This is a genomic window from Chelatococcus composti (genome assembly GCF_014201415.1).
Taxonomy (GTDB): domain Bacteria; phylum Pseudomonadota; class Alphaproteobacteria; order Rhizobiales; family Beijerinckiaceae; genus Chelatococcus_A; species Chelatococcus_A composti.
Genome location: NZ_JACHEH010000002.1, coordinates 1 through 111,468, shown reverse-complemented (window position 1 = coordinate 111,468; position 111,468 = coordinate 1). Strand labels below are relative to the sequence as shown.

Here is a 111,468-nt window from a genome sequence, read left to right as displayed (position 1 = left end):
TACCAACCAGGACACTCTACGCGACTGCAAACGTGAACCTGCGCGAGAAGCCCAGCACGGCGGCTCGGGTGCTGCTGGTGATACCGAAGCGGGCGGCAGTCGCCGTTGCAACGAAGAATGGGGATTGGTGGTCTGCTACCTTCTCCGGTGAGAGAGGATGGATTCACGGCGCCTATCTTTCAGAGACACTGCCAAGGCTCGTGGAGCAGCCCGCGCGCCCGCAGTCTCCTTCGCATTCAGCGCCGCGCGCATTCATCGAGAACTCGCAGCGAGGCGCAGGCCAGCCGATCCGGCAGCCATACGCCGGCATCTGCGATTGTCCATACGATCTTGCCAGGGACGGAAGGCGCTGCGGTGGTCGCTCGGCGTACAGCCGACCGGGAGGGCGTTCTCCACAGTGCTACGACTGATTTCAGCATTGGAGGGAGAGGCCACGTTCTCGCCGAATTGGCGACGGCGAGGGCAAGGTTTCCGGCGGCACACAGGGCTGGGCAGCACCTCGTCTGTATCTACACCGCCATGATTGGGCGCCGTAGCGCCTTCCTCGTCCCAGGGGGATTGTGCATGTAACTCACTTACAAGCGATCAGCTCAGTGACAAGCGGGCCGGCCGGCGTGTGACTTGGAAGGCTGATCGCGAACGTTGCAATATGTAGGAGCAGGGTTGATTGTCATTCGAATACGTCCCCACCGCCCGTCTGCGCAGCGTCCGCTCCTCTTGTATCCCCGCCCTGACCAGACCCCTCTTTGGGCGCATATCCAATTGCAGCATTCGGAACGTCGGCCGGCCAATAACCGCCTGAGTCCAGTCTCACTATCTGATCGCGCATTCGCCACAGCATGGTCGAAAGCACCATCAGCGGATCCTTACCCCGAATGACCAATCCGCGCGCGGTGAGAAGGTCATACAACTCGTCGCGCATGATCGGCTCCCCCCGTTCAAGAATGATTTCACGGGCGGCCGCTGCCACATCCTCCTTACGAGAGTTGCCCGACGCTCTCCTACTCACCGATTCCGTAGTTGCCGTTTCGTTCGAGTCTGATTCGCTGAGATTCTCTACAGCCCTCAGCGGATCGTCCTCAGCGAATGCGTGCCATGCCTTGATAAACTTGTCGATCTGGTTGATCTGCTCGTCGCATTCGGCCAGCTCGGCCAACAGGCGCCGCTTTGTCTCAATTAGTTGATTTCTTTTGGATTTTGCGTTCTCGAGCGCTCGGTCAGTCATGGCAGCGTCCATTGTTGCGATGGTTCGAACCATACGCCCCGATGTTAGCGCATTCAACCCCTCTTGTATGAATCGGCTGAATGGAGTAAGAACGGAATCGCGCAGCCCGGTAAAGAAAACGGCCCGGGCTCGACCCCCGGGCCGTTGGACTTGCCGGCGCCTCTCGGGCCACGTGAGTGCCACCCCGAGAGCGAAGGCAATTGGAATTCGGAATCTTTTATCCGTTTACACCAATTTGTCGGAGAGCGCAACCGGCACGCTCCAGATAGAGAGGTGCCGCCATGGCGAAGCGCTCACGCGTTTGCCATCGGGTGCGGGCCTACTTCCGCGTCCGTTTCGGGCGCGTGGAGTATGTTCGTGCGCACAGTCGCTGCTGCGGCTAGCCATCGGGCAAACAACCGGTAGCGCAATGGCTATCCGGTTTCTGTCCTGCTTGATGGCGTAGCCGTCCGGCGGGTCCTGGCCGTCGGGGCAAACGCCCCGGCGGCTCCTTTTCTACTCACCCAGTTGCCTCTCAACCTCTCCCGGGGGGTGGGATGGCGCCTCCTTCCGGCACCTCTCGGAACGTCCCAGCGCACCCCCTCGCCGGCCAGCAGCCGCTCACCCTTTGCGCGCAACGCAGCCAGCCGTCGACGCAGAACTGGCGCAGGGCGGTGCTTTCCGGCCGGGCAGATGACTGAACAGCGCTTCGGGTTGGAGTTCGATGCGACCGCCGCAGCTCGAGCAGCGCAACGACCGACGCCATAGCCGTTCGGGCGGCGACGTGATCTCGCCGGAATGGCCGCAGGCGCAGGACAGGGAGAACGTGCGCGCCGGGCCCTCTTCCCATGGTGAGTAATCACCGGGTGTGAGTTCTGCACGCTGCTGGTTCTTCCAATCGGCAAAAGCTCGATCGGCGATAGAGCGTCGTTTCTGCTTGTCGCGAGGGAATGTCGTTGGGAACCGCTTGCCTGGGCCATGGAGGCGCTCCCAATAGGCGTCCAGCTCTGCAAGGCGCTCTTCATGCGCCTCGCGTGACAACTGCCCACGATCATTCGGGTCAAGGCGGCGACCCTTTCCAGCCCTGGCCTCAACAGCTGCTATCGCGGCTTCGACGGATATCTCAAACCACTCGCCATGCGTTCGGCAATGATCAAGGTCGCGGTGAATCATCTGTTCAATATCGCGCGCCTTCCTGACGGCAACGACGAATTCGAGATGAAGATCGACCGGAGAAGACGACCTCAAATTGCAAAGGCGATCTTGCGGACGGTGGGAATAGCCGATCTTTACTCGGCTGCCGGTGGCGCTGATCACGTAAATGTAGCTCTTCATGCTGCATAGATGATCAGGTCGAGACACTCTTCGCACCGCACACGGGGATCGTCCAGGCACGACTTGCTAAGCACTTGTCAAGCACGACGCATAGCGGCATGTCGTAACGGATGCGAAACGACAACGCATTGAGATAACAAAGGAACCGCCCCGCACGCGCAAGCAAATCGCCCTGTGCGGTGCCGCCGAAGCCGAAAAAAACGATCCTCCCTCGCGAACCCCATCGCGCGCGTTCTTCTCGCCGGTGGCGAGCGACCAGCGAGCCAGCCGAGCGGAAGCGAAGGCAGGCGATCCAACCTCTCCACCATGAGCAAGCCCGCGGTCCCTCCGATCAACTCATCCGGCAAGACGCTCCTGACGATCCCGCGCGTCCGCCAGCTCCTCAACCTCCTGATCGAGGGTGAACGCCTCGAAGACGCCGCCGACAAGGTCGGCATCCGGCGCCACCGCGCTCGCCTCATCATGCGCGACCCGGCTGTCCGCAGGCAGTTCATGCGCGAGATTGAGGTGCTTGCGGAGAGCGAGAGGGCCCGCAACATCCTGCTGCGCCGGACGGTGCGAGACCGCGGCCTCGAGCCGGGTGCCACGGCCGCGACGATGAAGGTCGCTCTGGAGGCCGCGCGCGCGCTCGACGGCTCCGAGGAAGGCAGCGGCATCACGATCAACGGCGGCCAGAACGTCATTGCAGGCTACGTCATCCGCCTGGACGGGCCGGCTGAGGGGCCGCGCTCGGTCGGGTTGTCGGGAACGGATTCCGGCAAGCCCTTGATCGAGCACGACGAATGACGATGGTTCGCGTTAAGCGCCGGTTAACTCGACGTATTCGGCGAGGCGACGGCATCGGCTCGGGCGCGCTCGGGCGCTGCCATGGTGCGGTGCAGCGACCGGCCCCACCTCCCTTCGCCGCTGGACGCGCGCGCCGGGGCGGGGGTGGGGGCAAAACGCGTGCGAAAGTTGGACGTCCTCCCCTCCCCACACGATTTCCGCGGGGAACATCCGGGGGGTGTCTGGAAAATTTCTGGGCCCGGAACATTCGGGGTTGGAGGGTCTGATGGCGACGACGCGGGAGGTTCTGCGGCGAAAGCGGCAGGAGGAGGCGTGGAGTGCGCACATGGAGCGCATTCGCGCGGCGGAGGCGCGTGGCGAGCCGTGGCCTGAGTGGCGGCCCGAGGAGGGTGTTGGCGTGGCGGGTGGTGCGATGCCGCCTGGCGAGCTTCGGTCGTCGACGGTGTTTGGCGGGAAGCTGATGGTCGAGACGACGGAAGGGACGTTCGTGCAGGGCGCCGAGGGATGGGTGCGGGTATGACGGACGTTGACGCCGAGGATCGGCCGCGGATTGAGCGCGATGCGGACGGGCGGCCGATCTACGAGCCCGACGGGAAGGTGCTGCGTGGGTTTCTGCTGTCGAATGCGCGGGTGCGGATCATCCGCGGGCCGATCCGCTCGGGCACTTCGTCGGCGTGCTGCATGGAGATTTACCGTCGGGCGTGCGAGCAGGCACCGGGTCCGGATGGGCTGCGGCGGTCGCGGTGGTTCGTGATCCGCAATTCGTATCCGGAGCTGCAGCGCTCGACCGTGAAGACGTGGCTGGACTGGTTTCCGGAGCGGGATTTCGGCCGTTTCACGTGGTCGAAGCCGATGGTGCATTACCTGCGCAAGGGGGACGTGCTGGCGGAGGTGGTGTTCCTGGCGCTCGACAAGCCGGAGGACGTGTCGAAGCTGCGCTCGACGGAATGGACGGGCGGCTGGATCAATGAGCTGCAGTACATTCCGAAGGAGGTGTTTGATGAGGCGGAGTCGCGCATCGGCTACTACCCGGCCGTGAAGGATGGCGGGGCCACGTGGTCGGGGCTGTTCGCTGACCTGAACTCTCCGACGGAGGACCACTGGCTGCCGCGGCTGACGGGCGAGGTGCCGTTGCCCGAGGACATGCCGGAGGAAGAGCAGGCCGAATGGGTGTGGCCGGAGGGCTGGGAGTATTTCGTGCAGCCGCCGGGGCTGATTGAGGTGTTCGGCGCCGATGGGAAGACGGTTGTCGACTACAAGCTGAACCCGGAAGCCGAAAACCTGAAATGGATCCCGAAGATCGGCGGCCGGCCGCTGTACCTGGAAACGATCAAGGGCAAGTCGAAACGCTGGATCGACAGCTCGATCATGAACCGGATCACGGCGCCGATTGACGGGCAGGCCGTGTGGCCGATGTTCCGCGAGGAGACGCACGTCGCGAAAGAGCTACTGCGGTACAACGCGAACTGGCCGGTCGAGGTGGGGCTGGACTTTGGCCGGCGGCCGGCGGCGGTGTTCGGGCAGATCATCAACGACCGCTGGCAGATCATTGGCGAGCTCGTCGGAAGCGATCAGGGCGCGTCGGTGTTCGCGCCGCGCGTTCGGCGGTGGCTGTACCAGCATTGCCCAGGGCTTCTCGACGGCGAGGACACGGAGTCCGTGGAGAAGGCTGTCCGGTACGGGCGCCTGCGACTGCACGGCGACCCGAAGGGGCAGGACAAGACGCAGGCGTCGGACGTGACGGCCTACGACGTGTTCGCGTCGTTCGGGATGAGCGTGCGACCGGCGCCGGTGCCGACGAACGACATCGCCACGCGCCTTGAGGTGGTGGAGTACGCGCTGAACACGATGCGGGACGGCGCGCCGCGGTTCCTGCTGTCGCCGTCGGTGGTGACGCTGAAGATGGCGATGGCCGGCGGCTACCGCTTCAAGAAGGGTGACGACCAGCGGACGGTGCCGGTGAAGGACCGCTACTCGGACATTGCGGACGCGCTGCAATACCTGCTGCTGGGCGCCGGCGAGGGCCGGGCGATGGTGGGCCGGCCGCGGCCAGGGGAGGCCGGATCGAACCAGCCGGTGAAGTGGTATCGGGGGGCCCGCTCGCTGCGGCGGGTGTCGTGATGGACGACTTCTCGAAGGCGCCGATGTCGATAGGCGAAATCCGGGCCAGCAGGGAGCTTGACGGCTCGAAATGGACGCCGCGCGACGTGCTCGTGTCGCTGTTACGGGAGATTGATGCCGGCGAGCGGCAGGTCGACACGATTTTCGTCGCGTTCGCGAACGGCGATGAGGTCGGCTACCGGCAATCGTCGCCTGGAGCGGTTCGCACGGTTGGCGTCATCGAACACGCGAAGATGCTCTTCATGGAGGACTGACATGGCGGATCGCGCGTTCGAGAGCCTTGGCGTCGAGCCGGCGACGTGGTTCGTGTTCTTCGAGACGCGGGCGCGGTCGCGGTGGCTGTCGTGGCTGGCGCTCGGCCGGTTCAAGCACGTATCGGCAGCTGGCTGGATACCGGAGAGCGGGCACTGGGTGTTCTACGACGTGAGCCTTCGCCGCTCGCGGATCGCCGTGATCACCGACGGCGCGCTGGCGTGGGAGCACATGAGCCGGATTCGCGACCACGCGGTGACGGTGGCGTTCTCGCCGCGCGATGGTCGGCGGTTCTGGTTCCGCGTGGGTTTCTGGTGCGTGCCGGCGATTGCGCATCTCGTCGGTTGCCGGACGCAGGCATTGCGGCCGGACGGGCTCTATCGGGCGCTGCTGCGGCAGGGTGGCGCGCTCGTCGACTGAGCCCTGTGCGGTGCGGTTTTCGCGCCGCGGGGGGAGTGTCGGGCCTGACGAATGGAGGTCCGACCCATGGGAAACGCATTCTCCGGCAGCTCCCAGCGGCGCATGATGATCGCGCAGCAGATCCAGGAAGAGCAACGGCTTGCTCAGCAGCGGGCCGAGATCGAACGGCAGCGGCGCGAGGCGGAAGAGGCGCAGGCCGGCGCCATGCAGGCCCTGCTTGCCCGAGACACGAACCGGCTCCTGCGGACGTTCGGCGCCCGGTCCATCGCCACGGCGGCACGGTGATCGGCCATGGCGGCGACCGCGCTCGAGAAGGAGGCGGTGCAGCGTCTCAAGGACGCCCGCGCCTGCAAGTCGCAGATCGAAGTTGATCTGCGCGAGGGCTATTTCTTCACGGCGCCGCGCCGGTCGAAGGACGTCTCGTCGAACGTCATCACGAATCCTGACAGGGCGCGCGAGGACGAATCCTCCCTCCTGCATACCTCGCTCGCCATGGAGGTCGCCCAGGACTTCGCCACCGAGGTGCTGAACACCTTCATGCCGGAGGTGATCAACTGGTGCGACCAGAAGCCCGGCATCGAGATGTCGGAGGATGAGTTCAACGACATTAAGGACGACATTGACGAGCAGACGGCGAAGATCATGGCCGCGATCAAGGCGTCGAATTTCTACGCCGCCGCGGCCCAGGCATTCATGCCTGACCTATCGCTCGGCACCGTTGCGCTCTGGATAGACAGCCTGCGGCCGAACGAGCCCATCGTCTGCCAGCACGTCCCGTTACGGGAGCTGGAGATCAACGTCGGGCCCTATGGCGAGGTTGATGACCGCTTCATCGTCCGCTCGACGCGGTACCGGCACATTCCCGCGCTTCTGCCTGGGGTTCGGCTGCCTGACGACATTCGGGAGAAGGTGAAGAGCGACCCGAACAGATCGTGCCAGGTGCGGTGGGGCTTCTGGCGCCGGTGGGACGACATGTCGGATGTAGTGTGGCAGTGGGTCATCATGATCGGCGACCGGGTTGTCGACGATGGCGTGCTGCGCGGCGAGGGCTCCTGCCCGCTCATTGTCGGGCGGATGAATGTCGACCAGTCGTTCCCGTATGGCGACGGCCCGATGCTGCAGTCGCTCCCGGAGCTGCGCCGCCTCGACGAGCTGGAAAAGCTCGACATAGAGGCGCGCGACTTCCAGGTGCATCCGCCGTTTTTCTATGCCGACGACGGGGTGATCAACCTGTCGGGCGGCATCGAGCCGGGCATGGGCTATCCGGCGCGGCCGTGGGGCTCGGGTGCGCCGTTCCTGCCGATGGATTTCGGCTCGGATTCCATGACCGCGGAGTTCACCTTCCAGAAGATCGAGGCACGCATCCGCCGTCTGCACTTCATCGACTTCCCGGAACAGGTCGGCAAGACGCCGCCGACGGCTGAGCAGTGGCTTGACGAGCTAGCACGGGCCAAGCGCCGCATCGGCACGCCGGGCAAGGTGTTCTGGAAGGAGTTTCCAGCGCAGGTGTTCCTGCGGTTCAAGTACCTGCTCGAACAGCGCGGCGCCATTGCGCCGGTGAAGGTCAACGGCAACGAAATCGCTCTCGTGCCCTATGACCCGACCGAGCAGGCGCAGGAGCACCAGGACGTGCAGATTGCCGGCCGCATTCTTGAGATGGCGAGGGCCTACCTGCCGCAGACGGCCGAGGTGATCGTCGACGGGCCGAAGACGCTGGAGAACATCAAGGAGAAGCTGCGCGACAGCGTGGTGGTGCTGCGCTCGCAGGAAGAGATCGCGCGAGCGGTGCAGCAGCTCGCGCCTGTTCTGGGCGGTGGCGGCGGTATGCCGGCAGGTACGGAGGTCGCATGAGCCCCGATCAAGAGCTGGCCCAGGCGTGGCATCGGATACTGACGGATCGCCCGTTCCCGGGGGACGGCAAGAAGGCCGTTCTGTGGCTGCGGCGGCAGCTTCTGGAGGTCATGCCGCCTGGTTCCCCGTCCTGTGCGGTGCATGAGCATGAGGGCGCCCGCAGATTGGCCGCAACCATCCTGGGATTTGCGGTGAGTGCGGACGATGACGACAGCGAACGCAGGGGCCACGGCGACAGCGGCGACGACGCAGACGACGACCTCAACCTCGAACGGCTCCGGCAGCGGTATGCCCGCGAGCACGGCGGCGGTCGCGCCCGAGGGGTTCGCCGGCGCGTCCCCGCCTGATCGACCGCAGCGCCCCGACTGGCTGGCTGAGCAGTTCTGGGATGCCGAGAAAGGCGAGATCAAGGGCGCCGACCTCAAGGCATATCTGGACGACCTCGCCGCCTTCAAGGCCGCGGAGGATTCGCGCCGCGCGGCGGTGCCGGAGAAGCCGGACGCTTACGAGCTCAAGCTGCCGGCCGACTGGAAGGCGCCGGATGGCTTCGATTTCCAGCTCGATGCGAACGACCCGATGGTCAATTTCGGGCGGCAGATTGCGCATCAGCTCGGCCTCGACCAGGCCGGATTCGAGCGCCTGGTTGGCGAGTACGCCAAGCACCAGATCGCTGAGCTCCAGAAAATCGAGGCACTGAAAGGCAAGCAGATCGAAGCGCTGGGCCCGAAGGGCGCCGACCGCGTGGCGGCGGTGAAGAACTTCCTGACGGCCAAGCTCGGGCCGGAGGTGATGCCGTTCTTCGAGCATCTTCTGCAGTTTGCCCCTGCGGTTGAGGGGCTTGAGCGCCTGATCCGCACCGTCACGAGCGGCGGGCCCGGCTTCACGCAGGCCGGGCGCGAGAAGGCCGGAGCGGGGCAGATCGAGGGCTGGGACCGGATGACGCCGGCCCAGAAGTTCATGGCCGCGCGGCAGCGGCTTGGGATGGCCCGCGGTTGACGGGAAGGGGTGAGGAGAGCACGAAATGGCGGGAGAATTCGAGGAAGCCCTGACGCTGGTGCAGTACAGCCAGCGCCTTGAGGAGGGCAGCGCAGAGCGGGCGGTCGTCGAGACTTTCGTCGGCGAGTCCGACATCATGGCCGCGATGGTCATTCGCCCGGCCAAGAAGGGCAAGTATCGCTATCCGCAGGAAGAGGAGCTGCCGGACGTCAAGTTCCGTGCGTACAACGAGCCCGGCAACGCCAGCTCGGGGCGCACCTCCATGCAGGAGGAAGGCGTCTTCCTGATGGACGAGTACGTGAAGGTGGACCGTGCTCTCGTCGACGAGCTCGGGCCGCAGCATCGTGCGGAGCAGGAAGCGCTCAAGGTGAAGGCCATGGCGCGGCACTTCACCCGCACGTTCATCAACGGCGACAACATCGCCGATCCGCGCGAACCGAAGGGCCTCAAGCTCCGCGCGGCGATGGATGAGCAGACCACCATTCACAATTCGACCAACTCCGGTGGCGCGCCCCTGTCGCTTGCCAAGCTCGACGAGGCGATCAACAACGTCCGCAACCCGACGCACATCATCTGCGACCGGGCGCTCAAGCCGCTGCTGAACGCCGCGGCGCGCAACCCACAGATCACCAACAACATGCTCAACTACGACCAGCGTGACCCGCTTGGGCGGAACGTTCTGGCCTTTGGCGATCTGCCGTTCCTGTTCGGCTACCCGAAGTCGCGCGACGACTCCATCCTGCCGTTCGACGAGGTTGCCAACGGCGGTGGCAGCGCCGTCACGACCTCGCTGTTCGTGGTCTCGTTCAGCGAGGATGGCGTGTTCATGATCGAGGGCGTGCCGCTCCGGGTCACGGATGAGGGGCAGCTTCCCGGTCTGCCTCTGCTGTCGACCCACATCAAGTGGGACTGGGGCCTGGTCTCGAAGGAATACTCGATCTGCCGGCTGACCAGCATCGCCAACGGCGCGATCACTGCGTAATGGGCGGGCCCGGTACGCCGGGCCCCTTTCTGCAACGGGAAGGGTGGAGATAGGACAATGGCGAAGCGCTACTACCCGCTCGACGCCAACACGCTGTTCGGCGAAGGCGTGACTTTGACGGCGACGGGCAACGTCCAGAAGAACGGCTCGGATGTCGTGCTCAAGATTGGCAAGGGGCGGCAGGACATGGCGCTCGTGATCGATGTCACGAGCTACGACGCGACCGACGGGGATGAGCTGTACACGTTTCTGCTGCAGGGCGCGGATGCCGCCAACTTCTCTGGCAGCATCGAGAACCTTGCGATGCTTGAGATCGGCCCCACCGCGGCCCGCACCGGTGGTGCCCGCACGTCGCCGACGGGGCGGTACGCCATTCCGGTCTCGAACGATCTGATCGATGAGTTCACCTACCTGCGGCTGCGGCTGATTGCAGGTGGGACCACGCCGTCGATCACGTTCTCGGCCTGGCTTTCGGAGTGCCCGTAAGAGGGGCGCTCCCACATTTGATCCTGGGAACCGACAATGCCGAGGAAGATCACCATCTATCACCGCAGCGGCGCGACTGCCGAGCTCTACACCATCGACGCACGCGAGGCCGTCGTCGGCCATCCGGGCGAGTGGAGCTTCCAGCCGTTTCCAGCGGAGAAGAAGCAGGAGCTGGCGCCCGAGGCCAAGGCTGGCGATGAAGCGGCCGCCGGCGACAAGCCGCGGTTCGTGGCGGTCCACCGCGGCAAGGGCTCCTACTCCGTCATGGACGGCGACAAAGAAGTCGTCGAGAAGCTGACGAAGGAGGAGGCGGAGAAGAAGGCGGCGGAACTGAACGCCGCCGGCTGACCCTCACCGTCTCGGCGGACGAAAGGCCCGGCCTCGTGCCGGGCTTTTTCATGTGCGGTGCATCGTCCGGGGGCGAGCGCCATCGTGCGGGCAATTCGGGAGACCGCGCATGGCAAGTCGGCTTTCCATCATCAACGATGCACTGCTCGGCACCGGCAACAACCGGCTCAACGTCGAGTATGACGGCTCCGATGCCTGGACCATGGCGGAATCGGCCTATCGGCGCGCCGTCGGCTATCTGATCGCGAAGCACGACTGGAATTTTGCCACGCGCACGGTGCCGCTTGCCGGCCTGCTGCCGTCGTCGCCGCATCCGCTCCTGTCGAAAGCCTACGCTCTGCCGGGCGACTGCCTGCACGTCTCGTCGGTCTGGATCGGGCTGAACGGCGGCCCAGGCTCGGTCCCGCTCAACCGGTACGAGATCGTCGACGACAAGCTCTGCTGCGATCACGACCAGGGCCTGACCATCCTCTATGTGCGGGCCCCCGACCCGGACAAGTGGCCGCCGGGGTTCGTCGAGGTCTGCATTGCCAAGGTCGAGGCGTACCTGCTGCAGGGCCTGAACGAGGACACGGACAACGCCCGCCGCCGGCACGCTGATGTCGAGGACATGCTGGCGGAGCTGAGGACGCGGCACGACCAACAGACGCCGGCCCGCGCCATCCTGCGCTCGCGCTCGGCCGAGCGGCGCGCGGGCGGCAGCGGGCGCGCGTTCCTACCGGTGCCGCCGTATGGTGGGGTTGGCCGATGATCAATGCGCAGATCATTGCGCAGCGGGACTTTTCAGCCGGGCAGCTCGACCCGACGGCCGCCCGCGGCGACGACACGGACATCATGCGCGCCGGGCTCAAGCGGGCCCGGAACGTGCGCATTCTCGGCACGCGGGCGCTCAAGCGGCGTCCGGGCCGTCGCATCCTGTTCTCGACGACCGGACGCGCGGACATCGTTCAGCCGACCGCCGGCGAAACCTGGTACATGGCACTGGAGCCCGGGCGGATCACATTTCGCAGGAAGGGGGCGCTCACGGCCCAGACGATCACGGGCATGCCGTGGACGGCGGACATCATCGGCGACCTGCGCTTTGCGGAGTCGCAGAACGTTGTCATCATCTCGGGGCCCGGCATCCGGCCGCAGCTTTTCGACTACACGCCATCGATCGGCCTGTGGACGCATAGCGTTTTCGCATTCGCGACTGATCCGACGGGCGCCATCCGCGCACCATTCCACAACTTCTTTCTCGGCCGCGGTATCACGGTGCAGCCGTCCGCCCGGTCCGGCAGCATCACGCTGACCTTCTCCCAGCCTGTGCTCGATCCGGGTCACGTTGGCGTGCGCTTCCGCTATGCCGAGCGCCAGGTGGAGATCACGGCAGTCAACAGCCCGACGAGCGCCACGGCGACTGTCATCGAGGAGCTGCCGCCGACCTACAACGTGACCTTCAACACTGTCTCCGGCCTGCAGGTAGGGGATATCGTCGAGGGCGTCGCGAGCAGCGCGCGCGGCGTCGTGACCGGGATTGCCGGAACGACGGCCACGATCCTGGTGACGCAGAACTGGGCGGGCTTCCAGTCCAGCGAAGTGGTGGCCGGACCGCGCTCGAGGATGACGGTTTCATCGCAGTCGGCCGCCGCGCCAGCGGCAACGTTCCTCTGGGAAGAGGCGCTGATGTCGGATTTCCGGGGATGGCCGCGCGTCGTCTCCAAGGACCAGCAGCGCGTCATCTTCTGCGACTTCCCGCAGGTGGGATCGGCGGTGGTCTATTCCGCCACCGGCACCGTGAATGACTTCCTCGTGGGCGGCGAGCCGGAGGATGCCATCTTCGAGTTTGTGCCGGACAACTGCACGGTGCGGGACGTGGTGGGCGGCGCCGACGAGTTCATCTTCACCGACAAGGGCGTCTACTACGTCCCTGTGTCGGAGAACAATCCGCTGGTGCCTGGCTCGATTTCGTTTCGCCGGATCAGCGACGATCCGTGTTCGACGATCCGGCCGGTGCTCACGTCCGAGGGCATGGTGTTCGTCAACGCCTCGCTGACGCGCGTGTTCGCCCTCGTCGGCACCGGACAGACGACACGGCCCTACATAATCGAGGACCTGACGCAGTACCATTCGCCGCTCATCAAGTCGCCCGTTGCGATCACTGCGAGCTCGGCCGATGTCACGACTGCAGAGCGGTATCTGTACGTGGCGAACGGCCAGGACGGCACGCTCGCCGTGGGACGCTACCAGGAACGCCGGTCGGCCGGATCGTATGTCGGGTGGGTGCCGTGGGATGGGGCCGGGCGCATCGAATGGGTGGCCTCGGGCGGTTCCGACGTGATCGTCACGGCGAGCTACAACGTGGGCGGGCAGGAGCTCCGCTTCGTCGAGGTGTTCGATGAGGGCCTTCTGGTCGACGCGGCCCAGCCGCTCGCCAGCAGCACGGGAACGGAGGTTCTGGAGTTCGCGCCCGGCGATCCTGTCGAGTTCGCGCCCGGCGATCCTGTCGAGCTGGGGGACACCTATGCGTTCAACTGGGCCGTGGGCACGACGCTCTCGGTCGTGCAGGCCGGGTGGTATCGCGGCGACTACACGATTGAGCCGGACGGCTCGCTGTCGGGCCAGATTCCGGTGCAGAGCGCGGTGGGAATGACGGGCGGCTTCTCGTTCACAGTCGAGGTCACGCCGTTCGTCCCGCATGCGCCCGAGGGACAGTCGCAGCGGCAGCGTCTCCGGCGGCGCCGTCTCAAGCAGGTTGCGGCGACAGTGCAGCGGACGCAGGCGATAGAGGTCGCCGGCTGGCTCGTGCCGTTCTACCGGGCGGGGGAGAACGAGGAGGAGCCGCCGCCGATGCGCGACGAGACGTACCGCACGCGCGTTCTCGGCCGGGCCATCGATCCCGAGTGGTCGCTGGTCCAGTCGCTTCCAGGCTCGCTGACCATCCTTGAGCTGACGACTGAAGTCACGATCTGAGGCGGTGTGCGGTGCCTGCGCTCGCCTCGCGCGGCAGTGTGGCCCTCGAGAATTGCGAGGGTCATCATGGGCGATCCTGTCTCTACCGGCATTCTGGCGCTCAATGCTGCAGGCACCGGCGCCGGCATCTTCTCGGCGCTCGCCGGCGGACAGCAGAGCAAGGTCAACGCGCAGCTCGAGGCCGGCCGTGCCCGCATGCAGGCGGAACGTCTCAAGGTCGCGGCCGAGGCGGCCAAGGTCCGCGGCATTCAGGTCGACACGGCATTCCGCGAAGACCTCAACCAGTCCCTGCAGAACCTGTACGCGATCCGTGCAGCCCAAGGCGCGTCGGTCGACAGCCCGACCTCGCGCGCCCTTGGCGAGCGTGCGCGGGTGACGAACGACCGGGCGCGCCGTGTGGCCGTGAGCAATGAGCGCCTGCGGGCGATGGGGATCGAGAACGAGGCGGCAGTCGCGGAGGGCGACGCGATGGCGCTTCTGCGGGCGAGCCGCCGCTATCGGACGGCATCGCTCATCTCGGCCGCGGGGCAGGCGATTTCGGGTGCCGGCTCGTTCCTGAGGGCCGGGCAGACCGCGGGGTATTGGTAATGGTCGACGCATTCGAGGCATCCGGCGCCGGCCGCGTCCGGCAGCAGCTCACGGACGTTCCGAGCACGCGCGATCCGCATGTGGTTCCGGTCGACAGGCTCACGCGGCCCTATACGGCCATTGCGGAGGCGGTCGGGCACGTCGGGAAGGCGCTGCACCAGGCGGCGGACGACCTTGCTGCCTACAACGCCATGGCGCACCAGACTGCGTTTGCCGAGGCGCAGTTCCAGATCGACAAGGACATTGCCGAGGCGCGGGCGCAGTACCAGCACCGGCCGGCGGAGTTCGAGGCGTGGGCGAAGGAGTACGCGCGCACGGTCGGCCGGGATAGCCCGATCCTGCGCGACAAGCTGCGGACCTACGCAACGCGGGTGGCTGGCAATGCGTTCTCGAACCTCGTCAACGACAAGCGTCGCTATGACGAGCAGACGGCGCTGGCCACGCTGAAAGCGCGGCGCGAGGACGTCGAGAGCCGCCTGGAGGACATGGTGTTTCGCGGGGCGGACAAGAACCCCGACGGGACGCCGACGCAGGAATACGCGCAGCTCCTGACGGACGCCGACGACATCCGGCGGCAGATGGTTGGCAATCCGAACCTCGCCTATTCCGAGGAGATGGCGCAGCTCGACACCGAGCGGTTCGACCGCCGCCTCACGGCCATGGCCATCGTCGGCGCGGCCAGGCGCGATTACGAGCGCGATGGCAATTTCAGTCGCGCGCAGAAAGCAGCCGAGGACGCGCTGAACAGCGTGGCCGGTTTACCGCCCGAAGATCGGATCCAGTACCTCGGCCTCATCAAACGAAATCTGGAGGGTGCCAACGCCGTTCGCAGCGCCCTGACGCAGGAGACGAAAGAACGCGCCCTAACGCTCCGGCAGCTCTACCGCAGCGGGCAGAAAGTGCCGGATGCCGAAACAGATGCCGTCATCGAGGAGCTTCGGCGCTACGGGGCGCACAGTGCAGCGGACGATCTGGAGATGGAGCGCGAGGCCGCGAGGCTGGAGCCAGCGGCCCGCGCCTCAGCGCGCGGTGCCATCGAAGCCCTCGGCGGCCTGCAGAACCGCGCTCTGGGCGCCGGTGGCGGGCAGGCCGCGCCTACGCCGCGGCAACCGCCGCCGGAGATCGCTGCGGCTGTCAACATGGCGGCGGAGAAGTACGGACTCAGCTCTTCCCTTCTGTTTCGCATCGCGTGGATCGAAAGCCGCTTCGACCCGAACGCCATCAACCCGAATTCCAGGGCGGCCGGGCCGTTCCAGTTCATCCCGTCGACGTGGCGCCAGTACGGCGGCGGCGCGAGCCCGCACGATCCCGTCGCGAGTGCGGATGCCGCCGCCAGGCTCCTGCTCGACAACAAGCGCTATCTGGAACGGACGCTTGGTCGGCCGGTGACAGACGGCGAGCTCTACCTTGCCCACCAGCAGGGCGCCGCAGGCGCGGCGAGGCTCTTGAGCAACCCGAACGCGCGGGCGGCCGATATCGTCGGCATGAGCGCCGTGACCATGAATGGCGGCACGCCGGACATGACGGCTGGCCAGTTCGCCCAGCTCTGGATTCGCAAGGTCGAGGGGGCCGATAGCGCGACCGTGCCGGTGGCCGCCGGAACATGGCAGCAGAGCCCCGTCTATCATGAGCTGCTTGGCCGCTTTCAGACCATCGTCAATGACGGCGCGCGGCAGACGTGGGCTGGCATCAAGGGCGCCTTCGACAACGGCTATCAGCCGACCGAGCAGGAGATGGAAGACCTGCTCACGTACCTGCCGAAGGTGTCGGACGCGAAGCTGCGCAAGGAAATTCTGGATGGGCTTGCCGTGGCGGAAGCGGCCGGCAAGACGGCCGGCCTGCCGGTCCAGCGGCTCCGGGAGCTCGTGGCCCAGGCGGAGGCGGCGGCGGCCCGTGGCGAGGTTGACCCGCTCGCCCGGCAGTTGATCGAAGTCTGGAACCGGCAGGCGGAGGCGCGGACGCGCGCGTTGCGCGAGGAGCCGACGCTGTACGGGAAGGTCGACCCGGAGACGGGCATTCCCGTGCCGAAGCCGCTCGACCTGTCGAGCGTCGAAGCGCTGCGGGCCTCGATAGAGGAACGCCAGCGCACGCTCGAAATCGTCAAGCAGGCCAACCCGGATGCCTCGGATGCCGTGTTCTCCAAGACGGACATCGGCAACATCGTCACGGCCATCAAGGCTGCGCCCGAGAATGCCCAGCCGCTTCTCGGACAGATCACTGCCATGCTGACGCCCGACCAGCTCGGCCTGTTCATGGCGAACGAGGAGATCGTGAACACGATCACCGGCATGGCTCGGTCCGGCGACCCGCAGAAGATGGGGGCCGCCTACTCGATCCTCGACGCCGAGTATCGGCGTGACCCGCAGGCTTTCGAGCGCGTCTACGGGCGGGACATCGAGACGAACCTGCGCCTGTGGCAGGACCGTCGGCAATACATGACGCCAGACCAGCTCATGGCGGAGATGAAGCGGGCTGACGATCCCTCGGTGCGCGAGGCGCGCCGGCGGCTGCGGCAGGAAGCGGAGGAGCTGGCGAAGGACTGGACGGTCGAGGACGTGCGCAACAAGCTCGGCCACGGCGGCTTCCTCGGCTTTGGCCAGGCTGGCGTGCCGAGCGATGCCGGCATGGCCGCCACGCTGCGGCAGGAGTTCGTGCGCGAGTTCGCCATCGCCTACGCGGAGACGGGCAACGAGGCGAGCGCGACGAAACTCGCTGCGGATCGCGTCAATCGCGTATGGGGGCCGTCGGCCGCCAACGGCGGCGAGATCATGCGCAACCCGCCGGAGAAGTTCTATCCCACCATCGGCGGCTCGCACGACTGGATCACGGACCAGCTTGACGAGGACGTGCGGAGGGCCATCGAAACGCAGCTCGACGTGCAGACGGTGGAGCAGCGGCCGGGCGAAATGCGGCAGCGGGCGGACCGGATGATCGCTGCCGAGCGGCGCCTGGTTGCCGACCGGCAGACGGATGCCGAGTGGAGCCGCGGAGAGCCGCCGTCGTATCGCGTCGTCATCAAGACTGACGATGGCCGGTTTGTCGCGCTCGAGGATGCGGATGGGCGCCCGCTTCGCTTCCGGGCCGATGCAGAGGCGGCCCTGGCGGAGCATCGGCGACGGGCTGGGGTGATCCGCTCATTCCTGGAGTCGCCGGCGGCGCGGAACGTCCGCCTGCCTATGCCGGGCTCGTTCGGTCTCTCCATGCCTGCTTTCGGAGATCGCTGATGCCGCTCTTCCCCGAGGAACAGCCGACCGGCCTCGAGTTTCGCGAGGTCACGGGGCGGCCGGAACCAAATCCATTCGCGGGCTACGAGCCGACCATCGGCGACACGATCCGCTCGGCGTTTCGCATGGAAAACTCGGTGGCCTCGCTCATACGGGCGCTCGAAGCTCAGCAGCGGGCGCCGGCCGACCCTGACCACAACCCGCTCGAGACGATCCGCGGCACGCGCTATGAGCGCGACTATATCGACCGCTTCCTCACCTCCCGAAACGAGGAGGAAACGCGCTCGATCATGGCGCGTATCGATGCCGAGGAGCGCGACCGACAAATTCTGGAGGATGCAGGCGGCTGGGGCATTGCGGCAGGCATCGCGGCGGGTGTCATCGATCCGCTCATCTTCCTGCCGGGCGCGGGCCTCGTGCGATCCGTGCGGGGCGGCTATTCCATCGCCAAGTCGGCCGGGCTTGTGGGCCTCGCCGGCGGCCTGCAGGCGACGGTCTCCGAGGCGGCGCTGCAGGCGTCGCAGGTGACGCGCACGCCCGAGGAATCGCTGATCAACATCGGCACGGCTACTCTCCTGTCGGGCCTCATTGGCGGCGGCGCGGCGGCGCTGCTCTCGCGTGCCGAGCGCCGGGCGCTGGAAGCGGCTCTGGACGTCGACCGCGCGGCGCTGTCGCGCCAGGCAGGCGTCGAGGAGCCGTCGGTGCGGGACGGCTTTGCAATGCCGGCTTTCGCGGGGGCGGCGGCCACGGACCCGCGCGAGCTGCGGCTGGTTTCGTTCGGGCTGGACCGCGTGCCGGTCATCGGCGACCTCATCAAGCGCACGTCGCCTACGCTGCGCATCTTCTCGTCGGACAACGTGCCGGCGAAGCGGGCGATGGCCGATCTTTCCGAAACGGTCCTGCGCTTCGAGGACAACACGCTCGGCATCCCGACCTCGCTGGGCGGGCCGCCCGTCTCCCGTATCGTCACGCTGCAGAAGGTGCGTGCGGCCATCGAAACGAGCGACACGCTGCGCGACACGTTCATCCGCTATCGCTACGGCGACCAGGCACCCAACACGGCCCCCATCGCGCGCTCGAATCTCGACGACCTGCTCGGACGGAACGGCGACAAGCTGTCATATAGCGACTTCAAGCGCGAGGTGACGCGGGCGCTCATGTCCGGTGATGTCCACCCGATTGTCGAAGTGCAAGAGGCGGCGCAAAAGCTGCGCGCGAACATCCTCAAGCCGCTCGAGCGCGATCTCAAGGCGGCAGGTCTGCTGCCGGAGGATGTGGACGGGCCAAAGGGCGACCCCTCGTGGTTCGCGCGCATCTGGAACAAGTCGGTCATCGCCGCTCGCCGCCACGATTTCAAGAAGCGCATCGTGGACTGGCTCGCCGCCGAGCAGGCGGAGAAGGTCGCCGCCCGCGAGCGGATCATGGAGCTGGTCGCGGAGCGCGACCGGCTCGAAGCGGCCATTGCCAAGCTGGAGGCGAAGCAGGAGCGGCTTGCCGCGCGCACGGCCGATCTGGAGTCCCGGCTAGACGAGCGCGGGATGGAGGTGCGCCGCACGGCGGCGCGGACTGACGCGCTGGAGGAGCGGGCCTCGCTCATCGCGGAGGAGATTTCGGAGCTCGCCGAGTTCATCGACGCGATGAAGGCGGAATTGCGCTCGCCCGAGCTGACCGAGCAACTGCGCGAGCTCGAGCGCGAGCTGGCGGCCCTGCGTCGCGCCGATAAGCCGATCACCGAAGCCGACCTCGACAAGATCGAGAAGGAGGAAAAGCGCTCGATCCTCATCGGGGACGTGCGCACGGCAATCAACATCCTGACCGGGCGCAACAAGAGCCACCGGCTGCCGAGCTTCCTTGCCTGGATGGCGAAGAACGGCGGCATCGTCGACGACCACGGCGAGGTGGTGGCCATTCTCGGCGACGCCCGCGCGGTAGTCGGCCTCGTGCGCAAGACGGGCCGCGGGCGCACCATCGACGAGTGGGGCGAATACCTTTACGACCATTTCGGCTTCGCCTTCCCTGACGGCCGGCCGTCGTACAACGAGGTGCTGCGGATCATCGACGAGGCCCAGCGCGGCAATCCGCCCTGGTGGTTCCTCGTCGACGAGAACGGACAGCCGACCAAGGCGGCGCGCGTCGACGAGATGGTGCGAATCCTCGACGACATGGCGCGCGAGGCTGGCGTCGATCCGCAGACGGCCGATGACTGGTACTACCTGCTGCGGGGCGAGAGCGTGCCGCGGACGCTCGATGACCTCGAGCGCGAGCTGGCGGCGATGGAGGCCGTCGGCCAGCCGGTGCCGCCCGGTGCCCGTGCCGAGCAGGTGGCGGGGATCATCGCCGCTCGGCGTGAGGCAATCGCCGATATTCGCGCGGCCCGCGACAAGGCAATTCGCGCCGGCAGGAGGAAGGCGCGGCAGCTCGGCATTGCGGAGGCCCGCGTCGACGAGGCTGCCCTGGCGGAGCGGGCGAACCGCGGGCGGCTCGGTATCCTGTCGGATCGCCTCGACCGGGCCCAGGAGAAGCGCGCGATCCTTGAGCGGGCGCGCGCCCTTGCCGATGAGGCGATGGAGAAGACGCGGGCCCGTCTCGAGGAGGAGCTGCGCGGCTGGAAGGGCAACTCCGCCGCGGATGCCGTGGCAGCGCTCAAGGCGCGGGACGAGGCGGCGGCCGGCCGTGCCGAGGACGCCCCGCGGTTGCGGGCTGCGGATCGGGCAGTGGACCGGGCGGCCCGGCGCATCGTCGAGACGGATTACGACTGGACGCCCGATGAGATCGCGAGCCGAGCCGACGAGATCATCGACCGCATCCTCGGCTCGCCAGATGGTCGCCTGCCCTACGATATCGCCTCGCCGCAGCCCGGCGGCGTGAGGCAGTCGGACGACCTGCGGGGCTCGCTCAAGTCCCGCGACTTCGCCATCCCTACGCAGCTCGTGTGGGATTTCGTCGAGCAGGACGTCGAGCACGTCATGAGCACTGTCATGCGGACGGTGCTGCCCGACCTGCATCTGACGACCCGCTTCGGCGACGTGAACATGACGGAGCAGATGCGGCGGATCAACGAAGCGTCTGCAGCGAAGGCCGCGGCTGCCAAGACCGAGGCGGAGCGCATTGCCATCGAGAAGGAGCGGAACCAGCTCATCCGCGACCTCGCCGCCACGCGCGACCGGATTCGTGGCATCTATGGTTGGAGTGCCGACCGCCGCATGCTCGGCCGCGTGTCGGCAGCCGCGCGAGCCTGGAACACCATCGCCGATCTTGGCGGCGCGACGGTCAACTCGTTTGCCGATGCTGCCGGCGTGGTGTTCCGCTACGGCTTTGAGCGGGTGCTGGCGGATGGCTGGCGGCCATTCTTCGCTCGTCTCGTCGGCAGATCGCAGGTCTACGGCGCAGCCAAGCGCCAGGCGCGGGCGATGGGCGTGGCAATCGAGACGCAACTGAACCTGCGCGCGCACCAGCTCAACGATCTGATTGAGGGCTACCGGCCCGATACCCGCTTCGAGCGCGCTTTGCAGTGGGGTGCCAATCGCTCGCAGCTCGTCAACTTCCAGGGCCCGTGGACGGATGCCGTGAAGACGATTGCCTATTCCGTGGCGTCGTCGGAGCACCTGCGCATGATCCGCCGCGTGGTGGAAGGGCGGGCGAGCAAGCGAGACATCACCATGCTCGCGGAGAACAACATCGACGCGGCCATGGCCGAGCGCATCTGGAAGGCGTTCAATGAGGAGGGCGGCGGCGAGGTGGTCGATGGCGTGCGCCTGCCGAACACGGGTGCCTGGCAGGATCGCGGCGCCGCGCTCGCCTTTGAGGCGGCCATGGGCAAGGAAGCCGACGCCCTCGTGGTGACGCCCGGCCTTGAACGGCCGCTCTGGATGAGCGATCCGATCTGGAGCCTGCTCGGGCAGTTCAAGTCGTTCATCGCCGCGGCGAACGAGCGCCTGCTGATCGCGAATCTGCAGCGTGCCGACGCTGCTGCCCTGCAGGGGCTCATCTTCTCGGTGGCGCTGGGCATGCTGTCGTATCGGGCCTACACGTGGGCCGCGGGGCAGGATGCCAGCGACCGGCCGCAGGACTGGATCAAGGAAGGGCTGTCGCGCTCCGGTGTCATGGGGTGGTTCGACGAAGTGAACTCGCTCACGGCCAAGGCGACGCGGGGGCAGCTAGACGCCTTCCGGCTGATTGGAGCCGACCGGCCGCTGTCCCGCTACGCGTCGCGCTCGGTCCTGTCGGCGCTACTTGGGCCGACGGCTGGCAAGATCGAGAAGGTCTCCCAGGTGACGGGCGCCGCCGCCACCGGCGAGTGGACGGCTTCGGACACGACGGCGCTGCGCCGGCTGATGTTCTTCCAGAATTTGTTCTGGATCAGGAGGCTTCTTGATCAAGTAGAGGACGGGGTCAATAATGCTTTCGGTATACCTGATAGGGTGAGGTAAATGGCGCCTGCAAGAGAACTTCCTGACAGACTTGATTTGTTGCGTCGGTTTTCTTACGACGCGGATACCGGCACGCTCCGATGGAAGTATCGTGAAGATGCCTCTCCGCAGTGGAACGGGCGGTTTGCTGGGAAGGCGGCGGGGAGCCTGAGCAAGTCGCAGGGAAGGATGGTTGTGAATGTGGGTGGGCGCTTGCTTCTTGTAGCCAAATCACTGTAAACGCCATTAACCAATCTTAAACTATGACTGATCCCTGATGTCCGTCATGGGAGGGGCGCCATGCAGAACACCTCGCATGCGGTGATGTCACAGCGGAGCGAGCCCGCTGACAGTCCAGATGATTTTCCGACGCCACCGTGGGCGACGCGTGCGCTCTTCGAGCACGTCCTTACGCCATGGACACGCGAGTTCGGCCAGCTAACTTGTCTTGAGCCGGCTTGCGGGGCCGGTCATATGGCGAGAGTGCTCAAAGAGTACTTTCGCGAGGTCCAGTCGTACGATGCCTTTGACTACAACTACGGCAAGATCAGAGATTTCCTGACATATCCGTACGAGACCAACGCGGTTGATTGGGTGATCACCAATCCTCCATTTCGTTTGGCAGAAGATTTTGTCCTGCGAGCCTTGAGCGTCGCCCGGACAGGCGTTGCCATTCTTGCACGGACGGTCTTTCTCGAAAGCGTCGGCCGCTACGAGAACATTTTCGCAAAGGCCCCGCCCGCTATCTTCGCGCAATTCGTTGAGCGCGTGCCAATGGTGAAGGGGCGCCTCGATCAAAGGGCCACGACTGCCACCGGCTATGCATGGTTTGTCTGGAACAAGAAAGCAGATGGAGAGCCGCGTCTAGTTTGGATTCCACCCTGTCGCCGCAGTTTGGAGCGGCGAACTGATTATCCAGGCTCAAGTAACATGAGCAACGGGCGTCAATCTTCGTTGGCGTCGTAGCGTTCTAATCCCTGCTGCAAGACCTCGACAGCTTTGGCAACGCCCTGACTACCTTCGCTCGATAGTATTTCCAGCGCTCGACCGACGGCGGCACGCAGTCGCTTACCCTTCACACCCGGTGGCCCCTTCGGGGGCAGTTCGTGAGCCGGCGCAGCGCTGATCGATCCAAATTTGCCGTCCTTAACCTCGGCGATGCGCCCTTGGTTCACCCCGAACCAAGCCGCAATGTCATGGTCGCGATCTCCGCGAGCCACCATGCCCAGGACGATAGAGGCGTCCCTGTTGGTCAAGCTGTATCCACTCGCTTTGCTTCGGCTCATGAGCACCCCCAGCGTCACCGTGGTGTTTCATTACTATAATTTCGGCCTCTTTTCAATTTCGAGTGGGTAAGCTGGACCTGAGCAGGTACGGGATCGGGTATGACTGACAAGCTGTTTGAGGCTGCCTTGGGGGTCTCTCCGCCGTGGCAGGTGACGGGCGCGGACTTCGATTTGGCGGCCAAGACGCTCACCATCCGGGTGGACTTCATCGCCGGCAGCCGCTTCGCGCTGGCTGGCGTGGAGGGCCAGCATCCGGTTCACGACACCGTCGCCAAGCGTTACCGGCACCTGAACTTCTTCCAGCACGAGTGCTTCCTGGAAGTGCGTGTCCCCCGGGTAAAGCTGCCCGATGGCAGCGTCCGCCAGGTCGATCCGCCGTGGGCCGGCAAGCTCTCGGGCTTCACGCTGCTGTTCGAAGCCCTGGTGCTGCTGCTGTGCCAGCAGATGACCTTTGCCGCGGCGGCGCGCCTGGTGGGCGTGAGCCGTCACCGTGTCGCCGCGCTCTGCGAGCGCTACGTGGAGCTCGCCCTGGCGCAAACGGACCTGTCCGCGGTGCGCGAGCTGGCCATCGACGAGACGTCGCGGGCTCGCGGGCATGATTACATCACGCTCGCCGCAGACGCCACTGAGCGACGCGTGATCGCCGTGGCGGAGGGCCGCGGCGCCGACTCGATCGCCCAGCTGACAACCGAGCTGCAAAGCCGTCACTGCCCTGCGGAGCAGATCACGTCCGTCAGCATCGACATGTCGCCAGCGTTCATCAGGGGCTGCGCCGAGCACCTGCCCAACGCGCGCGTCACCTTCGACAAGTTCCACGTCATCGGGCACGCCAATGCGCCCGTGGACAGGATGCGCCGCATCGAGCAGCGCAGCGACAAGTCCCTCAAGAGGATGCGCTGGTCGCTGCTGAAGAACCGCGCCAGCCTCAAGCCCGAGGCTGCCGCCGATCTGGATGCCCTGATCGCCAGGATGGCCACTGTGCGCACCGCGCGCGCCTGGGTCTACAAGGAGCAGCTGCGCGAGATCCTCGCGCGCAAGCAGATCAACGTGGCACGCGACATGCTCAAGCACTGGTGCACCTGCGTCATGCGTTCCAAGGTCGAACCCATGAAGGAGGTCGCCGCCATGGTCCGTCGCCACCTCGAGGGCATCGTCGCCTGGGCCCAGACCCGCCAGACCAACGGCTTCCTCGAAGCGCTCAACGGCCTGTTTCAGTCCGCCAAGCGCCGCGCTCGCGGCTTCACCCGCTTCACCACTATCAGAACCGTCATCTTCCTGATCGCCGGCAAGCTCGACTTCGCAGTGATCAACCCTCATGCCCGGCAACCCACTTGAAATTCAACAGAGCCCTTCTTGTCCATAGAGTCATTTGGAAGATGGTATATGGCGCCGACCCATTAGAAGACATCGACCACATCGACGGCGACCCGACGAATAACAGGCTATCAAATCTAAGGATGGCCTCCAAATTTGAGAACATGCGAAACGCGCGTAAGCGCCGGGGCAAATATCTGCCGAAGGGTGTCTCCTTTCACAAGGGCGCTGGCCGCTACAGGGCCACAGTCTATTTGAACCGTCTGCATGTTCACCTTGGGCTCTTCTCCACGCCCGAGGAAGCGCACGCAGCATACTGTCGGGTGGCGCAGAAGCACTTCGGCCGATTCGCGCGGTTCGAATAGCCGGCTGCTCGACCAGCTTGAGGACGGCGTGAACAACGCCTTCGGGGTCCCGGAGCGGCGGCAGTAGGGGCTCAGCCTTCGTGGTAATCGGGGCCGGGGAACTGTATGTCGGAAGGAGCGGAGGCAATGATTGCTCCGCAGACGCGTCTGAAGGCGTCCTCGTGGCAGCAGCCATTATCCTCGACTGGCACGGTAAAGATGAAGTTCCATTCGGACCTCCACCATTCCGCGCTATTGAGGGCCGTTTTCCCTTCCAGAGGCTTGCAGCGATAATACCTCAGTCGCGGTTCCCAGTTTTCCCGAGGCAGAAACCGCAACGCGATCATTTACGCGGCGAGCCCTACGTAGTCGCGGGTGGTGCGCCCTTTCGGAAGCTCATCCACAATGCCGTTTGCAACCAAGGCGTCTCGCAAATCGACAAGCGGCTTCACTTGCACGTCGTGGTTGACGAACTGCGACATAAAGACGTTCAGAGCGGGCTCGATGTCAGCGAGCACGCGATCTGGATCAGCGTGGGAGAGGACGAAGCCGGGCAGGTCGTCCGAATAGACATATAACCCGCCGTCCTCGCGACGTTCAATCGTCACGGTCACCCGCAGGGCACTATCGGTGGTCACAGTCATCTCCTTCGTGGGCTCCGTATGTAAGACACGTTTCCCCGCGTATATCAACGATCCCATCGCCGCATGGTTTCGCAATCCTGGAAGATGAGACTTTCGCGACGCTGTGCGGTGCGTTAGCGCATCGAGCGAGCAATGTGGGCGGCAACGGAGACGTTCGCCGCCATGCCGCTGCCAACCCCTTCCATCGCTGACGCGCCTCGCCGTGTCGACTACACGCCGAACAACAGTGCCGGCCCGTTCCCGGTGCCGTTCCCGGTATTTGAGGGGACAGGCGACGACCTCGCCGTGACGCTCGATGGCGTGCCGGTGACGAATTGGACGTTCGCCGGCGATCAGATCGAGGATTTCTACGGCTCGCCAGGCTGTTGGGTGAATGGCACGATCACTTTCGATGCGCCGATCACGGGGGCGCTGCGAATCGCCGGCCGGCGACGGCCGCGGCGCGTTGACCAGTTCGCCGAGGGCCGCGGCGTTCCTGCCCGCGATCACAACCTGGAGCTCAACCGCCTGACGGCGACACAGCGCGAAATTTTCGACCGCGTGGAGGACATCGCCGCCGCGACCTCCGACATCATCCCTGCAGTCACGGCGCTCACGGCCCAGGCACAGCAGGCGGCATCGGATGCGGCTGCGTCGGCAGACGATGCTGAGGATTGGGCAGTGGCGGCGGAGGCGGCAGCGCAGCTCCTCGCCACGCATGCGCTGCCCGACGGCACGGACTTCAACGCCCTTGACCAACGCGGCACGTACATTCTGACGAGCGAAACAAACGCGCCGCTGCCTGGCCCGACGAATCGCTGGGTGGTCGAGGTGGTCGCTGATCCGGCGGACGCCGATCGGGTGGTGCAGCGGGCATATCTGCTCGTGGGCGGCGCCAAGCTGGAGCTCGCCAATCGCCGGCGCCTTGCCGGGGCCACGTGGGAACCGTGGCTGCTTGGTGCCGGGCAGGCGGTCGACGTGGGTTACGACGACAGCACCGCCTTCCCTGGGGCCACGAACGTGCAGGAGGCGCTTGAAGCTGCCGCCGATCCTTGGGCCTCGCTTCCGCTCCGGGTGCCGATCCCTGTGTTCGACCATCTCGGCGGAGGAGCCCCGCCCACCGACAAGTGGTACCGCTATGTGAAGCTGAGCGCCGGAGAGACCGGCGCAGGCGGCTACAATCAGGGCGTCCTCGCGAACGAAAGCGTCTCCGGCTCTGCGCCGCTCATCACCGCTACGGCTGAGATTGATCTGCCCTCGTCGCCAATACACGGTCAGACGATCCACCTCATCAACACCGAGCGCCGGTTCATTCGCGCGGGGGCGTCAGGCACGACGCAGGATGACGCAGTGCAGGACCACACGCATTCGCAGCCGCGGGACAATGTTTACGGCGGCGGCGCCGCAGGCGTGACGCAATTCTTTTGGTCGTCGCAAAACAGCTCGACGGGAGGTGTTAACAGCGGTCGCGTCGCGAATGAAACGCGCCCGAGAAACATCGGTGCCACCTATTTCATGAGGATACGCTAATGCCGTGGGCAGCTGCCAATTGTGTCAGCACGTCTCCGATAGCTGGCGGCGTAGAGATCACCGATGATGAATACCGCGCTGCCATCGAAGGGATCGCGAACGGCAAGGTTGTCAGCATTGAAGGGGGCGTGTTCGCGCTCATTGACCCTCCAATGCCGGAACACGAGGCCCCGCAGGAGCCAGAGCCAGCGCCTCCGACGCTTGAAGACTACCGCGCTGCAATCCGCGCGCATGTCGATGCTACGGCACAGGCCAGGCTTTACGATAATGCGGTCTCGTGCGCGTCCTATCTCAACTCGACAAACCCTGTATGGGCTGCCGAGGCGCAGGCGTTCGTTGCATGGCGCGATGCGGTGTGGGCCTACGTCTTTGCCGAGCTGGACAAGGTCCAGAGCGGGCAGCGCGAGCAGCCAACTGTTGAGCAATTCGTGGCCGAGTTGGCGGCTGCCGTGCCGATGGAGTGGCCGCCATAGCGCCTCTGTGCGGTGCGTCTGATTGGGGCGCCCCGCATCCTCCGGGCATCTCGCGCGAGGTGCCCGATGATCAATCGCACGACGTTCTTCAGCTACGCCCGGCGCGCGCCCTTCGGAGGCCGGCTCACGACTGAGCAGGTCAAGGGCTGCGAGGCCATTCTGGACGCCTGCCGGCGCGAGCGTGTCACGGACCTTCGCCGGATTGCCTACATCCTCGCCTCCGTCTTTCACGAGACGGGGGGCACCATGGCGCCGGTGCGGGAAACCTTCGCCCGGAGCGACGCGCAGGCCATGGACCGGCTCGAAGCCGCATGGCGGGCGGGGAAGCTGAAAGGCGTGACGACGCCCTACTGGCGGGATGGCTGGTTCGGCCGCGGGCTCATCCAGCTCACGCACCGCTCCAATTACGAGAAGATGGGGGCGCGGCTCGACCTGCCGCTCACTGACAAGCCGAACCTCGTCCTCGACCTGGAGACGAGTGCCCGCATCGCCGTCGTCGGCATGAACGAGGGCCTGTTCACGGGCAAGAAGCTCTCCGACTATTTCCACGGCGAAACCACCGACCCCGTAGGGGCCAGGCGAATTGTCAACGGCACAGACAAGGCGAAGCTCATCGCCGGCTACTTCGAGGCATTCCTGGGCGCGCTGCAGGCTGCGGACGAGCGCACGCCGCTCCCCAAGGACATCTCCGACGAGGAAGCGGCGCCCGACGACGTGCCACCAGCCGAAAGCAAGAGCCTGTGGTCGATCCTGCTGTCGTTTGTGACTGGCGGCGGCGGCCTTGCTTTCCTGAACGGCATCAACTCTTGGCCGGCGGTGGCCGCGCTCGCGCTGCTCGTCGTCGCCGGCGGCATCGGCGTCTGGCTCGTGCTGACCGGGCGCGTCGTCATTGAGAGGCGGCCGCAATGACGGGATTGCGCCTCTACGCGCTGGCCGCGCTGGTGATCGCCGGGCTAGCCGCGGCCGGCGTCTACACGTGGAAGGTATTCGACGCGGGGCGCCAAATCGGCGGCGCCGACACGGCGGATCGCATCATGAGGGAGCAACGCGATGCGGTGGACGCGATGGCTGCGGCTCGTGAGCGCGTGCGCGCTTGCTATGCTCGCGGCGGCCTGTGGGACCGTTCGACCGGCCAATGTCGATCCGCAGTGCCGGGCGCTGGGCAATGAGCTCCAGTCGGCCGTCGAGCGCCAGACGGTCGACGAGATTTTCGAGGCAGGGGTGGCGGCGGGATGCTGGACGCGCAGCGGAGCGACGAGATGAGCAGGCCCCGGTTCGAGTGGACATTCAATTTCGGCCACCTCGTCATGGCCGGGACGATGCTGTTCTCATTCGGCGGGTTCTACATGCTGACGGACTATCGGCTGGCCGCCGTAGAGAAGCAGGTGGATCGGCTGAGCACGCTCGTCACGCAGTCCGCCCGCCTCGAGGAGCGGCTGGTGTCGCTCACGGATCGCGTCGACAAGCTGGAGCGGAGGTGAGGCATGAGCACGCTTGCCGAAAAGCCGGAAGCGCCGGCAACGGTCCACGACGACGAGGAAATCTGGGTCGTTCATCCGATCGAGGGCAACGTTCGTCGGAAGCTCTCAACGGTTATCCCCTACATCAACGGCTATAGCGGGTCGGCCCGCGGCTTTTTCGGCGCCTCGCCTGTCGGGCAGCCGGCCCATGTCGACCAGGCGAGCTATTCGCTGACAGTCGGCGCGACGCTGCAGATGACGGGAACGAACAGCTCGCCGTGGGGCTTCTCCTCGCAGAGCGCCTTCGACGATCTCGTCACGCGCGTGAACGAGCTGCGCGCCGACATGATCGGCGTTCACAAGCTTCTGATGGCAATCAGAACGGCCCTAGTGAACCTTGGGCTCATCAAGGGTTCCGCGTAATATCAATCGACTCTGGGAACGCCTTCCTTGCAAACCAATGACTTAGTTTTAGCATCCCGTTAACCATGACTGTCAGGATGCACGGGTCGCCTCGCGGCGGCGCGGGGGAAGCCGGCGGGCATGGACGATGCTGCCGGGCGCCCTTCCGCAAGGCGTCGAGATAGTTTATATGTGAACAATGATGCGTCCGGCCTGCCGCGCCGTGGGTGGCTGCCGGGTCGAGGCGCAGTGCGGGAGGGAGCCACGGAATGCCGAGCTACAAGGCGCCAGTCGACAACGTCCGTTTCCTGCTCGAGGATGTCTTCGGCATCGAGCGCTACAACAATCTTCCGGGCTTCGCCGAGGCGAGCCCCGACGTGATCGAGGCCATCCTGTCGGAAGGCGCGAAGCTGTGCGAGGAGGTGTTGCAGCCGCTCAACCGCGTGGGCGACCTCGAGGGATGCACCCGGCATGAAGACGGGCGGGTGACGACGCCGAAGGGCTTCAAGGCGGCCTACGACGCCTTCGCCCAGGGGGGCTGGATCGGCCTGGCGGCTGCGCCCGAATACGGTGGTCAGGGCCTGCCCTATACGCTCGCGGCTGTGATGAACGAGTTCGCCTCTTCGGCCAACATGGCTTTCGCCATGTATCCCGGCCTGACCATGGGGGCCATTGCCGCGCTCGCGACCCACGGCAGCGAGGAGCAGAGGAGGCTCTATCTGCCTCCGATGATCGCCGGCACCTGGTCCGGCACCATGAATCTCACGGAACCGCATTGCGGCACCGACCTCGGCCTCATCAAGACGAAGGCCGTGCCGAACGGCGACGGTTCCTATGCCATCACCGGCACCAAGATCTTCATCTCGGCCGGCGAGCACGATCTCACCGAGAACATCGTTCATCTGGTGCTGGCGCGCATCGAGGGCGCGCCCGCCGGCACCAAGGGCATCTCGCTCTTCGTGGTGCCGAAGCGACTCGTCAATGCCGATGGTTCGCTCGGCGAGGCGAACAAGGTTTCCTGCGGCTCCATCGAGCACAAGATGGGCATCCACGGCAACGCCACCTGCGTCATGAACTATGATGGCGCCAGGGGCTGGCTGGTCGGGGCCGAGAACAGGGGCCTCAACGCCATGTTCGTGATGATGAACGAGGCACGGCTCGGCGTCGCCATCCAGGGCCTTGCCCAGTCCGAGGTCGCCTACCAGAACGCCGTCGCCTATGTCCGCGAGCGCCTGCAGGGCCGTGCCCTCACCGGCACAAAGGAGCCGGACAAGCCGGCCGATCCCCTGATCGTGCATCCCGACGTGCGGCGGAACCTCCTCGCCATCCGATCCTTCAACGAGGCGGCGCGCGCCCTCGTGCTGTGGACGGCTCTGAAGAGCGACGTCGCCCACCGCTCGGGCGATGCGGCCGAGAAGCAGGCGGCGGATGACCTCCTCGGGCTGCTGACCCCGGTCCTCAAGGGCGTGCTGACGGATATCGGCTTCGAGAACGCCGTCCGGGCCCAGCAGATGTTTGGCGGCCACGGCTACATCGCCGAGACGGGCATGGAGCAGTTTGTGCGCGATGCCCGCATCGCCATGATCTATGAGGGGGCCAATGCCATCCAGGCGCTCGATCTCGTCGGCCGCAAGCTGCCGCGTGACCGCGGGCGCGCCGTCATGGCCTTCTTCAACGAGGTTGGCGCCTTCGTGAAGGAGCATGCCGGCGACGAGGCCATGGCGCCCTACGTGAAGCCGCTCGAAGCCGCGCTCGGTCACCTGCAGCAGGCGACCATGTGGTTCATGAACAACGCCATGGCGAAGCCGGACAATGCCGGCGCCGGCGCCTACGACTACATGCACCTCTTCGGGCTCGTTGCCCTCGGCTACATGTGGGGGCTCATCGCCCGGGCGGCGCTGGCCAAGAAGGCGAACGGCGCCGACGCCGCGGCGATGGAGGCCAAACTGCTTGCCGGCCGCTTCTTCATGGAGCGGACGATGCCGGAAAGCGCGGCCCATCTGGCGCGCATCTCCTCTGGCGCCGACACGATCATGGCAATGCCGGCGGAGATGTTCTGAGGTTCCCTCCCCTTGCGGGAGCATTTGAATGAAGTGAGGGGGCGGTTGTCGGAAGCCGTTCACCCGACGTCGCGACCGCCGGGACGGCGGCGCTGCAGCTCCGCCTTCCCGCCCTGCCGGGAAAGGGGGCAGGGTGGGACACCGGGCGGACGCAGGACCGCGGCCCTCATCGCCCCCCTTTCCACCGGCGGGAAGGGGGATTGCCGGGAGAAACGCAATGCCTGACGCTTACATCTACGACCATGTGCGCACGCCGCGCGGCCGCGGCAAGCCGGACGGCGCGCTCCACCAGGTCACGACGCTGCAGCTCGCGACGACCGCGCTGAGGGCCTTGCGCGAGCGCAACGATCTCGACACGCGCCTCGTCGACGATGTGGTGCTCGGCTGTGTCGATCCTGTCGGCGAGGCGGGCGGCGACATCGCCCGCGCCGCCGCGCTCAACGCCGACTATGGCCACCACGTGCCCGGTGTCCAGATCAACCGCTTCTGCGCCTCCGGCCTCGATGCGGTGAACTTCGCCGCCGCGCAGGTCATGTCCGGGCAGCACGACATGGTGGTGGGCGGCGGCGTCGAGTCCATGAGCCGCGTGGGCATCGGTGCCTCCGGCGGCGCCTGGCCGGTGGAGCCGGAGATCGCCGTGAAGTCCTACTTCATGCCCCAGGGCGTCTCGGCCGACCTCATCGCCACGAAATACGGCTTCAGCCGCGACGATTGCGACGCCTATGCCGTGGAGAGCCAGAAGCGCGCCGCAAGGGCTTGGGAAAACGGCTATTTCAAGAAGTCGGTGACGCCGGTCACGGACGTCAACGGCATCGTCCTGCTCGACAGGGACGAGCATATGCGGCCAGGCACCGACATGCCGGCGCTTGCCCAGCTCAAGCCTTCCTTCGCGCAGATGGCCGACATGGGCGGCTTCTCCGCCGTTGCCATCGACGCCCACCCAGAGATCGAAGCACTCAACCACGTGCACCATGCGGGCAACTCGTCGGGCATCGTCGATGGGGCAGCAGCGGTGCTCGTCGGCTCGCGCAAGGCGGGCCGTTCGGCCGGCCTCAAGCCGCGGGCGCGCATCCGCGCCTTCGCCAATATCGGCTCGGAGCCGGCGCTGATGCTCACCGGGCCGGTGGACGTGACGAAGAAGGTGCTGAAGCGTGCCGGCATGACCCTCGCGGACATCGATCTTTTCGAGATCAACGAGGCCTTCGCGGCCGTCGTGCTGCGCTACATGCAGGCCTTCGACCTCGACCCCGCCAGGGTCAACGTCAACGGCGGGGCCATCGCCATGGGCCATCCGCTCGGTGCCACCGGGGCCATGATCCTCGGCACCGTGCTCGACGAGCTGGAGCGCACCGGCAAGGAGACGGCCCTGGTGACGCTGTGCATCGGCGCCGGCATGGGCACGGCCGCCATCATCGAACGGGTCTGAGACGGCGGCATCCCGGTCCGTCAGGGAGAAACTCCATGAAGTTCGAGAACTTCCGCTTCGAGACCGATGCCGAGGGCATCGCCGTCGCGACCTGGGACATGCCCGGCCGCTCGATGAATGTCATCACCCCGCAGGTGATGGAGGAGCTTGCCGCCATCGTCGAGACAGTCGCCAACGACACCGCCATCAAGGGCTGCATCATCACCTCCGGGAAGGAGACCTTCTCGGGGGGGGCTGACCTCACCATGCTGCAGGGGCTTGGCGCCGAATATGCGAGGCTCGCCCGCACGGAGGGCGAGGAGAAGGCGGTCGCCCATTTCTTTGCCCAGTCGCGCAAGCTGTCGCAGCTCTATCGCCGGCTGGAGACCTGCGGCAAGCCGTTCGCCGCGGCCATTCATGGCGTGTGCCTCGGCGGCGCCTTCGAGCTTGCGCTTGCCTGCCACTTCCGCGTCGTCTCGGATGCCGATGTGACCCGCGTCGGGCTGCCCGAGATCAAGGTGGGCCTCTTCCCCGGCGCAGGCGGTACGCAGCGCGTCGCGCGACTGATGCAGACGGCCGATGCGCTGCAGATGCTTTTCAAGGGCGAGCAGATCCGTCCGCTGATGGCGCGCAACATGGGCCTCGTCCACGCCGTGGCGCCGCGCGACAAGATCGTCGAGACGGCGAAGGAATGGCTGCGCGCCGGCGGCAGCGCCGTCGCGCCGTGGGACGAGAAGGGCTTCAAGAACCCGTCCGGCCGCGTCTATTCGCCGGCCGGCATGCAGGTGTGGCCGGCGGCGAACGCCATCTACCGGCGCGAGACGCATGACAACTACCCCGCGGCGAAGGCGATCCTGCAGGCCGTCTACGAGGGGCTGCAGCTGCCGATGGATCTCGCGCTCGAGGTGGAGAGCCGCTATTTCGCAAAGATCCTGCGCTCGAAGGAGGCGGCGGCGATGATCCGCACGCTCTTCGTCTCGATGCAGGAGCTGAACAAGGGCGCCCGGCGCCCGGCGGACGTGCCGCCGGCCAAGCTGCGGCGCGTCGGAGTGCTCGGCGCCGGCTTCATGGGCGCTGGCATCGCCTACGTCACCGCGCTCGCGGGCATGGAGGTCGTGCTCATCGACCAGAGCGTGGAGGCGGCCGAGAAGGGCAAGGCCCATTCGCACAAGCTGATGAGCGACCAGATCATGAAGGGGCGTGCCAGGACGGCCGATCGCGACGCCCTCCTGGCACGCATCACGGCGACGGATGATTATGCGCTGCTGAAGGATTGCGACCTCGTCATCGAGGCGGTGTTCGAGGATCCCAAGGTCAAGGCCGAGGTCATCGCCAGGGCCGAGGCGGCGATGCGTCCGCGCGCCATTTTCGCCTCCAACACCTCGACCCTGCCGATCACCGGCCTCGCCGGCCATTCGCAGCGGCCGAAGCAGTTCATCGGCATTCACTTCTTCTCGCCGGTCGAGAAGATGATGCTGGTGGAGGTCATCCTCGGCAGGAAGACGGGCAGCCGGGCGCTCGCGGTGGCGCTCGACTACGTGCGCGCCATCAGAAAGACGCCGATCGTCGTCAACGACGCCCGCGGCTTCTATGCCAACCGCTGTGTCATGGCCTATGTGCGCGAGGGTCATCGTATGCTCCTCGAGGGCGTGCCGCCGGCCATGATCGAGAACGTGGCGCGCATGGCGGGCATGCCGGTCGGCCCCCTGTCGCTCAACGACGAGGTGGCCCTCGACCTGGCACTGAAGATCCTCAAGGCAACGAAGGCCCAGGTGGGGCCGGAGGCGATCGACCCGGAGCAGGAGGAGCTTCTCGTCGAGCTGGTGGAGAAGCGGGGCCGTCTTGGCCGCAAGAACGGCAAGGGCTTCTACGACTATCCCGAAGGCGGCAAGAAGCGGCTGTGGCCCGGCCTCGCCGAGCTGCAGAAGACGAAGCTCGACCCCGACACCATCGACATTGCCGAGCTGAAGCAGCGCTTCCTCGTGGTGCAGGCGCTGGAGGCGGCGCGGGCGGTGGAGGAGAAGGTCATCACCGATCCGCGCGAGGCGGACGTGGGCTCCATCCTCGGCTTCGGCTTCGCGCCCTTCACGGGCGGCACGCTGTCCTACATCGACGGCATGGGCGTCGCCGCCTTCGTGGACCTCGCCAAGGCCCTGGCGAAGAAACACGGCGAGCGCTTCAAGCCCTGCCGCCTGCTGATGCGCATGGCCCGCGAGCACACGAGCTTCTACGCCTCGTCCGCGGACAAGCCTGCCCGCAGGAAGGCGGCCTGAGGCCGGGCGGAAGCGACATCGGCGCGAGCCGGCCCCGCCGGCTCGCGTCTGCGCCCTGCGGCGCTGAAACGCGCAGGCAGACGTGCGCCGAAGGCCACTGGTGCCGCGGCGCCGGGCGGCTAACCTCATGCCGACGAAATCGGAGGCCCGCCGGCATGCGCAGCATCGACTACTACTTCTCCCTCGTCAGCCCGTGGGCCTATCTCGGCCACGCACCCTTCCTCGCCATCGCGGGGAAGCATGGTTGCACCGTGACCTACAAGCCCGTCTTCCTGGGCGAGGTCTTTTCGGAGACGGGTGGTCTGCCCCTCGCGAGGCGCCACCCTGTGCGCCAGCGCTACCGGCTCGTCGAGCTGCAGCGCTGGCGCGAGAAGCGGGGCGTGGCGCTCAACATCCATCCGAAGTTCTGGCCCTTCGAGGTGGCGCTGGCCGACCGTTGTGTCATCGCGCTGCAGGCGGCGGGTATCGACCCGGGCGCCTTTGTCGCGCGCGCCTTCGCCGGCGTGTGGGCGCGGGACGAGAACCTTGCCGACGAGGCAGTGCTGGCGGACATCGCGGCGGAGGTCGGCATTGATCCTGCGGCGATGCTGGAGGGGGCACACGGCGAAGCGGCCGGGGCCGCCTATGCCGGCAACATCGCCGATGCCGTCGCGGCCGATGTCTTCGGCTCGCCGTCCTATGTCGTCGACGGCGAGGTGTTCTGGGGGCAGGACCGGCTCGATCTCCTCGCCGACATGCTGGCGAGCGGCAGGCCGGCCTATTCCAGCGACGTGTGAGCCTATTCTGCGGCGATCCTGAGCGTTCTCCAGCGCGTCAGCAGTGCGCGCAGGGCCGCCGGCTTCAGCGGCTTGTGCAGCACGTGGATGTCTTTGGCAGCAGCCTCGGCGCGCACCGAGGGCGACCGGTCGGCGGTGAGCAGCACGGCGGGCAGCTCGCGCGCCAGCTTCCACCGCAGGGCGACGATTGCCTCGATGCCGTCGCCCTCGTCGAGGTGGTAGTCGGCGATGATGACGTCCGGCCGCACGCCCTCGCGGCGCAGCACCTCCTGCGCCTGGTTCAAGCCCGGAGCGGTATAGACGGTGCAGCCCCACCCGCCGAGCAGCAGCTGCATGCCTTCGGTGATCTGCTTCTCGTTGTCGATGGCGAGGACAACGAGGCCGTCGAGCGGGGCGGCGGGGGCGGGCTCCGCCTCGGCGGCATCGCCGCCCGCCGGCAGCGCCGAGACGAGGGGCACCTCGACCGAGAACACCGAGCCGCGGCCCGGCACCGACCGCAGCGACAGGGGATGGTCGAGCACCCGCGCGATGCGCTCGACGATGGACAGGCCCAGGCCAAGGCCGCGCGCCTCGCGCGCACCCTGCTCGAGACGCAGGAACTCGCGGAAGACGACCTTCTGTTTCGAGGCCGGGATGCCGAGACCCGTGTCCCACACCTCGATGCGCAGCCTGTTGCCCCGCCGGCGGCAGCCGACGAGCACCTTTCCGCTCGGCGTGTACTTGATGGCGTTGGAGATGAGGTTCTGCAGCAGGCGGCGCAGCAGCCGCCGGTCGGTCCTGACCGTGCAGGACGTGTCGACGAAAGTGAGTTCGAGCCCCTTCTCGCGCGCCATTGGGCCGAACTCGCGCCGCAGGGCGCGGAACATGTCGTCGAGCCGGAAGGGCGACGGCTCGGCCTTGAGCGCCCCCGTGTCGAGGCGGGAGATGTCGAGAAGGGCGGTGAGGATCTCCTCCACCGCATCGAGAGCGCCGTCGATGTTCTCGGCGAGCGTAGCATCGCCCGCCTTGCGGTCGCGCTCGACGAGCGAGGTGACATAGAGGCGTGCCGCGTTGAGCGGCTGCAGGATGTCGTGGCTGGCCGCGGCGAGGAAGCGTGTCTTGGACGCATTGGCCTCGTCGGCTGCGGCCTTGGCGCTGCGCAGCTCCTCGTTGAGGCGCATCAGCTCCTCGGTCCGCTCGCGCACGCGTCGCTCCAGCGTCTCGTTGGCGCGCTCCAGCGCCTCCTCGGCGCTGACGGTATCGGTGATGTCGGCGTAGGTGGTGACGATGCCGCCGTCCGGCAGGTGGTTGGAGCGGATCTCGATGACCTTGCCGGAGGGGTAGAGCCGCAGGCGCACCGGCTCTGTGTCATTGACGAAGCTCTCAAGGCGTGCCGCGATGAGGTCGTCCGGGTTGCCCTCGCCGTAGGAGCCACGCTCGGCGTTGAAGCGCACGATCTCCTCAAGGCCGACGCCCACGTGCACCAGCTCTTCCGGCAGGTCGTAGAGTTCGCGGAACGCCCTGTTCCAGCACATCAGGCGCAGGTCCTTGTCCAGCACCGTGATGCCCTGCCTGGCATGGTCGAGCGCGTGCTGCAGCAGGTCGCGGTTGTACTGCATGGCCGCCGAGGCGTCGTCGAGCAGCTTGAGGGCCGCCTTGGTGGAGACGTTGCGCCGGCGCAGCAGCAGCGACAGCACGAGGCGCGAGGAGGCCGCGCCGATGGCGGAGGCGAGCAGGTGCTCGGCGAAGCGCAGAAGGTGGATGTCGGCCTCGGCGCTGCCGTTGGGGACGATGCCGCGGCTCGCGGCGAAGCTGGCGAAGGCGGCGTCCGTGCGTTCCGCGCCGAGATAGCGTCCCACGGTGGCGCGCAGGTCATCGACCGTGACAGCCGAGCGGCGCAGGCGGAAGGCCTGGGCCATCGGTGCACTGTCGCGGGCGATGAAGACGTTGGCCTGCAGCCGCTCCATGGGGTTCGCCGGCCGCAGCAGCGAGAAGCCGATATAGGCGGCGACGTTCACGGCAAGGCTCCAGACCACGCCGTGCGTGAGCGGCGGCAGGTCGATGCCGAGCAGAGCCGTGGGCCGCAGGGCAGCGAGGCCGAAGGGACCGTCGCGGACGAGGTCGTGCCAGACACCCTCGCTGCCGGCGAGGCTCGGCAGCAGCAGCGTGTAGGCCCAGACGGCGAAGCCCGCGGCAAGGCCCGCGCTCGCGCCGAGGGCGGTGCCGCGCCGCCACACGAGGCCGCCGAAGAAGGCCGGGCCGATCTGTGCCACCGCCGCAAAGGACAGGAGGCCGATGGCGGCGAGCGCCGCCTCGCCCGAGGCGCGGTAATAGACATAGGCGAAGAGAATGACGGCGACGATGGCGACCCGCCGAACCATGACGACGAAGCGGCCGAGGTCGCCCGCATCCGTGCGCTCGTCCTCCGCACGGCGTCCGCGGCGGCGCAGCACCAGCGGCATGACGAGATCGTTGGAAATCATGATGGCGAGGGCCACCGAGTCGACGATCACCATGGCCGTGGCGGCGGAGAGGCCGCCGATAAAGGCGACGAGCGCCATCAGCACCGCACCGTCGTGGAGCGGCAGGGCGAGCACGGTCATGTCGTAGTCGATGGTGCCGCGCGGGAAGATCACTTCGCCGGCCAGTGCGATGGGAATGACGAACAGGTTGATGAGGACGAGGTAGAGCGGGAACGTCCAGGCCGCGCGCCGGATGTCGGCCGGGTGGCGGTTCTCGACGATGGCCATGTGGAACTGGCGCGGCAGGAGAATGGCGGCGCCGGCGGCCAGGATCGTCAGAGTGAGAAAGCCGACGGGTTCGGACGTGCGCTCGAAGATGCCCGGCGTCGTGGCTTCGCTGGCCCTCTGCCACAGGTCGCCCAGGCCATCGAACATCCAGAACGTGACGAAGAAGCCGACGGCGAGGAAGGCGAAGAGCTTGACGACGCTCTCGAGCGAGATGGCGAGGACGAGGCCGTCGTGGTGCTCCGTTGCGTCGATCTGGCGGGTGCCGAAGGCGACGGCGAAGGCAGCGAGCACGCCGGCGACGAGGAGGGCAAGGTCGCCGAAGATCGAGTGGCCGAGTCCGTGGTCCTCCGTGACGGCGAGGAAGACCTCCAGCGACGATGACACGGCCTTGAGCTGGAGGGCGATGTAGGGCACGGCCCCGACCACCGCGATGACCGCGACGAGCGCGGCGACGCGGTCGCTCTTGCCGTAGCGCGCGGCCACGAAGTCGGCGATTGAGGTGATGTTCTGCGCCTTGGCGAGCTGCACGATGCGTCCGACAAGGCGATGGCCGAGGCCGATGACGAGGATGGGGCCGATGTAGATGGTGAGAAAGTCGAGCCCGGAGCGCTCGGCGAGGCCGACGGAGCCGAAGAAGGTCCAGCTCGTGCAATAGACGGCGAGGGCTAGGGCGTAGATTGTGGCGCGCATGCGCCCGTCCATGACGCCCCGGGCGAAGGTGTCGCCCGCATGGGCGACGGCGAAGAGACCGCACAGATAGACGAGCGCTGCGAGAACGACCACCCAGCCGGCCAGCATGTCCGACGACGCCTCCCACCACCGGTCGCGCCGTGCGACCTTCGGGGAGCCTACCGCTGCCGCCCGGCGAAGGCCATTGGACTAAAGCGCAGCCGGGCCGAACCGTGCATCAATTGCAATTTCTGGGTGTACCGTCCGCGCGCTTGCGCTAACCTGCCGCGCATTGCGACACATGGTCGCTGCGTGTGCCAGGAGGGGCAGGATGCTTCAGGAGTTCAAGGAGTTCGCTCTCAAGGGCAATGTGGTCGATCTCGCCATCGGCGTCATCATCGGCGCGGCTTTCGGCGCGATCGTGTCATCAATGGTCGATGACATCATCATGCCCATCGTTGGTGCCATTACCGGCGGGCTCGACTTCTCCAACTATTTCCTGCCGCTTGCTTCGGAGGTGACGGCAAGCTCGCTCGAGGAGGCAAGGCGGCAGGGGGCTGTGCTCGCCTGGGGCAACTTCGTCACCATTGCGCTCAAGTTCCTCATCATTGCCTGGGTGCTCTTCCTTGTCGTCAAGGCGATGAACCGGCTGAAGCGGCAGCAGAAGCAGCCGGAGGCGGCGCCCGAGACGCCGGCCGACATCCAGCTGCTCACCGAGATTCGCGACCTCCTGAGGAACCGGAGCGCGTGAGGAGAACGTGCGCAGGCGGCCTCGCCTGCGCACCCTTCATGAAGTTTGATCGGTCCATCGCCACAATTCATGGCTCGCGCCGCGGCGATGGTGTAGGAGCGCGGCAGTCGAAACTGCCGGCGAGCTTACCGTCGTGAACGACCTGTCCCTGTTGTCCAGCCTGCGCCGCGAAGCCCGCGAGGCTCCCGCGAGCGGCATCGTCGACGTCGTCAACCACGGCCGCACGCGGCCCGGCCTGATCCCGCTGTGGGTCGGCGAGGGCGACATGCCCACTCCGGCCTTTATCGCGGAGGCCGCGACGCGCTCGCTCGCAGCGGGCGAGACCTTCTACACCTGGCAGCGCGGCATCCCGGAGCTGCGCGAGGCGCTGGCGCGCTACATCTCGCGCCTCTACGGCAAGCCCTATGCGGCTGAGCGCTTCTATGTCACCGGTTCGGGCATGCAGGCGCTCCAGATCGCGGTGCGCATGCTGGTGGGCAGCGGTGATGAGGTCGTGCTGCCGACGCCCGCCTGGCCGAACTTCGAGGCGGCCATCGGCATCGCTGGCGCAAAGGCAGTGCCGGTGCCGATGCAGCTCAGCAATGCGGGCTGGACGCTGGATCTCGACCGCCTTGCGGGCGCGATCACGCCGGCGACGCGCGTCATCTGCATCAACTCCCCCGCCAATCCAACCGGCTGGACGGCGACGCGTGAGGAGCTCGCCGCCATCCTGGCGCTCGCACGCCGGCACGGCCTGTGGATCATCGCCGACGAGATCTACGGCCGCTTCGTCTACGACGGGGCGGAGCGGGCCCCGTCCTTCCGCGACGTGATGGAAGACGACGACCGCATCGTCTTCGTGCAGACCTTCTCGAAGAACTGGGCGATGACCGGCTGGCGCGTGGGCTGGCTCGAGGCGCCGCCGGCCCTCGGCGACGTGATCGAGAACCTCATCCAGTATGCGACTTCGGGCGTCGCCGTGTTCATCCAGCGGGCCTGCGTCGCCGCGCTCGACCACGGCGAGGGCTTCGTCGCCCACCAGATCGCACGGGCGAAGGCAGGCCGCGACATCGTCTGCCGCGGCCTCGCCGCCACGGGCCGCGTGCGCTTCGCCGAGCCGGCGGGCGCGTTTTATCTCTTCTTCAGCGTCGACGGCGAGGACGACACGCGCCGCCTCGCCATCCGTCTCGTCGACGAGGCGAACGTCGGGCTCGCGCCCGGCTCGGCCTTCGGTGCCGGCGGAGAGCGCTTCCTGCGCCTGTGTTTCGCCCGCAAGGCGGAGGACCTCGAGGAGGCCGTCGCCCGCCTCGCCCGCGCCCTCAGGTGAGCGCCCTTCGCCCTCGGCAGGGCCGCCCTGCGCAGGGGGCCCTTGGCGGGGCCCTCCAGGCGGTGCATTGAGGGGGCTCGCTGAGAAGAGGGGCGAACAGGCGAATGCTGCGCAATCGGGAGACGGTGCGAAACGGCCTCTGGCAGGCTGCCCAGATCCTCGTTGCGGCCGTTGGCGGCTTCCTCTTCAATCTCCTCGACGTGCCCGCCGCCTGGCTGTCCGGCTCGGTGGTCGCGGTCGGCCTTTTGTGCGCCACGCGGCGCGCAGTGCCGATGTCGCCCAGCCTGACCGATGCGGCGATGCTGCTGGCCGGCACCTCCATGGGGGCGGCGGCGACGCCGGAGGCGCTGGCCGCCTTTGCGCGCTATCCGACGAGCCTCATGCTCCTGGCGCTCAGCATCGTCGCCGTGGTCGCCACCTCCGGCCTGTGGCTGGTGCGGCTGTCGCGATGGAACCGGCTCGACGCGCTCCTCGCCTCCATGCCGGGGGCGCTGTCCACGGTCATGGCTGTCGCGGCCGACAGGAACGCCAGCGTCGGGCCCATCGCCGTCGTGCAGTCCTTCCGCCTCGCGGTCCTCGTCGTGGTCCTGCCCAGCGTGCTTTTTGCCCTCGGCGGCGGGGAGGGGACCGTCGTCCTCGAGGGGGTGGCCATGAGTGCAGGGGCGCTCGGCGCCCTGCTCCTTCTCGGCTGGGGCGTCGGGGAGGTCCTGCGCCGGCTGGGCATGGCCGCGCCGCTGCTGCTCGGTACCACGCTGGTCAGCGGCACGGGGCATGCGCTGGGTCTCGTCGACGGGCTGATGCCGCCGAGCATCACCACCTTCGGCCTTGTCCTGCTCGGCTGCTACATCGGCCTGCGTTTCCGCACCGTGGACCGGCACGCTCTCGTGGCGAGCATGCCGGCTGCCTTCGCCTCGTTCATCCTGTCCATCATCGTAGCGTCCGCCTTCGCCTTCGCTGCGGCGGGGCTCGCGCACGTGCCGTTCGGCACGGCGCTCATCGCCTTCGCGCCGGGCGGGCTCGAGGCCATGACCGTGCTCGCGCTCATCATGGGGTTCGATCCGATCTTCGTGGGGTCGCACCACCTCGCCCGCTTCCTCGGCATTGGCCTGGCCCTGCCGGTGATCGTCGGCTGGATGGGACGGCGCCGGCGCGCGTGATCGTCCGCACATGGCGGCGGCCCTTTGGCGTCCCGTGACCCCGCCTGTCACGGTGCCCGTGCGATCTCGCACGGTTGCATGGCATGGCCCGTGCTGAGCTTGCCCCGGTTGTGCTAGAAGGGGAGGCGCCGAAGATGATGAGTCCGGCCATGACCTTGGCCTGCGGGCGCGGCGGCGCGGGTGGCCGTCGCAAGCGGGAGCGCAGGGGAACACTCGTCTGTTCCATCCTGCATCTGCGCGCCGAGACGCGGCAGCGCATCGCCGACTACGATCCGCGCCTGTGGACCGCGATTCCGGTGAGGGACGGTCACGCCTTTCCGGTCACGGCGCTCGAGGATCCGGCGCTGCGCTCGGCGGCTCCGGATCTTGCTGCGGTGCTCGGCCATGCCCAGCAGGGCGGCTTCCGCTACGTCGTGCTGAGCGAGGGAGGCACGGTTCTTCCCGCGCTGCCGCTCTATCCGGCCTGATCCGGCTCGGGCGGGTAGCTGTGCGCGCATCCGTCGGGGTCGCGGACGGTGAACCGTTCTGCGTCAGGTGATGTCTCGATATAGGACGGTCCGACGGGCACCTTGCCGTGGCCGCCGGGAATATCGAGCACATAGGTCGGCTGGCAGAGGCCCGACCAGCGCCCGCGCAGGGCGCGCATGAGAGCCTGGCCCTGGCCGATCGTCGTGCGGAAGTGGCCCGTGCCCGGTGCAAGATCGCCGTGGTGCAGGTAGTAGGGCTTGACCCGGTTCTCGACGAAGCGGCGCATCAGCGCCCCGAGCACCGCCGGATCGTCGTTGATGCCGGCGAGCAGCACCGTCTGGCTGAGCAGCACGATGCCCGCATCGGCGAGCCGCGACAGGGCGCGGCAGGCTTCCTCGCCGAGCTCGCGTGGGTGGTTGGCGTGGATGACGACGTAAGTCGCCTTGCCCGACGCCTTGAGGGCGGCGACGAGCGCCTGGTCGATGCGGTCCGGTTCCACCACCGGCACCCGGCTGTGGAAGCGCACCACCTTGACGTGCCCGATCTCTCCGAGGGCCTGCATCACCTCGCGGAGGCGGCGCGGCGAGGCGACGAGAGGGTCGCCGCCTGACAGGATGACCTCCCAGATCGCCTCGGTGTCGCGGATATAGGTGAGCGCGGCGGCGAGTGCCTCGCCCGACAGCGTGCCGTGGCCCGTGGGGCCCACCATCTCGCGGCGGAAGCAGAAGCGGCAGTAGACCGGGCAGACATGCACCAGCTTGAGCAGCACCCGGTCGGGATAGCGGTGGACGATCCCCTCGACAGGGCTGTGCGCATCGTCGCCGATGGGATCGGCGCTTTCCTCGGGGGTCGTGGCGAGTTCCGCTGCATCGGGCACGAACTGGCGGGCAATGGGGTCGTCGGGGTCGCCGGTGTCGATCAGGCCCGCCACGGTGGGGGTGATGGAGACAGCGTAGCGCGCGGCGACGGCCTCGAGCGCCTCAAGCTTTTCGGCCGGCGCGAGGCCGGCCTCGACGAGATGCCGGGGCTGCGTGAGGCTGCGCCGCAGCGGGGCGGTCATGGCCGGCTCTCCTCTTCGTCGCGCGGCATCGGCGTCCACAGCACGTCCTCGATGCGCCGGGCCCCGGTGAGCAGCATCACCAGCCGGTCGAAGCCGAGGGCGCAGCCGCTTGCCTCCGGCATCAGGGCAAGGGCGGCGAGAAACGCCTCGTCGATGGGGTAGCGCTCGCCGTAGATGCGCTCCTTCTCGTCCATGTCGGCCTCGAACCGCCGGCGCTGCTCCTGCGGGTCCGTCAGCTCACTGAAGGCGTTGGCGAGCTCGACGCCGCAGGCATAGAGCTCGAACCGCTCGGCGAAGCGCGGATCGTCCGGCTTGCGGCGGGCGAGGGCCGCCTCGCTCGCGGGATAGTCGATGAGCAGCGTCGGCCGGCCGCAGCCGAGCCGGGGCTCGACGCGCTCTGACAGGATGCGGCTGAAGATGTCGGACCAGGTGTCGTCGTCGGCGGTACGGATGCCCTGCTCGGTCGCAAGTGCCGCGAGCCGGTCGCGGTCGTTGTTCGCCCCGTCCGGCGCGAGGGTGGACAGGATGTCGACGCCTGCGTGTCGCGCAAAGGCCTCGACGACCGTGAGCTCCTCCGGCGCGGCGAAGGGGTCCGCCTCGCGGTTGCGGAAGACCAGGCGCGTGGCGCCCGCCGCCTCGGCAGCGCGCGGCAGGATGCGGGCACAGTCTGCCATCATGGCACGATAGTCGGTTTCCGCCCGATACCATTCGAGCATGGTGAACTCGGGATGGTGCAGGTCGCTGCGCTCGCGGTTGCGGAAGACGCGCGCAAAGTCGAAAATACGGGTCTCGCCGGCGGCCAGCAGCTTCTTGCAGGCGAATTCCGGCGAGGTGTGCAGATAGAGTGGTCGCGACGTTCCGTCGGCGCGCAGGAGGGCTGTGGCGAAGGCGTGCAGGTGCGTCTCGTTGCCCGGCGAGACCTGCAGGATGGCGCTCTCGACCTCGACGAAGCCATCGTCGGTGAAGAGACGGCGCAGCGCCTCCTTCACGCGGCCGCGCGTGGCGAGGAGCGGCCGGCGATCGGCGTGGAAATGGGGGCGCCACCAGGCGGTCGTGTTCGACATGTCGCGTCTTCTAGCGCGGCGGGCAGGGCGTGAGAAGCCGAGCAGCGTGGAGGACGTGAAAAGCGGGTTCCCACTTTTCCCTCCGATGCTCTATGGTGCGCGCCGACGTTTCAGGGGCCGGCCGGGTCTGCAGCCGGGGCTGCCCAGGGATAAACGAAGCAGAGGTTACATCAGTGAAGGTCATCGCCAGCTCTGTGCGCAAAGGCAATATTCTCGAGGTGGACGGCCAGCTCTACGTCGTCCTCTCCGCCGAGAGCTTCTTTCCCGGCAAGGGTACGCCCACGACGCAGATCGACATGCGCCGTCTGTCCGACGGCACCAAGACGACCCAGCGCTACAAGACGACCGAGCAGGTGGAGCGTGCCTACGTCGAGGATCGTGAGCACACCTATCTCTACCAGGACGGCGACAGCTACATCTTCATGAATCCGGAGACCTATGACCAGATCTCCGTGCCGTCGGATGTGATCGGCGAGCAGGCCGTCTATCTGCAGGAGGGCATGGCCTGCATGCTCTCCATCTACGAGGGCAACGCTGTCGCCATTGATCTGCCGCAGCGCGTGACGCTCGAGGTCGTCGAGACGGAGCCGACGGTGAAGGGCCAGACCGCCTCCTCGTCCTACAAGCCCGCCATCCTGTCGAACGGCGTGCGCACCATGGTGCCGCCGCACATCGTCGCCGGCACCCGCATCGTCGTCATGACGGCGGACGGCTCCTACGTGGAGCGCGCCAAGGACTGACAGGCAGACGCGTCCCGGCCCGCCGCCTCAGGCGGCGGGCACTGCCGGGCGCACGCGCGGCAGTGACCAGGTGTCGGTCGGCCGGCTGTGCCCGCGCAGCGTGATTGCGCCGAGGTGGACGAAGTCCGACAGCGGGCCCGCATCCCCGTTGCAGGCGCTCAGTGCGGCCGTCCGTGTCTCCGTGCTCAGCACGATGGCGGCGTCGATCTCCTTGCTCAGGCCCTGCAACCGGCTCGCCACGTTCACCGTGTCACCGATGACGGTGACTGACCGCGTTGTCTCCGAGCCAATGTCGCCCAGCATCACCTCGCCCGTGTGTAGGCCGATGCCCATGTCGAGCGGTGTCTCGCCGCGCGCGCGCCGCCGCTCGTTGATGCCGGCGAGCGCCTCCTGCATCTCCCGCGCGCAGGCGACGGCCCGCAGCGCATCGTCGGGCGAGGGCTCGGGCATGCCGAACACCGCCATGAGGCCGTCGCCGAGATAGCGGTCGAGCGTGCCGTCGTGGCGGAAGACGATGTCCGTCATGGTGGCGTGAAAGTCCCTGAGGAGGGCGATGGTCGCCTCCGGCCCTTCCGCCTCCGACAGACGGGTGAAGTCGCGCAGGTCGCAGAACAGGACGGTCGCCCGCTGCCGGTTCGGTTTCTCGAACGGGCGGCCGAGGCGGGCGATGAGATCGACCATGTTGGGCGAGAAGTGCTTGGCGAGGTTGACCCGCTCGGCAATGGAGCGGCGATTTTCCGCGATCGCCGCATAGAGCACGAGGTGTGTCTCCACGATGGAGACGAGATAGAGCTGGACGAGGAGCAGCGCCACGGTCTCGCGGCGCAGGCCCTGCTGCGCCGCATAGATGTTGTCCGCCACCACGGCCACGGCGAGGAAGGCGCCGGACAGGACCATGGCCGTGAAGGCGCGCGGCTGCGTCGACAGGGCTGCCGCGGCGAGCGTCGGACCGAACAGAAGCAGCATCGCCGCGTTCTCCACGTCGGCTGCGAGGTCGGCGACCCAGGTGACGGCAGCGGCGGCGATGAGTGCGAGCCAGCAGGCGAGGCTGACGAGAGACGGGCGGCCGATCCCCTGCCCGTTGCTCCAGGCCATCAGCAGGGGGGTGACGAGCACGGTGCCGGCAAGGTCCGAGATGAACCAGGTCATGAAGCGCGGCGGCAGGTCGGCAAGGTGCTCCGTACCGGGAAAGACGCCGGTGACGTAGAGCACGAGGACGCCGATGAGGGCCGCGACGGCCGAGATGACGAGGCAGCCGGCGGTGAGGAACACCACCATATCGCGCGTGCGGCTGAAGATCTCCGTGCAGCCGCCCGCGAGCCGGCAGGCGTGGCGGGCCGCGAGGGCGCCGACGAGGGTTGCGCCGACGAGAAGCAGCTCGGTGAGGAGACGCAGCGGCTCGGCATAGGCATTGGCGACCGTTGCCGCGCCGCCGATGGCCACCGGCACGAGGCCGACCGGCCCGTGGCGCAGTATGAGGAAGAGCGCGATGCCGATAGCCGGCCAGATCGGCACGATCCCGTCCGGACCGCCCGCCATAATCTGGGCGTAATGCGCCAGCACGAAATAGGCCAGCGACCAGGCCAGGACCCGCGCGATCGGCAACTTGTCACCTCCCCCCGTTTCGTCTCGCGGCAGGATAGAGTCACCGGCGTGCAGTGCAACGCGGCGCCTGCCCGGGAGAGCAAAAAAAGCCCCGGCCGACGGCCGGGGCAAGTCTCGGGAGGAAAAGGCAATGCTTACCAGCTCGGCAGGACGGCGCCCTGGAAGGTCTCCTCGACGAAGGCCTTCACCTCCGGCGAGTGGTAGGCTTCGAGCAGCGTCTTCACCCAGGGCTTGTCCTTGTCGGCGCTGCGCACGGCGATCAGGTTCACGTAGGGGCCCTTGGCGTCCTCGCGCAGGATGGCGTCCTGCGGCTTGAGGCCGGCGGAGACGGCATAGTTGGTGTTGATCGCCGCAGCGGCCACGTCGTCGAGCGAGCGCGGCGTCTGGGCTGCATCGACCTCGAGGAACTTCAGCTTCTTCGGGTTCTCGATGATATCGGCGACGGTGGGTTTGAAGCCGACGCCCTCCTTGAGCTTGATGACGCCCTTGTCCTGCAGGAGCAGCAGCGAGCGACCACCGTTCGTCGGGTCGTTCTGGATGGCGATGGTGGCGCCGTCCGGCACCTCGCTCCAGGACTTGTACTTCTTCGAGTAGATGCCGAGCGGGAAGTTCACGGTGAGACCGACGCTCTCGATCTTGAAGCCGCGGTCGGCCACCTGGTTGTCGAGATAGGGCTGGTTCTGGAACGAGTTGGCGTGCAGCTCGCCGGCATCGAGCGCCGCATTGGGCACCACATAGTCCGAGAACTCGATGATCTCGATGTCGAGCCCTTTCTTGGCGGCGACGGGCTTCACAGCCTCGAGGATCTGGGCGTGCGGGCCGGGCGTCACGCCCACCTTGATCGTCTCCGCCTGGGCGGCGGCGGCCCCGAGGCCGATGGCGGTGGCAAGGGCGGCGGCGAGGATACGAATGGACATCAGATAACCCCCAGTGGACTTGAACTGTGGAAGAGGCGTCAGGCGTGGCGCAGGCGCTTGTTGAGCCTGAGCGCAAGGCGGTCGCCCAGGCTCTGCACGCCCTGCACGAGAACGATGAGGACAACGACGACGGCACCCATCACCTCAGGCATGAAGCGCTGGTAGCCGTAGCGGATGCCGAGGTCGCCGAGACCGCCGCCACCGACGACGCCGACGATGGCCGAGTAGCCGATGAGGCTGACGACGGCGAGCGTGAGCCCCAGCACGATTCCCGGCAACGCCTCGGGCACGAGCACCTTTGCGACGATCTGCAGCGGTGAGGCGCCCATGGCGCGGGCGGCCTCGATGAGGCCCTGGTCGACCTCGCGCACCGCCGCCTCGATGAGGCGGGCGATGAAGGGCGTCGCCGCCACTGTCAGCGGCACAATGGCCGCCGTGGTGCCGATCGACGTGCCCGCGACGAGGCGGGTGAAGGGAATGATGGCGACGACGAGGATGATGAAGGGCGTCGAGCGCGTGGCGTTGACGATGAAGCCGAGCACCGCGTTGAGCCACGGCGCCGAGAACAGCTCGCCGCGCCGGCTTGTGGCGAGGAAGACGCCGAGCGGCAGGCCGAGGAGCGTGCCGAGCGCCGTCGCCACCAGCACCATGTAGAGCGTATCGACGGTCGCCTGCAGGATGAGGCGGGCGATTTCAGGCGACATGGCCGAGCACCTCCGTATCGAGATCGCGTGCCTTGAGGAAGGCAAGTGCCTTGTCGAGCGACGAGCCGTTGTTCGGCAGCCCGACGATGAGGGTGCCGAACGGGCGGCCGGCGATGGAGTCGACAGCGCCGCCCAGGATGTTGACGTCGATGCCGAGCTCGCGTGCCAGCTGGGACAGCACCGGATGCGTGGCGAAGGGGCCGCGGAAGACGATGCGCACCACCACCTGGCCGCCGGGGACCGGCTCGGGCCGGATCTGGCTGGCCACGAAGGCCGGCAGCTCGCGGCCCGACTCGGCAGCGAGGAAGCTGCGCGTCGTCTCGTGCTGCGGCCGCGTGAACAGGTCGAAGACGTCGCCCTGCTCGACGATGCGGCCGGCATCGAGCACCGCCACGCGCTGTGCGATGGCCCGGATCACGGCCATCTCGTGGGTGATGAGCAGGATGGTGAGGCCGAGCTCGCGGTTGATGGTGGCGAGCAGGTCGAGGATCGAGCGCGTCGTCTCCGGGTCGAGCGCCGAAGTGGCCTCGTCCGACAGCAGCACCTTGGGCTGGGTGGCGAGTGCCCGGGCAATGCCGACGCGCTGCTTCTGCCCGCCGGAGAGCTCGGCCGGATAGCGTCCCCGCTTGTCGGCGAGGCCGACCAGCTCGAGCAGCGGGTTCACCCGCTGCTCGATTGTTCTCCTGTCAGTGCCGGCGATCTCGAGCGGCAGCGCCACGTTGTCGAAGACGGTGCGCGAGGACAGCAGGTTGAAGTGCTGAAAGACCATGCCGATGGAGCGGCGCACGGAGCGCAGCGTCCGCTCGTCGAGCCGCGTGACGTCCGTGCCGTCGACGATGACGCGCCCGGCAGTGGGCTTCTCGAGCCCGTTGACGAGGCGGATCAGCGTCGACTTGCCGGCGCCGGAGCGCCCGATGACGCCGACGATCGAGCTGCGCGGCACGGCAAGGTCGATGCCGGCGAGCGCATGCACGGCGGCCGAATTCTTGCGGGCCGGGAAGGACTTGGCGACACCTTCGAAGCGGATGATGGCATCCTCCTCGGCGCTAGCGGGGATCGCCGCGTCGGCGGTGATGGGGGAATGGGCGTTCACGGTCATTCTCTTTCCGGGGCCATGCGATGGGCGTGTGGCCTTATGCCGTGCTTCGCCCGCGGGCGCGAGGCCCCCGTTGGTCGTCCTTGCGTGCGAGGCGTGCGGCCCGCTGGGCCGCCCACGGGTCGGCAAAGATCCTGCCTTCGAGCGGTTCATAGGCGCGCGCCGTGGCGTGGAAGCGGAACAGCTTTCCCTCGCCCTCGCGCGCCAGGACGCCGGCCGGCTCGCCGCCCACCTCAATGATGTAGGCGTGGAACATGACATTCTCCCGGGCGTGGTGCATGGGTGGCCGACCAGCTCCCCCGCGCGCCGGCGGGGGAGGGATCACGGCCTGCCCTCTGGGATGGGCGGGACCGCTTACCAGGCCGGCAGCACCGCGCCCTTGAAGCGCTCGGCGAGGAAGTCGGCGACCTCCTTGGACTGGTAGGCCGCGACCAGCTTGGCGACAAAGGGCTTGTCCTTGTCGGCCTCGCGCACAGCGACGAAGTTGCCGTAGGGGTTGTTGGTGCGGCTTTCCTGCACCAGCGCGTCCTTGGTGGGGTTGAGGCCTGCGCCGAGTGCGTAGTTGGTATTGATGACCGCGCCGTCGAGGTCCGGCAGCTGCTTGGGCAGCAGCGCCGCGTCGGTCTCGACGAAGGTGACCTTTTTCGGGTTCTCGACGATGTCGAGCGGCGTCGCCGTCAGGCCCGTGCCGTCCTTGAGCTTGATGAGGCCGTTGGCGGCGAGCAGGTGCAGCGCCCGTCCGCCGTTGCTCGGGTCGTTGGGTATGCCGATCTTCGCGCCCTCGGGCAGGGCGGCGAAGTCCTTGTGCCTCGTCGAGTAGAAGCCGATGGGCTCGACGATGGTGTAGCCGGCCGGCACGATCCTGTAGCCGCGGGCGGCGATCTGTGCGTCGAGGTAGGGTTTGTGCTGGAAGGCGTTGGCGTCGATGTCGCCGCGGTCCAGCGCCTCGTTCGGCAGCGTGTAGTCGGAGAAGGCGACAATCTCGATGGTCAGGCCGTTCTTCTCGGCGACCTTCTTGGCGACTTCGGCGATCTCCTCCTCGTCGCCACCGATGACGCCGAGCTTGATGGTCTCGGCGGCGGCGAGCGCCGTGGAGCCGAGCAGCAGGCCGGTTGCGACGAGCGCTCCGAAGGCGCGGCGGTCAAGCGTGAAACGGATCATGATATCCTCGTGGGTTGTCCGTGCCGGACCCGTCGGGCGGGCCGGATGGGCACGGATGAACGGATCGGCGCGAACAGCGCGATGCCGGCGGATGGAAGCAGGGTAGTCTCGGAAAACGGCCGCACTGGGCCGGCTGCGGAAGCGTCCGTCAGCCCATCATGCAGCGACAACACATTCGCCGGCGGCTCCGGTGCATCGCTTCGTCATGGAACGTCGCCAGCGGCGTCATGGTTCTCTCCGATCCTCGAGCCACGAAGATCGTTCGTGGCGCTTTAGCGTTTGGTGACGCGGCGCAAGCTGCGTGGGGTCAAATCACCGCGGCGCGACCGCAGGGCGGCCGACACGGGACGCAATATCGTTCCGGCAAGCCGGACTGTCAACCGAAAAATTCCGTTATACCGGACGACGTGTGCCTTTTTGCGGAACATGGCGCGGCGGTGGGCGTGAAATATCCATATTCACATTCAAAATCAAGAATTGTAGGATGCAAAAAACATCATTCTGGAATGTGAATTAAGGTGCTCACTCGCGAACAGGTCTCCCTGCTGCGCCATGCGGCCATCATCATCGCTGCCTGGCTGGGCTTTCTGTTGCTGGCGCAATGGGCTCCGCAGCCCGGCGAGGGGCGCGTCGCGGCGCAATCCGATGCAGGAAGCGCAACGGTGGCTGCGCCTTGATGCATTAATACGAATCATATTTGTATTTTTAATCCAATTATCACGTGCTACGGTGTTTATGAATTTAAAACACGCTTTTGGGCGGTAAAATCGTGAGTGGCCTGCGTTACTTCCCGATCTCCTACGATGTTGACGGCCGGCTGGTCGTGGTCATCGGGGGAGGAGACGAAGCCTTTGCCAAGCTGCGCCTGCTGCGGCGGTCCGAGGCGCGGCTGTGCCTCGTCGCACCCGTGCTGGAGCCGGCGCTGGCGGCGTTCGTTGAAACGAACGGAATCGACCATCACGCCCGTGACCTTTCTGACGAGGACCTGGTCGAGGCCGCTCTGGTCTTCATCGGCACGGGCGATGCGGGGGAGGATGCGCGCCTTGCGGCCCGTGCCCGCGCTGCGGGTGTGCCGGTGAATGTGGTTGACCGGCCGCACCTGTCGGATTTCGCCGTTCCGGCCATCGTCGATCGCGCCCCCGTCGCCGTTGCCATCTCGACGGACGGGCTTGCGCCCGTTCTTGCCCAGCGCATCCGCGCCGCTGTCGAGGCGATGCTGGCGCCGGAGCTCGGCCGGCTCGGCGAGCTCGCCCGCTCCCTGCGCGCGGCCGTGACGGCTGCGATCCCCACCAACAGCGCGCGGCTGAGGTTCTGGAACCGTCTGATCGACGGTCCGGCGGGGCGGCTCGCCCTCGCCGGCGACCTCGGCGGCGCGCGCCGGGCGGCCCTGTCGGCGCTGTCCGCCGGGGCCGAGGAAGAGGGCGTCGTGTGGCTCATCGGCGCCGGTCCCGGCGCCGCCGACCTTCTGACCCTGCGGGCGCAGCGCCTGCTGCTCGAGGCCGATGTCATCGTTCATGACGGGCTGGTGCCACAGGAGGTGGTCGACATGGGCCGCCGCGACGCGGAGCGCATCGCCGTGGGCAAGGCCAAGGGCCGCCATTCTGTCGCGCAGTCGCAGATCGATGCCCTGCTCGTGCGCCTCGCCCGCGAGGGCAAGCGCGTCGCGCGTCTCAAGGCGGGCGATCCGCTGGTCTTCGGCCGCGCCGGCGAGGAGCTCGCCGCCCTGAAGGCGGCCGGCATCCGCGTCGAGGTGGTGCCCGGCATCACGGCCGCGCTCGCCGCCGCCGCCGACGTGCAGGCCTCCCTGACGCTGCGCGGCGTCGCCTCCTCGCTCACCTTCGCCACCGGCCATGGTGCCGGCGGCGGCGAGCCTGCCGGCTGGCCCACCATTGCCGCGGCCGGTGGCACCGTCGCCGTCTACATGGGCCGCACGGTGGCGCAGGAGACGCAGGCGCGCTTCCTTGCCGCGGGCGTTCCGCCGGACACGCCAGTCGTCGCCGTCGAGAATGCCGGCCGCGTGTCGCGCCGTCTCCTTGCCGGCACACTCGCCGACCTGCCGGCCCTGTCGGCTCGGACCGATGTCGACGGCCCCGTTCTCATTCTCGTCGGCCCCGCGCTTGCCCACGGCGATCTGGCCGCGGCCGAACCCCTCGCCGAACCCATGTCCCGCAGGCAGCCGGCCTTCGCCGGCGCCGCCTGAAGGAGAGACCGATGAAGAAGGAAGCCAAGGGTGCCGGACCCAAGGTCCTGACGGCCAATGCCCTCGACAGCGGCCTCGTCGTTTTCCGCACCGCCGACGGGCGCTGGTCGACCGATATCGCCGAGGCCGCTGTGGCCTGGACCAAGGAGGAGGCGGATGCCCTGCTCGCGCTGGGTGAGGCGGATGCCGCCCGCAACCTCGTCGTCGACGTCTACCTCGTCGCCATGACCGAGGGGGAGAACGGGCGGCTCGTGCCGGTTCTCCTGCGCGAGGCCATCCGCGCCGCGCGCCGCCCCACCATCGTCATGCCGGGCGAAGACCCGTCCGTCATCGCCGCCTGAGCCCCGCTTCCGGAGACCGCAGCCTCATGTATCGCTACGACGAATTCGACCGGCAGTTCGTGGCCGAGCGCGTGGAAGAGTTCCGCGACCAGGTGGCGCGCCGCCTGTCAGGCGAGCTGACGGAGGATGAGTTCAGGCCGCTCAGGCTGATGAACGGCGTCTACCTGCAGCTGCACGCCTATATGCTGCGTATTGCCATCCCCTACGGCACGCTCAACGGCCGCAAGCTGCGGCGCCTCGCCCACATTGCGCGGCGCTACGATCGCGGCTTCGGCCATTTCACGACGCGGCAGAACCTGCAGTTCAACTGGATCAGGCTGGAAGACGTGCCCGACATCCTTGCCGAGCTGGCGGAGGTGGAGATGCATGCCATCCAGACCTCGGGCAACTGCATCCGCAACGTCTCGGCAGACCATTTCGCCGGCGCGGCGGCGGACGAGGTCGCCGATCCGCGCGTCTATGCCGAGATCCTGCGGCAGTGGTCGTCGCTGCACCCGGAATTCACCTTCCTGCCGCGCAAGTTCAAGATCGCGGTCGTGGCGTCGCCGGCTGATCGTGCGGCCATCCAGGTGCACGACATCGGCCTGCAGGTAAAGCGCAACGAGGCCGGCGAACTCGGCTTTGCCGTATGGGTCGGTGGCGGCCTCGGCCGCACGCCGATGATCGGCCGCAAGGTGCGCGATTTCCTGCCGGAGGCGGAGCTGCTCAGCTACTGCGAGGCGATCCTGCGCGTCTACAATCTGCACGGCCGGCGCGACAACAAGTACAAGGCGCGCCTCAAGATCCTCGTGCACGAGGCCGGCGTGGACGAGATCGCGCGCGACATCGAGGCCGAGTACGAAGCCATCCGCGCCCGCGGCGCGCTGGCGATGCCGCAGGAGGAGATCGCGCGCATCCGCGCCTACTTCGCTCCGCCGGCCTTTGCGCAGCTGCCCGCCCGCTCCTCCGTCTTCGAGGCGGCGAAGGCCGACAGCCGCAGCTTTGCCCTCTTCGCCGAGCGCAACGTCGCTCCCCACAAGGTGCCGGGCTACGGCATCGTCACCATCTCGCTCAAGGCCATCGGCGCGCCGCCCGGCGATGCGACGGCGGAGCAGATGGAGCTGGTTGCCGATCTCGCCGAGCGCTACAGCTTCGACGAGGTGCGCGTCAGTCACGAGCAGAACCTGGTGCTGCCGCACGTCAGGCTCGACGACATCCCGGCCGTCCACGCGGCGCTCGCCGAGGCCAACCTCGCGACGCCGAACGCCGGCCTCGTTACCGACATCATCGCCTGCCCGGGGCTCGACTACTGCGCCCTGGCGAATGCCCGCTCCATTCCCGTGGCACAACGCATCGCCCGGCGTTTCGCGGATATCGAGCGGCAGAAGCAGATCGGCGACCTCAAGATCAAGATCTCCGGTTGCATCAACGCCTGCGGCCACCATCACGTCGGCCACATCGGCATCCTCGGCGTCGACCGCAAGGGCGAGGAGTTCTACCAGATCACCCTCGGCGGCTCTGGCGACGAGACCTGCTCCATCGGCGAGATCGTGGGCAAGGGCTTCTCCTCGGAAGAGGTCGTCGATGCAGTGGAGACCATCATCGAGACCTACCTTGGCCTGCGCCAGGGGCCCGAGGAGACCTTCCTCGCCGTCTTCCGCCGCGTCGGCGAAGCGCCCTTCCGGGAGGCTCTCTATGCCGACGCTTGAGGAACTGGCGGCCGCAAGCGCGCCGCCCGGACTCGCCGCCCAGGCGCGCGAGCTCGAGGCTGCCTATGGCGACCTCGACGCGCTCGCCGTTATGCGCCTTGCCATCCGCGAGCTCTTTCCCGGACGCATCACGCTCGTGTCGAGCTTCGGGGCCGAGTCGGCCGTGCTGCTGCACATGGCGGCTACCATCGACCGCGACCTGCCGGTGACATTCGTCGACACCGGCCGGCTGTTTCCCGAGACGCTCGCCTATCGCGATCGGATCGTCGCGCTCCTCGGCCTCACCGACGTGCGCACCGTCGGGCCCGACGCGGCAGCGATGGAGAAGCTCGATCCCTACGGCGCCATGTTCGCCATTGATGCGGATGCGTGCTGCCGGCTGCGCAAGGTCGAGCCTCTGGCGCGTGCGCTTGAGCCGTTCAATGCCTGGATCACGGGCCGCAAGCGCTACCAGGCGGCGACGCGCGCGGCGCTGCCGGTGTTCGAGGCCGATGCGACGCACATCAAGGTCACGCCGCTGGCGCCATGGGGCTTGGACCAGGTGCGCGCTTATCTCAAGGCGCACGACCTGCCACTCCATCCGCTTGTCGGCCGCGGCTATCCCTCGATCGGCTGCGCCCCCTGCACCACGCCCGTAGCAGAGGGGGAGGACCCGCGTGCCGGCCGCTGGCGCGGCTCGGCCAAGATCGAATGCGGTATCCACGTCACCAGCGCCGGTGTGGAGAGGAGGAGCGCCTGATGGCCCTCTACAGGAACGGATCCTTCGTTACGGACGACCCCTGGCGCATCCTTGGCGCCGACGAGCCCGTGCCGCCCGCGGGCCCCGTGGCGCTGCCCAAGGCGCGCTTTCTCGCCGAGCGTGAAGCTCTCGTCGGGCGCAATGCGCCGCTCGGCGTCGTCATCGAGGCAGGGGAGGGGCTCGACGGGCTGGAGGACGACATCCACCGCCTGTCGCTCATCGTTCTGACCTTCCCCAAATACACGGACGGGCGCAGCTACTCGACGGCGCGCATCCTGCGTGAGCGCTTCAGCTATCGCGGTGAGCTGCGCGCGACGGGCAACGTGCTGCGCGACCAGCTCCGCTTCATGGTGCGCTGCGGCTTCGACGCGCTGGAGATCGTGCACGAGGGCACGATCGCGGCGCTGAAGGAGGGCCGCATCAAGCTCGTCTCCCTGCACTACCAGCCCGCGAGCCGCGACGAGGACATTCCTCCCATTGCCGGCGGACGCCCCTGGCGGCGCAGTTCCGCCGGCCTGCTCTGATCCCGCGAAAGACGTTCCCGACCATGTTCAGTTCCGAAGCTGCCGCCGCCACGGCCCTCGCACCGGCCATAGGCGCGATGCCCCGCCCCGGCCTCACGCCGCACCTTGCCCGCCTTGAGGCTGAGGCCATCCACATCATGCGGGAGGTGGCCGCGGAGTTCCGCAACCCGGTGATGCTCTATTCCATCGGCAAGGACTCGTCGGTGATGCTGCACATCGCCCGCAAGGCCTTCTTCCCGGGCAAGCCGCCGTTCCCGCTCCTGCACGTCGACACGACGTGGAAATTCCGCGAGATGATTGCCTTCCGTGACCGCACGGCGCGCGAGCTCGGCTGGGAGCTTATCGTCCACGTCAATCCGGAAGGCCGGGAGCGCGGCATCGACCCCTTCCGCTCCGGCTCGGCCCTGCATACCCAAGTGATGAAGACCGAGGCCCTGAAGCAGGCGCTCGAAAAGTACGGCTTCGACGCTGCCTTCGGCGGGGCCCGGCGCGACGAGGAGAAGAGCCGCGCCAAGGAGCGCATCTTCTCCCATCGCAACGCCCAGCACGGCTGGGAGCCGCGCAGCCAGCGACCGGAGCTGTGGAACCTCTTCAACACCCGCATCAATCCCGGCGAGTCGATGCGCGTCTTCCCCCTGTCCAACTGGACCGAGCGGGACGTGTGGCACTACATCCTCGCCGAGAACATCCCCGTGGTGCCGCTCTATTTCGCCAAGGAGCGCCCGATGGTGGAGCGCGACGACGCGCTCATCATGGTCGACGACGAGCGCATGCCGCTCCGTCCCGGCGAGCGGCCGCAGCTGCGCAAGGTCCGTTTCCGCACCCTTGGCTGCTATCCGCTTACCGGCGCCGTCGAGTCGGACGCCGACACGCTGGAGGCGATCGTGGAGGAGCTGATGGCCTCCCGCGCCTCCGAGCGGCAGGGTCGGGTCATCGACCGGGACGACCAGGCTTCCATGGAGCGCAAGAAGCGCGAAGGATACTTCTGATGAACGCCATCGCCACGCTCGCCGGTCCCGCGCCGGCCCCGGCCGCTCCGCAGCGCAGCCTTCTGCGCTTCCTCACATGCGGCTCGGTCGACGACGGCAAGTCGACGCTGATCGGGCGGCTGCTCTACGAGACGGGTGCCATTTTCGAGGATCAGCTCGAGGCGCTGGAGCGGGATTCGCGCCGCCACGGCACGACGGGCGGGGACATCGACTTCGCCCTGCTCGTCGACGGGCTCGAGGCCGAGCGCGAACAGGGCATCACGATTGACGTTGCCTACCGCTATTTTTCGACGGCGCGCCGCTCCTTCATCGTTGCTGACACGCCCGGTCACGAGCAGTACACGCGCAACATGGCGACGGGCGCCTCCAACGCGGAGCTCGCCATCATCCTCGTCGACGCGCGCAAGGGCGTCCTCACGCAGACGAAGCGCCACAGCGTCATCGCGGCGCTCACCGGCATCCGGCACGTTGTCCTTGCCGTCAACAAGATCGACCTCGTCGGCTTCGATGAGGAGCGATTCAACGCCATCGTGACCGAATACATGGCCTTCGCCGGCAGGCTCGGCTTCGCCTCGGTCGTGGCCATCCCGCTCTCGGCCCGTTTCGGCGACAACATCGCGGTGCGCAGCGCCAGCACGCCCTGGTACGAGGGGCCGACGCTCGTCGGCCATCTCGAGGAGGTGGAGGTCGAGGCGGCGCAGACGGATGGGCCGCTGCGCTTTCCTGTGCAGTGGGTCAACCGGCCGGATCTCGACTTCCGCGGCTTCTCGGGCACACTCGCCGGCGGTGTCGTGCGCGTCGGTGACGAAGTGGTGGCCGCCTCGTCGGGCAGGAAGAGCCGGGTGAAACGCATCGTCACCTTCGACGGTGACCGGGAGTCGGCCCGGGCCGGGGATGCCGTGACGCTGGTCCTCGCCGACGAGATTGACGCCCCGCGCGGTGAGGTGCTGGCCGACCCGAAGGCGCGGCCGACGACGGCCTCCCGTCTCTCCGCGCGGCTTGTATGGATGAGCGAGGACAGGCTGACGCAGGGCCGCTCCTATCTCATGAAGCTCGGCACGCGCACCGTGCCCGCCACGGTCCGCGCCATCCGCAGCGTCATCGATGTGGAGAGCTTCGAGGAACGGGCGACGGACAGCTTGCCGCTCAACGGCATCGGCATGGTCGAGATCAACACGGTGACACCGGTGATCTTCGATCCCTACGACGAGAACCGCGCCACGGGCGCCTTCATCCTCATCGACCGTTTCACCAATGCCACCGTTGCGGCCGGCATGGCCGTCGCGGCCGTGGGGGCGACCAACGTCCACCGCCACGGCTTCGACGTCGACCGCACGGGGCGCGCCGGGCTGAAGCACCAGCGCCCGCTCGCCGTCTGGTTCACTGGCCTGCCGGGCTCGGGCAAGTCGACCATTGCCAATATGGTGGAGCGCAAGCTGCACGCCCTCGGCCGCCACACGATGGTGCTCGACGGCGACGACCTGCGCCAGGGGCTCAACGCCGATCTTGGGTTTGATCTCGCCAGCCGCGCCGAGAACGTGCGCCGCGCCGGCGAGGTGGCACGGCTCATGCTCGATGCCGGCCTCGTCGTGCTCTGCGCCTTCGTCTCACCCGTGCGGGCTGACCGGGACCGGTTGCGCGAGCGCTTCGCGCCGGGCGAGTTCGTCGAGGTCTTCGTTGACACGCCTCCCGAGGTGTGCGCCGCACGCGATCCCAAGGGGCTCTACCGGAAGGCGCAGGACGGCAAGATCGCGACTTTCACCGGCGTCGGCCAGGGCTACGAGCCGCCATTGTCGCCCGATCTCGTGCTCGACGGCGCCGAGGCGGATGCAGAGGCGCTCGCCGAGCGGGTTCTCGCCTTCATTGAGCCGCGCATCTCTGGCGCGAGCCTGACGGCGGAGGATTCGGCGGCGCTGTGAGTGCCGCCGGCCGTGGCGGCATCAGGCCGTCTGGCGCGCGACCTGCTTCGTCTCTTCGCCGGGGTGGTCGGGCTCGTGCTGGGGGACCGCCATGATGGCGTCGGCCAGTCGGTCGATGCGCTCCAGCAGCGTGGCGTCGTCGCCGGCCTCGCTGGGCAGCTTGCGCAGGTCGCGCTGCAGGCGGTTGAGCTCCCGCTGTAGCCGGGCGCGGTCGGCGCGGGCCTGCTGCAACGCCCCCTCGAGCGACATTTTTTCGGCACGCATCGTTTCGACCTCCTCTTCCAGGGCACGGAGGGCCGTCCGCTCCCGTTCTCCGGTTGCGGCCAACTCGGCCTGGAGCTTCGCGATCAGCTCGCGTGCGCGGGCCAGCTCAGCATCACGCTCGGCGACGATGGTCTCGCGCCGCGACGCGGCCACCGAGGCCTCGGTGAGACGCGCGGCATAATCGACCTCGCTCGCCTCCAGCACCTCGATGCGTGTCGCCTGTTCACGGCGCATGTCCTCCAGCGAGCGGATGCGGGCTGAGAGCACCTCCTCGTGGGTCCGCGCGCTTTCGAGCAGCTTGTCACGTTCGGCGATGCCCGCCTGCGCCGCCGTCAGGTCCGCCTGCGTGGCGGCGAGCGCCTGTTCGAGGTTCGCCAGGCGGTCGGTATGGTTGGCGAGCTGCGTCTCGAGCCCGGCCACGGCGATGCGCTTCGTGTCGATCTCGGTCAGTGCATCCCGGTGGGCAGCGTCCAGCGCGCGGTAGGCTTCCTCGCGGGCGTCGAGGCGGCCCGTCGTTTCCTTCAGCTCCGCGTCGAGCCGCGCAGCTTCCGCCCGTGTCGTCTCGAGTGTGGCGGCCGTTTCGGCGAGGCGGCTTTCGAGATCGGCAATCGTCGCGCGCAGGGCTGCGCGTTCCTCCTCGAGCCGTGTCAGTTCCGTGGTGCGCCGGCCGATGTCGGCCAGGGCCGCGGCGTGCTGCTCCCGCGCCTTCTCGAGCTGCTGCTCGAGGCGGCGCAGGGCCACGGCGAACTCAGCCCTCAGGTGGTCCTTCTCGGCCGTCAGCTCCGCGATCGACATCGGGAACTGCGCCTCGAGCCGGCGGCGGATCAGGCGCTCGGCCCGGCGGTTGACCGCGGGCAGCACCACGATTGCCAGGAGCGTGGCCGTGAGGAACCCGAGCGCGAAGATCATCAGCGCTTCGATCACGGCCCCGCTTCCCCTTCACGCCCGTTGTACGGCCGGCCGCCCCACCGCCGGCTTCCTTTTATGAAAATGGCACGCCTCGGCTGGTCTTTCCAGTCAGGCGCCCGTCATTCGATCGCTCCGGCCGAACGCTCAGAAGGGATTCCACGTCGCCTCGGGCGTGAACTTGAGATACCCGAGGTTCAGGCCGAGGCGGGCGCCGACCCCCGTACGGATGGGTACGATGATGATGCCGTTGGCGGTGAGTGCCGTCATACCGAAGCCGGCCACCAGATAGGCAGAGCCGTTGATGCCGGCGAAACGCTGGAACAGCGCGTTCACCGTCGGCAGATTGTAGACGAGCATCATGGTGCGCGCGCCGTCTCCGCCGAAGTCGAGGCCCACCGAGGGCCCCTGCCAGAAGACGCGCTGGTCGCCGGCGTTGCGCGTGTAGAGAACGCCCTCACCGTAGCGCAGGCCGCCAATGAAGGCGCCCGACGCCTCCTGGCCGACGATGTAGCCGTTCGGCTCACCCCACCGGCGCACCGCTTCCTCGATGGTGAGGGCAAGGCCGCGTGAGACGTTGCCGAAGGCCTTGTGCCCGGATTGGATGAGCTCCTCGGGCGAGAAGGTGTCCTGCCGTGCCGGTGTGCCCTGGGCAAGGGCGACGCCGGGCGCCACGAGGAGGAGCGCCGCGATGATCATCATGGCGGCACGCCAAGCCACGTTCCAGCTGGCTCGCATCAGCAATACTCCATTCACTAAGCCCGCCCATCCCCATCATGGGGCAAAAATCGTTAACGAGATTGCTAAACGAATGCGAAATGTCGCTCGTTGCTGTTGGCGCGCGCCGGCTGGCCGGGGCGGCACGCTGTCGGAGGGCGGTGGCAGGAATGCAGGTCAGGCCTGCGCCGTCGCGGCGGCCAGCAGCTCCCTGTCCCGCGCAAGGCGCGGATCGCCCCAGGCGATGAAGGGGCCGTTGGCGAAGCCGTCCGTCGCGTCGCCGTAGGTGAGGCGGGTGCCATCCGGCGCTGTCACGAGGCCGCCGGCCGCACTGACCAGCGCATCGCCTGCCGCGACGTCCCATTGCATGGTCCGGCCGAAGCGCGGATAGACGTCCGCCTCGCCCGAGGCGACGAGACAGAACTTGATGGCCGAGGAGGCGTTGCGCCGTTCGTGCGGCGCCAGGGCGGCGAGGAAGCGGTCCGTCCGCGCGTCGCCGTGTCGGGCGCTGGCGAGGGCCGTCAGCCGCTCGCGAAAGGCTGGCCGGGTACGGATGGGCCGCAGGCGTTCGCGGGAGGGGGGCGGGCCGCCTGCCGGCGCGGTCAATGCGTAGGCCGCGGCCCCTCCGAGCCAGAAGCGCCCGTCCGCCGGCGCGTGGACGACGCCGGCGACGGGGCGGCTGCCGACGACGGCGGCGATGTTGACCGTGAATTCCGATCCGCCGGCCACGAAGTCGCGCGTGCCGTCGAGCGGATCGACGAGAAAGAAGGCGTCGTCCCGGCCGAGTGGCGCCGGGTCCTCGGCGCTCTCTTCCGAGATCACGCGCACGTGCGGGAAGGCGCGGGCGAGCTCGGCGGCGATGAAGGCTTCCGCCGCCAGGTCCGCGTCCGAGCAAGGGCTGCCATCCTCCTTCGTGCGGGTGGTGAACCCGGCAGCACGCCTTTCGAGGATCCGTGCGCCTGCACCATGGGCGATTGCTGCGAGGGTAAGGGCGAGGGTGTCGGCGTCGGATGAAAAGGGCGACATAAGAAGCACTGTGCGTGATGAACCGGAGTGGTTGTGCGCAAGACGGCAACGAATTGCAAGCGGTGCATCAGCTGCGATACGCCGTGGTCGCGGGGCTTCCTGACCCGCGCGAAGCAGTGTATCACCGAAACCTGTTCGCGCCCCGTTCCGGGGTGCGTCCATCACGCGTTAGCCCCTTCCGCGGAGCCGCCATGACCGCCGTTACGCTCGATGCGCTCGATCTCGCCGCTCTCCTGTGCAGCCGCGTGTGCCATGACGTCATCAGCCCGGTGGGGGCCATCGTCAACGGGCTCGAAGTGCTCGAGGACGAGAAGGACGCCTCCATGCAGGAGTTTGCGCTCGACCTCATCAAGAAGAGCGCCCGGCAGGCCTCGGCCCGGCTCCAGTTCGCGCGTCTGGCCTTCGGCGCGGCCGGTTCCGCCGGAGCCTCGATCGACCTCGGCGATGCCGAGAACGTCGCCAAGGGCTTCATCCAGGACGACAAGGTCACGCTCATCTGGAACGTGCCGCGCCTGCTCCTGCCCAAGAACAAGGTGAAGCTGCTCCTCAACCTCATCCTGCTCGCCACCAACGCAATTCCGCGCGGCGGCTCCATTACGGTGGATGCCGAGGTGGAGGGCGAGAACGTGCGCTTCACCATCGCCGCCAAGGGCGCGAGCGCGCGCATTCCGGCCCATGCGGAGCAGCTCCTCGCCGGCAAGGCGGAGGGCGGAAGCGTCGATGCGCATGCGATCCAGCCGTTCTACACGGGGCTCGTGGCCCGCGCGGCCGGCATGGATGCGCGTTTCTCAATCGAGGATGATACGGTGTTGATCAAGGCCGGCCCGGTGGCGGCCTGAGCACTTGCGCGTGATCCGTGCAAGTCGGCGCAGGATTTCAACCTAACTTAAACTCTTCACCCTGACACTGCCCGTCGGATCACGGCGGCGCGGGCGGCCGGTATCGGCCGTGCGCGCGCTTTTCGGGTATGCGTCATGGATGAACTTCTGCGCGAGTTCCTGACGGAGACGAGCGAGTATCTCGACACCGTCGACGTTGAACTCGTGCGCTTCGAGCGCAACCCGAACGACACGGCGATCCTGCGCAACATTTTCCGTCTCGTTCACACCATCAAGGGCACCTGCGGCTTTCTCGGCCTGCCGCGTCTCGAGGCGCTGGCCCATGCCGCCGAGACGCTGATGGGCCGTTTTCGCGACGGCGAACAGCCGGTCACGAGCCGGGACGTCACGCTGATCCTGGCGACCATCGACCGCATCAAGCACATCATCACCGAGCTCGAGCGCACGTCGGTGGAGCCGCCGGGCCAGGACGACGATCTCATCTTGCGCCTCGAACGGTCGAGCGGCGGCGCCGGGCGGCGCGAGATCGATCCCGCCATCCTCGCGGCCTTTGACGAGCCTGAGGCGCCGCCTCCGGTCCAGGAGGCCGCGCCGCCCCGGGGAGGGACCGTCACGGACGCCGTGGACCCGGCGCCAGCACGGCAGCAGACCATCCGCGTGGCGGTGAACACGCTTGAGCACCTGATGACGATGGTCTCGGAGCTGGTGCTGACCCGCAACCAGCTGCTCGACATCGCACGCCGGCACGAGGACAACAGGTTCAGCGTGCCCCTGCAGCGCCTGTCGCACGTCACTGCCGAGCTGCAGGAGAGCGTCATGAAGACGCGCATGCAGCCCATCGGTACCGCCTGGCAGAAGCTGCCGCGGCTGGTGCGTGACCTTTCGGACGAGCTCGGCAAGCCCATCGATCTCGTGATGCGTGGTGCCGACACCGAGCTCGACCGCCAGGTGCTCGACATTATCAAGGATCCGCTGACACACATGGTGCGCAACGCCGCCGACCACGGGCTGGAGAGCCCGGCCGAGCGGCGGGCCCTCGGCAAGCCGGAGCGGGGCACTATCCGCCTCGGCGCCTATCATGAGGGCGGCACGATCACCATCGAGATCGCCGATGACGGGCGCGGTCTCGACATTCCCGCCATCCGGGCCAAGGCGATTGCCCGCGGCCTCGCGCCTGCGGCCGAGATCGAGCGAATGAGCGACGCGCAGGTCGCGAAGTTCATCTTCCATCCCGGTTTCTCGACCGCCGAGACGGTGACCGCCGTGTCGGGCCGCGGCGTCGGCATGGACGTGGTCAAGACGAACATCGAGCTCATCGGCGGCGTCATCGACATCCATTCCGAGCCCGGGCGCGGCACCGTCTTCACGGTCAAGATCCCGCTGACGCTGGCCATTATCGCGGCGCTCATCGTCAGCGTGGGCGACCAGCGCTTCGCCATTCCCCAGATGGCGGTGCTGGAGCTGGTGCGCGTGCGCCCCGGCTCAGAGCAACGCATCGAGACCGTCAACGGCGCGCCCGTGCTGAGGTTGCGCGAGCGGCTGCTGCCGGTGATGTCCCTGGCGCGCATCCTTGAGCGGCCGGGGGCGGCGGGAGACGACGGCTTCATCGTCGTGCTTCAGGTGGGGCGGCAGCGCTTCGGCCTTCTTGTCGACGGCGTCTTCCACACCGAGGAGATCGTGGTCAAACCGATGTCGCGCAAGCTGCGGCATCTGCAGGTGTTTTCCGGCAACACGATCCTTGGTGACGGGGCCGTGGTCCTCATCATCGATCCCAACGGCATCTCGCGCGCGCTCGGCGCGCACGGGGTCGATGCGGCCGCCTTCGACGACGCGATGGCCGAAATGGAGGACGAGCGCGAGGAGGAGATTGAGAGCACGTCGCTGCTTGTCTTCCGGGCCGGCGGGCCGGGCCAGAAGGCGGTGCAACTGTCCCTCGTCACACGGCTCGAGGAGATAGACGCCTCCCGCATCGAGTGGATCGGCGATCGCCCCTTCGTCCAGTACAGGGGCCGGCTGATGCCGCTCGTGCCGGCCAGCGAGAAGCTCGCTATCCGCAAAGAGGGCACGCAGCCTATTCTCATCTTTTCCGACGCCGACCGGGCCATGGGCCTCATCGTGGACGATATCGTCGACATCGTCGACGAGCGGCTCGTCATCGATCCTGTGCCGCAGCGGCCGGACCTCGTCGGCTCGACGGTGGTGCGCGGGCAGGCGACCGAGCTCATCAACGTCGCCCATTTCCTGCCGCTTGCGCACGAGGACTGGCTGTGCCGGGCGGCCGTGCCGAGTGCGCCGATACGCACCGTCCTGCTTGTCGACGATTCGGATTTCTTCCGCGGCATGCTGGCCCCGGTCCTGCGCGCGGCCGGCTATCGCCTCGTCCTCGCCGCCAGCGTCGACGAGGCGCTCGACGTGCTCGGCTCGCAACGGGTCATCGATGTCGTGGTGAGCGACATAGAAATGCCCGGAAAGACAGGCTTCGATCTTATCGAGAGCCTGCGGGCCGACCAGCGCACGCAGCACCTGCCGGTAATCGCCCTGTCGTCCTACATCAGCCCGGCGATTGTCGAGCGGGCGCGACGCTACAGCGGAGTGGAGTTCGTGGCGAAGTTCGACCGCGGTGGCCTGCTCGCGGCACTGGCGGCCACGTTGGACGGTTATGGAGAGGCCGCGTGAGTGCGATCGATCCCGCCATCATCGCCAGCACCGTCGACGACGCCATCCAGTACGTCACCGTGACGGTTGGCGAGCAGCTGTTCGGCATTCCCATCGCTCGGGTGCGCGACGTGTTCGTGGTTGGCGCCCTGACGCCCGTCCCGCTCGCGCCGCCCGAGGTTCAGGGGCTCGTGAACCTCAGGGGCCGTGTCGTTACCGCCGTATGCATGCGCCGCCGTCTCGGCCTGCCGGCGCTGGAGCCGACGAGCGGGTCGGTCATGGCTGTCGGTCTGGAACAGGGCGACGAGAGCTTCGGCCTCATCGTCGACGGTGTCGGCGAGGTGATGCGCGTGCCTGTCGACACGCGGGAGCCGACGCCGCCCCATCTGGGTTCCCGCTGGGCCTCGCTTGCTTCGCACATCCACAGGCTGGAGGACCGCCTCCTTATCGTCCTCGACGTGGATGCGGTACTAGCCTTCGATAATGACGGAGGGGCCGGTTGATCCTTGTGCCCACCGGCGCCGTGGCCGGATATGATCGAGCGTTGACTGGGAGTCTCGCAACATGAAGCATTGTCTTGTCGTCGATGACTCGGCGGTCATTCGCAAGGTGGCGCGCCGCATCCTCGAGGCCCTTGCCTTCGAGGTGAGCGAGGCCGAGGATGGCGCCCAGGCCCTCGACCGGTGCCGGCTGTCCATGCCCGAGGCGGTGCTGCTGGACTGGAACATGCCGGTGATGGACGGCTACGAATTCCTCAAGGCGCTGCGCCAGCTGCCCGGGGGAGACCGGCCGAAGGTCATCTTCTGCACCACGGAAAACGACGTTGCCCACATCGCCAAGGCGCTTCAGGCCGGCGCCGACGAATACATCATGAAGCCCTTCGACAAGGACATCGTGGAAGCGAAGTTCCAGGAAGTCGGTCTGGTCTGAGGCGCGGCGCGGCAGAGCGGCCGGCTGCGGCCGGACATCGGCGGGGGCAGTGTGGTGATACGGGTTATGCTCGTCGACGATTCGGCCGTGGCGCGCGCTCTTGCGCTGCGCTGGCTGGACGTGGAGCCGGACATCGACGTGGTGGCGGAGGCCGAGACCGGCCGCGTCGCGCTCGCCCTCGTTGCGCGGGCCAATCCCGACGTGATCGTGCTGGACCTCGACATGCCGGACATGGACGGGCTCACGGCTCTGCCGGAGCTGCTCGCGGCGCGGCCGGGCGTCGCCGTGCTCGTCGTCTCCACGCTCACGCGCCGTAACGCCGAGATCTCGCTGCACTGCCTCGCTCTCGGCGCGGCGGACTATGTGCCCAAGCCCTCCGCGCTCGGGGATGCCAGCGCGCTCAGCGCCTTCCGCGCCGAGCTGCTGGAGAAGATCCGTGCGGTGGCGCAACGCGGGCCGCGCGCAGGCACGGGCGCGGAGCCGCCGCGGCTTGCCGTGTCGGGCATCGTCGCGCGGCCGGCCTGTATCGTGGTCGGCGCCTCGACCGGGGGGCCGCGGGCGATCATGCGCCTGTTCAGCCAGTTGCCGGCCTCCGTCCCCGTCCAGGTGCCGGTCATCGTAGTGCAGCACATGCCACCGATCTTCACGACGGTCTTCGCCGAGCATCTCGCCGCCATCGGCTGCCCAGTGTGCGAGGCAGCCGATGGCGAGATCGTGCGGCCGGGTGTGATTCATGTCGCTCCGGGCGGGCGCCACACCGGCCTCGTGCGGCGGGGCGGCGAGATCGTTTTCAACGTTCACGACGGCCCGCCCACCAATGTCTGCCGGCCGGCCGTCAATGTCCTGTTCGAGACGGCGGCAGCCGTCTACGGCCCGGCCGTGCTCGCCGTGGTGCTCACGGGCATGGGGCGCGACGGGCTCGCCGGGGCGCGGCGCCTGGCTGCTGCCGGGGCGCCCATCATCGTGCAGGACGAAGGGACCAGCATCGTGTGGGGCATGCCGGGTGCGATCGCCCGCGAGGGGCTGGCACGGGCCGTGCTGCCGCTGGACGGCATCGCGTCGGCGATCAATGTTTTCATGGAGGGGGGCGGTGATGACTGAGGCCGATTTCGACTATCTGTGCACGTTCGTCCGCGCCCGTTCCGGCCTCGCGCTGACGCCGGAGAAGCGCTATCTGCTCGAGAGCCGTCTGCAGCCGCTTGCCCGCACACGCGGCTTCGAGACGCTTGCGGCGCTGGTGAGGGCGCTGCAGGCCGGCGGCAATGGGGAGCTTGAGCAGGCCGTCGTCGAGGCCATGACGACGAACGAGACCTTCTTCTTCCGCGACAAGACCCCCTTCGAGACGCTGCGCAACGACATCATGCCCCGGCTGCTGGAGGCGCGCGCCGGCTCGCGCTCGCTGCGCATCTGGTGCGCCGCGGCCTCCACAGGGCAGGAGCCCTATTCGCTCGCCATGATGCTCGACCAGATGGGCGAGCGGTTGGCCGGCTGGCGCGTCGAGATCCTGGGGACGGACATTTCCACCCAGGCGCTGGAACGGGCCCGCGCCGGGCTCTACAGTCAGTTCGAGGTGCAGCGCGGCCTGCCCATCCAGCTCCTCGTGCGCTACTTTACGCAGGTCGGCGACCAGTGGCAGATCGCACCGCAGCTGCGTGAGCGCGTCATCTTCCGGCCGTTCAACCTGCTCCACGACTTCTCGCCGCTCGGCACCTTCGACGTCGTCTTCTGCCGCAATGTGCTGCTCTATTTCGACATGGCGCTGAAGGCCGACATCCTGGCGCGGCTGGGGCGGCAGATCGCTCCCGACGGCTGTCTGTTCCTCGGTGCGGCCGAGACCGTCATCGGTCTGGGCGACGAGGTCGAGATGCATCCGACCCTGCGCGGCGTCTATGTGCCGCGCCGTCGCGGTGCGACGCGGGCCGCCTGAGCGCGGCCTGTCGGGACCGCAGGCCGAAACGCAAAAAGCCCCGCGACGCGGGGCTTTTTCGTCAGAATCTCGCAGCTGGCCGGGCGCCTCAGGCGGAGATGCGCTCCTCGATCTCGTCCGGCTCGCGCAGCACATAGCCGCGGCCCCAGACGGTCTCGATGTAGTTCTTGCCGTTGGAGGCGTTGGCGAGCTTCTTGCGCAGCTTGCAGATGAAGACGTCGATGATCTTGAGCTCCGGCTCGTCCATGCCGCCGTAGAGATGGTTGAGGAACATCTCCTTGGTGAGCGTGGTGCCCTTGCGCAGGGAGAGAAGCTCCAGCATCTGGTACTCCTTGCCGGTGAGGTGCACGCGGTTGCCCGCCACCTCCACCGTCTTGGTGTCCAGATTGACCACGAGGTCACCCGTGGTGATGACCGACTGGGCATGGCCCTTGGAGCGGCGCACGATGGCGTGGATGCGCGCCACCAGCTCGTCCTTGTGGAAGGGCTTCGTCAGGTAGTCGTCGGCGCCGAAGCCGAGCCCCTTGACCTTGTCCTCGATGCCGGCGAGGCCGGACAGGATGAGAATGGGCGTCTTGACCTTGGCGACACGCAGGCTCCGCAGCACCTCGTAGCCGGACATGTCCGGCAGGTTGAGGTCGAGGAGGATGATGTCGTAGTCGTAGAGCTTGCCGAGATCCACGCCCTCTTCGCCGAGATCGGTCGTGTAGACGTTGAAATTCTCGGACTTGAGCATCAGTTCGATGCTCTGCGCGGTGGCGCTGTCGTCTTCGATGAGCAATACGCGCATGTCAGGTCCCCAACCTCGCCCCGAGGCCCGCGCTGGCGGTGTCCCGGCTTTCCGACGCTGCCCGCGTTACGCCGCGGCGCTGGCGTCCGATCTTCCCACTCGTTCCGACTCGCGACGTTACGCCCAAATGGTTAACAAAAACTGATTCCCTCTTGCAAGAACCTCTCGCCGAAACATGTGAAAGTCGGCGTAAAAGATTGAATCGCAGTCGGTTTCCAGTCTTTCCGCGGTTAACGTAACGCATGAGAAAATTGGCGCAAGTGACTCATGTGACTCGTTCGCCCAGCATGACGGACAGGGCCGCCGGCCGCGGAGCAGACGTAGCTTCAGTCTTAACGACCGCGGTAAACGAAAGGTTGACGGCTCCCGCCGCCCCAATCGTGGATAACCTCTCTTTCTGTTTTTCCGCGCGCCCGTACGTGGCGGGCAGCGGTTGCCGGCGGGCTGTGGCATGAATGCCGCAATGGCGGTGCCATCGCTGCAGCTGCGGCAGCAGGCGCCCGTGGGTAAGGAAGAGCTAACCTCCATCGGCGATGTTCGGCAGGTCAGCGGCCCCTTTGGGCGGCCGCGCCCGTCTTTGGCGGCTTGTCGAGGAGTAGAACAAGCGATGAAGTCGCGGAACACGCTTATTCGCCTGAAGCGCTTTCACGTGGAGGAGAAGCGCCGCAGGGTCCAGCAGATCGAGGCCATGACGGCCGAGTTCGTCCGCATGGCAGACGAGCTCGCGCGCGAGGTCGCAGCCGAGGAGGCGCGGGCCGGCATCAGCGATCCCAACCATTTCGCCTACCCGACCTATGCCAAGGCTGCCTCGCAGCGGCGGGACAACCTGCTGCGCTCGGCCGAGGAGCTGCGCGCCCAGCTCGAGGACGCCCGGGCCGAGCTCGATGAGGCCATCGAGGAACTGCGCAAGGTCGAGCTCCTGGATGACCGCGAGGCAGTGCGCGAGTCGACCCGCGAGGCTGTTGCCCACGCCTGACGTGGCGGCCGTCAGGCCGGCACGATCAGGGGAACGTGTGGCGCGGCGTCGCGTGGCAGCAGCCCGACGAGGCGCGGATCGTCCATGACCTCGATGGCCCGCTTGTAGGGGCGAAAGCCCATCCGGATATAGAAGGGCAGGGCGCTCGGGTGGTCGAGGTGGCACGTATGCACCGTCAGCCGGCGGATCGGCCGCGACCATGCCCGGGCGAGTGCCAGCTGCATCAGCCTGCGCCCCGCGCCCTGGCCGACGGCTGACGGGATGAGTCCGCAGTAGACGAGCTCGGCCTCGTCCCCTCCACGGAAGTCGAGTTCCATGAGGCCGGCCTCCTCGCCCGCGAGGACGACGGCATAGGCCTCGACGGCCGGGTCTGCCAGGATACGTTCCGTCTCCGCGGGCGGCACCGCGAGCCGGCTGAACCACAGCCACGGCCCGCCGACCGTCTTGAACAGACGCAGATAGCGGTCGACGTCGCCCGCACCGAGCCTGAGGAGGGACAAATCGCCGCTGTCCGTCCCTGTGGTCGCCGGCGGCTCGGTCATCTCGAGGTAGGTGACCACCGTGGCGAGCTTGCCGGCGGGAATGTCAGTGTAGCCATCGCGCAGCATGGCCGGCTTCTCCGTCCAGATCGGTTCCGCGCCGCAGCCCCGGCCGGCGGCGCGAGCCTTTCGCTGCCCTTGCACGAGAAGGCCCGGCGGCGTCAAGAAAGCCTTGCGGGCGCGCGCCCGGTCGGGCACAGATGCCGGAGGGATCGGCGAAGGATGCATCGGACCGTGCGTCGGGGGAACGCGCGGCAGTCGCATTCCGCATCGGGGGCGAAGCCCAAGGATCGATGAAGAAGAAGCTCGAGTACGTCTGGCCGGTCATCGGCCTTGCCGCGGTCGTCTTTTCGGTCTGGCTCCTCTATCGGGAGCTGAAGGATATTTCCGCGAGCGAGGTATTCGACAGCATCCTTGCGATTCCGCTGAAGCACTGGATCCTCGCCGGCCTGTCCACCATCGTCGCCTATGGCGCGCTTGCCTGGTACGACCGCATCGCGCTCCTGCATCTGGGCAAGAAGCTCTCCTGGGTCGTCATCTCGCTCGTTTCCTTCACCACCTACGCGCTGTCCCACAACATCGGCGCCTCGGTGCTGTCGGGCGCCATGGTGCGCCTCAGGGCCTATGGCACGATGGGGCTGAGCCTCGCCGAGGTGGGCGTGCTCATTGCGCTGTGCTCCTTCACCTTCGCACTGGGCAGCATCCTTCTGGGCGGCCTCGTGCTCGTCGGCGAGCCGGAGATCGTCAACCGGCTTGTTGAGGATGCTCCCATCTGGCTCTCGCGGCTCGCGGGCGTGGGCATGCTCCTCTTCGTGGCGCTCTATGTGCTCGGCTCATGGCTGGAGTTCAAGCCGCTGAAGATCGGCAACTTCGCCATCTACTACCCGCGGCTCAACATCACGGTGCGCCAGCTCTTCGCGGCGCCGCTTGAGCTGCTCGGCGCGGCCGGCATCATCTATTTCGCCCTGCCGGAGGCCGGCAACCCCGGCTATTTCGTGGTTCTCGGCGTCTTTCTCGCCTCCTTCTCGGCCGCGCTCATCTCGCATGCGCCGGGCGGCCTAGGCGTGCTCGAGTTCGTCTTCCTCAAGGCGATGCCGGACATGGACCAGGCGGACGTGCTTGCAGCGCTGCTCATCTTCCGCCTGTTCTACCTGCTGGTGCCGCTCGCCTTCTCCATCGTCGTCGTGGTGCTGTTCGAGCGCTCGCGCATCGCCTGCGCCCTTCAGGAGCGTGTCACGGCGAAGGTCGGCGCCGGCAAGGCGGGCGCATCACGGCCCGGAGACGGCGCCCCCTGATGCCGGGCCTGCGCAAGCGCCTGCGCCGGCTCGCCTTCGGTCTCGGCACCGTCACCGGCCTTGCGCGTCGCGGCTATTTCATTCCCCACCGGCATGCAGGTGCGGCACGCTCCGTGCCCTATCCCGCGTTCGAGCCGATCTTTGCCGCCGCCGCGCCGGCCATAGAGGCGACACTCGCCGCCATCGACGCGGTACAGGCGGAGCTTGCGGCCATCCCGGCCGGGGGGACGGGCCTGCGCTGGCGGCAGATGTGGTTCCCCCGGCTCGATGCGGCGGCCGCCTATGCCCTCGTGCGACGGGAGAAGCCGGCGCGCATTGTCGAGATCGGTTCCGGCCATTCCACGCGCTTCATGGCCCGGGCGGTCGCGGACGGCGGCCTCGCAACCAGGATCCTCTGCATCGATCCGGCGCCGCGCGCCGACATCGCCTCCCTTCCCGTCACCCACCTGCCCGCGGTGGTGGAGGAGGTTGCCGATGACGCCCTCCCGCAGCTGGCGGAGGGAGACATCCTGTTCGTCGACTCGAGTCACGTCGCCATGCCGGGCAATGATGTCGACCGCCTCTTCCTCGACATCCTGCCGCGGCTGCCCGCCGGGGTGCTGGTGCACGTGCATGACGTCTTCCTGCCTGACGCCTATCCGCAGGCCTGGGCCTGGCGGGGCTACAACGAGCAGCTGCTCGTCGGTGCCCTGCTGCAGGGCGGCGGTTACGACATCGTCTTCGCGAGCCACTATGCCGCGACGCGGCTCGGCGAGGCTGTGGCGGCGAGCGCGGCCGGCGCCCTGCCGCTCGTCGACGGAGCCTTTGAGACAAGCCTTTGGCTGCGCAAGCGCTGAAACGGCGCGTTCAGGCCGACGTGCGGCGTGCAACGCCGCTGCCTGCTTCGGGAACGGCGAAGCCGGCGGCGGCATAGTCGGCAAGCTTGTTGCGCAGTGTGCGGATGGAGATGCCCAGCATGCGCGCAGCGTGGGTGCGGTTGCCGCCGCAGTGGGCGAGCGTGGCGAGGATCAGCTCCCGCTCGACGACAGCCATGGGCTGGCCGACGAGTGCCTCGGCAGCGCGCAGGGCAGGAGAGAAGCTTCGGGGCGTTGCGTCGCTCATGGCAGGGCACCGTCGCAGAATGCCGACAGGGGAAGGCTCGTGGTGCCGCGTGACCGGATCCATGCCTGCCGATGCGACCGTGCCTGCCGCGAGGGCCTTGCTCCCATTGCGCCTTCTCCGTGCGTGTTGCGCGAGCCCGAGGCCCGCTGGTGTGCGCGCGGATGTTTTCGCGCTCATGGTTAGCGGGCGGTTAAATGACTAGTGACAATTGTCGCATGCTGGCGAAAACACTTCCTGCCGGCCCCTCGCAGGAACTGCTGTCCGGAAATGGAAACGCCGGCCTGCCGGCCGGCGTTTCCTTTGCGTTCCGAGGTTACGCCCGGGGGACCTGCGGCGCCTTACTGCCTGTAGTGCTGGATGCGCGTCGTCCGCAGACCGGCGAGGCCGTGCTGGTCGATCGACTGCTGCCAGCTCAGGAACTCCTCCACCGTCAGCGTGTAGCGCTGGCAGGCCTCGTCGAGGCTCAGCAGGCCACCGCGCACGGCGGCGACGACTTCCGCCTTGCGCCGGATGACCCAGCGCTTGGTGGAAGACGGCGGCAGGTCGGCAATCGTCAGGGGACTGCCGTCGGGCCCGATGACGTATTTCACCCTCGGGCGTTGGGGTTCGGTCATGATACGCTCACACTAACTCGACTGACCAACGTCGAGGGGGAGCTTAGGCCGGCTTGATTTAAGATTTGCCTAAAGCAAAGCGGGGGCTCTGCCGGCCCGTGACACGGCCACACCCTTGCGCAGGCGGCAGAAATTGCCGCTTTGTGCAACCGGAAAAAGTGTGCCCGCCGCAAAGCGGACACACGGCGCACCTAAGGGTAACACCGGGTTTTACTGCGCTTGCCGGGCATTATATGAATGCGCCAGCCAGCTGCACCTCCGCCTTGCGGCGGGGAGGAGAGGACGAGCCATGCTCAACAGCCTTGATCTCGCCAAGCCGCCCGCCGAGACGCGCGTGGTCGTCGCCATGTCGGGCGGGGTCGATTCCTCCGTCGTCGCCGCCATGCTGAAGCGGGAGGGCTATGATGTCATCGGCATCACCCTGCAGCTCTACGACCATGGCGCGGCCGTCCACCGTCGGGGGGCGTGCTGCGCCGGCCAGGACATTCACGACGCGCGCCGCGTGGCAGAGCGCCTTGGCATTCCCCACTATGTCCTCGACTACGAGTCGCGCTTCCGCGACGCGGTGATCGAGCGCTTCGCCGAGAGCTACCTGGCCGGCGAGACGCCCATTCCCTGCGTTGAATGCAACCGCACGGTGAAGTTCGCTGACCTGCTCGAGACGGCGCGCGACCTCGGCGCTGACGTGCTGGCAACCGGGCACTATGTTGCCAGCCGCCCGCTCCCCAACGGCCGCCGCGGGCTCTTCCGCGCCGCCGATCCGGACCGCGACCAGAGCTATTTTCTCTACGCCACGACGGCCGAGCAGCTCGAGTTCCTGCGCTTTCCGCTCGGCGACATGACGAAGAGCCAGACGCGGGCGCTTGCCCACGAGTTCGGCCTCGCCGTGGCCGACAAGGCCGACAGCCAGGACATCTGCTTTGTGCCCAACGGCCGCTACACGGAGATCATCGAGCGGCTGAAGCCGGGCGCTGTGAAGCCGGGTGAGATCGTGCATGTGGACGGCCGCGTGCTCGGCCGGCACGAGGGCATCATCCACTACACCGTCGGCCAGCGGCGTGGCCTCGGCCTGTCGGTAGGCGAGCCGCTGTTCGTTCTCAAGCTCGATGCGGAGAACAGCCGGGTCATCGTCGGCCCGCGCGAGATGCTCGGCACCGCCAGCATCCGGCTGCGCGATGTCAACTGGCTTGGCGCCACGGCGCTGGATGAGCTGCCGCCGGAGGGGCTCGAGGTGGCCGTGCGGGTGCGCTCCACCCGCCCGCCGTGCCCGGCCTTCCTGCGCCACGACACTGAAGGTGTGGAGATCGTGCTCGCCAGTGCCGAAGAGGGTGTCGCGCCCGGTCAGGCCTGTGTCATCTACGACAGTGTGGAGGGACGGGCGCAGGTGCTGGGCGGCGGCACCATCCGCGCCACGCGCCCGGCCGACGCGCGTGACGCGCTGGCAGGGGCAGCAGCCTGACGGGGACTTATCGACGAGGGGGGCGATGGCAGCGGCCGACATCAAGGGGCCCGATACGGCCTCGATGCGCAAGGCCTACGCGCGGTGGGCACCGGTCTACGACCTGATCTACGACAAGCTGACGGCGCCGGCCCGGCAGCGGGCAGTGTCGGCGGCGCTTGCCTGCGGCACGCGCATCCTCGAGGTGGGCGTGGGCACTGGCCTGTCGCTAGACGATTATCCGGAGAATGCGCGGGTGACGGGCGTCGACCTGTCGGAGCACATGCTGCGCCGCGCGCGCAGGAAGGTGGAACGCCTCGGCCTCGGCCAGGTGGAGGCGCTGGCTGTGATGGACGCCTGCCGCCTCGGCTTCCCGGACGGGGCCTTCGACGCCGTTGTCTCGCAGTTCGTCATCACACTGGTGCCCGACCCTGAGGCGGCGCTCGATGAGTTCGCCCGCGTGCTGCGGCCGGGCGGCGAGATCATCCTCGCCAACCATTTCGGCGCAGCCTCCGGTCTGCTCGCCGGCCTCGAGGAGGCGATCGCGCCGCTGGCCACCAAGGTCGGCTGGAGCGCCGCCTTCAAGGCTGAGCGCATTGCCCGCTGGGCCCGCTCGCGCGGCGTGGCGGAAGTCGTCTCCCTCGAGCCCGTCTTCCCCGCCGGCTTCTTCAAGGTGATGCGCCTGCGCAGGTTCGCTTGACCGGCGCAGGGGCGGGCGCGATCAGCCGCTTTCCCCAGGGCAGGACGGCCCCTATCGGCGGCCGCCGTACAATGCGTGGAAAGCATGCGCGCTTCCTTGACAGCCGCCGCACCACCTCATTATATCGCGCCGCACGGTGCCAAGCGCCGCATGCCCGAACGGGGCGGAGTAGCTCAGCTGGTTAGAGCAGCGGAATCATAATCCGCGTGTCGGGGGTTCGAGTCCCTCCTCCGCTACCATCGCTTGAAAGTCCATAAAAATCAGGCAGTTAGCGCCGAACGGAGGTTCGGACGACTGTGAGACATCTCACGCAGATGTATGCGGAGATGCCATGGCGCTGCCCTCCTACATGTCCCGGCGCGAGGGACGCTATTACCTGCAGATTCGACTCGCCCGGCCTCTGGCCAAGCTGGCCGGCATTTCCCTGTTCAGGGTGTCTTTAAGAACCAGCGACTATCGTCAGGCGCGGCTGCGGCTCGCCGAGTGCCTGGTTTGGGTTCACCGAATGAACGAAATCGATGACGCAGATTATGCTGGCTTGTTCAGGATGAACATCCGCCAGCTTCGTGGGTACCTGGCCGACGCCCTCCCGTTGAGCGAGGAGCGTCTGGGCGCCCGCCGGATCTACGAAGAGATGCTCAAGAACCTGATCCGGCGCACCAAGGCGGCGGGACACGATCCGGACATGGTGGCACCGGGGTTCCGGGAACTGTTCGAACGCTTCGTGCTCCAGAACGTGGAAGCGGAGGAAGGGCTCAGGCGCGCAGAGAGGATCCGGGAATACGAACGCGGCCGGGCGGACGTGCTCGCTGCCATCGAACTCGGCGTACTTCCGCAGCAGGGGCGGCCGGTTCCGGGATATCCTTTGGCGGCGCACATTCACGCGACGGGCAACGTCGCCTCATTCTCACCAACCGTCTCCGGATCAGCCCTCGAAGTTCCTGGTCCAACAAGTGGGGCGCCAGGCGTGGTCCAGATGCCACGAGGGGAACTGGCGAACGCCGACAAAACGTCCGATCCTGTTCACCAGCAAGCCTCGCTCCGGTTCTCCGACGCCCTCGCTGCCTATCTCGAGGCCGACGAGAAGGCCAATGGAAACGCGGACGCCCGGTCGGTCGTGAAGCTTGTCGTTCAGTTCATCATTGACAAGATGGACGACCCCCTGCTTTCCGAATTCGACGAGGAAGCGGCCGCGCGAATTGACGCGATGCTGCCTGACATCCCCGATCGCAAGAACATCCCGCGCGAACACGTCGGTAGTCTCGCAGCGCGCTACGACTACGCGCAGAAGCACGGTTGGGACGGTCTGAAGCGCCTCACGGAAGCACGGCTGAAGAATGGCTATCACAATGCCCTGTCCCGCTTCTTCGGATGGCTGATCCAGAAGAAGCTCTACCTGCGCGAGATGCCCCGGTTCTCGAGGGTCAGCGATGAGAACCTCGTTTCCCTGGAGCGGGATGCGTTTTCCACGGACGAGGTGAGCAGAATTTTCTCGCTGCCCCTCTTCACCGGCTGCCTCAGTGCCGAGCGGATCTGGGTCGAGGGAAGGTGTCTCGTCCAGAACCACCTCTATTGGGGATACGTCATGTCGTTCCTCACGGGCGTACGGCCCGGAGAGCTCGGACAGATCGAGCTCGATGACATCGAGGAGGAGCACGGGATCTACTACCTCCAGCTGCGTGCCTTCGATCCGAAGAAGGGACGCGTTGCGCGCAAGGAGGTGAAGCGGTTCAAGACCCCGGCGTCGCAGCGGACAATTCCGCTGCATCCCCTCATCCTGGATCTTGGGCTGCTGGAACGGATCGAGGATCTGCGATCGATCGGCTGCCCGGTGCTGTTTCCTGAATGGGAACCCTATCCGAAGCCGGGAGGCGAGATGCGATGGGGGCAGCCGCTGACGAAGAGCTTCCAGTATCTCAGGAGAAAGATCGGGCTCGATCGCTTCGACGTGGCGCTCTACTCGTCCCGACACTGGTTCGCTCAGTTGATCGATGAGACAGAGATCAAGGATGCAACCCGGCGCAAAGTGATGGGCCATTCCGGCGGCAAGGACGTGGCGACGCGATATGGCCGGAAGCGGCGCCTGACCACTCGCGATCTCTCGGAGCTTGTCCAAATCTCTTCTCCCGAGATCGACGAGATGGGCCGTCTGTTGTTAAGCGCCAGGGAGCGGGCGGACCGAGGCGAACTGACGGTGCTGAAACCCTGGCTGACGCCGGCAAACTGGTCCGACTACTACAAGCGGAAGTTGCTGGGACAATGACCAATTGCGCCGATTGCACGATGGCCCATGCGGTGGGCATTCTCCTGCAAATGCTGGCTCACCAGGCGAATGACAAAGGCAGCGCCGCCTCGACCCCGTAGGCATCGCGGTTGCGATCGATGAAGTCCTTCAGGACTTGTACCGGCGGTCGAGCTCCGCCTGGGCAAAAAACGCCGACGCCTTGCGCAGGATCTCGTTGGCCTGGCGCAGCTCGCGCACTTCGCGCTCCAAGGCCTTGATCCGCGCCTGCTCGTCGGTCGTCAGCCCCGGCCGCAGCCCACTGTCCCGCTCGGCCCGACGGACCCACGTCCGCAGCGTCTCTGCCTTGCAGCCGATCTTCCCGGCCACCGACGTAATCGCCGCCCACTGGGAGCTGTGCTCGCCCTGGTGATCCAGGACCATCCGCACCGCCCGTTCACGCACCTCGGGTGCGTACCTCGTCAATTTGTTGCTCATGGCTCCATCCTCTCAAGGTTTGGAGCCTCCGGGAAAGGCGGGGCGATTCAAAGAGACGCCTTCAAGAACTCCTCAGCCTGATCGTGCGCATCGAGGAGCCAGGCGTGAAGGTGCTACGGGTGCGCTCTCGTGTGAATGCGCCTACCCCCGCTGGCGAGGTGCTAGTCAGGGAAGGCTATGCCGGTGGGGAGGCCCGGCAAGGGGATCAACTGGTGGCAAGTGAGGGGGATGGAGAAAGAGCAACTGAGCCTGATCTGTGAAGCGGAGAGCGGCAAGCGCTGGGAGGATGCACCCGATAAGAACAGCAGAAGTGCCGGAGATCGCCGATGAGTTCAAACGCGCCCTCTGCATGCCGAGGCCGACACGTCTACCCAGCGGAGCTCTATACTGAGTGCTTTTTTGTCCTGCCTTGTTTTCTGCTACAGTGTAACAGCGCAACAAAGACTGGCTGTTGGCGGGCATGTCAGAGGACGTTCTCGATCGATTTGATTCAATTCGCAGATTTTCGCGTGGCGGCCAAGCGGCACCGCACAAGCCGCTGCTCCTTCTCTATGCGTTGGCACAACTCAAGAATGAGGGCGCCGAGCGCATCACCTTCAACGAGGCCGAGAAGGTGGTCGACCCGCTGCTGCGTACCTACGGCTCCTTCCGGAAAACGCCAACCGTTGCGCATCCTTTCGTGAGACTTGCCAACGACAGGGGCAGGTTCTGGTGGATCGAGGATCACACAAAGACACCCTCGGGAGACCTTCTCATTTCCGAAGCGCGGGAACGCAACCTCAAGGCAGGCTTCTCCGAGGATGTTCTGCAAGCCTTTCGAGAGAATCCGAAACTGATCGATCTCCTCGCGATCAATCTGCTCGATCGCAACTTCCCGCCCAGCCTTCATGCGGACATCCTCGAAAGAGTCGGCCTTCATCTTGGTCAGGACGAGTTCGAGGCTGTCCTGCGGCGGAAGCGTGATCCAAGGTTTCGGGTGGCCGTGCTTTCCGCCTATTACGAACAGTGCGCGATCTGCCGATATGATCTCAGATTGAACGGCGCTCCGGTCGCGCTCGACGCCGCCCACATTAAGATGCACTCCGCTGGCGGTCCGGACGAAGTTCCCAACGGCCTCGCGCTCTGCTCACTTCACCACAAGCTTTTCGATCTTGGCGTCCTGACAGTCGATCCGAAATACGAGATCCTCGTTTCGGACCATGTCGTTGGGGAATGGGGCCGCCGACTGCAGGACAGCCTGCATGGCAAGCCGATTGCGCTGCCCCGGCGGGACACCGATTTCCCGGCCGAAAAGTACCTCACTTGGCACAAGCGAAACATCTTCAAGCAGGCTTCGGTGCAGTCATGACCTCCGGAAAGCTGGTGCGGGACAGGATACCAGAGATCATCCGTTCGGAGGGCAGCAATCCCCGGATCCCGAGGCTCGCAGGCGCTGAACTGCTTTCTGCTCTTTAGGGAAAGCTCGCCGAGGAACTGGCGGAGTATCACGCGGCGTCCGACGATGCATCCAGATGCGAGGAGCTGGCTGACCTTATCGAGGTCATCCTGGCTCTTGGCAGTATACATGGCTGCCCTGAAGAGGCCCCCATGAAGATCGTTGCCCGAAAGCGCCTCGTGGAACGAGCCTTCGCTGCAGATCTTTCAAAATTATCGGGCACCAGTCGTCAGGAATGCTCCGGACGGCGTCCGGGAACTTGCGATGCTCCTAGGGGAGGCCCAGTCCGCCTCAATACGTGACGGGCAGACCGCGGAGTGACCAACATCCGCCGGCTGAAGGTCCGCCGACGTGCTCACGCACGACAAGACTCAGGCGATGGTGGGACCAGGAACGCAGTTTCACCTTGTTTCCTCAGAGCAACCCGAATCGCTTTCCCAGAATTCAGAATCGATTGCCCTGCAAACGGCGTTACAGGGAGTAATGGGGGGAGAAGATGTCGCTGTTCGGCAAACGCCGTGCGCGAAGCACCATCGATCAGGACCGAGAACGTGCGTGAAGGCGCGGCATTTGGCGGAGACTTTCGGTGTCGGGAAGAAGGATCCCGGTGGGTTCCGGGGCGAAGTCAGTGCGACTGCCGCCCATGATGCCGGCGAACGGCGTGGCGGACTCGAGCTGGAGCCCTGATCGGCTCGGCGCCTTCCCAGCAGCGCCTCGTGCCTCGTGAGAGGCCGCAGGGACGCCTTGCTTGCGGGAACGTGACCACCGGGCGAAGGCGTATCTCGAGGCGCTTCTTGCAGAGTGGCGGAAGCACTTCCGCGAAGAGTGGTTGCCCTATAAGGCGGTGATTATTTTTCCGGCCGGTGAGAACGGCGGTGGAAAACTAGACCACGGTAGCGGCGGGATAGTCCTGCTGCGGGCGGCGTAAAATCCGGCCACCTATTTCCCTTCTGCGCAGCGCAGGGAGGGATGAGGGATCTACACCGTGGAATTATATCTGAAGGTTCGGGTTGCTTGCGACGGGGGCATGAGCCAGCGCGAGGCATCCAGGCATTTCGGCATCTCACGCCTTCCGGCTGCGAAATCAGGCAGACGATGCAATAGATTCGGTGATCGGCATAGCCCGTGGCGGGTCTGGTGATCCGGACGAGCTGTCCGACATGGAATGCCTCTTTCATCGGCGCCTCCAATCCCTTGGGATGCGATGAACAAGCGCTTGAAGCGGTTCAGGAACACCACGCCACCTCTTCCTAGCCGCCAAGCTTCGATCTTCTTCTCGCCTCTTCCCGACTTTGGTGCGGATCAAGAATGAAGGCTGAGGCGAAACGATGGCGAATTGCCGTTTCCTCCAGCTCCGCGGCATCAGGACGCCTCCCGATTCAAGCATCGTCCAGCAGAGCGCGAATGCCCTGTGGGCGCATTCACATGCGATAGCCTTGACAATTGAAACGCTCGAGCCTCACCCGCGCGCAATGACGTGGAAGAAGCTGCCCGTCACGAAGCCCCGTCGGTGGCCGGCGGTGCCCAGGTCATTGCCTTCGGCGTCCGCGATTGCGGCAAAGGCGGCTTCCGGGCTCGTGTCGCTTCGCGTGACAGAGGCATAGTGGAATTCATGGCCCACGAGACGCTGGCCGGAGGCTCCCAGCCCTCCATGGTGAAGCAGATGCGCGACCCGGTAGCCGAGATGCATCTTCCGCTTGGCATAGCTCGTCTCGACCGGCAGGAGGCCCGCCATGGGGTGCACGCGGCCGTCCGCGTCTTCCAGGGACTGGCCCAGCACCATGTAGCCGCCGCATTCGCCATGCACCGGGCGGCTTTCGGCAAAGCTGCGGAGGCCCTCGAGAAAGCGCCGGGCTCCGGCGATCCGCCCAGCGTGAAGCTCCGGATAGCCCCCGGGCAGCCAGCAGACATCGCAGTCCGGCGGCGGCGGTTCGTCCGCGAGCGGGGAGAAGGGCACGATCTCCGCTCCCGCCTTGCGCCAGCCCGCGAGCACATGCGGATAGACGAAGGAGTAGGCCTGGTCGGAGGCGAGCGCGATGCGCTGGCCCGGCGGCGGCAGGGGGACCACGCTCTCGACCGGATCGAGCCGCGTCGGGCGGGCGAGCGCCACGAGCCGGTCGAGGTCGAGGGCGCCTTCCACCGCATCGGCCAGACGCTCGAGTCGTGCATCCAGTTCCTCGGTCTCGCCCGCCTGGACGAGGCCGAGATGGCGCTCGGGCAGGACGAGGTCGGCATTGCGCGTGAGAGCGCCGAGCACCGGCAGGCCGATGCGGGCCATGCCGTCCTCCACCAGCCGCCGATGACGTTCGCTCGCGACCTTGTTCAGCACCACGCCGGCCACCGTGATCCGCGGGTCGAAGCGGGCGCAGCCGAGGGCGACGGCGGCGGCCGATTGCGCGTGCCCGGACACGTCCAGGACGAGGATGACCGGCCAGCCGAAGAGGGCGGCGATGTCGGCACTGGCCCCCGTACGGCCGATCTCCTGGCGGATGCCGTCGAAGAGACCCATCGAGCCTTCCGCGATGACGAGATCCGCATCGCGCGCGGCCTCGGAGGCGATCGCGCCGAGCAGGGGCCCGTTCATGGCGAAGCTGTCGAGGTTGAAGCTCGGAGCACCGGTGGCGGCGGCATGGAAGGCCGGGTCGATGTAGTCCGGGCCGCATTTCACGCCGCGAACATGCAGGCCTTTGCGGGCGAGCGCCCGCTGGAGGCCGAGAACGACGGTCGTCTTGCCCGATCCAGAACGGGGCGCGGCGATGAGAAGGCCGGGGCTGATGCTCACTGGGCCGCCTCGCTTCCAAACTCGAGCAGATGATTGGCGATGGCCGAGCGGAAGGCGGCAATCGCGCCGATGGCGATGATGGCGGGGGAGCGGATGAGGCCGTCCTCGGCGAGCTTCGGCAGGGTCGCGAGCGTTCCTTCCACCACGCTTTCCTTGGCGGTCGTGGCGCCGTGCACGGCGAGCGCCGGCGTGTCGCCGGAAAGCCCGCCGTCCATGAGGTCTTTCACGATGGAAGGCAAGCTCGACACCGCCATGTAGAGCACGATGGGGGCGCCGGTCCGGGCAAGCGACGTCCATTCGATTTCTGCATCCGGAGCGGAATGGCCGGTGGCGAGGATGACCGCATGGTTCGTCTTGCGCATGGTCGCCGGCACGCCGTGGATGGCGAGCGAGGCGAGACCGCTCGAGACGCCGGGGATGATGCGGAACGGAATGCCGGCTTCCGAGAGGGCCAGCGCCTCCTCGCCGCCGCGCCCGAAGATGAACGGGTCGCCACCCTTGAGGCGCAGCACCCGCTTGCCCTCGCGGGCGAGCAGGATCAGCCGCTCGCAGATGTCGCGCTGCGCCGCCGAGGGCCGGCCGCCGCGCTTGCCGGCGAATTCCATGGCGGCGCCCTCGCGGGCAAAGGACAGGACGGCAGGATCGACCAGGGCGTCGTAGACGATGACATCCGCCGCCGCGAGGGCGTTCAGCGCATGGATCGTGAGCAGGCCGGGATCGCCCGGGCCGGCACCGACGAGCCAGACCGTGCCAGGGGCAAAGGGGGGCGAGAGGCGGGAGAGGTCGGTCATGCGGGCCTCCGGCCGTGACCGGCGATCACGATGCGGCTATTGGAATTCATGGTGACGATGTAAGAGGGCGTATGGACGAGAGTAAACCCGCCGGATCGTTGCGCCGTGGCTGGACCACGGGCGCCTGCGCTACGGCGGCGGTCAAGGCGGCCTATTGGGGCTGGCTGACCGGCGATTTCCCGGATCCGGTGGAGATCGTGCTCCCGGGCGGAGCGCGTCCCGCCTTTTCCCTGGCGCTCATGGAGCCGGTCGAAGGCGGAGCGCGGGTGGGAATCGTCAAGGATGCGGGCGACGATCCGGACGTGACCCACGGCGCTCTGGTGGTCGCAACCGTTCGGGCCGGCGCGCCGGGATCGGGCGTGACCTTCCGGGCGGGCGAGGGCGTCGGCACCGTTACCCGCGCCGGGCTGCCCTTGCCGCCGGGAGAGCCCGCCATCAATCCCGCGCCGCGCCAGATGATCCGCGACAACCTGGATGAGGCGGCACGCAGCCTCGGCGGGCCCATCGATATCGAGGTCGAGATCTCCATTCCGGGCGGCGAGGCCATTGCCCAAAAAACCCTCAACCCGCGGCTCGGCATCCTGGGCGGGCTGTCGATCCTCGGCACCACCGGCGTGGTGGTGCCCTATTCGTGCTCGGCCTGGATCCACAGCATCTATCGCGGCATCGACGTGGCTCGCGCCGGCGGTCTCGACCATGTGGCGGGCGCGACGGGCTCCACGTCCGAGAAGGCCGTGCAGGCCCTGCATGACCTGCCGGACCACGCCCTCATCGATATGGGCGATTTCGCCGGCGGCATGCTGAAATATCTGCGCCGCAACCCGGTGCCCAAGGTCACCATCGCGGGCGGCTTCGCCAAGATGACCAAGCTCGGCCAGGGCCTGCTGGACCTGCATTCGCGCTCCGGCACGGTCGATCTCGCCTGGCTCGCCGAGCGTCTTGCCGAGGCCGGCGCCGAGCCCTCCGTCGTCAAGGAGGCGCGCCAGGCCAACACGGCGCTCGAAGTGCTGGAGACCGCAAAAAGCCTCGGCCTTCCGCTCGCGGACGTGGTGGCGCAGCATGCGTGGCGCACGGCCGCCAAGGCCCTGCGCGGCGCGGACATCGCGCTGGAAATCATGGTGTTCGACCGCAAGGGCGAGCTCGTCGGCCGCGTGCCGTTCCATCCGGTCGCCTGAAGCCGCGCGTCTCATCGGCTGTCCTCGCAGGCGCTGGGGCGGAAGCGGCGGTCGTAACCGGTCGAATAGAGGGCGCTGTCGCGGAAGTCTTTTGCTGCAAGCGTCTGTCCGACCAGGATCAGCGCCGTGCGTTCCAGTTTCTCGGCGCGGACCATGGCGGCAATCGTGCCAAGGGTGCCCTTGATCACCCGCTCGTCCGGCCAGGAGGCGCGCCAGACCACCGCGGCCGGGCAATCGGCGCCGTAAGAGGGCAGCAGGTCCTCGACCACCTGCTCGATCACGTGGATCGAGAGGTGGATGGCGAGCGTCGCCTTCGTCTGCGCGAAGGTGGCAAGCCGCTCCGTCTCCGGCATGGCGGAGGCCCGACCCGAGGTGCGGGTGAGAACCACCGATTGTCCGACCTCCGGCACCGTCAGCTCGCGCCCGAGCGCCGCCGCCGCCGCCGCGAAGGCGGGGACGCCAGGTGTGATCGTATAGGGAATGCCGAGCGCATCGAGCCGCCGCAACTGCTCGCCCATCGCGCTCCAGATCGAGAGATCGCCGGAATGGAGCCGCGCCACGTCCTCAGCATTCTCATGCGCCCGCACATATTCAGCCGTGATGGCATCGAGATCGAGGGGAGCCGTATCGACGAGCCGTGCGCCGGGCGGACACCAGGACAGGATTTCCGGCGGCACGATGGACCCGGCATAGAGGCAGACGGGGCAGCTTTCGACGAGCGTGCGCCCGCGCACGGTGATGAGATCGGCAGCGCCGGGGCCTGCGCCGATGAAATGGATGGTCATGGGCCGGTCTCCAGACGCGCGAGGGCACAGGTGGCAGAGGGGGAGGCGATGCGTTCCAGGATGAGTTCGGCCCGGGACCCCGCGGCTGCGAGCGCCGCCGCTTCCGCCACCGAGCCGATCCCATGCGCGGCGATGGAGCGGGCGGATTGCGTGCGCACGCGCGGCGCCGCTTCTGACAGGGCGGGCTCCGCAACGGAGGCGGCGACGACATTGAGCCGACGGGCCGCTTCCGTGAAGGCGGGAAGGGCGGCGAGCGCTTCGACGGTCGCAAGCTTTCCGAGCGCATCGGCTGCGATTGCAGCGCGATCCAGCGCCTGCTCCACCAGCGCCACGATCTCGTCGGCGGCGACGCTGCGCCTGAATCCTATGCCTGCCACGATCATGGCTTTGTCACCACCCACTGCGTGACGGGCATCGCCGCCCGCCAGCCGTGCATGCCGCCGACGGCTTCGAGACGCGAGACCGCCAAGCGCCGCATGGTGCCGCCATGGCGGGCGTAGAGCATGCCGAGAAGTGTCTCGGTTTCCAGCGTCACGGCATTGAGGACGAGGCGTCCGCCCGGTTTCAGCGCCGCCCAGGCCGCCTCGAACACGCCGGGTTCCGACGCGCCGCCGCCGATGAAGATGGCATCCGGCGCGGGAAGGTCGGCCAGGGCTTCCGGCGCGCGCCCGATACGGATGTCCAGCGCCGTCGCCCCGAGCTCGAGCGCGTTGCGGCGCGCCCGTTCGGCGCGTTCCGGGCGCTCCTCGATCCCGATGCAGCGGTTGCGCGGATGGCGCAGGCACCATTCGATGGCGATGGAGCCCGCACCCAGGCCGATGTCCCACAGCAGCTCGCCGGCCCGGGGCGCCAGCGCCGCCAGGGTCAGGGCACGGATCTCGGCCTTGGTGAGCTGGCCGTCGTTCTCGAACCAGGAATCGGGGAGACCGGGTGCGAGGGGGACGATGCGGGCGTCCCCCGTCGCCACGATCTCGAGGGCGATGGTGTTGAGCGGATCGATGTCGGCGATGGTAAAATCGTTCGCCACCGTATGGCGGATGCGTTCGCGCGGGCCGCCCATGGCTTCCAGCACCGTGATCGTCGAGGCGCCCAGGCCGTGCGCTTTCAGGAGCTCCGCGAGTTGGCCTGGCGTCGAGCCGTCCCAGGACAGCACGAGGAGGCGCGCTCCAGGCTGGAGGGAGGGAATGACCCGCTCCAGGGCCCGGCCGTGCAGGCTCAGGCATTCGCAATCCGGCAGCGACCAGCCCATCCGCGCGGCTGCGAGGCTGAAGGCGGAAGGCTGCGGAAAGCAGACGATCTCATCGGCAGGAACCAGCCGTGCCAGCTCCGCGCCGACACCGTAATGGAACGGGTCGCCCGTCGCGAGAACGCAGGTCGGCTGGCCCCGGCGGGCGAGGATCATCGAATAGCCATCGGAGAAGGGGCTCGGCCAGGTTTGCGTCTGCGCGGACAGAGGCGCTACGAGGGCGAGATGGCGGACACCGCCGATCACGAACTCCGCCCGGTCAAGCGCGGCGAGCGCTGCGGAGGAAAGCCCCGCGCGTCCGTCCTCGCCGATGCCGATGACGGTGAGCCAGGGAGCGTTCGGCGCCATGCTCGACTTAGCGCTAGAATTCGGGGAAAAGGGGCTCATGCGCATCCTCATTCTGGGCGGCACTTCCGAAGCCTCCGCACTCGCGGCGCGGCTTGCTGGCCAATCCGCCTTCCGCCCGCTTCTGTCCATGGCCGGCCGCACCAGCGACCCGCGCCCCCTGCCGGTCCCGACCCGCATCGGCGGCTTCGGCGGCGTGGAGGGGCTCGCCCGCTTCCTGGCGCAAGAGCGGATCGAGGCGGTGATCGACGCGACTCATCCCTTCGCGTCCGCGATGTCCCGCAACGCGGCCGAGGCCTGCGCGCAGGTGCAGGTTCCGCTGCTCGCCCTGCGTCGTCCGCCCTGGGTGCCGCAGGAGGGGGACCGATGGATCGAGGTCGCGTCCATGGAGGAGGCCGTCCGCGCCTTGGGAGACATCCCTCGCCGCGTCTTTCTCACCGTCGGTCGTCTCGAGCTTCCGCCCTTCGCAGCCGCGCCGCAGCACACCTTTCTCGTGCGCACCATCGAGCCGATCGGCGAGGCGTTGCCCGTGCCGCACGTCATCGCCATCCGCGACCGCGCGCCCTTCGACGAAGCGGCCGAGCGGGCGCTCATGGAGCGCGAGCGCGTCGAGGTGGTGGTGACGAAGAACTCCGGCGGGGCCGCGACCTATCCGAAGATCGCGGCGGCGCGGGCTCTCGGCCTTCCGGTCATCGTCGTGGCGCGGCCGGAGAAGCCCCGCGGCGTCGAGGAGGTCGCAACCGCCGATGCGGCCTTCGATTGGCTGGAGCGCCGTCACGGCCGCACCCCGTAGGACCGCGGCGTGTAGACGAAAGGCGCTTTGCCCTCGGGCCGCTCGATCAATCGCGTGGTGCTCGCGCCGATGATCACGATAGTGGACATGTCGGCCATGGAGGCCTCCACCTCGGAGAGCGGCAGAATCCTGATCCGCTCGTCCGGACGCATGACGGCGCGCGCCAGGATGATCGGCGTGTCGGGACCTTGCGTCTCCGCGACGATCTTGAACGCCGCGCCGAGCTGCCAGGGCCGGGCGGAGGAGATCGGGTTGTAGAGCGCTACGACGAAATCGGCGGCGAGCGCCGCACGCAGCCGCGCCTCGACGACCTCCCAGGGCTTCAGGTTGTCGGAAAGCGACATGGCGCAGAAATCGCCGCCGAGCGGCGCGCCCACGCGGGCGGCGGCGGCGAGCATCGCCGTGATGCCGGGCTCCACGCGGATGTCGAGGCTGCGCCAAATCGGATCGCCGTTCTCCACCGCCTCGAACACGGCCGCCGCCATGGCAAACACGCCGGGATCGCCGCCGGACACCACGGCCACGCGGGAGCCTTTCGCGGCAAGATCCAGCGCGAAGCGCGCGCGGTCGAGTTCGACGCGATTGTCGGACGCGTGGCGGCGCTGACCCGGCCGTTCCGGCACGCGGTCCACATAGGGTCCGTAGCCGACGAGATCGGTAGCGGAGGCGAGCGCCTCCGAAGCCGCGGGCGTCAGAAAGCGCGGATCGCCCGGGCCGAGGCCCACGATGGTGACGCGCCCCGTCATACGCGCCTCCCTTGTCCCGGCACGATGATGAGCGAGAAATAGGGAGCGTCGAAATCCTCAGGGAGTTCAGGCAGCGGGACGATCCTTTCCTCCGCCATGGTGGCGCGCTCCACATAGATCGCGCGCTCCAGGAGCCCGGCAGAAGCCAGCGCTGCGCGAACCTTCGGCAGGTTGCGTCCGAGCTTCATCACCACGGCCGCATCGGTGCCGGAGAGGCGCCGCGTCAGCTCCGCCTCGGGCAGCGTGCCGGGGACCACGGTGAGGACGTCGTCGCCCCAGGTGATCGGGGCGCCGGCGCGGGTCCAGGCGCCTGACATGGCTGTGACAGCCGGTACCACTTCAATTGGAATGCGGTCTTTCAGACGCCACCAGAGATGCATGAAGGAGCCGTAGAAGAAGGGATCTCCCTCGCAGAGCACGGCAACGGTACGCCCGGCCTCGACCTCGGCGAGGATCCGCGCCGCCGCTCCCTCATAGAAGGGGTTGAGGGCCGCCGCGTAGTCACGATGATCGGCCGGGATCTCCGTCGTCACCGGATAGACGAGGGCGATTTCCCGGTCAGGATTCTGTCCGACCACGGCATCCGCGATGACGCGCGCATTGCCGCGCCGCCCGCGCTTGCAGAAATGAACGAGCCGGTCGGCGCTCTCCAGCACCTTGCGGGCGCGCACGGTCATGTAGTCTGGGTCGCCGGGGCCGAGCCCCAGGCCGAAGAAGCGGATGGAGCATTCCGTCATGCCTCGCCTCACTCGACCGGGTTCGCGAGGGCATTGACCGCCGCGGCCGCCATGGCGCTGCCGCCGCGCCGTCCGTGGACGACGAGGTACGGCACGCGGCCGTCCCGGGCCAGCGCCTCCTTGGATTCCGCCGCCCCGATGAAGCCGACCGGAATGCCGATCACGGCGGCGGGCTTGGGCGCGCCGGCATCGAGCATTTCGAGCAGGCGGAAGAGGGCGGTGGGCGCATTGCCGAACACCACGAGGGCGCCTTCCAGCCGCTCGCGCCACAGCTCCATGGCGGCGGCCGAGCGGGTGTTGCCGAGCTCCGCGGCGAGCGCCGGAACGCGCGGATCGTCGAGGGTGCAGATCACCTCGTTGTTCGCCGGCAGTCTTGCGCGGGTGATGCCGTTCGCCACCATCTTGGCATCGCACAGGATCGGCGCACCGCGCTTGAGGGCGGCCTCCGCGGCTTCCGCAAAATCGGGCGAGAGATCGATATCGGCCGGCAGGTCCGTCATGCCGCAGGCATGGATCATGCGCACGACGACGCGCTCCGCCGTGCCGGAAAAGCGGGAAAGATCCGCCTCGGCGCGGATGATCGCAAAGGAGCGGCGGTAAATTTCCGCGCCCTCGCGGATGTAATCGCGGGAGGTGCTCATCGCGGGCTCCCCGGAAAGGCGCGGCGCAGGTCGTCCAAAGTCTTTAGAGGCAATAGGCGGGTCATGAGATCGTCGACGGAAAGGTGAAGGGAGGCCGCATCGCGGCTGGAGCCGTTCGGCACCACGTCATAGCGGCCATCGCCGCGGCCCACCAGCGTGAGATCGGCCTTGCCGGGATGGGCGCAGCCTTTCGGGCAGCCGGACACGTGAAGGGAGGCGCCTTGAGCGAGAAGGCCCGTGCAGGCCTTCGCGATCCGCAGGGCATCGGCGGGGGCGGGCGTCATGGCGCCCGCGCAATCCGGCTTGCCGGGGCAGGCGAGCAGGGAGAGGCGCGGGTCAGACGGATCGGTGATGAAGCCGGTGCGGCCGGCCTCATCGATCAGCGAGGATACGTGATGGCCCGCAATGCCCGGCAGCATCACGCCGCGCGTGAAGGACAGGCGGATTTCTCCGGTGCCGAAGCGCTCGCTCCAGGCCGCCGCGTGATCCAGTTGCCCGGTGCTGCAGCGGCCGAAGGGAAGGGCGAGGAGAACGGCCTGCCCGTCTTCAAGCGGCATGGCGCCCGCGCGAGGGGCCATGGGGCGCCGGCGCGGAGCCGGGCATGGTTCGAGGGCGGCACGTTCCGCCAGTTCGCGAAGAAGATCGGGCTGAAGATCGCGCAGCCGCCGGGTTTCGGTCCGGCCCGTGCGCCTCATGGCCGCAAAGCCCGAGAGGATCATGTGAACGGCTTCCGGCGCCCGGGCGAGGGACGCCGCGCCGATCCCATGCAAGCCGTTGGATGAAGGCACGCCGAAAGCCATGGCGGCGTCCTCGCCTGTCGCCACCAGATGAAGATCGGCGCCGATGGCATCGAGCGGCATCGAGCCGCCGCCATCGACAGCCACGAAGAACTTTGCGGGCAGACCCTCGATGGCATGGGCTGCATTTTCGATGGCCTGCGCCAGGGCGAGGGTATCGCAGCAGTCGCGCGGATCGAGACCGGCGAGCGGCGAGAGAACGGTCAGACGGTTCGGGCCTTCGCCCTCGGGCTCGACCAGGCCTTCGCGGTCGACGAGGGCGAGCAGGTCGGGATAGGTGTCGTCGCTGACGCCGCGGATCTGCAGGTTGCCCCGGGCGGTGATGTCGAGATGGCCGTTGCCGTACTGCCGCGCAGCCTCGGCGATGAGCCGCGCCTGACCGGCGGTGAGCCTGCCGCCGAACGGGTGCAGGCGCACGAGCAGGCCGTCGCCGGTTGCCATCGGGCGGCGTACGCCCGGACACCAGCCGCGACGGCGCGCGATGTGGCCGTGAGCGCTCATTCGGCGGCCTCCTTCCGGTCATCGTCGAAGAAGGCTGCAACGGAATTGAGGCGGCTCTCCCACAGACCCCGCCGGCGAGCATCGGCAAGCCGGTCTTGGATGGCCTGGGCGGCGGCGGGATTGGCAGCGGTAATCTGCTGCCAGACCTGCTCGTCCGCGATCAGGGCCGTGAAGACGAGATCGAGAGCCGTGGCGGGAACGGCATCCGTCGTGGCGGCGAAGGCGAAGAGAGCATCCACCCCTTGGGCGATTTCCGCCGCGCCGCGCCAGCCATGGCGCAGCTGGCCCGCGATCCAGCGCGGATTCGTCAGGCGGCCGCGCACGAGCCGGTCGATATCTTCCTCAAGGGTGCGGGCTTTCGGAGCCTCGGGGCGGCTCGTGTCCAGGCTGTAGAGGGCCGGGGACGCGCCCAGCGCCTGGGCCGCCGCGGCGAAGCCGCCGATGGCATCCGCCGCCGAGTCGCCGTCGAGAATGTCGCGCTCGGCCACATCGCTCACATGGACGAAGGCCTCGGCCTGTTCGACCCTTTGCGGAAAGCTCTCATCGGCCTGCGCTTCGCCGCCGGCGCCGAAGGCATGGGAGGTGCTGTCGAGATAGGTGCGACCGAGATCGCGCTTCGTCCTCCATTCGCCGTCGAGCGCCTGCGCCGACACGCCCGCGCCATAGGTGCCCGGCGCCGATCCGAACACGCGCGAGAGCGTCTCGCCGCGTCGCCGTGCGGCGGCGAGTTCGTTCCACTCGTCCTCCTCCTCGAGCGCGGCGACCGCGCGGGCGGCCCGGTCGAGCAGGGCGATCTGATCCGGGAACGTGTCCCGGAAGGCGCCGGAGACCCGGACCGTCACATCGGCGCGGGGGCGGTCGAGGAGCGGCTGCGGCACGATCTCGAAGCCGGTCACGCGGGTGGAAGCATGGTCCCAGGTCGGGCGCACGCCCATGAGCGCGAGCGCGTGGGCGATATCCTCGCCGCCGGAGCGCAGCGTCGGAGAGGCCCAGAGATCCATCACGATGCGGCGCGGCCAGTCGCCTTCTTCCTGCAGATGGCGGCGCACCACCTCCGCCGCAGCACGCCAGCCGAGTTCGGTGGCGGCGCGGGTCGGGATCGAACGCGGATCGAGAGTCGCGAGATTGCGGCCGGTGGGCAGAACGTCTTTCTGGCCGCGCGAGGGCGAGCCCGAAGGGCCGGGGACGACGAAGCGACCGTCGAGGGCTTTCAGCAAGCCTTCACGCTCACCGGCGGCGCATGTCTTGAAACCGTCGGGGGCGCTGCCGAAGACATGCAGGCCGTCGCGGATCGTGACCTCGCCGAGATCGCAGAGATGGGCATCGAGCCGGGTCAGGGCTTCGTCCATCGGCATGCCGTCATCGACGCCGCAGGCGGCAGCAAGTCCGCTCGTCCGAGCACGCTCCAGAATCTCGTTCGCGACGAGTTCCGCCCGGCCGGGATGGAGCACCTGGGCGGATGAGAACTCCTCGACCAGCTCGCGCAGGGCGGCGGCCTCGCCGTGCAGGCCCGCTTCGCTCGTCTGCGGCGTGAGATGGCCGATGGTGACGGCGCCGATCCGGCGCTTGGCGGGAGCCGCCTCGCCCGGATCGTCGACGATGAAGGGATAGATCACCGGAACCGTGCCGATGGCGAGGCGCGGCCAGCATCGGCCTGAGAGCGCCACCGCCTTGCCCGGCAGCCACTCGGTGGTGCCGTGGGTGCCCAGATGCACGAGGGCGTGGATCTTCTCCAGGACCCTCAGACCGCAATAGAAGGCGAGATAGCCGTGGCTCGGAGGACATTCGGGATCGTGATAGAAGCCCTTGCGGTCGAGGCCGTGCCCCCGGTCGGGCTGCAGCGCCACGAGGACGTTGCCCGCACGCATGGCGCGGAAGCGGAACCTGCCGTTCCCGAAGGCAGGATCGTCCTCGACACGGCCCCAGCGCTCGTCGATCGCGGCGCGCTGCTCCTCCGGCAGCGTGTCGAGCCACGCGCGATAGACGACAAGCGGCACATCGAAGGATGCTTCGCCTTCGGTGAGGCGCGGCATCAGGTCGTCGGCCGTGAAATCACGCGCGGCGTCGTAACCGGCATCGCGCAGCAGATCGAGGATCGCGCAGGCGCTGGCCGGCGTGTCGAGCCCCACCGCGAAGCCGGCGCGGCCGCCGCGCGCAGGGTAATCCGAGAGAACGAGCGCCAGCCGCCGCTCAACGCGAGGCGTGCGGGCGAGGCGAATCCATGCGGCCGCCATGTCGGCGACCGCATCGATGCCGGATCCGTCCGGCGCCTGCACGCGACGGGAGAAGGCAAGCGCCGGGTCGGCCGCTTCCTCCGCCTTGAACGAGACCGGGCCAGCCACGATGCGTCCGTCGAATTCAGGTAACGCGATCTGCATGGCGAGATCGGCGGCGGAGAGACCGCGCGGAGAGGCTTCCCAGGCCTCCCTCGTGCTGCCGACCGGGATGGCCTGAAGGATCGGGCAATCGGCTTCGTCGAGCACGAAATCCGCATCGTCGCGGGACGAGAAGGCGGTCGTCGTGATGACGATGTCGGGACGGCGCGCTCGAATTGCGCTCCGAGCGACTGCAAGCGCTTCCGGATCCTTCAGGCTCGACACGGCGAGCACGAGCGAGTCGATGCCGCGCTCGTCGAGCGCCGCCGACAGAGCCTCGATGGCCTGCGTGTCGCCGGAGAGAACGGCGGAGCGATAGACGAGAAGATAGGCGAGGGGGCGTTCGCCGGAGAGGCGGGCAAGCAGGGCTTCGGGCGAGACGATGGGGCCAATCTTTCCTCCCCCTTGTGGGGAGGAGTTGGAGGTGGGGGTGCCGGCGCCTGTCCCGGATAGGCTATCGCTCACACCCCCACCCTTGATCCCTCCCCGCAAGGGGGAGGGAACGGAGCCTGCGCTTTCAGAGGCGTTCAATCTCCTTGCCACCCACACGAAAGCACGCGGCACGACGCGCGGCGGCTCGATGACCTGATCCGTCTCACCGATCTCAACACCGATACGCGCGAGAAGCCGGCGCATGTTGTCGATGCCGCCGGCCTGGAAATAGGCTTCCAGTTCATTGCAGAGCGCTTGTGGAACGGTCGCATAGGCCGCAAGCCGCGGATCGGGGCGGTCGTCGCCGGGCAGCACCGCGAGCTTCACGCCGCGGGAGCGGCAGGTCTCGGCGAGGCGTTCGATGCCGTAGCGCCAGTAATCGAGCCCGCCGAGGCAGCGCACGAGGACGAAGCGGGCTTTCGCGGCTGTCTTGTCGATGTAGAGATCGACGGAAAGAGGATGGCGCAGGCGGCGCAACGAGGCGAGGCGGAGCGAGGCTCCGCGCCCTTTCAGACGATGCGCAGCCGCCAGCGCGCCGAGGTCACTGTCCGCAAAGGAGAGGACGACGATATCCCCCGGGGGCTGCTGGAGGTCGATGGCCTCCTGGCCCTCATCGAGGGAGACCGTTGTGACCGGAAGGAGGTGCATGTCATCCCGCGCGTAAAGCAGCCTCGACGGCCTTCACGTCGAAGCCTTTCAGGCCGATCACGACCATGCGTCCGTCCCGCGCCTCGCCGGCCTTCCACGGCCGGTCGAAATGGTGAGCGATGCGCTGGCCGACGCCCTGGACCACGAGGCGCATGGGCCTGCCGTCAACGGGCGCGAAGCCCTTGATGCGCAGCACGCCGGCCGCCTCCGCCGCGCGCTCGACGCGGGCGACGAGCGCCTCCGGCGTGGCGACGGGATCGACGGGGATGGCGACGCTCTCGAAATCGTCGTGGTCGTGATCCTCGGCCGTCTCGTGATGCGAGGGGCGGGATTCGAGATCGGCCTCTGCGGCCGCGCCGAGGCCCAGCAGCACTTTCGGGTCCACCTTGCCGTGCGCGGTTTCGATCACCTTCACGGCGCGGGGCAGATGCGCGTTGATCTCGGCGACAACCTTGCCCTTGTCGCCGGCCTGCATCTGGTCGGTCTTGTTGAGAATGATGAGGTCGGCGCAGAGGAGCTGGTCCTCGAACACCTCCTCCAGCGGGTTCTCGTGATCGACGGAGGTGTCGGCGGCGCGCTGGGCTTCGAGCGCCTCCGGATCCTCCGCGAAGGCGCCGGAGGCGACCGCCGGGCCGTCGACCACGGCGATCACGCCGTCGACCGTCACGCGGGAGCGGATGTCCGGCCAGTTGAAGGCGCGAACCAGGGGCTTCGGCAGGGCCAGGCCCGAGGTTTCGATCAAGATGTGTTCGGGCGGGTTCGGCCGGTTGAGGAGCGTGTTCAGGGCCGGGACGAAATCGTCGGCCACCGTGCAGCACAGGCAACCGTTCGGGAGTTCGACGATGTCATCCTGCGTGCAGCCTTCAATGCCGCAGCCCTCGATGAAGGAGCCGTCGAAGCCGAGATCGCCGAACTCGTTGACGAGGACCGCAAGGCGGCGCCTGCCCGCATTTTCCAAAAGGTGGCGCACCAGAGTGGTTTTGCCGGCTCCCAAGAAACCGGTGATGATCGTGCAGGGGATCTTTCGAAGATCGCTCATGAAAGCTTGCCTTTCGGCGGCTTTTCCTCAAGCCGCGCTGTTTGCCTTGAAAGGGGGAATGCGGGCGACCACGCCTTTGCGGAAGGCCTCAGGCCGCTCGCGCCAGGGCACGAGGCCGTCGGACGTCGCCGCATAGCGGCGCAACCCGTCGAGGATGGTCTCGACCGAGGTCTCGGCATTCAGGTCGCCATAGATATAGGTCCAGCGCCCGCGACCGGAGACCGCGATGGTGCAGGGCCGCTTGCAGACGGACAGGCACTCGACCGCCTCCAACCGCACCTTCGGCGCGTCGGGATGCTGAAGCGCCTCCGTCAGGGCCCGGTGGAGGATCGCACCGGGCCGGAGCGCCTTGTCGTCCGGGCCACCCGCCTGGCGGCAGGTGACGCAGACATGCAGGCAGATCTCCTCATGGGTTGAGGTCATCGCTCTTGGGCCGATCCGCTCAGGCGAAGGCGGGCAGGGCCAGGGTCGCGACGCCCGTCACCAGGACCGCGAGACCCGCGAGGCGGACCTGCAGCGAGGGAGCGGCCAGCGAACCTTTCGCGAGAGAGCGGGCGACGAAGGCGATGCCCGTCGTCAGGGCCGTCTGAACGACGACGAGGCCGACGAGATAGGCGGCAAGCGGCGTGGTTTCCGCGCCGATGATCGATTCTCCCAGGGTATAGCCGTGCACGGCGCCGCCGGCGGCGAAGAGGGCCGCGATCAGGGCGTAGGGCAGGGTGGTACGCATGGTGGCTGCGATGCCGATGACGACGACGCTCAGCGCCACGAGCAGTTCGGCACGGGGCAGATCGGCGCTTGCAAGGTGCAGGCCGACGCCGGCTGCCATGGCCACGACCCAGAAGGCGGGGAGCGTGAGGCCGCGGGCGAAGCGCGCGGAGACGAGGCCGACGCCGACGAGGGCGGCGAGGTGATCGAGGCCGATGACCGGATGGCCGAGGCCCGAGAGCAGGCCCTGAACGAGGGTGGAAGGCGTCTGGCCGTCCATGGCGTGATGGGCCAGGGCGGGCGTCGCGGCGACAACGCCGGCAAGCGTCAGGGCAAGGAGGCGGGTCTTGGGCAGAATCGGTGCAGTCATCGTTCTCTCCGTCGGGAGACTCGTGTTGGGGGCCTGTTGCGCTTCCACGGACGGAACCGAACGACGGGAGGTCATTCGACTACGGTCACCATCGGCACACCCCGTCCGACAGACCCGATAGAAGCAAAGGCTGACGGCAGGTCTCCTGGCTCGCGGGTCGATGCTTTTCGCCGCCTTCCCGGGCATTTCAGAGCCCAGTGGCCTATGGAGCGAAGGCTCGCCGCTTACAGTTGCGGGGGCAGCTGCGGTGTCTCACCGCATTCCCTTTTCACCCCGTCGCCGGGGCACCGTCGTTACCATGCTTACCGGGGGCAGGGGCATCTTTCAAGCCTGAGCGTCGAAATCGTCCAGCCTTGAAATCCGGACCGGGGGTGTTCATGGTGCGACCCCTCCACAGGAAGCAGGATGCCATGACCCCGGACGAAGAGGCGCGCCACCGCGCCAAGATGATCAAGCGCAAGGAAGTGCAGGACCGGGAGGTCGCCTCGAAGACCATCGAGAAGGGGCTCCTCATCGTCCATACGGGCCCCGGCAAGGGCAAGTCGACGGCGGCCTTCGGGCTCATGCTGCGGGCGCTCGGCCGCGGGTTCCATGTCGGCGTGGTGCAGTTCATCAAGGGCGCCTGGGAAACCGGCGAGCGAATGGCCTTCGACCGCTTCGCCGATCAGATCGAGTGGCACACCATGGGCGAAGGCTTCACGTGGGAGACGCAGGACCGCTCCCGCGACGTGGCGGCGGCGGAGCGCGCCTGGGCCAAGGCGAAGGAGCTGATGGCCCGCGAGGACATCCGCCTCCTGGTGCTCGACGAGCTCAACATCGCGCTGCGTTACGAGTACCTGGACCTGGCCGAGGTGGTCGAGACCCTGAAGCGGCGCCGACCCGATCTCCACGTGGTGGTCACCGGCCGCAACGCCAAGCCGGAACTGATCGAGGCCGCCGATCTCGTGACCGAGATGACCCTGGTGAAGCATCATTTCGCCGCCGGGGTGAAGGCGCAGGAAGGCGTGGAGTTCTAGATGCGCGCGCTCATGGTGCAGGGCACCGGCTCGAATGTCGGCAAGCCGCTCCTGGTGGCGGGCCTGTGCCGGGTCTATGCGCGCAAGGGTTTGAGGGTGAGGCCCTTCAAGCCGCAGAACATGTCGAACAATGCCGCCGTGACGGCCGATGGCGGCGAGATCGGCCGCGCCCAGGCGCTCCAGGCGCGGGCCGCCGGTGTCGCGCCCAGCGTCCATATGAACCCGGTGCTGCTCAAGCCCCAGAGCGAGATCGGCGCGCAGGTGGTGGTGCAGGGCCGCGTCGTCGGGACCGCGACGGCGCGCGCGGATCGAGCCCCGAGGCGTCTAGACGCCCCCCCCCGCGAGGAAGGACAGCCCTTCGCAGGCAAGAACCATGGCCCACGGAGAGATTTGTCCTTCACGTGCAGGCGATTGACCGCTGTTGTAGAGCTTCGTTGCCCCACTGAACCAGGAGCCAGCGGCAAGCTTCTCGACCATCCATGTGACCGGGTGTCCGAGGAGCAAGGCAAGGAGTGCGTTCCGTCTTTCATCCGATGGCGCTGCACTTTCCGCTTTTCTTTTCCCACCTGCCTTCGCCGGCTTTGGCGCAGTCGCCAGTGCGTCGACTGCTTTCCGCCAGCCTGCCGCGAAGTCGCGGCGCCCCGCGTTGCCGCCACTGCCGAGGAGCGGATTGAAACTCACGCGAGCGTGGGGTACTGCGTGGGCGGCAAAGAGCGGCAGCAGATCCTCCCGGGCCTCTGCTTGCCAGAGCGCGAGCGGTACACCTGATTTGGTCTTCGTGCCCCTCTTCTGCGCGTCAGACCACGCCTTGTCGTATTGAGTCCACTCGCGCTCGCTTGCGACCCGGACGAGCTCGTCCAGCAGAACATCGAAAGTCGGCGGCCCACCGACGACGTGGAGTACTTCATCCCGCCACGCGATCCGCACGCTCGGCCACCGGCGAGACAGTACACGCAACAAGCCGAGCGACGCGAGGTAGTTGCCGAGGCTGTCCGCCGACAGGCCGGGCAGGGCAATCGTGGGAAGCCGAACTTCATTAACCATTGCGCACTGTCAACGGCGGAGCAAAACCAGGCCATTGGGCGGCGCAAAAGTAGGCCACTTGGCGGCGCATTCGGGGAACGTCGGGAGGGCGTAGCCCGACCAGAGTTTCCCGAATGCGGCGTCGGCGTTCTTATGGGGTGGTGTCGGCGGCTTTTCGGGCCCTGCTTTGCGCGAGGCGATAGCTGTCGCCATTCATCTCGAGGATGCTGACGTGGTGGGTCAGGCGGTCAAGGAGCGCGCCTGTGAGGCGCTCGGACCCGAAGGTTTCGGTCCATTCGTCGAAGGGCAGATTGCTGGTGATCAGCGTCGATCCGCGTTCGTAACGCTGGGAGACCAGTTCGAACAGCAGCTCCGCTCCGGTCTTTGACAGCGGCACAAAGCCCAACTCGTCGATGATGAGCAGCTTGTAGCCGGCCATCTGCTTCTGGAAGCGCAGCAGACGACGTTCGTTGCGAGCCGAGATTCAACGATCCCCTCAGAGACGGAAAGGCTATTGATGGCGCGGCGGCGATACGAGTCACGGATCACGAATGGTCGATGATCACCCCCTGCTTCCGAACAAGCCTCGCGGTGTGCCCCTGTGTTGATGACTGTCGGGTTCTCAACGGCATCTCCGGCGCTTCCGGACGGGTTCGCCGTGGGCGAAAATCCCCGAGCGTTACGGCCCGCCGACCACCTGCTACAGCCGCTTCTTTCGCTGGCACAAGGCGGGCGTGCGGGATCGACTGCCGGAGGAAATCTCCAAAGTCTAGGATGGCGACATCATCATGATCGATGCAACCTGTGTCTCTGTTCACCAGCACGGGGCCCCGGGAAAAGGGCTCTCGACGATGGCGGCGTGGGTCGTTTTCGTGGGGGCTCACTAGCAAGATCCACGCGCTCGTCGACGCGGAAACCCTCCGTCACCCTGTGTCTGACCGGCGGGTAAGTCCGCGACAGCGTTTGAGGGTTATTGAGTGACGGCGCGACCCTGCTGTGACTGATCGCCCTACGCAACCGGCCGAAGATCATCGTCAGCGACACCGGCAGCGCGTTCACATCAGACGCCATCCCAGGCCCATCAGAACCGACTCGGATGGCACTCATCGACAACGGCCGTCTGCGCGATGAACGCCTGAACGAGACGCAGTTCACTTCGCTGGCGCAGGCCCGGCCGCATATCCAGATCGACTGATCGTCGCCGGCGAGCTCGCCAGAACCTTCGCTCCGCGACGGTCGCTCGCGCTGCGCTGTGTCAACATTTCCCCGCAAGTGCCCGCTGCTTCACCTGCCAGTGCGCCAAAGCAATCGACGGGAAATCTGGGAGGTAACGTCAGGATGAATAGCGTCTTGTCTTGTCGGGGATCTTGGCCGCCGGGCCCCGATAGTCTGGCATCCCCATCCAGAACCTGTCATGAGCATGCACGCAAGGGAAGCGCCCCAACGCTTTCTAACAGGTTTGACAACCTCGCAAGTATTGCGCACGATGCAACCATAACGAGTAATGAGGGGGCGCCTGCATGGATATCAGGCAACTGAACGGCATGGTGGAGGAGGGGGCTGCGCTGCGTCGCCGCCAGATTCTTCAGCCGGTCGGCGGCAAGGGCGACAAGATCTTCCCGCCCACCTATCCCGGTCGAGACTCGCAGCCTCGGCATGTCTATGAGAAGCGCCGCGTGAACGGGGAGGACGTGTGGTGCGTCCTCGTCGACAGCGTGCAGTCGCAGGCCAATCGGCTGGAAGAAAGTCTTCTCGCTGCCATTGCCGATGGCGTGCCCATCCCACATGTGGAGGTTGATTTCACCGAGGCAGGACTCGAGGGCATCAGCCGGATCACCTCGCTTGATGCGCCTCATCGCGTCTATGACGCTATCCTTCGCGACAGCCTCTACGACGGCAAGGGGTTCATGGACAGCGACGTCGGCCAGCGGCTCGCGAAAGCAAAGGCCGAGGACGCGTCCGCGCTCCTGGAGATCTCCCCGACCGCGCTGCTGTTCGGCGCTTGGCATTCGACCGGGCAGGGCGGTGGGCTTGGCGCCAAGTTTGCCCGCAGCCTCGTTTCCGAGATCGTGGCGGTCAATGTTCCGGTCGAGGATGTGGTCGTGAACCCGCGGACCGGCGAGATCGACGTCCAAACGTCGGGGCGGCGCACCCGCAGCCGCATCGATCCGCTCGGGGTGCTCAGGAACGTCAAGGTCTTCAGGGGCGCAGACGACTGGAGCACGACGAAGGAAGCGGCCGGCAAGAACGCCAAGGAGGTCAAGCCTTCCGCGATCAATCACGGGAACATCCCCCCCTCGGTCCAGCCGCTCGGCATCACGTGCGACTATCTCGAGCACAGCTTCGTGCTGAGCTTCGCGGCACTGCGCCGCTTGCGTTTTGGCGGCGGGGTGAGGGACGCGGCTGGTCGTGCCCTCGTCGCGGCGCTGGGCCTTGTCGCGCTCACGGAGCAGGACGCGCGGGGCTATGCGCTGCGATCCCGGTGCGATCTCGTCTGTGACGGGAAGGCGCCGCTCGAGTTCGTCCGCCCCGATGGATCGACCGAGGCGGTCGAGATCGATCGCCCGCAGGCGCGGGCGCTCTACCAGGCAGCCTATGATGCTGCGCTTGACGCCGGCTTCTCCCTCTCACCCGAACCGCTTCGACTGACCCCGCAGGAGAAGCTCGTCGCCATCGTCAAGGAAAGCCAGCGGCTAGCGCTCGCACGCAAGGGGGGCGATGAGGACGAGGCGGGCAGCGATGACGTTGGTTCTAGAGATTGAATTTCTCTCGGGCGTCGCCTTTGCCGCCGTAGGACCGGACAGCACAGAGCCGGACTGGCCGCCGCAGCCGGACCGCATCTTCTCCGCGCTCGTCGCGAGCTGGGCCGCGCGCGGCGAGAGGGAGGACGAGCTGCGCGCCCTGCAGTGGCTGGAGGAGCTTGCGGTCCCGAGCCTCTTCGCGTCCGACGCAGAGCGGCGGCGGGGCGTGACCGTCTACGTCCCTGCGAATGACGCAAGCAGCGCCAAACAAAAGCACGCCCGCCATGTGCTGCCCGCCATGCGCAATCGGCAGGAGCGTGCGGGCGGTTTCCCCGCAGCGCGCCCGCATGATCCGGTACTCCGCCTTTGCTGGCCGAAGGCGCAGCCTGACGACGCGACCTTCTCCGCCCTGCAGGCGCTTGCGCACGACACTCCCTATGTCGGCCATTCCACGAGTCTCACGCGTTGCCGCTTCTTGCTCGACCCTGTGGTCGACCTCGAGAAGGCTACCATGCCCCGGCGCAGCGTCTACAGGGGGCGGCTCGAAGAACTGCGCGCGGCTTATGCGCGCTTCGAGCAATCTGTTGACAAGAAGGACCGGCCGCAGAGGGGCATGCGGGTTTTGCCGAGGCCCGCGCCACCCACAGCGCGAGCGAATGTCTTTGCCGATGGCGGGCAGTGGCTGATCCTTGAGCATGTGGGCGGTGACATGCCGGACGTCCGGGCTTCAGCCCTCGTGGCGCGGACGGTGCGCGACGCGCTGCTCAGTGGCTACCGGAAGATCGGCCTCGGCGACGACATTCCCGAAGTCATCAGCGGCCATGCCCCTGATGGCTCGCCGAGCCGGAATCCGCATCTTGCCATCGTGCCGCTGGCCTTTGCCGGCTTTCCCTATGCCGACGGCCATGTGATGGGCTTCGCGCTTGTGCCGCCTGCCGGCACGAGCATCCTCGCGCGTCCGGGAGCGCCGGAGACAGACGACACACGGGCGTTCCGGCGGGCGCTTCGCCAACTGACGAAGATCGATCAAGCCGGGCGGCGTGTGCTCGAGGTGAGGTCTGAGGAGCGAACGCCTCGCGAGCAAGCCTTCGGCGTCGATATGGCGCTGACCTTCGATCCCCCAGGGCCGGCCTCGCTCGATCCGGCACGCTACACGCGGCCGGCGCGAATTTTCGCAACTGTGACACCAATCGTGCTCGATCGCCACCTCAAGCGAAGCGGGGCCGAGCGCCTCGAGGAGGCCGCGGAGCAGATCGCCACCGCCTGCCGCAATATTGGGCTGCCCGAGCCCGAGGCGGTTGTGGTCGACAAGCATTCGGCGGTCGAGGGCGCCCCGTCCGCCTATCCGTCGGGGAGGGCTCCGCGCTGGATGAACTGGCGGCTGCCACCCTCGCTCGCCAGCCGTCAGCTTACTCATGCCGTGATCCGCTTCGCAGAGCCGGTCGAAGGGCCGGTGATCCTCGGGGCAGGGCGCTTTGTGGGGTTGGGGCTGTGCCTCCCGATCGACCGGAGGGGGGACGATGCTGCCCGTTGACGACTTCGCGGCGTTCTTCGAGGAGGTCCACGGATTCCCGCCGTTCCCCTGGCAGAAGTGCCTGCTCGCGGAGATCGTGGCGCGAAACGGGACGTGGCCGGACACGCTGGACCTGCCCACGGGCTCGGGCAAGACGGCGGCCATCGACATCGCGATCTTTCATCTGGCGCTCGAAGCGGAGCGCGGCGAGGAACGGCGCGCGCCCGTGCGCATCGCCTTTGTCGTCGACCGCCGGCTGGTGGTGGACGATGCTTTCGGGCGGGCGCGGAAGCTGGAGGCGGCGCTTGCCGCAGCCGCACCGGGCAGCGTCACCGCACGGGTGGCCGAGCGCCTGCGTCGGCTCTCCGGCGATGGGCCGCCGCTCATGGCCTGCCGGCTGCGCGGCGGCATTCCGCGCGAGAACGACTGGGCGCGCACGCCGTCACAGCCGACAGTCCTGTGCTCGACGGTCGATCAGATCGGCTCGCGGCTGCTGTTCCGCGGTTACGGTGTCAGCGACGTCATGCAGCCGGTCCATGCTGGCCTTGTCGGATCCGACTGCCTGATCCTCCTGGACGAGGCGCATCTTGCCGAGCCATTCCGGCAGACGATGAGCTGGGTGGCGTTTTATCGCGGACCGGGCTGGCGGGAGAGGGATATCGCCGCTCCTTGGGGGTTCTCCCTGCTGACCGCGACGCCGGGGAAGAGGGCGGGGGAGGCCTTCGCGCTCGACGAGGCGGACAGGGCAAATCCGGTCCTCAATCGGCGTCTGGAAGCGGCGAAGCCGGCCATTCTTCGCGGGCCGCTAAAGGGATGCGGAAAGGGCAAGGGCGCGGCTGAAACCGAGGGCGAAGGGGATGAGCGAGACAGCGGCGACGCCGAGCTTGCCCGCCGCTGCTCCGCGATCGTCGCCGAGGTTCGCAAGGCGCTCGGCCACTTCGAGGATGCCGGGAACGGCGCGCCCGGGCCGGCGATCGGCGTCGTCGTCAATCGCGTGGCGCGGGCCCGCGCCGTCTTCGAACGCCTGTCGAAGGAGCTCGCCGCGCCCCCTGACGACGAAAGCGCGGCTGCCACGCATCCCGAGATCATCCTGATGATCGGCCCGGCGCGGCCGGTCGATCGGGACGATCTCGCCGAAAGGCTGCAACCGATCCGCACACGCGCCTGGGCGCCGGACGAAAGGCGCGAGCTCGACCGGCCGCTCATTGTCGTCGCGACGCAGTGCATCGAGGCGGGCGTCGACATCGATCTCGACGGGCTCATCACTGAGGCGGCGCCGCTCGATTGCCTGCGGCAGCGCTTCGGCCGGCTCAACCGTGCCGGGCGCGATATCAGGCCCTATGCCGCCATCGTCGCGGACAAGACCGACATTGCCGCGCGCACGGACGATCCCGTCTATGGAAAAGCGATCAAGTCGGCGTGGACCTGGCTCGAGGCGGTCGCGACAAAGCCGCCGAAGAAGGGCGATGCTTTCGTTGACTTCGGCATTGAGGCGATGAAAGCGCTGCGGCCGCCTTCCGAGGCTCTGACGGAGAAACCCGACGCGCCGGTTCTGCTGCCAGCTCACCTTGATCTGCTGAGCCAGACCTCGCCCATCCCGGCCGCGGACCCAGAGGTGGCGCTCTATCTGCATGGTCCGGTCCGTCAGCCGGATGCGATCACAGTCGTCTGGCGGGCAGACGTCAATCCTGAGTGGAAAGACCAGAACGTCGCCCGCCTGCTGACGCTCGTGCCGCTGCGACCGGGCGAAGCCGTCGAGCTGCCTCTGTGGGCCGTGCGGCGCTGGCTTGAGGAGCGCGGGGCGTCGGCCGGGGATCTGGCCGATGTTCCGGCGCGCGCTGGCGATGATGAGGGGGCGGGCGGGAGGAAGGTCTTCCGCTGGAAGGGGGAAGACGAGCGGTCGCAGTGGGTCGCGCCGTCCGATCTGCGTCCCGGTGACACCATAGTCGTGCCGGCGAGCTACGGCGGCGTGGACGGCTTCGGCTGGAACCCGGTAAGCAAGGTCGATACCATCGATGTGGCGCAGAAGGCGGCCGAGCCCTTTGCGAGAAGACGTTTCGTCGTGCGGGTTGCGCCGGGCTTGCTGGAAGGTCGCGTAAGCGAGGGGGCGCTCGCCGGCATGCTCGCGACATTGCGCGCCGAGCGCGCGCAGAATGTGCGGCAGGCGCTGCTGGAGCTCGATCTGCCGGAGGGGCTCCGTCAGGCGCTCGAGCGGCTGGGCACCGCCAGGCGGCAGAGGATCGTCGTCGACTTCGGGGTCTATGGCGAGAACGAGAACGGTGAACCGCGCGGTGTCGTCCTGGTGGCGCCCTTCGGCATTGCCGACGCGGCGAAGGAGAACGCGGAGGACGAGGGGGGCGGAACGAGCTCGACCGAGGACGACACGGCCGGCTCCATCTTCGGCATGCCAGTGTCGCTCAGGCAGCACGCCGAGGATGTGGAAGCCAAGGCGGAAGAGTTTGCACGCCTCGTCGGCCTGCCGCCTGCCTACGCGGCGGACCTCGGGCTCGCCGCAAGCCTCCACGACCTCGGCAAGGCCGATCCGCGCTTCCAGGCCTGGATGCATTTCGGCGATCCGCTGGGGGGCAATCCCGATGATGAGGCCGATGTTCTCGCCAAGTCGGGCCGCCCGCTGCCGCCCATCGCGCGCGAGAAGGCCGGCCTGCCGCCTCGCTGGCGGCACGAGGCGCTGTCGGTGCGGCTTGCCCGGGACGACGCGCGCCTCATGGAGGCCAGCGATCCCGATCTCGTCCTCTGGCTCATCGGCACGCACCATGGGTGCGGCCGGCCGCTCTTCCCGCATGAGGATCCGACCGACACGCTGCCCTACGTCGGCCCGCAGTCGTTGGCCTTCGACTGGAATGGGCTCGACTGGCCGTCTCTCTTCGCGCGGCTCAAGGCGCGCTATGGCGTGTGGGAACTGGCACGGCTAGAGGCGATCCTGCGGCTTGCTGACCACCGGGCGTCCGAAGACGCCCGCGAGCGCATCCTTGGGGAGGCGCGATGACCACCACATCCCATCGCCTCGACGGACTGGAGCCGGACAACCTCCTCGCCTTCCTCGCACTGCTGGGGCTGCTGCGGGCGCTGGAGGCGGCCGACAGGGAGCTTTATCCGCGCGCTGCCTGGGATCTCGACGCGCCGCCGTTGCGGCCGCGGCTGTTTCTCGCAAAGGCCGCCACCACGGACGAGGTTGCCGAACTCGCCGCGAAGGGTGTCGAGCAGCTCGCGCAGGCCCATGATTTCGGTTCCCGCAAGGATCTCAATTACGCCCGTGAGGATGCGCGGAAGCTTCTCACGCAAGAAGCCCGGGCGTCTTCCCGCGATTGCCGGGAGCGTATCGACCTCCTTGCGGCGCTGATGAGCGACGGGGCCGTCAAGAACGACAAGGTGGAGCCGATCGATCCGACGCCGCTGTGCCTCATGTTCGGTCAGGGGCATCAGCACTTTCTCGAGCGCATCGCCGCTGTGCCGCGCGAGCCCGCGCCACCCCCGCGGGGAAAGGGCAAGAAGGCGGTGGCCCTGTCTGCCGCACAGTGCCTGGCCGAGGCCTTGTTCGCCCCCTGGCATCGGCAGGACCCGACACCTTCCTTCCGCTGGGATCCTGCCGAGGATGTCCGCTACGCGCTGATGGCGGGCGATCCGACCGACGATGCCTACAAGGGCGGCACCCAGCATGGCGCAAACCAGCTCGCCGCCGTGGGCCTCGCGGCGCTGACCGTTGTTCCGGAGGTGCGAGCAGGTCGAGCCCGCCCCGCGATCATTGGAGGTACGAGCGGTCGTGATGGCTTCTCCTTTGCCATCCCTATCTGGCGGGATCCTGCGACGCTTGCAGCGATCCGTGCGCTGCTGAGCCATCCTGACCTTCGTGAGCCGGAAGGGCTTTCGCATCTCGGTGTCGATCATGTGCTGGTCGCCGAGCGCATCTCGGTCGGCAAGTTCATCAACTTTGCGCGGGGGAGGCCGCAGCACGGCTGAACCAAGGCCATGACCGATCCCCAACTCGAGCTCCACCTTCCCGCACCACCCATCAGCGGCGACATGCCACTGATCCCGGCGCGAATGGTGAACGAGTTCGTGTACTGCCCGCGACTTGCCTATCTCATGTGGGCGCAGGGCGAGTGGGCGGAAACTGGCGATACGGTCGAAGGCAAACGCGTTCACGCGCGCGTCGACAGGCCCAATGCGCCGCTGCCGGCGCCGCAGACGCTCGAAGGCGATGGAGCACCGGAGGACGACAAGATCGTCAGTCGCTCGCTTACGCTCTCCTCGACGAAGATGGGCGTCATTGCCAAGCTCGACATTGCCGAGGCAGAGGACGGTGCCGTCACACCTGTCGATTACAAGCGCGGCAAGCGCCCACATGTGGCACAGGGGGCATATGAGCCGGAGCGCATCCAGATCTGCCTGCAGGCGCTACTTCTCGAGGAGCATGGCTACCGCGTCAAAGAAGGCGCCATCTACTATGCCGAGAGCAGGGAAAGGGTGCGCATAGCGCTTGATGATTCCCTGCGCATGGCAGCGCGGACGGCGGTCAGCGAGCTGCGCCTCACGGTCTCGCAAAGCCGCATTCCACCGCCGCTCAAGGACAGCCCGAAATGCCCGCGCTGTGCGCTTGTGACGGTGTGTCTGCCGGACGAAATGCGGGCCCTTTCAGGCTCCTCAATCGCGCCGCGCACGATCGCCGTTCCACCTGACGAAGCGCTGCCACTCGTCGTGCAGTCCCAGCATGCGCGGATCGGCAAGGAGGGCGAGGCGCTCAAGATCGTCGATGAGGAGCAGGGCGAGACGCTGGTGCGCCTCATCGACATCTCGGATGTGGCGCTGTTCGGCAATGTCTCGATCACGACGCCGGCGCTTACGGCGCTGCTCGAGCGCGAGATTCCCGTGACCTTCCACAGCCACAGCGGCTGGTTTCGCGGCGTCGCCCACGGCATCGGTCACCGCAATGTCGAAGTCCGCACGGCACAATATCGTATGAGCTTTGACGAAGCCGCGTGCCTCAGGTTTGCAAAAGACCTAGTCGCGGCAAAGATTGCGAACCAGCGTACCATCCTTCGACGCAACTGGCGCGGAACGGCAGAGGACAGGCAGGCGGCTCTCGACCGGCTCTCTGCTGCGAGACAGTCCGCCAATGGTGCAACGACGCTGACCCAGCTTCTCGGCATTGAAGGCGATGCGGCGGCTGTCTATTTCCGTGCCTTCGCGAGCCTGTTGAAACCGCCCAGGGACACGAAAGTCTCCGGTGAATTGGCGCCGTTCCGCTTCGAGGCCCGCAATCGGCGACCGCCTACGGATCCGGTCAACGCGATGTTGTCGCTGGCCTACGCAATGCTGACCAGGCATCTGACGATCACGCTCGCTTCGGTTGGTCTCGATCCCTATCGCGGCTTCTACCACGCGCCACGTTACGGCCGCCCGGCGCTGGCTCTCGATATTATGGAGCCGTTCCGCGCGATCATCGCCGATTCCGTCGTGCTGTCGGCGATCAACACCGGCGAGGTCGGGCCGAACGATTTCGTGGTGGCGGTCACGGGCACCGCGTTCACTCAGGCGGGGCGCCGCCGTTTTGTGGGAGCATTCGAGCGCCGGCTGTCGCAGGAGACGACACATCCCGTCTTCGGCTACCAGGTGAGCATGCGCCGCATGTTGCTGATCCAGGCGCGGCTGCTCTCACGCTTCCTGCTTGGCGAGCTGCCAAGCTACCCGCATTTTTTGCCGCGCTGAGCAAGCCAGATGACGGACGAACGCCTGTTTATCGTGACTTACGACATTTCGGACGCAAAACGCTGGCGGCGCGTGTTCAAGGTCATGCATGGATACGGTGAGTGGCTGCAGCTTTCCGTTTTCCAGTGCCGCCTCACGCGGCGGCGCCGCGCCGAACTCGAGACACGGCTGCGTGAGCTCGTCAGAAATGGCGAGGACCACGTGCTTCTGATTGATGTTGGGCCTGCGGACAGGATCGAACTGGCTGTGGAGAGCATCGGTAAGACGTTCGCCAAAATCGAGCGTCGCGCTACAGTCATCTAGTGGAATCTCATAAGATCGCTGCGGTTCCAGAAACGGGGAGGTCGGGCTGGCTGAAGGCGTTCCGCCGCTGCCGGCGGCTTTCGATCGGCGAAGTGCCGTTGGAAACCCCGCCCCCGCTCGATTCCGCTTAGATATTGGAATCGTTTGCTATTTGATATCGTTGATAGGATTATGCGGGGAGTTCGGCACGCTTTGCTTGTCCCTGATCAGGGGTGGTCGAAATCGTGGCAGGGTTGCCTGAATATTCAACGGGTTGTAGCGTAGGAGCATCCGAGGCAGAGATGCCTCGGCCTCATTGAAGCGGCGTCGACCTCGGCAAGCACTACGTGCCGTACCGGACGCATCCGAGGCAGAGATGCCTCGGCCTCATTGAAGCATTGGAACATTGTTCTCAATAGCTTGACCTAGAGCAGGCATCCGAGGCAGAGATGCCTCGGCCTCATTGAAGCGGACAGGCGCCGCTCGATGCTGGTTCGCTGGCGGCGCGGCATCCGAGGCAGAGATGCCTCGGCCTCATTGAAGCCCCGCCCGACCTTGGCATCATGTACCGCGAGCCGGCGGCGCATCCGAGGCAGAGATGCCTCGGCCTCATTGAAGCCCGTCGAGGCGCCGATGTCGATGACCGTGCCGCCCTCGCATCCGAGGCAGAGATGCCTCGGCCTCATTGAAGCGACGACGCTGACGTGATCGACGCGATCCGCGAGGACGCATCCGAGGCAGAGATGCCTCGGCCTCATTGAAGCCAGTATTTGCCCGAAGTTCACGCCAAGATAAAGCATGGCATCCGAGGCAGAGATGCCTCGGCCTCATTGAAGCAACCGATCATCCTCCCCCACGCCCCGGCGCTGATAGGCGAGGCATCCGAGGCAGAGATGCCTCGGCCTCATTGAAGCGCGGTAGCAGCGTCCATCTTCTGCAGGGAGCGGAGCCGCATCCGAGGCAGAGATGCCTCGGCCTCATTGAAGCACGGCCACCACCACCCCGACCACCTGCGCGGCGCGGCCGCATCCGAGGCAGAGATGCCTCGGCCTCATTGAAGCAGGTTCCACTCTTCCTGCCCGAAACCCTGCGTGGCGAGCATCCGAGGCAGAGATGCCTCGGCCTCATTGAAGCGCCGCCGCTACGACTACGCCCGCGAAGCAATGCCCCGCGAAGCATCCGAGGCAGAGATGCCTCGGCCTCATTGAAGCGAGAACTTCTTCGATCACATCATGCCGGCCTCGCGCCGCATCCGAGGCAGAGATGCCTCGGCCTCATTGAAGCCACGCCGGCCCGTTTGCCATGAGCTGCGCTTTCTCGGCATCCGAGGCAGAGATGCCTCGGCCTCATTGAAGCGCGAGCATGTCGCAGGACGAATTCGAGGAATGGTTCAAGCATCCGAGGCAGAGATGCCTCGGCCTCATTGAAGCTCCCGGATCAGAATGATGGTGTAGAGCGCGATCACCGCGGCATCCGAGGCAGAGATGCCTCGGCCTCATTGAAGCAGCCCCACGTTTGGCTGCCCCGGCTTGCACCCGTACCAGCATCCGAGGCAGAGATGCCTCGATGATGTCCCGGGGCGTGGTGTAGCAGGATAGCGTCGGTCACCAGTGTTTTTCCGGTAGGGTCGGGTTGTTCAAGCTCAACCTGATGGAAA

General features: G+C 67.2%; 99 protein-coding genes, 1 tRNA gene, 4 pseudogenes, 1 CRISPR repeat array, 1 riboswitch and 1 other annotated feature (1 of these 107 only partly in view). Of the genes and pseudogenes, 69 read left to right on the top strand and 35 right to left on the bottom strand.

Translation table 11 applies throughout. The features are described 5' to 3' along the window. Positions 1-410: the 3' portion of an SH3 domain-containing protein gene (locus HNQ73_RS18220; protein ID WP_373284849.1), read on the top strand. Its footprint begins 250 nt before the window's first position; only the last 410 of its 660 coding nucleotides appear in the window; its start codon lies beyond the left edge, outside the window; the stop codon is at positions 408-410. A gap of 260 nt (positions 411-670) precedes the next feature. Here HNQ73_RS18220 and HNQ73_RS03745 read toward each other — a convergent pair whose 3' ends face one another. Both HNQ73_RS03745 and HNQ73_RS03740 read right to left on the bottom strand, forming a co-directional pair. Next, complete coding sequence (locus HNQ73_RS03745; protein WP_183332421.1) at positions 671-1,225, bottom strand: hypothetical protein; 555 nt, start codon at positions 1,223-1,225, stop codon at positions 671-673. A gap of 600 nt (positions 1,226-1,825) precedes the next feature. Further along, positions 1,826-2,539 carry a GIY-YIG nuclease family protein gene (locus HNQ73_RS03740; RefSeq protein ID WP_183332419.1) on the bottom strand — a complete coding sequence of 238 codons (714 nt, stop codon included), beginning with the start codon at positions 2,537-2,539 and terminating at the stop codon, positions 1,826-1,828. Positions 2,540-2,845: 306 nt separating this feature from the next. Between HNQ73_RS03740 and HNQ73_RS03735 the strand changes: the two genes are divergently transcribed. From HNQ73_RS03735 to HNQ73_RS03655, 17 genes are all read left to right on the top strand, one after another. Beyond that, positions 2,846-3,325, top strand: a complete 480-nt coding sequence (locus HNQ73_RS03735; protein WP_183332417.1) for a hypothetical protein — start codon at positions 2,846-2,848, stop codon at positions 3,323-3,325. A gap of 265 nt (positions 3,326-3,590) precedes the next feature. Further along, the gene (locus tag HNQ73_RS03730) at positions 3,591-3,845 is read left to right on the top strand and encodes a hypothetical protein (RefSeq protein WP_183332415.1); all 255 of its coding nucleotides are present in this window, start codon (positions 3,591-3,593) and stop codon (positions 3,843-3,845) included. Continuing rightward, positions 3,842-5,446, top strand: a complete 1,605-nt coding sequence (locus HNQ73_RS03725; RefSeq protein WP_244649859.1) for a hypothetical protein — start codon at positions 3,842-3,844, stop codon at positions 5,444-5,446. The genes HNQ73_RS03730 and HNQ73_RS03725 overlap by 4 nt, the downstream gene beginning before the upstream one ends. Beyond that, positions 5,446-5,700, top strand: coding sequence for a hypothetical protein (locus HNQ73_RS03720; protein ID WP_183332411.1), 255 nt, complete (start codon positions 5,446-5,448; stop codon positions 5,698-5,700). The genes HNQ73_RS03725 and HNQ73_RS03720 overlap by 1 nt, the downstream gene beginning before the upstream one ends. 1 nt (position 5,701) lies before the next feature. Next, the gene (locus tag HNQ73_RS03715; RefSeq protein ID WP_183332409.1) at positions 5,702-6,118 is read left to right on the top strand and encodes a hypothetical protein; all 417 of its coding nucleotides are present in this window, start codon (positions 5,702-5,704) and stop codon (positions 6,116-6,118) included. 66 nt (positions 6,119-6,184) lie between these two features. Then, complete coding sequence (locus HNQ73_RS03710; RefSeq protein ID WP_183332407.1) at positions 6,185-6,403, top strand: hypothetical protein; 219 nt, start codon at positions 6,185-6,187, stop codon at positions 6,401-6,403. Between the two features lie 6 nt (positions 6,404-6,409). Then, complete coding sequence (locus HNQ73_RS03705; protein ID WP_183332405.1) at positions 6,410-7,969, top strand: portal protein; 1,560 nt, start codon at positions 6,410-6,412, stop codon at positions 7,967-7,969. A 204-nt stretch (positions 7,970-8,173) separates the two neighbouring features. Beyond that, on the top strand, positions 8,174-8,965 hold the full coding sequence (locus HNQ73_RS03700; RefSeq protein WP_183332403.1) for a hypothetical protein: 792 nt from the start codon (positions 8,174-8,176) through the stop codon (positions 8,963-8,965). A gap of 25 nt (positions 8,966-8,990) precedes the next feature. After that, the gene (locus HNQ73_RS03695) at positions 8,991-9,947 is read left to right on the top strand and encodes a major capsid protein (protein ID WP_183332401.1); all 957 of its coding nucleotides are present in this window, start codon (positions 8,991-8,993) and stop codon (positions 9,945-9,947) included. A gap of 57 nt (positions 9,948-10,004) precedes the next feature. Then, entirely contained in the window at positions 10,005-10,433 is a 429-nt protein-coding gene (locus HNQ73_RS03690) for a hypothetical protein (RefSeq protein ID WP_183332399.1), read from the top strand. A 36-nt stretch (positions 10,434-10,469) separates the two neighbouring features. Beyond that, a complete protein-coding gene (locus HNQ73_RS03685; RefSeq protein WP_183332397.1) occupies positions 10,470-10,781 on the top strand; it encodes a hypothetical protein in 312 nt (103 codons plus the stop codon). 109 nt (positions 10,782-10,890) lie between these two features. Next, entirely contained in the window at positions 10,891-11,532 is a 642-nt protein-coding gene (locus HNQ73_RS03680; RefSeq protein WP_183332395.1) for a phage connector family protein, read from the top strand. Continuing rightward, a complete protein-coding gene (locus tag HNQ73_RS03675; RefSeq protein ID WP_183332394.1) occupies positions 11,529-13,733 on the top strand; it encodes a phage tail protein in 2,205 nt (734 codons plus the stop codon). Before HNQ73_RS03680 ends, HNQ73_RS03675 begins: the two co-directional genes overlap by 4 nt. A gap of 66 nt (positions 13,734-13,799) precedes the next feature. Then, complete coding sequence (locus HNQ73_RS03670; protein WP_183332392.1) at positions 13,800-14,321, top strand: hypothetical protein; 522 nt, start codon at positions 13,800-13,802, stop codon at positions 14,319-14,321. Next, positions 14,321-17,545 carry a transglycosylase SLT domain-containing protein gene (locus HNQ73_RS03665; protein ID WP_183332390.1) on the top strand — a complete coding sequence of 1,075 codons (3,225 nt, stop codon included), beginning with the start codon at positions 14,321-14,323 and terminating at the stop codon, positions 17,543-17,545. Before HNQ73_RS03670 ends, HNQ73_RS03665 begins: the two co-directional genes overlap by 1 nt. Further along, a complete protein-coding gene (locus HNQ73_RS03660) occupies positions 17,545-21,975 on the top strand; it encodes a coiled-coil domain-containing protein (RefSeq protein ID WP_183332388.1) in 4,431 nt (1,476 codons plus the stop codon). Before HNQ73_RS03665 ends, HNQ73_RS03660 begins: the two co-directional genes overlap by 1 nt. Before the next feature lie 279 nt (positions 21,976-22,254). Continuing rightward, complete coding sequence (locus HNQ73_RS03655) at positions 22,255-22,920, top strand: SAM-dependent methyltransferase (RefSeq protein ID WP_183332386.1); 666 nt, start codon at positions 22,255-22,257, stop codon at positions 22,918-22,920. On the opposite strand, the gene HNQ73_RS03650 is transcribed toward HNQ73_RS03655, so the two are convergent. Next, on the bottom strand, positions 22,899-23,210 hold the full coding sequence (locus HNQ73_RS03650) for a hypothetical protein (RefSeq protein ID WP_183332384.1): 312 nt from the start codon (positions 23,208-23,210) through the stop codon (positions 22,899-22,901). The genes HNQ73_RS03655 and HNQ73_RS03650 overlap by 22 nt on opposite strands. 129 nt (positions 23,211-23,339) lie before the next feature. Between HNQ73_RS03650 and HNQ73_RS03645 the strand changes: the two genes are divergently transcribed. Together HNQ73_RS03645 and HNQ73_RS18215 are read left to right on the top strand one after the other, a co-directional pair. Then, positions 23,340-24,575: an ISL3 family transposase gene (locus tag HNQ73_RS03645; protein ID WP_183332382.1), complete on the top strand. Its 1,236-nt coding sequence runs from the start codon at positions 23,340-23,342 to the stop codon at positions 24,573-24,575. Beyond that, positions 24,572-24,919: an HNH endonuclease gene (locus tag HNQ73_RS18215; protein ID WP_373284848.1), complete on the top strand. Its 348-nt coding sequence runs from the start codon at positions 24,572-24,574 to the stop codon at positions 24,917-24,919. Before HNQ73_RS03645 ends, HNQ73_RS18215 begins: the two co-directional genes overlap by 4 nt. 326 nt (positions 24,920-25,245) lie before the next feature. On the opposite strand, the gene HNQ73_RS03635 is transcribed toward HNQ73_RS18215, so the two are convergent. After that, positions 25,246-25,536, bottom strand: a complete 291-nt coding sequence (locus HNQ73_RS03635; RefSeq protein WP_183332378.1) for a type II toxin-antitoxin system HicB family antitoxin — start codon at positions 25,534-25,536, stop codon at positions 25,246-25,248. Between the two features lie 138 nt (positions 25,537-25,674). Between HNQ73_RS03635 and HNQ73_RS03630 the strand changes: the two genes are divergently transcribed. From HNQ73_RS03630 to HNQ73_RS03585, 10 genes are all read left to right on the top strand, one after another. Continuing rightward, positions 25,675-27,051, top strand: coding sequence for a pyocin knob domain-containing protein (locus tag HNQ73_RS03630; RefSeq protein WP_183332376.1), 1,377 nt, complete (start codon positions 25,675-25,677; stop codon positions 27,049-27,051). Further along, positions 27,051-27,524, top strand: coding sequence for a hypothetical protein (locus HNQ73_RS03625; protein WP_183332374.1), 474 nt, complete (start codon positions 27,051-27,053; stop codon positions 27,522-27,524). The genes HNQ73_RS03630 and HNQ73_RS03625 overlap by 1 nt, the downstream gene beginning before the upstream one ends. A gap of 66 nt (positions 27,525-27,590) precedes the next feature. Next, entirely contained in the window at positions 27,591-28,433 is an 843-nt protein-coding gene (locus HNQ73_RS03620; RefSeq protein ID WP_183332373.1) for a hypothetical protein, read from the top strand. Next, on the top strand, positions 28,430-28,693 hold the full coding sequence (locus HNQ73_RS03615; RefSeq protein ID WP_183332371.1) for a hypothetical protein: 264 nt from the start codon (positions 28,430-28,432) through the stop codon (positions 28,691-28,693). Before HNQ73_RS03620 ends, HNQ73_RS03615 begins: the two co-directional genes overlap by 4 nt. Positions 28,694-28,783: 90 nt before the next feature. Continuing rightward, positions 28,784-29,005: a hypothetical protein gene (locus HNQ73_RS03610; protein ID WP_183332369.1), complete on the top strand. Its 222-nt coding sequence runs from the start codon at positions 28,784-28,786 to the stop codon at positions 29,003-29,005. Positions 29,006-29,008: 3 nt separating this feature from the next. Next, positions 29,009-29,407 (top strand): hypothetical protein, encoded by a 399-nt coding sequence (locus HNQ73_RS03605; protein ID WP_183332367.1) that lies wholly within the window; start codon positions 29,009-29,011, stop codon positions 29,405-29,407. Positions 29,408-29,655: 248 nt separating this feature from the next. Then, positions 29,656-31,446, top strand: a complete 1,791-nt coding sequence (locus HNQ73_RS03600) for an acyl-CoA dehydrogenase C-terminal domain-containing protein (RefSeq protein WP_183332365.1) — start codon at positions 29,656-29,658, stop codon at positions 31,444-31,446. A 217-nt stretch (positions 31,447-31,663) separates the two neighbouring features. After that, positions 31,664-32,872, top strand: coding sequence for an acetyl-CoA C-acetyltransferase (locus HNQ73_RS03595; RefSeq protein ID WP_183332364.1), 1,209 nt, complete (start codon positions 31,664-31,666; stop codon positions 32,870-32,872). A gap of 35 nt (positions 32,873-32,907) precedes the next feature. Beyond that, positions 32,908-35,124, top strand: coding sequence for a 3-hydroxyacyl-CoA dehydrogenase NAD-binding domain-containing protein (locus HNQ73_RS03590; RefSeq protein WP_183332362.1), 2,217 nt, complete (start codon positions 32,908-32,910; stop codon positions 35,122-35,124). Positions 35,125-35,279: 155 nt separating this feature from the next. Further along, the gene (locus tag HNQ73_RS03585; RefSeq protein ID WP_183332360.1) at positions 35,280-35,900 is read left to right on the top strand and encodes a 2-hydroxychromene-2-carboxylate isomerase; all 621 of its coding nucleotides are present in this window, start codon (positions 35,280-35,282) and stop codon (positions 35,898-35,900) included. 2 nt (positions 35,901-35,902) lie between these two features. Here HNQ73_RS03585 and HNQ73_RS03580 read toward each other — a convergent pair whose 3' ends face one another. Continuing rightward, positions 35,903-39,427 carry a PAS domain-containing hybrid sensor histidine kinase/response regulator gene (locus HNQ73_RS03580; RefSeq protein WP_183332358.1) on the bottom strand — a complete coding sequence of 1,175 codons (3,525 nt, stop codon included), beginning with the start codon at positions 39,425-39,427 and terminating at the stop codon, positions 35,903-35,905. Positions 39,428-39,629: 202 nt separating this feature from the next. Here HNQ73_RS03580 and mscL point away from each other — a divergent pair, with 202 nt between their 5' ends. The 4 genes from mscL (at position 39,630) to HNQ73_RS03560 (ending at position 42,979) form a co-directional block, all read left to right on the top strand. Next, complete coding sequence (mscL, locus tag HNQ73_RS03575) at positions 39,630-40,049, top strand: large conductance mechanosensitive channel protein MscL (protein WP_183332356.1); 420 nt, start codon at positions 39,630-39,632, stop codon at positions 40,047-40,049. A gap of 142 nt (positions 40,050-40,191) precedes the next feature. Beyond that, positions 40,192-41,355, top strand: a complete 1,164-nt coding sequence (locus HNQ73_RS03570) for a pyridoxal phosphate-dependent aminotransferase (protein ID WP_210304954.1) — start codon at positions 40,192-40,194, stop codon at positions 41,353-41,355. Between the two features lie 104 nt (positions 41,356-41,459). Beyond that, complete coding sequence (locus HNQ73_RS03565; protein ID WP_183332354.1) at positions 41,460-42,512, top strand: AbrB family transcriptional regulator; 1,053 nt, start codon at positions 41,460-41,462, stop codon at positions 42,510-42,512. A gap of 134 nt (positions 42,513-42,646) precedes the next feature. Then, positions 42,647-42,979 (top strand): DUF5983 family protein, encoded by a 333-nt coding sequence (locus HNQ73_RS03560; protein ID WP_183332352.1) that lies wholly within the window; start codon positions 42,647-42,649, stop codon positions 42,977-42,979. On the opposite strand, the gene HNQ73_RS03555 is transcribed toward HNQ73_RS03560, so the two are convergent. Further along, positions 42,967-44,040 (bottom strand): lysine-2,3-aminomutase-like protein, encoded by a 1,074-nt coding sequence (locus HNQ73_RS03555; protein ID WP_183332350.1) that lies wholly within the window; start codon positions 44,038-44,040, stop codon positions 42,967-42,969. The two genes, HNQ73_RS03560 and HNQ73_RS03555, sit on opposite strands and share 13 nt — an antisense overlap. After that, complete coding sequence (gene epmA, locus HNQ73_RS03550; RefSeq protein WP_183332348.1) at positions 44,037-45,104, bottom strand: EF-P lysine aminoacylase EpmA; 1,068 nt, start codon at positions 45,102-45,104, stop codon at positions 44,037-44,039. The genes HNQ73_RS03555 and epmA overlap by 4 nt, the downstream gene beginning before the upstream one ends. Before the next feature lie 173 nt (positions 45,105-45,277). On the opposite strand from epmA, the gene efp reads away from it, so the two are divergent. Next, positions 45,278-45,844 carry an elongation factor P gene (gene efp / locus HNQ73_RS03545; RefSeq protein ID WP_183332346.1) on the top strand — a complete coding sequence of 189 codons (567 nt, stop codon included), beginning with the start codon at positions 45,278-45,280 and terminating at the stop codon, positions 45,842-45,844. Positions 45,845-45,871: 27 nt separating this feature from the next. On the opposite strand, the gene HNQ73_RS03540 is transcribed toward efp, so the two are convergent. The 6 genes from HNQ73_RS03540 to HNQ73_RS03515 all read right to left on the bottom strand — a co-directional run bounded on the left by HNQ73_RS03540 (position 45,872) and on the right by HNQ73_RS03515 (position 51,327). Beyond that, on the bottom strand, positions 45,872-47,449 hold the full coding sequence (locus HNQ73_RS03540) for an adenylate/guanylate cyclase domain-containing protein (RefSeq protein ID WP_183332344.1): 1,578 nt from the start codon (positions 47,447-47,449) through the stop codon (positions 45,872-45,874). A gap of 134 nt (positions 47,450-47,583) precedes the next feature. After that, positions 47,584-48,366 carry a MetQ/NlpA family ABC transporter substrate-binding protein gene (locus HNQ73_RS03535; protein ID WP_183332342.1) on the bottom strand — a complete coding sequence of 261 codons (783 nt, stop codon included), beginning with the start codon at positions 48,364-48,366 and terminating at the stop codon, positions 47,584-47,586. A 38-nt stretch (positions 48,367-48,404) separates the two neighbouring features. Then, positions 48,405-49,070: a methionine ABC transporter permease gene (locus HNQ73_RS03530; RefSeq protein WP_183332340.1), complete on the bottom strand. Its 666-nt coding sequence runs from the start codon at positions 49,068-49,070 to the stop codon at positions 48,405-48,407. Beyond that, on the bottom strand, positions 49,060-50,169 hold the full coding sequence (locus HNQ73_RS03525) for a methionine ABC transporter ATP-binding protein (RefSeq protein WP_183332339.1): 1,110 nt from the start codon (positions 50,167-50,169) through the stop codon (positions 49,060-49,062). Before HNQ73_RS03525 ends, HNQ73_RS03530 begins: the two co-directional genes overlap by 11 nt. A gap of 34 nt (positions 50,170-50,203) precedes the next feature. Further along, complete coding sequence (locus HNQ73_RS03520; RefSeq protein ID WP_183332337.1) at positions 50,204-50,422, bottom strand: hypothetical protein; 219 nt, start codon at positions 50,420-50,422, stop codon at positions 50,204-50,206. A gap of 98 nt (positions 50,423-50,520) precedes the next feature. Further along, positions 50,521-51,327 (bottom strand): MetQ/NlpA family ABC transporter substrate-binding protein, encoded by an 807-nt coding sequence (locus tag HNQ73_RS03515; protein ID WP_183332335.1) that lies wholly within the window; start codon positions 51,325-51,327, stop codon positions 50,521-50,523. 518 nt (positions 51,328-51,845) lie between these two features. Here HNQ73_RS03515 and HNQ73_RS03510 point away from each other — a divergent pair. From HNQ73_RS03510 to cysN, 8 genes are all read left to right on the top strand, one after another. Beyond that, positions 51,846-52,004 carry a hypothetical protein gene (locus HNQ73_RS03510; protein WP_183332333.1) on the top strand — a complete coding sequence of 53 codons (159 nt, stop codon included), beginning with the start codon at positions 51,846-51,848 and terminating at the stop codon, positions 52,002-52,004. Positions 52,005-52,096: 92 nt separating this feature from the next. Further along, entirely contained in the window at positions 52,097-53,527 is a 1,431-nt protein-coding gene (gene cysG / locus HNQ73_RS03505) for a siroheme synthase CysG (protein WP_183332331.1), read from the top strand. Positions 53,528-53,538: 11 nt separating this feature from the next. Further along, entirely contained in the window at positions 53,539-53,868 is a 330-nt protein-coding gene (locus tag HNQ73_RS03500; RefSeq protein ID WP_183332329.1) for a DUF2849 domain-containing protein, read from the top strand. A 26-nt stretch (positions 53,869-53,894) separates the two neighbouring features. Then, positions 53,895-55,556 carry a nitrite/sulfite reductase gene (locus HNQ73_RS03495; RefSeq protein WP_183332327.1) on the top strand — a complete coding sequence of 554 codons (1,662 nt, stop codon included), beginning with the start codon at positions 53,895-53,897 and terminating at the stop codon, positions 55,554-55,556. Continuing rightward, positions 55,543-56,295, top strand: a complete 753-nt coding sequence (locus tag HNQ73_RS03490) for a phosphoadenylyl-sulfate reductase (protein WP_183332325.1) — start codon at positions 55,543-55,545, stop codon at positions 56,293-56,295. The genes HNQ73_RS03495 and HNQ73_RS03490 overlap by 14 nt, the downstream gene beginning before the upstream one ends. Next, positions 56,295-56,819: a DUF934 domain-containing protein gene (locus HNQ73_RS03485; RefSeq protein WP_183332323.1), complete on the top strand. Its 525-nt coding sequence runs from the start codon at positions 56,295-56,297 to the stop codon at positions 56,817-56,819. Before HNQ73_RS03490 ends, HNQ73_RS03485 begins: the two co-directional genes overlap by 1 nt. 77 nt (positions 56,820-56,896) lie before the next feature. Beyond that, positions 56,897-57,808 (top strand): sulfate adenylyltransferase subunit CysD, encoded by a 912-nt coding sequence (gene cysD, locus HNQ73_RS03480; RefSeq protein WP_244649922.1) that lies wholly within the window; start codon positions 56,897-56,899, stop codon positions 57,806-57,808. Further along, complete coding sequence (gene cysN / locus HNQ73_RS03475) at positions 57,808-59,727, top strand: sulfate adenylyltransferase subunit CysN (RefSeq protein WP_183332319.1); 1,920 nt, start codon at positions 57,808-57,810, stop codon at positions 59,725-59,727. Before cysD ends, cysN begins: the two co-directional genes overlap by 1 nt. A gap of 21 nt (positions 59,728-59,748) precedes the next feature. Here cysN and HNQ73_RS03470 read toward each other — a convergent pair whose 3' ends face one another. From HNQ73_RS03470 to HNQ73_RS03460, 3 genes are all read right to left on the bottom strand, one after another. Beyond that, a complete protein-coding gene (locus HNQ73_RS03470) occupies positions 59,749-60,915 on the bottom strand; it encodes a coiled-coil domain-containing protein (protein WP_183332317.1) in 1,167 nt (388 codons plus the stop codon). Between the two features lie 129 nt (positions 60,916-61,044). Continuing rightward, positions 61,045-61,635: a DUF1134 domain-containing protein gene (locus HNQ73_RS03465; protein ID WP_183332315.1), complete on the bottom strand. Its 591-nt coding sequence runs from the start codon at positions 61,633-61,635 to the stop codon at positions 61,045-61,047. 156 nt (positions 61,636-61,791) lie between these two features. Beyond that, positions 61,792-62,640: a 3'(2'),5'-bisphosphate nucleotidase CysQ family protein gene (locus tag HNQ73_RS03460; protein ID WP_183332313.1), complete on the bottom strand. Its 849-nt coding sequence runs from the start codon at positions 62,638-62,640 to the stop codon at positions 61,792-61,794. A 191-nt stretch (positions 62,641-62,831) separates the two neighbouring features. On the opposite strand from HNQ73_RS03460, the gene chpT reads away from it, so the two are divergent. The 6 genes from chpT to HNQ73_RS03430 all read left to right on the top strand — a co-directional run bounded on the left by chpT (position 62,832) and on the right by HNQ73_RS03430 (position 68,991). Next, positions 62,832-63,479 carry a histidine phosphotransferase ChpT gene (gene chpT, locus HNQ73_RS03455; RefSeq protein WP_183332311.1) on the top strand — a complete coding sequence of 216 codons (648 nt, stop codon included), beginning with the start codon at positions 62,832-62,834 and terminating at the stop codon, positions 63,477-63,479. A gap of 135 nt (positions 63,480-63,614) precedes the next feature. Continuing rightward, positions 63,615-66,155, top strand: coding sequence for a hybrid sensor histidine kinase/response regulator (locus HNQ73_RS03450; protein ID WP_183332309.1), 2,541 nt, complete (start codon positions 63,615-63,617; stop codon positions 66,153-66,155). Further along, positions 66,152-66,637: a chemotaxis protein CheW gene (locus HNQ73_RS03445; RefSeq protein WP_183332307.1), complete on the top strand. Its 486-nt coding sequence runs from the start codon at positions 66,152-66,154 to the stop codon at positions 66,635-66,637. Before HNQ73_RS03450 ends, HNQ73_RS03445 begins: the two co-directional genes overlap by 4 nt. A gap of 61 nt (positions 66,638-66,698) precedes the next feature. Beyond that, a complete protein-coding gene (locus tag HNQ73_RS03440; protein ID WP_183332305.1) occupies positions 66,699-67,064 on the top strand; it encodes a response regulator in 366 nt (121 codons plus the stop codon). A gap of 66 nt (positions 67,065-67,130) precedes the next feature. Then, positions 67,131-68,165, top strand: coding sequence for a chemotaxis-specific protein-glutamate methyltransferase CheB (gene cheB, locus HNQ73_RS03435; protein WP_183332303.1), 1,035 nt, complete (start codon positions 67,131-67,133; stop codon positions 68,163-68,165). After that, positions 68,158-68,991, top strand: a complete 834-nt coding sequence (locus tag HNQ73_RS03430) for a CheR family methyltransferase (RefSeq protein ID WP_183332301.1) — start codon at positions 68,158-68,160, stop codon at positions 68,989-68,991. Before cheB ends, HNQ73_RS03430 begins: the two co-directional genes overlap by 8 nt. 88 nt (positions 68,992-69,079) lie before the next feature. Here the strand turns inward: HNQ73_RS03430 and ctrA are convergent, their stop codons facing one another. Then, on the bottom strand, positions 69,080-69,781 hold the full coding sequence (gene ctrA / locus HNQ73_RS03425) for a response regulator transcription factor CtrA (RefSeq protein WP_183332299.1): 702 nt from the start codon (positions 69,779-69,781) through the stop codon (positions 69,080-69,082). A 607-nt stretch (positions 69,782-70,388) separates the two neighbouring features. Between ctrA and HNQ73_RS03420 the strand changes: the two genes are divergently transcribed. Then, positions 70,389-70,757, top strand: coding sequence for a flagellar export protein FliJ (locus tag HNQ73_RS03420; protein ID WP_183332297.1), 369 nt, complete (start codon positions 70,389-70,391; stop codon positions 70,755-70,757). Positions 70,758-70,768: 11 nt separating this feature from the next. Here the strand turns inward: HNQ73_RS03420 and HNQ73_RS03415 are convergent, their stop codons facing one another. Then, positions 70,769-71,365 (bottom strand): GNAT family N-acetyltransferase, encoded by a 597-nt coding sequence (locus HNQ73_RS03415; protein ID WP_183332295.1) that lies wholly within the window; start codon positions 71,363-71,365, stop codon positions 70,769-70,771. A 224-nt stretch (positions 71,366-71,589) separates the two neighbouring features. Between HNQ73_RS03415 and HNQ73_RS03410 the strand changes: the two genes are divergently transcribed. Both HNQ73_RS03410 and HNQ73_RS03405 read left to right on the top strand, forming a co-directional pair. Beyond that, entirely contained in the window at positions 71,590-72,591 is a 1,002-nt protein-coding gene (locus HNQ73_RS03410) for a lysylphosphatidylglycerol synthase domain-containing protein (protein WP_183332293.1), read from the top strand. Continuing rightward, positions 72,591-73,427, top strand: coding sequence for a class I SAM-dependent methyltransferase (locus HNQ73_RS03405; protein WP_183332291.1), 837 nt, complete (start codon positions 72,591-72,593; stop codon positions 73,425-73,427). The genes HNQ73_RS03410 and HNQ73_RS03405 overlap by 1 nt, the downstream gene beginning before the upstream one ends. A gap of 10 nt (positions 73,428-73,437) precedes the next feature. On the opposite strand, the pseudogene HNQ73_RS03400 reads toward HNQ73_RS03405, so the two are convergent. Both HNQ73_RS03400 and sciP read right to left on the bottom strand, forming a co-directional pair. Beyond that, positions 73,438-73,680, bottom strand: a pseudogene (locus tag HNQ73_RS03400) (helix-turn-helix domain-containing protein); the annotation flags it as partial. Positions 73,681-74,030: 350 nt separating this feature from the next. Continuing rightward, on the bottom strand, positions 74,031-74,306 hold the full coding sequence (gene sciP / locus HNQ73_RS03395) for a CtrA inhibitor SciP (RefSeq protein ID WP_026015031.1): 276 nt from the start codon (positions 74,304-74,306) through the stop codon (positions 74,031-74,033). A 289-nt stretch (positions 74,307-74,595) separates the two neighbouring features. Between sciP and mnmA the strand changes: the two genes are divergently transcribed. From mnmA to HNQ73_RS03375, 4 genes are all read left to right on the top strand, one after another. Beyond that, entirely contained in the window at positions 74,596-75,765 is a 1,170-nt protein-coding gene (mnmA, locus tag HNQ73_RS03390; RefSeq protein WP_183332287.1) for a tRNA 2-thiouridine(34) synthase MnmA, read from the top strand. A gap of 25 nt (positions 75,766-75,790) precedes the next feature. Further along, the gene (locus HNQ73_RS03385) at positions 75,791-76,444 is read left to right on the top strand and encodes a class I SAM-dependent methyltransferase (protein ID WP_183332285.1); all 654 of its coding nucleotides are present in this window, start codon (positions 75,791-75,793) and stop codon (positions 76,442-76,444) included. 162 nt (positions 76,445-76,606) lie between these two features. Further along, positions 76,607-76,683, top strand: a tRNA-Met gene (locus HNQ73_RS03380). 92 nt (positions 76,684-76,775) lie between these two features. Beyond that, positions 76,776-78,707 carry a site-specific integrase gene (locus HNQ73_RS03375; RefSeq protein WP_183332283.1) on the top strand — a complete coding sequence of 644 codons (1,932 nt, stop codon included), beginning with the start codon at positions 76,776-76,778 and terminating at the stop codon, positions 78,705-78,707. 61 nt (positions 78,708-78,768) lie between these two features. Further along, positions 78,769-78,882, bottom strand: a sequence feature (AL1L pseudoknot). Here HNQ73_RS03375 and HNQ73_RS03370 read toward each other — a convergent pair. Beyond that, a pseudogene (locus HNQ73_RS03370) lies at positions 78,796-79,163 on the bottom strand (transposase); the annotation flags it as partial. It overlaps the preceding feature by 87 nt. Positions 79,164-79,623: 460 nt before the next feature. On the opposite strand from HNQ73_RS03370, the gene HNQ73_RS03365 reads away from it, so the two are divergent. Continuing rightward, positions 79,624-80,511, top strand: coding sequence for a phosphorothioated DNA-binding restriction endonuclease (locus HNQ73_RS03365; RefSeq protein WP_183332281.1), 888 nt, complete (start codon positions 79,624-79,626; stop codon positions 80,509-80,511). A gap of 1,546 nt (positions 80,512-82,057) precedes the next feature. Here HNQ73_RS03365 and HNQ73_RS03355 read toward each other — a convergent pair. Together HNQ73_RS03355 and cobA are read right to left on the bottom strand one after the other, a co-directional pair. Continuing rightward, entirely contained in the window at positions 82,058-83,380 is a 1,323-nt protein-coding gene (locus tag HNQ73_RS03355; RefSeq protein WP_183332279.1) for a cobyrinic acid a,c-diamide synthase CobB, read from the bottom strand. After that, complete coding sequence (cobA, locus tag HNQ73_RS03350) at positions 83,377-84,171, bottom strand: uroporphyrinogen-III C-methyltransferase (RefSeq protein WP_183332277.1); 795 nt, start codon at positions 84,169-84,171, stop codon at positions 83,377-83,379. Before cobA ends, HNQ73_RS03355 begins: the two co-directional genes overlap by 4 nt. A gap of 71 nt (positions 84,172-84,242) precedes the next feature. Between cobA and HNQ73_RS03345 the strand changes: the two genes are divergently transcribed. Then, the gene (locus HNQ73_RS03345; protein ID WP_183332275.1) at positions 84,243-85,346 is read left to right on the top strand and encodes a cobalt-precorrin-5B (C(1))-methyltransferase; all 1,104 of its coding nucleotides are present in this window, start codon (positions 84,243-84,245) and stop codon (positions 85,344-85,346) included. A gap of 11 nt (positions 85,347-85,357) precedes the next feature. Here HNQ73_RS03345 and cobM read toward each other — a convergent pair whose 3' ends face one another. From cobM to cbiE, 3 genes are read right to left on the bottom strand one after another with little or no spacing between them, the layout of a single operon-like run. After that, positions 85,358-86,131, bottom strand: a complete 774-nt coding sequence (cobM, locus tag HNQ73_RS03340; protein ID WP_183332273.1) for a precorrin-4 C(11)-methyltransferase — start codon at positions 86,129-86,131, stop codon at positions 85,358-85,360. Further along, entirely contained in the window at positions 86,128-86,514 is a 387-nt protein-coding gene (locus HNQ73_RS03335) for a cobalamin biosynthesis protein (protein ID WP_210304926.1), read from the bottom strand. Before HNQ73_RS03335 ends, cobM begins: the two co-directional genes overlap by 4 nt. Continuing rightward, on the bottom strand, positions 86,511-87,725 hold the full coding sequence (gene cbiE, locus HNQ73_RS03330) for a precorrin-6y C5,15-methyltransferase (decarboxylating) subunit CbiE (RefSeq protein ID WP_183332269.1): 1,215 nt from the start codon (positions 87,723-87,725) through the stop codon (positions 86,511-86,513). Before cbiE ends, HNQ73_RS03335 begins: the two co-directional genes overlap by 4 nt. A 37-nt stretch (positions 87,726-87,762) precedes the next feature. Here cbiE and HNQ73_RS03325 point away from each other — a divergent pair, with 37 nt between their 5' ends. Then, positions 87,763-88,515 (top strand): cobalt-precorrin-6A reductase, encoded by a 753-nt coding sequence (locus HNQ73_RS03325; RefSeq protein ID WP_183333290.1) that lies wholly within the window; start codon positions 87,763-87,765, stop codon positions 88,513-88,515. Here HNQ73_RS03325 and cobJ read toward each other — a convergent pair. The 8 genes from cobJ to HNQ73_RS03285 are packed head-to-tail and all read right to left on the bottom strand — an operon-like array spanning position 88,497 to position 97,509. Then, positions 88,497-89,261: a precorrin-3B C(17)-methyltransferase gene (gene cobJ, locus HNQ73_RS03320; RefSeq protein WP_183332267.1), complete on the bottom strand. Its 765-nt coding sequence runs from the start codon at positions 89,259-89,261 to the stop codon at positions 88,497-88,499. The two genes, HNQ73_RS03325 and cobJ, sit on opposite strands and share 19 nt — an antisense overlap. Continuing rightward, complete coding sequence (locus tag HNQ73_RS03315) at positions 89,258-89,998, bottom strand: precorrin-2 C(20)-methyltransferase (RefSeq protein ID WP_183332265.1); 741 nt, start codon at positions 89,996-89,998, stop codon at positions 89,258-89,260. The genes cobJ and HNQ73_RS03315 overlap by 4 nt, the downstream gene beginning before the upstream one ends. Positions 89,999-90,006: 8 nt before the next feature. Then, positions 90,007-90,639 carry a precorrin-8X methylmutase gene (locus HNQ73_RS03310; RefSeq protein WP_183332263.1) on the bottom strand — a complete coding sequence of 211 codons (633 nt, stop codon included), beginning with the start codon at positions 90,637-90,639 and terminating at the stop codon, positions 90,007-90,009. Continuing rightward, positions 90,636-91,937 carry a precorrin-3B synthase gene (gene cobG, locus HNQ73_RS03305; RefSeq protein WP_183332261.1) on the bottom strand — a complete coding sequence of 434 codons (1,302 nt, stop codon included), beginning with the start codon at positions 91,935-91,937 and terminating at the stop codon, positions 90,636-90,638. The genes HNQ73_RS03310 and cobG overlap by 4 nt, the downstream gene beginning before the upstream one ends. Next, positions 91,934-95,392: a cobaltochelatase subunit CobN gene (cobN, locus tag HNQ73_RS03300; protein WP_183332259.1), complete on the bottom strand. Its 3,459-nt coding sequence runs from the start codon at positions 95,390-95,392 to the stop codon at positions 91,934-91,936. Before cobN ends, cobG begins: the two co-directional genes overlap by 4 nt. A 1-nt stretch (position 95,393) precedes the next feature. After that, on the bottom strand, positions 95,394-96,431 hold the full coding sequence (gene cobW, locus HNQ73_RS03295) for a cobalamin biosynthesis protein CobW (protein WP_183332257.1): 1,038 nt from the start codon (positions 96,429-96,431) through the stop codon (positions 95,394-95,396). A 27-nt stretch (positions 96,432-96,458) separates the two neighbouring features. Then, positions 96,459-96,854 (bottom strand): DUF1636 family protein, encoded by a 396-nt coding sequence (locus tag HNQ73_RS03290; protein ID WP_183332255.1) that lies wholly within the window; start codon positions 96,852-96,854, stop codon positions 96,459-96,461. A 19-nt stretch (positions 96,855-96,873) separates the two neighbouring features. Further along, entirely contained in the window at positions 96,874-97,509 is a 636-nt protein-coding gene (locus HNQ73_RS03285; protein WP_183332253.1) for a HupE/UreJ family protein, read from the bottom strand. A gap of 118 nt (positions 97,510-97,627) precedes the next feature. Next, positions 97,628-97,816: riboswitch (cobalamin riboswitch) on the bottom strand. A gap of 103 nt (positions 97,817-97,919) precedes the next feature. Between HNQ73_RS03285 and cobO the strand changes: the two genes are divergently transcribed. Beyond that, positions 97,920-98,525 (top strand): cob(I)yrinic acid a,c-diamide adenosyltransferase, encoded by a 606-nt coding sequence (gene cobO, locus HNQ73_RS03280; RefSeq protein WP_183332251.1) that lies wholly within the window; start codon positions 97,920-97,922, stop codon positions 98,523-98,525. Then, entirely contained in the window at positions 98,526-99,293 is a 768-nt protein-coding gene (locus HNQ73_RS17875) for a nucleotide-binding protein (RefSeq protein WP_244649856.1), read from the top strand. A 406-nt stretch (positions 99,294-99,699) separates the two neighbouring features. Here HNQ73_RS17875 and HNQ73_RS03270 read toward each other — a convergent pair. Then, positions 99,700-100,032 (bottom strand): annotated as a pseudogene (locus tag HNQ73_RS03270) (ATP-binding protein); the annotation flags it as partial. A gap of 33 nt (positions 100,033-100,065) precedes the next feature. Here HNQ73_RS03270 and HNQ73_RS03265 point away from each other — a divergent pair. From HNQ73_RS03265 to cas2, 8 genes and pseudogenes are all read left to right on the top strand, one after another. After that, positions 100,066-100,494: pseudogene (locus HNQ73_RS03265) on the top strand (IS5 family transposase); the annotation flags it as partial. A 150-nt stretch (positions 100,495-100,644) separates the two neighbouring features. Further along, on the top strand, positions 100,645-100,743 hold the full coding sequence (locus tag HNQ73_RS18265; RefSeq protein ID WP_244649854.1) for a transposase: 99 nt from the start codon (positions 100,645-100,647) through the stop codon (positions 100,741-100,743). Positions 100,744-101,092: 349 nt separating this feature from the next. Further along, positions 101,093-102,310, top strand: coding sequence for a type I-G CRISPR-associated RAMP protein Csb1/Cas7g (gene cas7g, locus HNQ73_RS03260; protein ID WP_210304925.1), 1,218 nt, complete (start codon positions 101,093-101,095; stop codon positions 102,308-102,310). Further along, entirely contained in the window at positions 102,288-103,823 is a 1,536-nt protein-coding gene (csb2, locus tag HNQ73_RS03255) for a type I-G CRISPR-associated protein Csb2 (protein WP_183332247.1), read from the top strand. Before cas7g ends, csb2 begins: the two co-directional genes overlap by 23 nt. Continuing rightward, positions 103,810-106,809, top strand: coding sequence for a type I-G CRISPR-associated helicase/endonuclease Cas3g (cas3g, locus tag HNQ73_RS03250; protein WP_183332245.1), 3,000 nt, complete (start codon positions 103,810-103,812; stop codon positions 106,807-106,809). The genes csb2 and cas3g overlap by 14 nt, the downstream gene beginning before the upstream one ends. Further along, the gene (locus tag HNQ73_RS03245; RefSeq protein WP_183332243.1) at positions 106,806-107,780 is read left to right on the top strand and encodes a type I-G CRISPR-associated protein, Cas3-extension family; all 975 of its coding nucleotides are present in this window, start codon (positions 106,806-106,808) and stop codon (positions 107,778-107,780) included. The genes cas3g and HNQ73_RS03245 overlap by 4 nt, the downstream gene beginning before the upstream one ends. Before the next feature lie 9 nt (positions 107,781-107,789). Next, the gene (gene cas4g/cas1g, locus HNQ73_RS03240; protein WP_183332241.1) at positions 107,790-109,529 is read left to right on the top strand and encodes a CRISPR-associated endonuclease Cas4g/Cas1g; all 1,740 of its coding nucleotides are present in this window, start codon (positions 107,790-107,792) and stop codon (positions 109,527-109,529) included. A 9-nt stretch (positions 109,530-109,538) separates the two neighbouring features. After that, positions 109,539-109,832, top strand: coding sequence for a CRISPR-associated endonuclease Cas2 (gene cas2, locus HNQ73_RS03235; RefSeq protein WP_183332239.1), 294 nt, complete (start codon positions 109,539-109,541; stop codon positions 109,830-109,832). Positions 109,833-110,098: 266 nt separating this feature from the next. Then, positions 110,099-111,316: a CRISPR direct-repeat array (repeat unit 36 nt; unit sequence GCATCCGAGGCAGAGATGCCTCGGCCTCATTGAAGC). Positions 111,317-111,468: the final 152 nt, after the last annotated feature.

Excerpts from the sequence above, each read along its gene's own strand:
- HNQ73_RS03745 (WP_183332421.1), bottom strand. The coding sequence starts at position 1,225 with ATGACTGACCGAGCGCTCGAGAACGCAAAATCCAAAAGAAATCAACTA.
- HNQ73_RS03740 (WP_183332419.1), bottom strand. The coding sequence starts at position 2,539 with ATGAAGAGCTACATTTACGTGATCAGCGCCACCGGCAGCCGAGTAAAG.
- HNQ73_RS03735 (WP_183332417.1), top strand. The coding sequence starts at position 2,846 with ATGAGCAAGCCCGCGGTCCCTCCGATCAACTCATCCGGCAAGACGCTC.
- HNQ73_RS03730 (WP_183332415.1), top strand. The coding sequence starts at position 3,591 with ATGGCGACGACGCGGGAGGTTCTGCGGCGAAAGCGGCAGGAGGAGGCG.
- HNQ73_RS03725 (WP_244649859.1), top strand. The coding sequence starts at position 3,842 with ATGACGGACGTTGACGCCGAGGATCGGCCGCGGATTGAGCGCGATGCG.
- HNQ73_RS03720 (WP_183332411.1), top strand. The coding sequence starts at position 5,446 with ATGGACGACTTCTCGAAGGCGCCGATGTCGATAGGCGAAATCCGGGCC.
- HNQ73_RS03715 (WP_183332409.1), top strand. The coding sequence starts at position 5,702 with ATGGCGGATCGCGCGTTCGAGAGCCTTGGCGTCGAGCCGGCGACGTGG.
- HNQ73_RS03710 (WP_183332407.1), top strand. The coding sequence starts at position 6,185 with ATGGGAAACGCATTCTCCGGCAGCTCCCAGCGGCGCATGATGATCGCG.
- HNQ73_RS03705 (WP_183332405.1), top strand. The coding sequence starts at position 6,410 with ATGGCGGCGACCGCGCTCGAGAAGGAGGCGGTGCAGCGTCTCAAGGAC.
- HNQ73_RS03700 (WP_183332403.1), top strand. The coding sequence starts at position 8,174 with ATGACGACAGCGAACGCAGGGGCCACGGCGACAGCGGCGACGACGCAG.
- HNQ73_RS03695 (WP_183332401.1), top strand. The coding sequence starts at position 8,991 with ATGGCGGGAGAATTCGAGGAAGCCCTGACGCTGGTGCAGTACAGCCAG.
- HNQ73_RS03690 (WP_183332399.1), top strand. The coding sequence starts at position 10,005 with ATGGCGAAGCGCTACTACCCGCTCGACGCCAACACGCTGTTCGGCGAA.
- HNQ73_RS03685 (WP_183332397.1), top strand. The coding sequence starts at position 10,470 with ATGCCGAGGAAGATCACCATCTATCACCGCAGCGGCGCGACTGCCGAG.
- HNQ73_RS03680 (WP_183332395.1), top strand. The coding sequence starts at position 10,891 with ATGGCAAGTCGGCTTTCCATCATCAACGATGCACTGCTCGGCACCGGC.
- HNQ73_RS03675 (WP_183332394.1), top strand. The coding sequence starts at position 11,529 with ATGATCAATGCGCAGATCATTGCGCAGCGGGACTTTTCAGCCGGGCAG.
- HNQ73_RS03670 (WP_183332392.1), top strand. The coding sequence starts at position 13,800 with ATGGGCGATCCTGTCTCTACCGGCATTCTGGCGCTCAATGCTGCAGGC.
- HNQ73_RS03665 (WP_183332390.1), top strand. The coding sequence starts at position 14,321 with ATGGTCGACGCATTCGAGGCATCCGGCGCCGGCCGCGTCCGGCAGCAG.
- HNQ73_RS03660 (WP_183332388.1), top strand. The coding sequence starts at position 17,545 with ATGCCGCTCTTCCCCGAGGAACAGCCGACCGGCCTCGAGTTTCGCGAG.
- HNQ73_RS03655 (WP_183332386.1), top strand. The coding sequence starts at position 22,255 with ATGCAGAACACCTCGCATGCGGTGATGTCACAGCGGAGCGAGCCCGCT.
- HNQ73_RS03645 (WP_183332382.1), top strand. The coding sequence starts at position 23,340 with ATGACTGACAAGCTGTTTGAGGCTGCCTTGGGGGTCTCTCCGCCGTGG.
- HNQ73_RS03630 (WP_183332376.1), top strand. The coding sequence starts at position 25,675 with ATGTGGGCGGCAACGGAGACGTTCGCCGCCATGCCGCTGCCAACCCCT.
- HNQ73_RS03625 (WP_183332374.1), top strand. The coding sequence starts at position 27,051 with ATGCCGTGGGCAGCTGCCAATTGTGTCAGCACGTCTCCGATAGCTGGC.
- HNQ73_RS03620 (WP_183332373.1), top strand. The coding sequence starts at position 27,591 with ATGATCAATCGCACGACGTTCTTCAGCTACGCCCGGCGCGCGCCCTTC.
- HNQ73_RS03615 (WP_183332371.1), top strand. The coding sequence starts at position 28,430 with ATGACGGGATTGCGCCTCTACGCGCTGGCCGCGCTGGTGATCGCCGGG.
- HNQ73_RS03610 (WP_183332369.1), top strand. The coding sequence starts at position 28,784 with ATGAGCAGGCCCCGGTTCGAGTGGACATTCAATTTCGGCCACCTCGTC.
- HNQ73_RS03605 (WP_183332367.1), top strand. The coding sequence starts at position 29,009 with ATGAGCACGCTTGCCGAAAAGCCGGAAGCGCCGGCAACGGTCCACGAC.
- HNQ73_RS03600 (WP_183332365.1), top strand. The coding sequence starts at position 29,656 with ATGCCGAGCTACAAGGCGCCAGTCGACAACGTCCGTTTCCTGCTCGAG.
- HNQ73_RS03595 (WP_183332364.1), top strand. The coding sequence starts at position 31,664 with ATGCCTGACGCTTACATCTACGACCATGTGCGCACGCCGCGCGGCCGC.
- HNQ73_RS03590 (WP_183332362.1), top strand. The coding sequence starts at position 32,908 with ATGAAGTTCGAGAACTTCCGCTTCGAGACCGATGCCGAGGGCATCGCC.
- HNQ73_RS03585 (WP_183332360.1), top strand. The coding sequence starts at position 35,280 with ATGCGCAGCATCGACTACTACTTCTCCCTCGTCAGCCCGTGGGCCTAT.
- HNQ73_RS03580 (WP_183332358.1), bottom strand. The coding sequence starts at position 39,427 with ATGCTGGCCGGCTGGGTGGTCGTTCTCGCAGCGCTCGTCTATCTGTGC.
- mscL (WP_183332356.1), top strand. The coding sequence starts at position 39,630 with ATGCTTCAGGAGTTCAAGGAGTTCGCTCTCAAGGGCAATGTGGTCGAT.
- HNQ73_RS03565 (WP_183332354.1), top strand. The coding sequence starts at position 41,460 with ATGCTGCGCAATCGGGAGACGGTGCGAAACGGCCTCTGGCAGGCTGCC.
- HNQ73_RS03560 (WP_183332352.1), top strand. The coding sequence starts at position 42,647 with ATGATGAGTCCGGCCATGACCTTGGCCTGCGGGCGCGGCGGCGCGGGT.
- HNQ73_RS03555 (WP_183332350.1), bottom strand. The coding sequence starts at position 44,040 with ATGACCGCCCCGCTGCGGCGCAGCCTCACGCAGCCCCGGCATCTCGTC.
- epmA (WP_183332348.1), bottom strand. The coding sequence starts at position 45,104 with ATGTCGAACACGACCGCCTGGTGGCGCCCCCATTTCCACGCCGATCGC.
- HNQ73_RS03535 (WP_183332342.1), bottom strand. The coding sequence starts at position 48,366 with ATGTCCATTCGTATCCTCGCCGCCGCCCTTGCCACCGCCATCGGCCTC.
- HNQ73_RS03530 (WP_183332340.1), bottom strand. The coding sequence starts at position 49,070 with ATGTCGCCTGAAATCGCCCGCCTCATCCTGCAGGCGACCGTCGATACG.
- HNQ73_RS03525 (WP_183332339.1), bottom strand. The coding sequence starts at position 50,169 with ATGACCGTGAACGCCCATTCCCCCATCACCGCCGACGCGGCGATCCCC.
- HNQ73_RS03520 (WP_183332337.1), bottom strand. The coding sequence starts at position 50,422 with ATGTTCCACGCCTACATCATTGAGGTGGGCGGCGAGCCGGCCGGCGTC.
- HNQ73_RS03515 (WP_183332335.1), bottom strand. The coding sequence starts at position 51,327 with ATGATCCGTTTCACGCTTGACCGCCGCGCCTTCGGAGCGCTCGTCGCA.
- HNQ73_RS03500 (WP_183332329.1), top strand. The coding sequence starts at position 53,539 with ATGAAGAAGGAAGCCAAGGGTGCCGGACCCAAGGTCCTGACGGCCAAT.
- HNQ73_RS03495 (WP_183332327.1), top strand. The coding sequence starts at position 53,895 with ATGTATCGCTACGACGAATTCGACCGGCAGTTCGTGGCCGAGCGCGTG.
- HNQ73_RS03490 (WP_183332325.1), top strand. The coding sequence starts at position 55,543 with ATGCCGACGCTTGAGGAACTGGCGGCCGCAAGCGCGCCGCCCGGACTC.
- HNQ73_RS03485 (WP_183332323.1), top strand. The coding sequence starts at position 56,295 with ATGGCCCTCTACAGGAACGGATCCTTCGTTACGGACGACCCCTGGCGC.
- cysD (WP_244649922.1), top strand. The coding sequence starts at position 56,897 with ATGCCCCGCCCCGGCCTCACGCCGCACCTTGCCCGCCTTGAGGCTGAG.
- cysN (WP_183332319.1), top strand. The coding sequence starts at position 57,808 with ATGAACGCCATCGCCACGCTCGCCGGTCCCGCGCCGGCCCCGGCCGCT.
- HNQ73_RS03465 (WP_183332315.1), bottom strand. The coding sequence starts at position 61,635 with ATGCGAGCCAGCTGGAACGTGGCTTGGCGTGCCGCCATGATGATCATC.
- HNQ73_RS03460 (WP_183332313.1), bottom strand. The coding sequence starts at position 62,640 with ATGTCGCCCTTTTCATCCGACGCCGACACCCTCGCCCTTACCCTCGCA.
- chpT (WP_183332311.1), top strand. The coding sequence starts at position 62,832 with ATGACCGCCGTTACGCTCGATGCGCTCGATCTCGCCGCTCTCCTGTGC.
- HNQ73_RS03450 (WP_183332309.1), top strand. The coding sequence starts at position 63,615 with ATGGATGAACTTCTGCGCGAGTTCCTGACGGAGACGAGCGAGTATCTC.
- HNQ73_RS03440 (WP_183332305.1), top strand. The coding sequence starts at position 66,699 with ATGAAGCATTGTCTTGTCGTCGATGACTCGGCGGTCATTCGCAAGGTG.
- cheB (WP_183332303.1), top strand. The coding sequence starts at position 67,131 with ATGCTCGTCGACGATTCGGCCGTGGCGCGCGCTCTTGCGCTGCGCTGG.
- HNQ73_RS03430 (WP_183332301.1), top strand. The coding sequence starts at position 68,158 with ATGACTGAGGCCGATTTCGACTATCTGTGCACGTTCGTCCGCGCCCGT.
- ctrA (WP_183332299.1), bottom strand. The coding sequence starts at position 69,781 with ATGCGCGTATTGCTCATCGAAGACGACAGCGCCACCGCGCAGAGCATC.
- HNQ73_RS03420 (WP_183332297.1), top strand. The coding sequence starts at position 70,389 with ATGAAGTCGCGGAACACGCTTATTCGCCTGAAGCGCTTTCACGTGGAG.
- HNQ73_RS03415 (WP_183332295.1), bottom strand. The coding sequence starts at position 71,365 with ATGCTGCGCGATGGCTACACTGACATTCCCGCCGGCAAGCTCGCCACG.
- HNQ73_RS03410 (WP_183332293.1), top strand. The coding sequence starts at position 71,590 with ATGAAGAAGAAGCTCGAGTACGTCTGGCCGGTCATCGGCCTTGCCGCG.
- HNQ73_RS03405 (WP_183332291.1), top strand. The coding sequence starts at position 72,591 with ATGCCGGGCCTGCGCAAGCGCCTGCGCCGGCTCGCCTTCGGTCTCGGC.
- sciP (WP_026015031.1), bottom strand. The coding sequence starts at position 74,306 with ATGACCGAACCCCAACGCCCGAGGGTGAAATACGTCATCGGGCCCGAC.
- mnmA (WP_183332287.1), top strand. The coding sequence starts at position 74,596 with ATGCTCAACAGCCTTGATCTCGCCAAGCCGCCCGCCGAGACGCGCGTG.
- HNQ73_RS03385 (WP_183332285.1), top strand. The coding sequence starts at position 75,791 with ATGGCAGCGGCCGACATCAAGGGGCCCGATACGGCCTCGATGCGCAAG.
- HNQ73_RS03375 (WP_183332283.1), top strand. The coding sequence starts at position 76,776 with ATGGCGCTGCCCTCCTACATGTCCCGGCGCGAGGGACGCTATTACCTG.
- HNQ73_RS03365 (WP_183332281.1), top strand. The coding sequence starts at position 79,624 with ATGTCAGAGGACGTTCTCGATCGATTTGATTCAATTCGCAGATTTTCG.
- cobA (WP_183332277.1), bottom strand. The coding sequence starts at position 84,171 with ATGACCGACCTCTCCCGCCTCTCGCCCCCCTTTGCCCCTGGCACGGTC.
- HNQ73_RS03345 (WP_183332275.1), top strand. The coding sequence starts at position 84,243 with ATGGACGAGAGTAAACCCGCCGGATCGTTGCGCCGTGGCTGGACCACG.
- cobM (WP_183332273.1), bottom strand. The coding sequence starts at position 86,131 with ATGACCATCCATTTCATCGGCGCAGGCCCCGGCGCTGCCGATCTCATC.
- HNQ73_RS03335 (WP_210304926.1), bottom strand. The coding sequence starts at position 86,514 with ATGATCGTGGCAGGCATAGGATTCAGGCGCAGCGTCGCCGCCGACGAG.
- cbiE (WP_183332269.1), bottom strand. The coding sequence starts at position 87,725 with ATGGCGCCGAACGCTCCCTGGCTCACCGTCATCGGCATCGGCGAGGAC.
- HNQ73_RS03325 (WP_183333290.1), top strand. The coding sequence starts at position 87,763 with ATGCGCATCCTCATTCTGGGCGGCACTTCCGAAGCCTCCGCACTCGCG.
- cobJ (WP_183332267.1), bottom strand. The coding sequence starts at position 89,261 with ATGACGGGGCGCGTCACCATCGTGGGCCTCGGCCCGGGCGATCCGCGC.
- HNQ73_RS03315 (WP_183332265.1), bottom strand. The coding sequence starts at position 89,998 with ATGACGGAATGCTCCATCCGCTTCTTCGGCCTGGGGCTCGGCCCCGGC.
- HNQ73_RS03310 (WP_183332263.1), bottom strand. The coding sequence starts at position 90,639 with ATGAGCACCTCCCGCGATTACATCCGCGAGGGCGCGGAAATTTACCGC.
- cobG (WP_183332261.1), bottom strand. The coding sequence starts at position 91,937 with ATGAGCGCTCACGGCCACATCGCGCGCCGTCGCGGCTGGTGTCCGGGC.
- cobN (WP_183332259.1), bottom strand. The coding sequence starts at position 95,392 with ATGCACCTCCTTCCGGTCACAACGGTCTCCCTCGATGAGGGCCAGGAG.
- cobW (WP_183332257.1), bottom strand. The coding sequence starts at position 96,431 with ATGAGCGATCTTCGAAAGATCCCCTGCACGATCATCACCGGTTTCTTG.
- HNQ73_RS03290 (WP_183332255.1), bottom strand. The coding sequence starts at position 96,854 with ATGACCTCAACCCATGAGGAGATCTGCCTGCATGTCTGCGTCACCTGC.
- HNQ73_RS03285 (WP_183332253.1), bottom strand. The coding sequence starts at position 97,509 with ATGACTGCACCGATTCTGCCCAAGACCCGCCTCCTTGCCCTGACGCTT.
- cobO (WP_183332251.1), top strand. The coding sequence starts at position 97,920 with ATGACCCCGGACGAAGAGGCGCGCCACCGCGCCAAGATGATCAAGCGC.
- HNQ73_RS17875 (WP_244649856.1), top strand. The coding sequence starts at position 98,526 with ATGCGCGCGCTCATGGTGCAGGGCACCGGCTCGAATGTCGGCAAGCCG.
- HNQ73_RS18265 (WP_244649854.1), top strand. The coding sequence starts at position 100,645 with ATGGCACTCATCGACAACGGCCGTCTGCGCGATGAACGCCTGAACGAG.
- cas7g (WP_210304925.1), top strand. The coding sequence starts at position 101,093 with ATGGTGGAGGAGGGGGCTGCGCTGCGTCGCCGCCAGATTCTTCAGCCG.
- csb2 (WP_183332247.1), top strand. The coding sequence starts at position 102,288 with ATGACGTTGGTTCTAGAGATTGAATTTCTCTCGGGCGTCGCCTTTGCC.
- cas3g (WP_183332245.1), top strand. The coding sequence starts at position 103,810 with ATGCTGCCCGTTGACGACTTCGCGGCGTTCTTCGAGGAGGTCCACGGA.
- HNQ73_RS03245 (WP_183332243.1), top strand. The coding sequence starts at position 106,806 with ATGACCACCACATCCCATCGCCTCGACGGACTGGAGCCGGACAACCTC.
- cas4g/cas1g (WP_183332241.1), top strand. The coding sequence starts at position 107,790 with ATGACCGATCCCCAACTCGAGCTCCACCTTCCCGCACCACCCATCAGC.
- cas2 (WP_183332239.1), top strand. The coding sequence starts at position 109,539 with ATGACGGACGAACGCCTGTTTATCGTGACTTACGACATTTCGGACGCA.